The 113,156-nt window shown below is 70.8% G+C and carries 102 protein-coding genes and 1 pseudogene (1 of these 103 running past the window's edge); 57 read left to right on the top strand and 46 right to left on the bottom strand.

The features are described from left to right. On the top strand, positions 1-370 hold the 3' portion of the coding sequence (locus ACIBI5_RS45175) for a hypothetical protein (RefSeq protein WP_397256617.1). 11 nt of this gene lie to the left of the window's left edge; the window shows 370 of its 381 coding nt (coding positions 12-381); the start codon falls outside the window, past its left edge; it ends in the stop codon at positions 368-370. A gap of 251 nt (positions 371-621) precedes the next feature. On the opposite strand, the gene ACIBI5_RS45170 is transcribed toward ACIBI5_RS45175, so the two are convergent. Further along, positions 622-1,956, bottom strand: a complete 1,335-nt coding sequence (locus ACIBI5_RS45170) for a pyridoxal phosphate-dependent decarboxylase family protein (protein WP_397256615.1) — start codon at positions 1,954-1,956, stop codon at positions 622-624. Positions 1,957-2,047: 91 nt separating this feature from the next. Here ACIBI5_RS45170 and ACIBI5_RS45165 point away from each other — a divergent pair, with 91 nt between their 5' ends. From ACIBI5_RS45165 to ACIBI5_RS45145, 5 genes are all read left to right on the top strand, one after another. Then, a complete protein-coding gene (locus tag ACIBI5_RS45165; RefSeq protein ID WP_397256613.1) occupies positions 2,048-2,536 on the top strand; it encodes an Lrp/AsnC family transcriptional regulator in 489 nt (162 codons plus the stop codon). Positions 2,537-2,547: 11 nt separating this feature from the next. Next, entirely contained in the window at positions 2,548-3,288 is a 741-nt protein-coding gene (locus ACIBI5_RS45160; RefSeq protein WP_397256611.1) for an N-acetyltransferase, read from the top strand. Between the two features lie 39 nt (positions 3,289-3,327). Then, positions 3,328-4,158 (top strand): SDR family NAD(P)-dependent oxidoreductase, encoded by an 831-nt coding sequence (locus ACIBI5_RS45155; RefSeq protein ID WP_397256609.1) that lies wholly within the window; start codon positions 3,328-3,330, stop codon positions 4,156-4,158. A gap of 81 nt (positions 4,159-4,239) precedes the next feature. Then, positions 4,240-5,787: a glutamine-hydrolyzing GMP synthase gene (gene guaA / locus ACIBI5_RS45150; protein WP_397256607.1), complete on the top strand. Its 1,548-nt coding sequence runs from the start codon at positions 4,240-4,242 to the stop codon at positions 5,785-5,787. Positions 5,788-6,120: 333 nt separating this feature from the next. After that, positions 6,121-6,654: a VOC family protein gene (locus tag ACIBI5_RS45145; RefSeq protein ID WP_397256605.1), complete on the top strand. Its 534-nt coding sequence runs from the start codon at positions 6,121-6,123 to the stop codon at positions 6,652-6,654. 504 nt (positions 6,655-7,158) lie between these two features. Here ACIBI5_RS45145 and ACIBI5_RS45140 read toward each other — a convergent pair. After that, positions 7,159-7,452 (bottom strand): alcohol dehydrogenase catalytic domain-containing protein, encoded by a 294-nt coding sequence (locus tag ACIBI5_RS45140; RefSeq protein WP_397256743.1) that lies wholly within the window; start codon positions 7,450-7,452, stop codon positions 7,159-7,161. Between the two features lie 198 nt (positions 7,453-7,650). On the opposite strand from ACIBI5_RS45140, the gene ACIBI5_RS45135 reads away from it, so the two are divergent. Next, a complete protein-coding gene (locus ACIBI5_RS45135) occupies positions 7,651-8,616 on the top strand; it encodes a fibronectin type III domain-containing protein (protein WP_397256604.1) in 966 nt (321 codons plus the stop codon). Between the two features lie 187 nt (positions 8,617-8,803). On the opposite strand, the gene ACIBI5_RS45130 is transcribed toward ACIBI5_RS45135, so the two are convergent. Together ACIBI5_RS45130 and ACIBI5_RS45125 are read right to left on the bottom strand one after the other, a co-directional pair. After that, the gene (locus ACIBI5_RS45130) at positions 8,804-9,241 is read right to left on the bottom strand and encodes a DUF6640 family protein (RefSeq protein ID WP_397256602.1); all 438 of its coding nucleotides are present in this window, start codon (positions 9,239-9,241) and stop codon (positions 8,804-8,806) included. Then, a complete protein-coding gene (locus ACIBI5_RS45125; protein ID WP_397256600.1) occupies positions 9,241-10,344 on the bottom strand; it encodes an FAD-dependent monooxygenase in 1,104 nt (367 codons plus the stop codon). The genes ACIBI5_RS45130 and ACIBI5_RS45125 overlap by 1 nt, the downstream gene beginning before the upstream one ends. Before the next feature lie 258 nt (positions 10,345-10,602). On the opposite strand from ACIBI5_RS45125, the gene ACIBI5_RS45120 reads away from it, so the two are divergent. Continuing rightward, entirely contained in the window at positions 10,603-11,853 is a 1,251-nt protein-coding gene (locus ACIBI5_RS45120; RefSeq protein WP_397256598.1) for an SGNH/GDSL hydrolase family protein, read from the top strand. Positions 11,854-11,940: 87 nt separating this feature from the next. Here ACIBI5_RS45120 and ACIBI5_RS45115 read toward each other — a convergent pair whose 3' ends face one another. Continuing rightward, a complete protein-coding gene (locus ACIBI5_RS45115; RefSeq protein ID WP_397256596.1) occupies positions 11,941-12,795 on the bottom strand; it encodes a haloalkane dehalogenase in 855 nt (284 codons plus the stop codon). A gap of 81 nt (positions 12,796-12,876) precedes the next feature. On the opposite strand from ACIBI5_RS45115, the gene ACIBI5_RS45110 reads away from it, so the two are divergent. Continuing rightward, entirely contained in the window at positions 12,877-13,308 is a 432-nt protein-coding gene (locus ACIBI5_RS45110; protein ID WP_397256594.1) for a MarR family winged helix-turn-helix transcriptional regulator, read from the top strand. Here the strand turns inward: ACIBI5_RS45110 and ACIBI5_RS45105 are convergent. Continuing rightward, a complete protein-coding gene (locus ACIBI5_RS45105) occupies positions 13,286-14,671 on the bottom strand; it encodes an MFS transporter (RefSeq protein ID WP_397256593.1) in 1,386 nt (461 codons plus the stop codon). The genes ACIBI5_RS45110 and ACIBI5_RS45105 overlap by 23 nt on opposite strands. A 76-nt stretch (positions 14,672-14,747) precedes the next feature. On the opposite strand from ACIBI5_RS45105, the gene ACIBI5_RS45100 reads away from it, so the two are divergent. Then, the gene (locus ACIBI5_RS45100; RefSeq protein WP_397256591.1) at positions 14,748-15,218 is read left to right on the top strand and encodes a winged helix-turn-helix transcriptional regulator; all 471 of its coding nucleotides are present in this window, start codon (positions 14,748-14,750) and stop codon (positions 15,216-15,218) included. Here the strand turns inward: ACIBI5_RS45100 and ACIBI5_RS45095 are convergent. Together ACIBI5_RS45095 and ACIBI5_RS45090 are read right to left on the bottom strand one after the other, a co-directional pair. After that, positions 15,143-16,510, bottom strand: coding sequence for a hypothetical protein (locus ACIBI5_RS45095; protein WP_397256589.1), 1,368 nt, complete (start codon positions 16,508-16,510; stop codon positions 15,143-15,145). The genes ACIBI5_RS45100 and ACIBI5_RS45095 overlap by 76 nt on opposite strands. A 51-nt stretch (positions 16,511-16,561) precedes the next feature. Then, a complete protein-coding gene (locus ACIBI5_RS45090) occupies positions 16,562-17,284 on the bottom strand; it encodes a polysaccharide deacetylase family protein (protein WP_397256587.1) in 723 nt (240 codons plus the stop codon). A gap of 170 nt (positions 17,285-17,454) precedes the next feature. On the opposite strand from ACIBI5_RS45090, the gene ACIBI5_RS45085 reads away from it, so the two are divergent. The 9 genes from ACIBI5_RS45085 to ACIBI5_RS45045 all read left to right on the top strand — a co-directional run bounded on the left by ACIBI5_RS45085 (position 17,455) and on the right by ACIBI5_RS45045 (position 31,302). Beyond that, entirely contained in the window at positions 17,455-19,416 is a 1,962-nt protein-coding gene (locus ACIBI5_RS45085; protein WP_397256585.1) for an arabinofuranosyltransferase, read from the top strand. A gap of 16 nt (positions 19,417-19,432) precedes the next feature. Further along, positions 19,433-20,170: a glycosyltransferase family 2 protein gene (locus ACIBI5_RS45080; protein ID WP_397256584.1), complete on the top strand. Its 738-nt coding sequence runs from the start codon at positions 19,433-19,435 to the stop codon at positions 20,168-20,170. Then, on the top strand, positions 20,167-20,505 hold the full coding sequence (locus ACIBI5_RS45075; RefSeq protein ID WP_397093576.1) for a DUF2304 domain-containing protein: 339 nt from the start codon (positions 20,167-20,169) through the stop codon (positions 20,503-20,505). The genes ACIBI5_RS45080 and ACIBI5_RS45075 overlap by 4 nt, the downstream gene beginning before the upstream one ends. 2 nt (positions 20,506-20,507) lie before the next feature. Continuing rightward, the gene (locus ACIBI5_RS45070) at positions 20,508-20,933 is read left to right on the top strand and encodes a GtrA family protein (protein ID WP_397256582.1); all 426 of its coding nucleotides are present in this window, start codon (positions 20,508-20,510) and stop codon (positions 20,931-20,933) included. After that, entirely contained in the window at positions 20,896-22,356 is a 1,461-nt protein-coding gene (locus ACIBI5_RS45065) for a hypothetical protein (protein WP_397256580.1), read from the top strand. The genes ACIBI5_RS45070 and ACIBI5_RS45065 overlap by 38 nt, the downstream gene beginning before the upstream one ends. Positions 22,357-22,456: 100 nt before the next feature. Further along, entirely contained in the window at positions 22,457-25,831 is a 3,375-nt protein-coding gene (locus ACIBI5_RS45060; protein ID WP_397256578.1) for a CDP-glycerol glycerophosphotransferase family protein, read from the top strand. A 39-nt stretch (positions 25,832-25,870) separates the two neighbouring features. Further along, entirely contained in the window at positions 25,871-29,407 is a 3,537-nt protein-coding gene (locus tag ACIBI5_RS45055; RefSeq protein ID WP_397256576.1) for a CDP-glycerol glycerophosphotransferase family protein, read from the top strand. Positions 29,408-29,442: 35 nt separating this feature from the next. Next, complete coding sequence (locus ACIBI5_RS45050) at positions 29,443-30,237, top strand: CDP-alcohol phosphatidyltransferase family protein (protein WP_397256574.1); 795 nt, start codon at positions 29,443-29,445, stop codon at positions 30,235-30,237. Positions 30,238-30,258: 21 nt separating this feature from the next. Further along, positions 30,259-31,302 carry a sulfotransferase family protein gene (locus ACIBI5_RS45045; protein ID WP_397256572.1) on the top strand — a complete coding sequence of 348 codons (1,044 nt, stop codon included), beginning with the start codon at positions 30,259-30,261 and terminating at the stop codon, positions 31,300-31,302. A gap of 40 nt (positions 31,303-31,342) precedes the next feature. Here the strand turns inward: ACIBI5_RS45045 and ACIBI5_RS45040 are convergent, their stop codons facing one another. The 9 genes from ACIBI5_RS45040 to ACIBI5_RS45000 all read right to left on the bottom strand — a co-directional run bounded on the left by ACIBI5_RS45040 (position 31,343) and on the right by ACIBI5_RS45000 (position 42,247). Beyond that, positions 31,343-31,963: a Uma2 family endonuclease gene (locus tag ACIBI5_RS45040; protein ID WP_397256570.1), complete on the bottom strand. Its 621-nt coding sequence runs from the start codon at positions 31,961-31,963 to the stop codon at positions 31,343-31,345. 32 nt (positions 31,964-31,995) lie between these two features. Continuing rightward, complete coding sequence (locus ACIBI5_RS45035) at positions 31,996-33,057, bottom strand: glycosyltransferase (protein ID WP_397256568.1); 1,062 nt, start codon at positions 33,055-33,057, stop codon at positions 31,996-31,998. Then, a complete protein-coding gene (locus ACIBI5_RS45030; protein ID WP_397256566.1) occupies positions 33,054-35,723 on the bottom strand; it encodes a CDP-glycerol glycerophosphotransferase family protein in 2,670 nt (889 codons plus the stop codon). The genes ACIBI5_RS45035 and ACIBI5_RS45030 overlap by 4 nt, the downstream gene beginning before the upstream one ends. Before the next feature lie 102 nt (positions 35,724-35,825). Then, a complete protein-coding gene (locus tag ACIBI5_RS45025) occupies positions 35,826-36,533 on the bottom strand; it encodes an SRPBCC family protein (protein WP_397256564.1) in 708 nt (235 codons plus the stop codon). A 66-nt stretch (positions 36,534-36,599) separates the two neighbouring features. Continuing rightward, positions 36,600-37,454 carry an FAD binding domain-containing protein gene (locus tag ACIBI5_RS45020; protein WP_397256563.1) on the bottom strand — a complete coding sequence of 285 codons (855 nt, stop codon included), beginning with the start codon at positions 37,452-37,454 and terminating at the stop codon, positions 36,600-36,602. Beyond that, positions 37,451-39,766, bottom strand: a complete 2,316-nt coding sequence (locus ACIBI5_RS45015; protein ID WP_397256561.1) for a xanthine dehydrogenase family protein molybdopterin-binding subunit — start codon at positions 39,764-39,766, stop codon at positions 37,451-37,453. The genes ACIBI5_RS45020 and ACIBI5_RS45015 overlap by 4 nt, the downstream gene beginning before the upstream one ends. After that, positions 39,763-40,239, bottom strand: coding sequence for a (2Fe-2S)-binding protein (locus ACIBI5_RS45010; RefSeq protein WP_397256559.1), 477 nt, complete (start codon positions 40,237-40,239; stop codon positions 39,763-39,765). Before ACIBI5_RS45010 ends, ACIBI5_RS45015 begins: the two co-directional genes overlap by 4 nt. 69 nt (positions 40,240-40,308) lie before the next feature. After that, the gene (locus tag ACIBI5_RS45005) at positions 40,309-40,512 is read right to left on the bottom strand and encodes a hypothetical protein (protein ID WP_397256557.1); all 204 of its coding nucleotides are present in this window, start codon (positions 40,510-40,512) and stop codon (positions 40,309-40,311) included. After that, positions 40,502-42,247 carry a PspC domain-containing protein gene (locus ACIBI5_RS45000; protein WP_397256555.1) on the bottom strand — a complete coding sequence of 582 codons (1,746 nt, stop codon included), beginning with the start codon at positions 42,245-42,247 and terminating at the stop codon, positions 40,502-40,504. The genes ACIBI5_RS45005 and ACIBI5_RS45000 overlap by 11 nt, the downstream gene beginning before the upstream one ends. Before the next feature lie 114 nt (positions 42,248-42,361). On the opposite strand from ACIBI5_RS45000, the gene ACIBI5_RS44995 reads away from it, so the two are divergent. The 3 genes from ACIBI5_RS44995 (at position 42,362) to ACIBI5_RS44985 (ending at position 46,022) form a co-directional block, all read left to right on the top strand. Then, on the top strand, positions 42,362-43,576 hold the full coding sequence (locus tag ACIBI5_RS44995; protein ID WP_397256553.1) for a PspC domain-containing protein: 1,215 nt from the start codon (positions 42,362-42,364) through the stop codon (positions 43,574-43,576). Continuing rightward, positions 43,569-44,201 (top strand): response regulator, encoded by a 633-nt coding sequence (locus ACIBI5_RS44990; protein WP_379625110.1) that lies wholly within the window; start codon positions 43,569-43,571, stop codon positions 44,199-44,201. The genes ACIBI5_RS44995 and ACIBI5_RS44990 overlap by 8 nt, the downstream gene beginning before the upstream one ends. A 450-nt stretch (positions 44,202-44,651) precedes the next feature. Continuing rightward, the gene (locus ACIBI5_RS44985) at positions 44,652-46,022 is read left to right on the top strand and encodes a glutamate--cysteine ligase (protein WP_397256551.1); all 1,371 of its coding nucleotides are present in this window, start codon (positions 44,652-44,654) and stop codon (positions 46,020-46,022) included. Here the strand turns inward: ACIBI5_RS44985 and ACIBI5_RS44980 are convergent. Continuing rightward, positions 46,019-46,969, bottom strand: coding sequence for a helix-turn-helix domain-containing protein (locus ACIBI5_RS44980; RefSeq protein WP_397256549.1), 951 nt, complete (start codon positions 46,967-46,969; stop codon positions 46,019-46,021). The genes ACIBI5_RS44985 and ACIBI5_RS44980 overlap by 4 nt on opposite strands. A gap of 134 nt (positions 46,970-47,103) precedes the next feature. On the opposite strand from ACIBI5_RS44980, the gene ACIBI5_RS44975 reads away from it, so the two are divergent. The 4 genes from ACIBI5_RS44975 to ACIBI5_RS44960 are packed head-to-tail and all read left to right on the top strand — an operon-like array spanning position 47,104 to position 51,180. Then, a complete protein-coding gene (locus ACIBI5_RS44975) occupies positions 47,104-49,506 on the top strand; it encodes a BTAD domain-containing putative transcriptional regulator (RefSeq protein WP_397256547.1) in 2,403 nt (800 codons plus the stop codon). A 5-nt stretch (positions 49,507-49,511) separates the two neighbouring features. Then, positions 49,512-50,150 (top strand): neutral zinc metallopeptidase, encoded by a 639-nt coding sequence (locus ACIBI5_RS44970; protein WP_397256545.1) that lies wholly within the window; start codon positions 49,512-49,514, stop codon positions 50,148-50,150. Between the two features lie 55 nt (positions 50,151-50,205). Continuing rightward, positions 50,206-50,463 (top strand): WhiB family transcriptional regulator, encoded by a 258-nt coding sequence (locus ACIBI5_RS44965; RefSeq protein ID WP_379625099.1) that lies wholly within the window; start codon positions 50,206-50,208, stop codon positions 50,461-50,463. A gap of 9 nt (positions 50,464-50,472) precedes the next feature. Further along, complete coding sequence (locus tag ACIBI5_RS44960) at positions 50,473-51,180, top strand: CPBP family intramembrane glutamic endopeptidase (protein ID WP_397256543.1); 708 nt, start codon at positions 50,473-50,475, stop codon at positions 51,178-51,180. A 196-nt stretch (positions 51,181-51,376) separates the two neighbouring features. On the opposite strand, the gene ACIBI5_RS44955 is transcribed toward ACIBI5_RS44960, so the two are convergent. Continuing rightward, on the bottom strand, positions 51,377-52,096 hold the full coding sequence (locus ACIBI5_RS44955; protein ID WP_397256541.1) for a PIG-L deacetylase family protein: 720 nt from the start codon (positions 52,094-52,096) through the stop codon (positions 51,377-51,379). Positions 52,097-52,221: 125 nt separating this feature from the next. Here ACIBI5_RS44955 and pcrA point away from each other — a divergent pair, with 125 nt between their 5' ends. After that, positions 52,222-54,438, top strand: coding sequence for a DNA helicase PcrA (gene pcrA / locus ACIBI5_RS44950; protein ID WP_397256741.1), 2,217 nt, complete (start codon positions 52,222-52,224; stop codon positions 54,436-54,438). 248 nt (positions 54,439-54,686) lie between these two features. Here the strand turns inward: pcrA and ACIBI5_RS44945 are convergent, their stop codons facing one another. After that, a complete protein-coding gene (locus ACIBI5_RS44945; protein ID WP_397256539.1) occupies positions 54,687-55,289 on the bottom strand; it encodes a hypothetical protein in 603 nt (200 codons plus the stop codon). A gap of 5 nt (positions 55,290-55,294) precedes the next feature. Beyond that, positions 55,295-55,540 carry a hypothetical protein gene (locus ACIBI5_RS44940; protein ID WP_397256537.1) on the bottom strand — a complete coding sequence of 82 codons (246 nt, stop codon included), beginning with the start codon at positions 55,538-55,540 and terminating at the stop codon, positions 55,295-55,297. Between the two features lie 226 nt (positions 55,541-55,766). Between ACIBI5_RS44940 and ACIBI5_RS44935 the strand changes: the two genes are divergently transcribed. Next, complete coding sequence (locus ACIBI5_RS44935; RefSeq protein WP_397256535.1) at positions 55,767-56,873, top strand: hypothetical protein; 1,107 nt, start codon at positions 55,767-55,769, stop codon at positions 56,871-56,873. A gap of 110 nt (positions 56,874-56,983) precedes the next feature. Here the strand turns inward: ACIBI5_RS44935 and ACIBI5_RS44930 are convergent, their stop codons facing one another. Next, positions 56,984-57,538 carry a MarR family winged helix-turn-helix transcriptional regulator gene (locus tag ACIBI5_RS44930; protein WP_397256533.1) on the bottom strand — a complete coding sequence of 185 codons (555 nt, stop codon included), beginning with the start codon at positions 57,536-57,538 and terminating at the stop codon, positions 56,984-56,986. 49 nt (positions 57,539-57,587) lie between these two features. On the opposite strand from ACIBI5_RS44930, the gene ACIBI5_RS44925 reads away from it, so the two are divergent. Beyond that, entirely contained in the window at positions 57,588-58,313 is a 726-nt protein-coding gene (locus ACIBI5_RS44925) for an SDR family oxidoreductase (RefSeq protein ID WP_397256531.1), read from the top strand. Positions 58,314-58,378: 65 nt separating this feature from the next. Here the strand turns inward: ACIBI5_RS44925 and ACIBI5_RS44920 are convergent, their stop codons facing one another. Then, positions 58,379-59,287, bottom strand: coding sequence for an oxidoreductase (locus ACIBI5_RS44920; protein ID WP_397256529.1), 909 nt, complete (start codon positions 59,285-59,287; stop codon positions 58,379-58,381). Positions 59,288-59,343: 56 nt separating this feature from the next. Here ACIBI5_RS44920 and ACIBI5_RS44915 point away from each other — a divergent pair, with 56 nt between their 5' ends. Both ACIBI5_RS44915 and ACIBI5_RS44910 read left to right on the top strand, forming a co-directional pair. Beyond that, complete coding sequence (locus ACIBI5_RS44915) at positions 59,344-59,757, top strand: MerR family transcriptional regulator (protein WP_397256527.1); 414 nt, start codon at positions 59,344-59,346, stop codon at positions 59,755-59,757. Positions 59,758-59,786: 29 nt separating this feature from the next. Next, a complete protein-coding gene (locus ACIBI5_RS44910) occupies positions 59,787-60,398 on the top strand; it encodes a Uma2 family endonuclease (protein WP_397256525.1) in 612 nt (203 codons plus the stop codon). A gap of 20 nt (positions 60,399-60,418) precedes the next feature. Here the strand turns inward: ACIBI5_RS44910 and ACIBI5_RS44905 are convergent, their stop codons facing one another. Then, entirely contained in the window at positions 60,419-61,309 is an 891-nt protein-coding gene (locus ACIBI5_RS44905) for a L,D-transpeptidase (RefSeq protein WP_397256523.1), read from the bottom strand. A gap of 141 nt (positions 61,310-61,450) precedes the next feature. Here ACIBI5_RS44905 and galE (ACIBI5_RS44900) point away from each other — a divergent pair, with 141 nt between their 5' ends. Then, a complete protein-coding gene (gene galE, locus ACIBI5_RS44900; protein ID WP_397256521.1) occupies positions 61,451-62,434 on the top strand; it encodes a UDP-glucose 4-epimerase GalE in 984 nt (327 codons plus the stop codon). A gap of 137 nt (positions 62,435-62,571) precedes the next feature. On the opposite strand, the gene ACIBI5_RS44895 is transcribed toward galE (ACIBI5_RS44900), so the two are convergent. Then, entirely contained in the window at positions 62,572-63,438 is an 867-nt protein-coding gene (locus ACIBI5_RS44895; protein WP_397256519.1) for a hypothetical protein, read from the bottom strand. A 105-nt stretch (positions 63,439-63,543) separates the two neighbouring features. Continuing rightward, entirely contained in the window at positions 63,544-64,434 is an 891-nt protein-coding gene (locus ACIBI5_RS44890) for a hypothetical protein (protein WP_397256517.1), read from the bottom strand. Between the two features lie 192 nt (positions 64,435-64,626). On the opposite strand from ACIBI5_RS44890, the gene sucC reads away from it, so the two are divergent. The 3 genes from sucC (at position 64,627) to ACIBI5_RS44875 (ending at position 68,567) form a co-directional block, all read left to right on the top strand. Continuing rightward, a complete protein-coding gene (sucC, locus tag ACIBI5_RS44885) occupies positions 64,627-65,808 on the top strand; it encodes an ADP-forming succinate--CoA ligase subunit beta (RefSeq protein WP_397093621.1) in 1,182 nt (393 codons plus the stop codon). Then, positions 65,808-66,683: a succinate--CoA ligase subunit alpha gene (gene sucD / locus ACIBI5_RS44880; RefSeq protein ID WP_379610089.1), complete on the top strand. Its 876-nt coding sequence runs from the start codon at positions 65,808-65,810 to the stop codon at positions 66,681-66,683. The genes sucC and sucD overlap by 1 nt, the downstream gene beginning before the upstream one ends. A gap of 264 nt (positions 66,684-66,947) precedes the next feature. Next, positions 66,948-68,567, top strand: coding sequence for a DUF6350 family protein (locus tag ACIBI5_RS44875; protein WP_397256515.1), 1,620 nt, complete (start codon positions 66,948-66,950; stop codon positions 68,565-68,567). A 239-nt stretch (positions 68,568-68,806) separates the two neighbouring features. Here the strand turns inward: ACIBI5_RS44875 and ACIBI5_RS44870 are convergent, their stop codons facing one another. Continuing rightward, the gene (locus tag ACIBI5_RS44870) at positions 68,807-69,226 is read right to left on the bottom strand and encodes a hypothetical protein (RefSeq protein ID WP_379630580.1); all 420 of its coding nucleotides are present in this window, start codon (positions 69,224-69,226) and stop codon (positions 68,807-68,809) included. Positions 69,227-69,300: 74 nt separating this feature from the next. On the opposite strand from ACIBI5_RS44870, the gene purN reads away from it, so the two are divergent. The 3 genes from purN (at position 69,301) to ACIBI5_RS44855 (ending at position 71,800) form a co-directional block, all read left to right on the top strand. Further along, the gene (purN, locus tag ACIBI5_RS44865; RefSeq protein ID WP_397256513.1) at positions 69,301-69,918 is read left to right on the top strand and encodes a phosphoribosylglycinamide formyltransferase; all 618 of its coding nucleotides are present in this window, start codon (positions 69,301-69,303) and stop codon (positions 69,916-69,918) included. Positions 69,919-69,949: 31 nt separating this feature from the next. Beyond that, a complete protein-coding gene (gene purH, locus ACIBI5_RS44860; protein WP_397256739.1) occupies positions 69,950-71,512 on the top strand; it encodes a bifunctional phosphoribosylaminoimidazolecarboxamide formyltransferase/IMP cyclohydrolase in 1,563 nt (520 codons plus the stop codon). A 111-nt stretch (positions 71,513-71,623) separates the two neighbouring features. Continuing rightward, entirely contained in the window at positions 71,624-71,800 is a 177-nt protein-coding gene (locus tag ACIBI5_RS44855; RefSeq protein WP_397093627.1) for a hypothetical protein, read from the top strand. Here the strand turns inward: ACIBI5_RS44855 and ACIBI5_RS44850 are convergent. From ACIBI5_RS44850 to ACIBI5_RS44840, 3 genes are read right to left on the bottom strand one after another with little or no spacing between them, the layout of a single operon-like run. Continuing rightward, on the bottom strand, positions 71,760-72,677 hold the full coding sequence (locus ACIBI5_RS44850; RefSeq protein WP_397256511.1) for an ROK family protein: 918 nt from the start codon (positions 72,675-72,677) through the stop codon (positions 71,760-71,762). The two genes, ACIBI5_RS44855 and ACIBI5_RS44850, sit on opposite strands and share 41 nt — an antisense overlap. Beyond that, the gene (locus ACIBI5_RS44845) at positions 72,677-73,513 is read right to left on the bottom strand and encodes a hypothetical protein (protein ID WP_397256509.1); all 837 of its coding nucleotides are present in this window, start codon (positions 73,511-73,513) and stop codon (positions 72,677-72,679) included. Before ACIBI5_RS44845 ends, ACIBI5_RS44850 begins: the two co-directional genes overlap by 1 nt. After that, complete coding sequence (locus ACIBI5_RS44840; RefSeq protein WP_397256508.1) at positions 73,510-77,598, bottom strand: glycoside hydrolase family 38 C-terminal domain-containing protein; 4,089 nt, start codon at positions 77,596-77,598, stop codon at positions 73,510-73,512. The genes ACIBI5_RS44845 and ACIBI5_RS44840 overlap by 4 nt, the downstream gene beginning before the upstream one ends. Before the next feature lie 214 nt (positions 77,599-77,812). On the opposite strand from ACIBI5_RS44840, the gene ACIBI5_RS44835 reads away from it, so the two are divergent. Both ACIBI5_RS44835 and ACIBI5_RS44830 read left to right on the top strand, forming a co-directional pair. Next, entirely contained in the window at positions 77,813-78,781 is a 969-nt protein-coding gene (locus ACIBI5_RS44835; protein WP_397256506.1) for a LacI family DNA-binding transcriptional regulator, read from the top strand. A 14-nt stretch (positions 78,782-78,795) separates the two neighbouring features. Then, positions 78,796-79,650 carry a bifunctional methylenetetrahydrofolate dehydrogenase/methenyltetrahydrofolate cyclohydrolase gene (locus ACIBI5_RS44830; RefSeq protein ID WP_397256504.1) on the top strand — a complete coding sequence of 285 codons (855 nt, stop codon included), beginning with the start codon at positions 78,796-78,798 and terminating at the stop codon, positions 79,648-79,650. Here ACIBI5_RS44830 and ACIBI5_RS44825 read toward each other — a convergent pair. From ACIBI5_RS44825 to ACIBI5_RS44815, 3 genes are read right to left on the bottom strand one after another with little or no spacing between them, the layout of a single operon-like run. After that, positions 79,624-80,409, bottom strand: coding sequence for an ABC transporter permease (locus ACIBI5_RS44825; RefSeq protein WP_397256502.1), 786 nt, complete (start codon positions 80,407-80,409; stop codon positions 79,624-79,626). The two genes, ACIBI5_RS44830 and ACIBI5_RS44825, sit on opposite strands and share 27 nt — an antisense overlap. After that, the gene (locus ACIBI5_RS44820) at positions 80,406-81,320 is read right to left on the bottom strand and encodes an ATP-binding cassette domain-containing protein (RefSeq protein ID WP_397256500.1); all 915 of its coding nucleotides are present in this window, start codon (positions 81,318-81,320) and stop codon (positions 80,406-80,408) included. The genes ACIBI5_RS44825 and ACIBI5_RS44820 overlap by 4 nt, the downstream gene beginning before the upstream one ends. Next, on the bottom strand, positions 81,317-81,688 hold the full coding sequence (locus ACIBI5_RS44815) for a helix-turn-helix transcriptional regulator (protein WP_397256498.1): 372 nt from the start codon (positions 81,686-81,688) through the stop codon (positions 81,317-81,319). The genes ACIBI5_RS44820 and ACIBI5_RS44815 overlap by 4 nt, the downstream gene beginning before the upstream one ends. A 64-nt stretch (positions 81,689-81,752) precedes the next feature. Between ACIBI5_RS44815 and ACIBI5_RS44810 the strand changes: the two genes are divergently transcribed. Then, the gene (locus ACIBI5_RS44810) at positions 81,753-82,817 is read left to right on the top strand and encodes a winged helix DNA-binding domain-containing protein (protein WP_397256496.1); all 1,065 of its coding nucleotides are present in this window, start codon (positions 81,753-81,755) and stop codon (positions 82,815-82,817) included. Here the strand turns inward: ACIBI5_RS44810 and ACIBI5_RS44805 are convergent. Continuing rightward, the gene (locus tag ACIBI5_RS44805) at positions 82,811-83,233 is read right to left on the bottom strand and encodes a nucleoside deaminase (protein ID WP_397256495.1); all 423 of its coding nucleotides are present in this window, start codon (positions 83,231-83,233) and stop codon (positions 82,811-82,813) included. The two genes, ACIBI5_RS44810 and ACIBI5_RS44805, sit on opposite strands and share 7 nt — an antisense overlap. Then, positions 83,230-84,072, bottom strand: a complete 843-nt coding sequence (locus tag ACIBI5_RS44800; protein ID WP_397256493.1) for an LLM class flavin-dependent oxidoreductase — start codon at positions 84,070-84,072, stop codon at positions 83,230-83,232. The genes ACIBI5_RS44805 and ACIBI5_RS44800 overlap by 4 nt, the downstream gene beginning before the upstream one ends. A gap of 93 nt (positions 84,073-84,165) precedes the next feature. Here ACIBI5_RS44800 and ACIBI5_RS44795 point away from each other — a divergent pair, with 93 nt between their 5' ends. After that, positions 84,166-84,615 (top strand): Lrp/AsnC family transcriptional regulator, encoded by a 450-nt coding sequence (locus ACIBI5_RS44795; protein ID WP_379610072.1) that lies wholly within the window; start codon positions 84,166-84,168, stop codon positions 84,613-84,615. Here the strand turns inward: ACIBI5_RS44795 and ACIBI5_RS44790 are convergent. Continuing rightward, positions 84,612-85,469 (bottom strand): MurR/RpiR family transcriptional regulator, encoded by an 858-nt coding sequence (locus ACIBI5_RS44790; protein WP_397256490.1) that lies wholly within the window; start codon positions 85,467-85,469, stop codon positions 84,612-84,614. The two genes, ACIBI5_RS44795 and ACIBI5_RS44790, sit on opposite strands and share 4 nt — an antisense overlap. Next, positions 85,466-86,881: a glycoside hydrolase family 3 protein gene (locus ACIBI5_RS44785; protein ID WP_397256488.1), complete on the bottom strand. Its 1,416-nt coding sequence runs from the start codon at positions 86,879-86,881 to the stop codon at positions 85,466-85,468. Before ACIBI5_RS44785 ends, ACIBI5_RS44790 begins: the two co-directional genes overlap by 4 nt. 91 nt (positions 86,882-86,972) lie before the next feature. Here ACIBI5_RS44785 and ACIBI5_RS44780 point away from each other — a divergent pair, with 91 nt between their 5' ends. Beyond that, positions 86,973-88,499 carry a glycoside hydrolase family 10 protein gene (locus ACIBI5_RS44780; protein WP_397256486.1) on the top strand — a complete coding sequence of 509 codons (1,527 nt, stop codon included), beginning with the start codon at positions 86,973-86,975 and terminating at the stop codon, positions 88,497-88,499. 8 nt (positions 88,500-88,507) lie between these two features. Further along, positions 88,508-89,623: an anhydro-N-acetylmuramic acid kinase gene (locus ACIBI5_RS44775; protein WP_397256484.1), complete on the top strand. Its 1,116-nt coding sequence runs from the start codon at positions 88,508-88,510 to the stop codon at positions 89,621-89,623. On the opposite strand, the gene ACIBI5_RS44770 is transcribed toward ACIBI5_RS44775, so the two are convergent. Further along, positions 89,618-90,262 (bottom strand): FHA domain-containing protein, encoded by a 645-nt coding sequence (locus tag ACIBI5_RS44770; protein ID WP_184957917.1) that lies wholly within the window; start codon positions 90,260-90,262, stop codon positions 89,618-89,620. The genes ACIBI5_RS44775 and ACIBI5_RS44770 overlap by 6 nt on opposite strands. Positions 90,263-90,553: 291 nt before the next feature. Here ACIBI5_RS44770 and ACIBI5_RS44765 point away from each other — a divergent pair, with 291 nt between their 5' ends. Together ACIBI5_RS44765 and ACIBI5_RS44760 are read left to right on the top strand one after the other, a co-directional pair. After that, entirely contained in the window at positions 90,554-91,666 is a 1,113-nt protein-coding gene (locus tag ACIBI5_RS44765; RefSeq protein ID WP_397256482.1) for a citrate/2-methylcitrate synthase, read from the top strand. Continuing rightward, positions 91,653-91,952 carry a DUF3017 domain-containing protein gene (locus tag ACIBI5_RS44760; protein WP_397256480.1) on the top strand — a complete coding sequence of 100 codons (300 nt, stop codon included), beginning with the start codon at positions 91,653-91,655 and terminating at the stop codon, positions 91,950-91,952. Before ACIBI5_RS44765 ends, ACIBI5_RS44760 begins: the two co-directional genes overlap by 14 nt. Before the next feature lie 42 nt (positions 91,953-91,994). Here the strand turns inward: ACIBI5_RS44760 and ACIBI5_RS44755 are convergent, their stop codons facing one another. Next, positions 91,995-94,196 carry an NADP-dependent isocitrate dehydrogenase gene (locus ACIBI5_RS44755; RefSeq protein WP_397256478.1) on the bottom strand — a complete coding sequence of 734 codons (2,202 nt, stop codon included), beginning with the start codon at positions 94,194-94,196 and terminating at the stop codon, positions 91,995-91,997. A 190-nt stretch (positions 94,197-94,386) separates the two neighbouring features. Here ACIBI5_RS44755 and ACIBI5_RS44750 point away from each other — a divergent pair, with 190 nt between their 5' ends. Next, entirely contained in the window at positions 94,387-95,412 is a 1,026-nt protein-coding gene (locus tag ACIBI5_RS44750) for a polysaccharide deacetylase family protein (protein ID WP_397256476.1), read from the top strand. Here the strand turns inward: ACIBI5_RS44750 and ACIBI5_RS44745 are convergent. After that, positions 95,409-96,344: a hypothetical protein gene (locus tag ACIBI5_RS44745; RefSeq protein WP_397256474.1), complete on the bottom strand. Its 936-nt coding sequence runs from the start codon at positions 96,342-96,344 to the stop codon at positions 95,409-95,411. The genes ACIBI5_RS44750 and ACIBI5_RS44745 overlap by 4 nt on opposite strands. Further along, positions 96,341-97,729: a hypothetical protein gene (locus ACIBI5_RS44740; protein ID WP_397256471.1), complete on the bottom strand. Its 1,389-nt coding sequence runs from the start codon at positions 97,727-97,729 to the stop codon at positions 96,341-96,343. Before ACIBI5_RS44740 ends, ACIBI5_RS44745 begins: the two co-directional genes overlap by 4 nt. Before the next feature lie 89 nt (positions 97,730-97,818). Between ACIBI5_RS44740 and ACIBI5_RS44735 the strand changes: the two genes are divergently transcribed. Beyond that, entirely contained in the window at positions 97,819-98,316 is a 498-nt protein-coding gene (locus ACIBI5_RS44735; protein WP_397256470.1) for a hypothetical protein, read from the top strand. Here the strand turns inward: ACIBI5_RS44735 and ACIBI5_RS44730 are convergent. Next, entirely contained in the window at positions 98,313-99,428 is a 1,116-nt protein-coding gene (locus ACIBI5_RS44730; protein WP_397256469.1) for a saccharopine dehydrogenase family protein, read from the bottom strand. The genes ACIBI5_RS44735 and ACIBI5_RS44730 overlap by 4 nt on opposite strands. 135 nt (positions 99,429-99,563) lie before the next feature. Between ACIBI5_RS44730 and ACIBI5_RS44725 the strand changes: the two genes are divergently transcribed. The 3 genes from ACIBI5_RS44725 to ACIBI5_RS44715 all read left to right on the top strand — a co-directional run bounded on the left by ACIBI5_RS44725 (position 99,564) and on the right by ACIBI5_RS44715 (position 103,487). Beyond that, complete coding sequence (locus ACIBI5_RS44725; protein WP_397256468.1) at positions 99,564-101,528, top strand: transporter substrate-binding domain-containing protein; 1,965 nt, start codon at positions 99,564-99,566, stop codon at positions 101,526-101,528. 54 nt (positions 101,529-101,582) lie between these two features. Then, entirely contained in the window at positions 101,583-102,557 is a 975-nt protein-coding gene (locus ACIBI5_RS44720) for a malate dehydrogenase (RefSeq protein ID WP_397256466.1), read from the top strand. 129 nt (positions 102,558-102,686) lie between these two features. Further along, positions 102,687-103,487, top strand: a complete 801-nt coding sequence (locus ACIBI5_RS44715; RefSeq protein ID WP_397256464.1) for a hypothetical protein — start codon at positions 102,687-102,689, stop codon at positions 103,485-103,487. On the opposite strand, the gene ACIBI5_RS44710 is transcribed toward ACIBI5_RS44715, so the two are convergent. Beyond that, on the bottom strand, positions 103,477-103,599 hold the full coding sequence (locus ACIBI5_RS44710) for a hypothetical protein (protein WP_397256462.1): 123 nt from the start codon (positions 103,597-103,599) through the stop codon (positions 103,477-103,479). The two genes, ACIBI5_RS44715 and ACIBI5_RS44710, sit on opposite strands and share 11 nt — an antisense overlap. A 68-nt stretch (positions 103,600-103,667) precedes the next feature. Next, complete coding sequence (gene galE / locus ACIBI5_RS44705; RefSeq protein ID WP_397256460.1) at positions 103,668-104,615, bottom strand: UDP-glucose 4-epimerase GalE; 948 nt, start codon at positions 104,613-104,615, stop codon at positions 103,668-103,670. Between the two features lie 86 nt (positions 104,616-104,701). Here galE (ACIBI5_RS44705) and ACIBI5_RS44700 point away from each other — a divergent pair, with 86 nt between their 5' ends. The 3 genes and pseudogenes from ACIBI5_RS44700 to ACIBI5_RS44690 form a co-directional block, all read left to right on the top strand. Further along, positions 104,702-106,018 carry a hemolysin family protein gene (locus ACIBI5_RS44700; RefSeq protein WP_397256458.1) on the top strand — a complete coding sequence of 439 codons (1,317 nt, stop codon included), beginning with the start codon at positions 104,702-104,704 and terminating at the stop codon, positions 106,016-106,018. Positions 106,019-106,032: 14 nt separating this feature from the next. Next, positions 106,033-107,037, top strand: coding sequence for a tryptophan--tRNA ligase (trpS, locus tag ACIBI5_RS44695; RefSeq protein ID WP_397256456.1), 1,005 nt, complete (start codon positions 106,033-106,035; stop codon positions 107,035-107,037). Positions 107,038-107,431: 394 nt separating this feature from the next. Continuing rightward, a pseudogene (locus ACIBI5_RS44690) lies at positions 107,432-108,379 on the top strand (ATP-binding protein); the annotation flags it as partial. A gap of 239 nt (positions 108,380-108,618) precedes the next feature. Here ACIBI5_RS44690 and ACIBI5_RS44685 read toward each other — a convergent pair. Beyond that, positions 108,619-109,215, bottom strand: coding sequence for an MBL fold metallo-hydrolase (locus tag ACIBI5_RS44685; RefSeq protein WP_397256454.1), 597 nt, complete (start codon positions 109,213-109,215; stop codon positions 108,619-108,621). A 74-nt stretch (positions 109,216-109,289) separates the two neighbouring features. Between ACIBI5_RS44685 and ACIBI5_RS44680 the strand changes: the two genes are divergently transcribed. Further along, entirely contained in the window at positions 109,290-110,216 is a 927-nt protein-coding gene (locus ACIBI5_RS44680; RefSeq protein ID WP_397256453.1) for a GlxA family transcriptional regulator, read from the top strand. Here ACIBI5_RS44680 and ACIBI5_RS44675 read toward each other — a convergent pair. Continuing rightward, positions 110,213-110,719 (bottom strand): MarR family winged helix-turn-helix transcriptional regulator, encoded by a 507-nt coding sequence (locus tag ACIBI5_RS44675; RefSeq protein ID WP_397256451.1) that lies wholly within the window; start codon positions 110,717-110,719, stop codon positions 110,213-110,215. The genes ACIBI5_RS44680 and ACIBI5_RS44675 overlap by 4 nt on opposite strands. 62 nt (positions 110,720-110,781) lie before the next feature. Between ACIBI5_RS44675 and ACIBI5_RS44670 the strand changes: the two genes are divergently transcribed. Then, positions 110,782-111,975 carry an amidohydrolase family protein gene (locus tag ACIBI5_RS44670; RefSeq protein ID WP_397256449.1) on the top strand — a complete coding sequence of 398 codons (1,194 nt, stop codon included), beginning with the start codon at positions 110,782-110,784 and terminating at the stop codon, positions 111,973-111,975. Between the two features lie 134 nt (positions 111,976-112,109). Then, positions 112,110-113,051 carry a YihY/virulence factor BrkB family protein gene (locus ACIBI5_RS44665; RefSeq protein ID WP_397256447.1) on the top strand — a complete coding sequence of 314 codons (942 nt, stop codon included), beginning with the start codon at positions 112,110-112,112 and terminating at the stop codon, positions 113,049-113,051. The last annotated feature ends 105 nt before the right edge of the window (positions 113,052-113,156 follow it).

The following is a 113,156-nucleotide window of genomic DNA, read 5'->3' as shown; positions in this document are numbered from 1 at the left end:
TCAAGCGCTTATACGTATAACATCAGGCCCTCTCCGGCCCGCGCTCGCCCTCGGCCACTCGCTCGGCGGCCTCACGCTCGGCGCCGCCGTCGACCGCCTCATGCCCGGCCGGGCGATCGGCTCCGACCCCGCCTTCCGGCTGCCCGTGCTGGAGGACGGCACCCCGATGACCGACCTGATGGCACAGGCGGCTGATCGCGGCCACGCACCCGGGGCGCAGGTGGCTGATCCGTCGTTTTTGGTGTCACCGGAGTTCCAGGAGGAGTTGGTGGGGAAGGGATTCGAGGTGAGGGTGGTCAAGGGCGCCGAACACACGATCCACCGGCACCTGTTCGAGGACTTCATGGCGGGGTTGGACGGCCGGCTCTGAAACTCCCGGCAGCGCGGAACCCGGAGCCCGCGCTGCCGGGCCCCACCCCACCCCCTCCTGAGCCACACCTCCCGAGCGGCCCCTCTCGGGCGGTCTGCTGCCTGTCCCACCGTCCGGCCCAACGCTGCCGTGCCGTGGCTTGTTGGCCGTGTCGCGCCGCGTCTCCTGGGCTACACGGTCTTTCGGGGGTGGCTCTCCCGCCGCCGGTTGCCCCTGTGAGGGTTCTCCCGGCTTGGTCCGTGAGTCCTGCGTCACGTGCTATCCCTCGTGCCAGGCGGGGCAAGGCGGGTGATTTCGTCGAGGAGGTGTTCCAGGTGGCTGTCGTCGGTTGCCGGGTTCATGACGGTGACGCGGAGGTGGCGTATGCCGTTCAGGACGGTTGAGGTCAGGTAGAAGGTGCCGTCGGCCATCATGCGTTCGCGGATCCCGGCCGTGTCGGCCGCGCCGTACCGGAAGCAGACGATGTTGCTCTCCGGCTCGTACGGCAGCGCGAATCCCGGTCGGCGGCGAGCCAGCTCCCAGAAGCGGTGGGCGGCGGCATAGCGGCCGGCCACGAAGTCGCCGAGGCCCCGCTCGCCCCGCCAGGCGAGGTTCAGGAAGATCTTCAGACCGAGTTCGGCCTTGGTGCACTCGACGGTCCTGCCGATCAGGTCGAAGCCCTGGTCGCCGTAGAAGATGTAGCTGGCGTCCTGCTGGAAGGCGGCGTCCAGGGCGCCTTCGCGGCGGACCAGGACGGCGGCGGCCAGGGAGGACGTGCGGAGCATTTTGTGGGCGTCCCAGATGAGGGAGTCGGCCAGTTCGACGCCGTCGAGCAGGTGGCGGTGGGCGGGGCTGAGGAGGGCGGAGGCGCCGTGGGCGCCGTCCACGTGGAACCAGATGTCCCGGTCGCGGCACCACTGTCCGACCGCGCGAAGGTCGTCGTGCAGGCCGGTCCCGGTGGCGCAGGCGGACGCCACCAGCGCGATCGGCCGTTTTCCGGAGATTTCGGGGAATCGCGCGACGGCCAGGCGGCCCAGCTCGTCCGTCGGCAGCTCCACCACCGCCTTCTGGCCCAGGCCCATGATCGAGGCGGCCCGCGAGACCGAGTAGTGCGCCGACGGCGGCGCCAGGATCACCAGGTCGTCGGGGGTGCCGTTCGCCCACGCCTCGGGCGCGGCGTGCGCGCGGGCGGCCAGCAGGGCGGTGAGGTTCGCCAGCGAACCCCCGTGGGTCAGCACGCCGGCGCCGCGCGGGAAGCCGGCCTTCTCCAGCATCCACCGGACCACCTCGAACTCCACCGTGGCCGCCGCCGCGCCCATCTCGTAGATGGCCATGGGGTTGTTCGTGGCGCCGTGGATGAAGTCGGCCAGCGCGGCGGGAAAGTCGGGAGAGGCGACCTGATGGGCGAGATAGGCGGGGTGGTGGAGTCGGGTCCCCTCGCTCAGGAAGGCGTGGAGGAAGTCCTGGTACGTCTCCGTGCTCAGCCCGCCCTCCCGGATGAGCTCGGCCAGGCGTAGCCTCCCGGCGATCTCCGCCGGCGGCCGCTGCCGGACCACGGGCACCTGGCCGCGCTGGCTCTCCTCGACGTAGGCGGCCAGTTCGCTCACGGTGACGGCGGCAGCTTTGGTAAAAGCCTCAACATCCCACATACCCCGAAATATCCGCGCTCAGCAGGGCATGTGGCTAGATTTACCGAATATGAGGGACCAATCGGGGCAGGCAGCCGAACTCGATTCGATTGACCTGGCGATTCTGGCCGAGTTGCAGAACGACGCTCGGCTGCCCAACAAGGACCTGGCGGAAAAGCTCGGCGTGGCACCCTCCACAGCCCTGGAGCGGGTACGCGCGCTGCGCCGCCGTGGCGTGATCACCGCCTTCCGCGCCGACGTCGACATCGCCCGCCTCGGCCGCCCGCTGGAGGCCCTGCTGGCGCTGCGAGTACGCCCGCACACCGCCCAGCTGTCCGACCCGCTGCGCCGGTTCGTCCTGAGCCTGCCGGAGACCATCACGCTGTTCAACGTGGCCGGCCCCGAGGACTTCCTCGTGCACGTGGCGGTCGCCGACGCCACCAGCCTGCACCGGCTCGTACTGGAGAAGTTCCTGGTCCGGCCGGAGATCGTCCACCTGCAGACCACCTTGATCTTCAAGACCGAAAAACAGGCGGTGCAACGGCCCTCCGAACTGTGAGAATGTCCGCCATGTCCCTCCGGATCACCACGCTGGCCGAGCGTCCCGAGTTCGCCGAGTCGTTGTGGGACATGGACACGGCCTGGCCGGAGTTCATGTTCAACGACCCGATCGCGGACCTCTTCTACGCTGTCGCCACCACCCACTACGCCGAGTACATCCTGGTCGCCGACGACTCCGACGAGCCCGGCCGGATGGTGGCGCGCGGCTGCATGATCCCGTTCAACTCCCGCGACGGCGAACTGCCCGAGGACGGCTGGGACGCGGTCATCAGGCGCGGCTGGCTGACCAGGGACAGGGGCACGACGCCCGACGCCCTCTCCGCCCTGGAGATCACGATCAGGAAGGACCTGCTCGGCGCCGGACTGTCCCGTCACATGGTCGCCGCGATGCGCGAGCGGGCCGCGCGCCTGGGCTACTCCGAACTGCTCGCGCCGGTCAGACCCAGCCAGAAGCACCTGGAACCGCGCACCCCCGCCACCGAGTACGCCTTCCGCACCCGCGCGGACGGCCTGCCGTACGACGCCTGGCTGCGCGTGCACGTCCGCGCCGGCGCCACGGTGGAGAAGGTCGCCCACCGCTCGATGACGATCTCCGGCACGCTCGGCGAGTGGCGGGAGTGGACCGGCCTGCCGTTCGACGCCGAGGGCCCGGTCGAGGTGCCGGGAGCGCTCGTTCCCGTGCACTGCGATGTCACCCACGATCACGCGGTTTACGTCGAACCGAACATCTGGGTGCGCCACTCGCTCTGATAACGTTCTTGGTGCCAAGCGAGCGCTCGGGAGGCTGGCGTGCGGGAACTCTCCGGCAAGGTCGCAGTGGTCACCGGAGCGGCGAGCGGCATCGGCCGCGCGCTCGCGGTCCGCCTGGCCGAGGAGGGCATGAGCCTGATGCTCGCCGACGTCGACCCGGGCGGGCTGGCCGAGACCGCCGCGCTGGCCGGGCGCGGCAGGGTGCTCACGCAGATCACCGACGTCTCCGACGACGCCGCCGTCCAGCACCTGGCCGCGCGCACGTTCGGCGAACTCGGCGCCGTCCACGTGCTGTGCAACAACGCCGGCGTCTTCCAGGGCGGCCACATCTGGAACCGCACCACGGAGGACTTCGCCTGGCTCCTGGGCGTGAACCTCTGGGGCGTGCTCCACGGCATCCAGGCCTTCGTCCCCCGCATGATCGAACAGGACACCGAAGGCCACATCGTCAACACCGTCTCGGTGGCGGGGTTGTTCGCCGCGCCGTACACGGCGGGATATGCCGTCAGCAAGTACGCGGCGTTCGCCGCGTCGCAGACCCTCGCCCAGGACCTCGCGATCACCGGCTCCAAGCTGAAGGTGACCGCGCTGTGTCCCGGCGCGGTGCGCACCCAGATCAACACCTCCGAGCGGGTACGGCCCGCCGACCTCCTCGTCGGCCGCACCCGCGACGACTACGCCGCCCAGGGCATCATCGACGCCATCATGGAGCGGGGCATCGACCCCGCGGACGTTGCCAGGCAGGTGGTCGAGGCGATCCACGAGGAGCGCTTCCTCCTGCTCACGCACCCCGAGTACGCCAAGGGGCTGCGTGAGCAGCTCGAAGCCCTGCTCGACGGCGCCCTTCCGCCGCTGCCCGGCTACGAGTGACCGCGGCGCCGTCCGCAGCGGGGCGGGGTGCGGGGGCCGATACACTGGGTGTACCGCATTCGCTGTTGGAGGGTCTGTCTCGTGTCTGAGTTCGACACTGTGCTCGTGGTCGACTTCGGTGCGCAGTATGCGCAGCTCATCGCCCGCCGCGTGCGCGAATGCCACGTCTACTCGGAAATCGTCCCCTCGTCGATGCCGGTCGAGGAGATGCTGGCCAAGAAGCCCAAGGCGATCATCCTGTCGGGTGGGCCTTCGTCGGTCTATGCCGACGGGGCGCCGGCCGTACCGGATGGGCTGTTCGAGACGGGTGTGCCGACGTTCGGCATTTGTTACGGCTTCCAGGCGATGGCACGTTCCCTCGGCGGCGACGTCGCCCGCACGGGCGTGGCCGAATACGGCGGCACCGCGCTCGACGTGCTCAGCGAGGGCGTGCTCTTCGCGGGCCTGCCCGACAAGCAGAAGGTGTGGATGTCCCACGGTGACGCCGTGGCCACCGCGCCCGCCGGCTTCGTGGTGACCGCCTCGACGTCCGAGACCCCCGTCGCCGCGTTCGAGGACACCCTTCGCGGCCTGTACGGCGTGCAGTTCCACCCCGAGGTCCTCCACTCCGAGCACGGGCAGGCGGTGCTCAAGCACTTCCTCGACGCGGCCGGATGCCGTCCGAGCTGGACCATGCTCAACATCGTCGAAGACGCCGTCGAAGCGGTACGCCGGCAGGTCGGCGAGGGCCGCGCCATCTGCGCGCTGTCCGGCGGCGTCGACTCCGCCGTGGCGGCCGCCATCGTCCAGCGGGCCATCGGTGACCGGCTGACCTGCGTCTTCGTCGACCATGGCCTGCTGCGCAAGGGCGAGGCCGAGCAGGTGGAGCGCGACTTCGTGGCCGTCACCGGGGTGAAGCTGCGCGTGGTGGACGCCGCCGACCGCTTCCTGAAGGCCCTGGACGGCGTGACCGACCCGGAGGAGAAGCGCAAGATCATCGGGCGCGAGTTCATCCGCGTCTTCGAGGACGAGCAGCGGGCCATCATGGCGGACGGCCCCGTCGACTTCCTGGTCCAGGGGACGTTGTACCCGGACGTGGTCGAGTCGGGCGGCGGCACCGGCACCGCCAACATCAAGTCGCACCACAACGTGGGCGGGCTCCCCGACGACCTGCAGTTCCAGCTCGTGGAGCCGCTGCGGACCCTGTTCAAGGACGAGGTACGGCGGGCGGGCGAAGAACTCGGACTGCCGTCGGCGATGGTGTGGCGGCAGCCGTTCCCGGGGCCCGGACTGGGGATCCGGATCATCGGGGCGGTGACCAAGGAGCGGCTGGACCTTCTGCGCGAGGCCGACGCGATCGCCCGCGAAGAGCTGTCGCGGGCCGGGCTGGATCGGGAGATCTGGCAGTGCCCGGTGGTGCTGCTGGCCGACGTACGGTCGGTGGGGGTGCAGGGCGATGGGCGCACCTACGGCCACCCGGTGGTACTGCGGCCGGTCACCTCTGAGGACGCGATGACCGCGGACTGGGCCAAGGTGCCTTACGACGTGCTGTCGCGCATTTCGACCCGGATCACGAACGAGGTCCGCGAGGTCAACCGGGTGGTGGTCGACGTGACCAGCAAGCCCCCGGGCACCATCGAGTGGGAGTAAGAGCCAAGGGCTAGATTCTCGCGTGGCTCGCGCGTCTTTCTGAGGCCCACCCGCTGCCCGGCCAAGTGGTTGGGCAGCGGAAGCCCGACCACCGCTCGCTATCCAGCTACCCAGGGTGCTCTCGGAGACGGCATCATCCACGGTCACCACCGGGCAGATGCCAAAGGCGTCAACCGGTGCCGACCGACCGAACCATGTGCCGCCGGCTTGGCACGGCCCCTGGCAACGTCCGCGACAGGGGCGACCCAAGCCAACGAGCTGGACCCGGCAGCGAGTCCTCGGGGCGCCAATTGCGGTAAGAAGCTGACCGCAATCATCTCTAGCCTTCACCGCATGGAGACGACCAAGCAAACTCCCGAACCCCAGGGCGAGAACACCGTGAACGGGTTCATCGTCGTTGACGGAGCCGCGCCTTTCATCGACTTTCTCGTCGCTGTCTTCGATGCGACTGAGCGGGAGGAAGCCCGCACCCCTGACTTCTACGCCGGAGACGGAACGCTGATCCACGCCGAAGTCAAAATCGGCAACTCGTTGCTCATGGTCGCTGACCGTAAGGCCGACTGGCCGTTCACCCCGGCCCTGACTCAGGTGTACGTCGCCGACCCCGAGGAGACGATGCGCAGAGCGGTCGAACGCGGGGCGACCGTCATCACTCCGGCGTCTTCCTTCTACGGCGGGTACGGCATCGCCCGCTTCCTCGACCCTTGGCACAACCTGTGGTGGCTGTTCTTTCCCGAGGCGGAAACCAGTCCGGCGGCCGGGGAAGAGCCGAGCTGGGAGGAATCCGCTGACCCCGGCCCTGTATACACGACGCTGCTCAAGACGATGGTCACGCTGGCCGACTCCCGTACCGGTGGCATCGGATGACCTGACCGGCATGGGGGATCTTCCGCTGCGAGGCGGGCCGACCCCGAAGGAACCTCCCGGCCAACGTGACGGACGGGAACCGACGCGGCGAGGCCCTGGGGGTTGCTCAAGGTCGGCGAAGACATCGTGTGGATTGAGCTGCCCAATGCGCCGCCCGACCTGGTGATCGTGGCCGCCCGCTGTCCCGGCCGCGTCGACCACCCGTGTCCTCTCGCCCAGCAGGACGGGCCTCACTCACTCCTGCTGAATCGTGGCCCCATCCTCCCGGGTGGAGTGACGCCACTCCGCGCAACCCTGCGCCGCGTGGGGTGGCGTCGCTCCGCGTCACCTCGCGCCACCCCGCACCACCCTGCGCCGCGTGGGGCGAAGCCACTCCACGTCACCTCGCGCTGTGTGGGGTGAGGTGGCACCGGGCCACCTCGCGTCGGGTGGGGTGAGGCCACTCCGCGTCACCTCGCGTCGGGTGGGGTGGGGTGTCACCGCGTCACCTAGCGTCGGGTGGGGTCAGGTCATCCCGTGAAACCTCGCGCCGCGCCGGGTGGTCGCCTGGGTGATGGAGGAAGCCGGGATGGCGACGAGGTCGGCCCATGACCCGCGCCCGGTCGCCAGTTGATGCGACATGCCGAACACCCGCTCGCCGACGGAGAATCCGCTCGTGCCGGGGTTGACGACGATCCCCGCCAGTTCCCAGCCCAGCGTCATCGGCAACGGTGGCGTACCCAAAAATGCCAATATGTTCGATGGGCATCCAACACTAGCGCCGTCGCGGACCGCCGGGGTCGGAGCCGCACCTGCCACGACAAACAGCAAATCTCGCCTGGCTCAAGGCGCTTTCCACTGCCGAGCACCGTCGAAAGGGGGTCAGAGCGGCCGAGGGAACAGGCGGGACCGGGTGGAGGGCGGCCCGGGTGACCCGGCTGGGTTCCTGTGGGGAAATCCATCGTGTGGCGTGTGGACGTATTACGGGCAGGTGCCGCCCACGAAGGGAAACCAGAGATGATCAAGCGCCTCCACAGGTTCGCCACCATCCTCGCCGCGGTGGCCGTGGCCGCGGTGATGTTGTCCCCTCCGAGCTCGGCGGCCGTCGCTCTGTCCGCGCCTGAGCCGCTGCGCGTCGACACCGTCACCGCGACCCAGATCTCCTTCCACTGGTCCCAGAACACGTCCGGGAGCGTGGGCGTCCTTCGTGCCCGGATTTACCAGAACGGGGCTCTGGTCACGACCACGCGGCTCCAGCGCTACACCGCTTCCGGGCTGGTTCCGGGCGCCACGTACTCCTTCCATGTCATCGCCGCCGATGACGCCGGGAACACCTCGCCGGCGAGCCGTACCCTCACGATCACCACGCGCGGACCGGGAGTGATCCCGCCCGGACCGGCGAACCTGCGGGCCACCGAGGTGGCCTCCGCGCGGGTCGGTCTCGCCTTCGAACAGCCGGACGACAGCTGGGACATCAGCTACTACGAGGTACTCGACGGGGGCGCGGTCGTCGCCACGATCCCCGCCGGGCCCTTCGACGGGACGGAGACGATCGGTCTGGCGTTGCGGGGGCTCACCGCGCAGTCGTCGCACACGTATGTGGCACGGGCGGTTCGAACGGCCATAGGCGTGTCGCCCTCGTCGAACACCCTGACGCTCGACACGCTTGCGCGTACGGACGTGGCCGCACCGTCGGCTCCCACCGGGCTGGTGGCGAAGACGGCCAGGTACGCGTGCTTCACCGTCGACCTGACCTGGACGCAGTCGAGTGACAACGCCGATCCGCAGTCCGCGATCGACTACGAGGTCCTGGTCAACGGCACGCACGATGGCTGGGTACGCGGCGCCGGGGCCTACACCATCGGCATCGTGCCCGTGGGGGACAACACGATCACGGTCCGTGCCGTGGACGGCTCCGGCAACGCCTCGGCCGCCGCCACGACCACGTTCGTGCGTTCGCCCAACTGCGGCGACGACGCCTGACATGTAGCGGTCCAGCCCGAGGCGCACCGTCTCGGGCTGGACTGTGCTGTGGCCACCACCCGGCGAGATCCGCGTGATCGATCACCGCGCCGGGGACGGGAGCTTCACTCCGATGATTCGAGACCGCAGCCGCCGGGCTCGCCTGCGAGGGATCATTCGACGACGCCGCCCGGCCAGAGTGCCGCGCTCATGACCGGGTGGCGGTGTCTCTGGGCTCGCGGAGGGTCGCCGCTGCCGCGACGAGCAGGGCCGCGAGCAGGACGATCGCCATGAAGACCTGCCCGTGCAGGCCGAGGACGAAGACGGTGCGGTCGGCGAACTCCGGGTCGTAGGTGGCGGTGCCGGGGAAAAGGAGCGCGCCGACCATGCCAAGCCACGGGACGGCCAGGATGGCGGCGGCGTGGAGCAAGGTGCTCCGGTCTCGCCGGAGCGCGAGGGCCAGGCCGGTCAGGCCGAGAAGCACGGTCATCACCATGTACTGGGCATCGTGGAACTTGGCGTGGGGCGGCCACGACGGGTTGAACGCGTGTTGCGCCGCGAGGTCGGGGATGACCAGGTCGGCGAGTACGGCTCCGAAGGTCGTGATCGCCGCGACGGCGATGATCAGGAGACGGGGGAGGGTCATCAGATCGTCCAGGTGTAGGTGGGGGCGAGCGAGCGGTTGAAGAACATCTTGGGCAGGAGGGGGAGGGCCGCGTCCCGCAGCGTGGTCATGGGAGCGGACGTCCAGTGCGCGGGGGCGCCGACCTGGCGGGAGCGGCGGACGATCATTTGGGTCCGGGGCCTGCGGGCGCGGTCGTAGGCGGCCGGCCCCGCGTGCGGCCCGAGGGTGTCCAGCGCGTGCGCGAGCGTGACCGCGTCCTCGAGCGCCTGGCAGGCGCCCTGTCCCAGGTTGGGCGTCATCGCGTGGGCCGCGTCGCCGAGAAGGGCGACGTTTCCTGAGACGTACGTGGGCAGCGTCGGCAGCTCGTAGGTGTCGCGTTGCACCACCGCCTCCTCGTGCACGGACTCGAGCAGCGCGGGGATGGGCCGGTGCCAGCGGGCGAAGCGTTCGCGCAGTTCGTCCAGGCCGATGTCGGAGCCGGCCGGGGCGTTGGCCATCACGTAGCAGTAGATACGGCCGTCGGGCATCGGCAGGTACCCGAAACGTTCGCCTCTGCCCCACGTCTCCACGCTCTCCTCGACGGGTTGGGGCGGGCCGATGAAGCGCCAGGTGGTGTAGCCGACGTAGCGCGGACGGGCGAGGCCGGGCCAGAGGGAGGCGCGGGTCACGCTGTGCACGCCGTCGGCGCCGACCACGACGTCCGCGGCGGAGACGCCGCCGCTGTGGCGGACCGTGCCGTCGGGCCGCACATCCTGTACGGCGACGCCGGCCCGCAGAGCCTCGGGCGGCACGGCCGCTCTCAGCAGGTCGACCAGTGCGGCGCGGTGCACGGTCACCCACGGGCCGAAGCGGCGCTTGAGGTCGTCGACATCGTGGCGGACCAGCCAGTCCCCCCGGCTGCCGCGGATGCCCGCGGGCGGCCCGGCGAGGACGCCGGCGCGCAGACGCTCGCCCAGTCCGAGGGCGTCCAGCGCGCGCAGGCCGTTGGGCTGGATGCTCAGTCCGGCGCCCACTTCGGTGAACTCGGCGGCGCGTTCGAGGACTTCCACCTGGATCCCACGCTGGTGAAGGGCGGCGGCCGTGGCGAGCCCGCCGATGCCGCCGCCCACAATGATCACTTTCACGCGCACGTCTCCTTGACGGTCAGAACGGCAGATGCCTTAGAGGCTCTAGATTTCTTAGAGTCATTAAGTAAACATAGAGGCTCTAAGAAGTCAATCGAGCCTGCTCCTCACGTCGTAGTGCCGGGCCCGGATCTGCCCTGGACGTCGTAGCCGGACGAACGCCCCCAGGGCGATGATCGCGGGCGGCTCCGCGGCGATGATTTCCCCATGTGAGGCGCCCGTGCCCCCACGTGCGCGACTTTCGTGAGGAGACATCCCTTGCCTGTCCAACCCCGACGACTCGCCATCGCCTTCGCCCTCGTCCTCGCCGCCGTGACCACGGGAACGGGGGTCGCGTCCGCCGAGAGCGGCACCCGTGGCTGGGCCGCCACCTGGACCGCTTCGCCGCAGCGGCCGGGCGTCAACTACACGCCGAACTGGTCAGAGGAGGGCTTCTCCCAGCAGACGGTTCGCCAGGTGGTCCGGATCAGCGTGGGCGGTGTGGCGGCCCGGGTGCGGCTGTCCAACGTCTACGGGACCACCCCGCTGAAGGTCGCGGGGGCCACGGTCGCGCGGACCGCGGACGGCGCCGCCGTTCGGCGTGGGTCGGTTCGGCATCTCACCGTCAACGGTGCGAGGACCTTCTCGGTCCCGGCCGGGGCCGAGATCGCGAGTGATCCGGTGCCGCTGCCGGTGGAGGCCTTGAGCTCGGTCACGGTCACGCTCTACCTCGCCGCGCCGACCGGTCCGGCGACCTACCACGCCCAGGCCATGGCGCCCAGCTACCGCGCGAGCGGCGACCACCGGGCCGACGTGGGCGGCGCGGCGTTCACCGAGACCACAGTGTCCTGGTACTACCTGAGCGGGGTCGACGTCATCGGCGGTACGCATCGCCGGGGCGTGGTCGCCTTCGGGGACTCGCTGACCGACGGCTACGGGTCGAAGCCGGGCGCCGACAACCGCTATCCCGACGAGCTGGCCGAGCGACTGGCCGCCGCCGGTCGGCCGCGGGCCGTACTCAATCAGGGGATCGGTGGAAACCGGGTGACGGTCGACTCGATGCAGCTCGGCGACAAGGGCACGTCGCGGTTCCGGCGCGATGTACTGAGCCAGCCGGGCGTGGGCACGGTCATCGTCCTGGAAGGCATCAACGACATCGGGATGAGCCGGGCGCCCTCTCCGATCGGCGCGCCGCCCACGGATGTCTCGGCGCGGCAGGTCATCGCCGGGCACCGTGAGCTGATCCGGCAGGCGCGGGCCAAGGGTGTGCGGGTCATCGGCGCGACGCTGCCGCCGATGAAGGGCTCGCAGTACTACGACGCGGTCAGCGAGGCCAAGCGGGACGAGGTCAACGCCTGGATCCGCACGTCGGGTGAGTATGACGCGGTGCTCGACCTGGACCGCGTCCTTGCCTCGTCCTCCGACGGGGACCAGCTCGACCCTGCCTATGACTCAGGTGACCACCTGCACCTCAACGACACGGGGTACCGGGCGGTGGCGAACGCCGTCGATCCGGCCGACCTGCGCTGAAGGCCGACGCCCATGAGCCCTTCCCCTGGCGGGGCCGGGGGAAGGGCCGGCGGACAACATCGCTGACAGGGCATGGGTGGCGTTCGGTCAGCGGAGCTTGTTGCGGTCGGCCCACGCGGCGATCGCCGCCGCGATCCTCTCCGGCTGGTCCTCCGTGGCGTGGTGGCCCGCGGCGCCGGCGTACTCGACCTCCAGTGCCGCCACCGCGGACCTGCTCCACTCGGCCACCTCGGGTGTGATGAGCAGGACGGGCGAGCCGTCGAAGGTGAGCAGGAGCTTGGGGGTCTCGTGGCTGGCCGTGAGCCACTTTCCGTAGTGGGCGACGCGGTCGGCCACGTCGGCGGGCTCGCCGTCCAGCGGGATGGACCGGGCCCAGGCCAGGATCGGGCGGCGGCTCTCGGGGGTGGGGTACGGCGCGAGGTAGGCCGCTTTTTCTTCCTCGCTCACGGGGGTGAGGACGCCGCCGGTGTAGGCGGTCTGGATGAAGTAGTCGGTGCCGAGCACCAGTTCCTCGCCCTTGGGGGAGCGGATGGCCTCGGAGCGGGCGCGTGGGCCCTCGCCCAGGTCGGCCCAGGAGAGGGGGCGCATGAAGGTTTCGAAGACGGCGACGCCGCGTACCGTGCCGGGGTGGCGGGCGGCCCGGTCGAAGGCGAGCGCGCCGCCCCAGTCGTGGCCGACGAGTATCACGTCCTCCAGGCCGAGGGCGTCGAACCATGCGTCCAGGTAGCGCGCGTGGTCGGCGAAGGTGTAGTCGATGCCGGGCTTGCCCGAGCGGCCCATGCCGATCAGGTCGGGCGCCAGCAACCGGCCCCCGCCGACCAGCGGGAGCACCTTGCGCCACATGTGGGAGGAGGCGGGGTTGCCGTGGAGGAAGACGATGGGGGTGCCGGAGCCGGTCTCCTCGTAGTGGATGGTCGAGCCGAGGACCTCGATGGTGGGCATCTGTACTCCGTTAGTCAGATAAACGTTAGTGGCACGAACGAAATTACATCGTTAGTGCCACTAACGCAATAGCCTTGGCCCATGGAGAAGACCCCGGCCCGCCTCAGAAGGGTGCCGAGCAGACTGCTGGGCCTCGCCGCCGCCCAGGCCGACCGGGTGGTGACCTCCGGGTTCGCCGAGCTGGGCGCGCGCAAGTGGCACTACAGCGCCCTTGTCGCCCTGCACGAGTCCGGACCGGCCAGTCAGGCCGAGCTGAGCGACCGGACCGGGATCTATCGCAGCGATCTGGTCGCCGTCATCAACGAACTGGCCGAGCGCGGGCTGGTCGAGCGGACGCCGGACCCCGACGACCGGCGGCGCAACGTCATCTCGATGACGAAGGCGGGGCGGGAGCAGTTCGCCCGGCTGGAAGCCGCGCTCGTGGCGATGCACGAGGAGCTCCTCGCCCCGCTGACCGAGGCAGAGCGAGAGCAGCTCATCGACCTGCTGGTCAAGCTCGTGTTCTCGCCTTGAGCGGCGCCGCCGTTCCCTTCGAGGGCCTGCCCGGCAGCATCACGATCGCCGCCACCAGCCCCACCGCCGCGATGCCCGCCGAAGCCATGATCGCCGCCTGGTATCCCGAGGTCAGCGCCTCCGGCGAAGGGTTGGGGCCGGAGGCGGTGGTGGCCAGGGAGACGAGGGCGGCGACGCCGATGGAGATGCCCACCTGCGGGGTCACGTTGAACAGGCCTGAGGCCAGCCCCGCCTCCTCCGGCGTGGCCTCCGCCGTGGCGGCGATGGTGACGGCCACCACCAGCAGGCCGAAGCCGATGCCGGTCAGGAGTTCGGGGGCGAGCAGCGCGCCGAGGAAGGTGCTGGCGGGGGTGATGCGGAGGTACGCGACGGCTCCGGCGGTGATCAGGGTCATGCCGGTGACGGCGGTGGCGCGGATGCCGAATCGGCTGACGAATCGGCCGCCCACGGTCGAGGCGGTCAGGGCGATCGCGATGGAGATGGCGACGACCGACAGGCCGGCTTCGGTGGCGGAGTAGCCGAGGACGTACTGCGTGTAGAGGGTGAGGATGACGAACAGCGGCTGTGCGGCGGCGGCGACCAGGAACATGATCGTGTTGCCCGCGCGCAGCAACGGCTTGCGGAAGATCGAGAGCGGCATCAGCGGGTTCTTGGAGCGCGACTCGATGACCAGGAACAACGCCAGGAGAACGACGGCCAGGCCGCCCAGGGGCAGGGACGACTCCACGACGGCGTACATGAGCAGGCCGAGGCCGGCCGTCGAGGTGATCGCGCCGAGGACGTCGAAGCCGCGGGCGCCGGAGGGCGCGACGCGGGGGAGCAGGCTGAGGGCGAGGACGGCGACGACGACGCCCACCGGGACGTTGACGTAGAAGACCGAACGCCAGCCCAGCCAGTCGGTCAGCACGCCGCCGAGGACGACGCCGGTCGAGGCGCCCACGCCGCCGACCGCGCCCCACAGGCCCATGGCCCGGTCGCGGTCGGGATCGCCGTTGAAGATGGTCATCACCAGCGACAGCGCGGCGGGCGCGACGAGTGCCGCGGCCATCCCCTGTACGGCCCGCATCGCCACGACCAGCGCCCCGCCGGAGGCGAGTCCGCCGAGCAACGAGGCGAGCGCGAACAGCAACATCCCGGCGACGAACACCCGCCGCCGGCCGAAGAAGTCGGAAAGGCGCCCGCCGAGCAGCAGCAGGCCGCCGAACACGAGCGAGTAGGCCGTGTGCACCCACGACAGCTGTTCCTGGCCCATGCGCAGGTCCTGGCCGAGGAGCGGCAGCGCGATGCCGACGATGGTGGAGTCAAGGATGAGGACGAACTGGGTGGTGGTGAGGAGGGCGAGGGCGGTCCACTTGTTCTTCACGATGCTTCCTTAGGGAACGACTTGTAACAGTGGACATCGTGTGTGACCATCAGGGCCTATGGAAGAAGGCACTTTCATGTCCCAGGGGAACACCGCTGTACCAGACCAGCTCAAGACGCTGGCGGACGCTCAGGCGCTCATCGACTCGGGCCAGTGCCCGATCCCGCCGCGCGAGATCCTTGACCGGATCGCCGGCAAGTGGGCGATCCAGATCATCGTGGTCGCCTCGCGGGGCCCGGTCCGGTTCACGGAGCTGGAGCGCACGGTCGAGGGCGTCAGCCGGCGCATGCTGACGCTGACCCTGCGCAACCTGGAGCGCGACGGCATGCTGGAGCGCACGGTGTATCCGACGGTGCCGCCGAAGGTGGAGTACCAGACCACGCCGATGGCGCTGGAGCTGTATGAGGCGCTGCTGACGGTGACCAACTGGTCGCGCAAGCACAGCGCCTGCGTCGCGCGGGCGCGCGAGATCTACGACCGGCGCTTGAACGAAGAGGCCAGCAGCGGCAGCAGCATGACGCCGACGAAGATCGGCGTGGCCATGTAGCGGAAGTCCTGGGCCGAGATGTTGGCCAGGATGGCCAGCTGCTGGCCGAGGACGATGGCGCCGACGCCGAGCACGTACCGGTTGCGCAGCGACCAGGCGGCCAGCGCGAGCGCGAGGTAGGACAGGTACGACCAGAGCGCGCCGCGCCACAGCATCCAGTCGACGGCCTTGTTGAGCGTGACGTCCAGCCAGGTGCCGGCCAGCGTGTGCAGGCCCTCGTTGAGCGGGCGCAGGGTGAAGACCTCGCGGCCCCGGTAGTCGGGCACCTGGTCCTCGCCGATGTAGGAGTCGGCGTTGGGGCGGCGGGAGAAGCGGTAGGTGTCGCCGCCGGTCTCCTCGTCGTCGGCCCAGAGCTGCCAGGCGATCGCGCCTCTGCACAGGCGGGTGTCCACGACCAGGCCGGGCTCCTGAACCAGCAGCCGCTTCCACAGGTCGAGCAGTTCGGTGGCGTGGGCGTCGGCCTGCGGCCAGCTGAAGTCGCCACGCCAGATCAGCGGGTTGATCGTGTGGCAGGTGCCGCCCTTGTCCCAGCGCTTGAGCGGCGCGATCGTGGCGAGCATGGCCCGGTCGCTGTTGTCGAACAGGTCGGGACGCTCGTGGAAGGCGACCGCGATGTCGCCGAAGGCGGTGTGGTAGACGTACGTCTTGCTCGGCGCCGAGATCCCGATCAGCGGGAAGATCAGGTTGCTGAGCAGCAGGGGGATGGCGGCCGCCGCGGTGCCGAGCAGCGCCAGCCGTACCCTCAGAAGGGGCACGACGAGCAGGAGCGCGGCGACGGCGATCGCCACGACCAGGAAGCCGTTGGCGCGGAAGAGACCCAGCAGCGTGAACAGGGCCGACAGCGCGGCCAGGCGGCCGTTGGTGAGGTCGCGGTCGGCGGCCACGCGCGCGCAGACGCCGGCGATCGCGACCGCGCAGATCGTGAACGGCACGTCCTTCCACAGCGCGACGGAGAACGCGCCGAGCGGCGGCAGGAACGCCAGCAGGATCGCCATGGCGTTGGTCCAGCGCGGCGGCGCCCCGAGCGCGATCAGCGCCCGCGCGAGGAACGTGAGCGTGAGGGCCGTCGCGGTCGTCTGCAGCAGCGTCACCGCGCCGAGATCGCCGGTGAGCCGCATGCTGAGCCACAGCACGGAGTCGTAGAGGACCGAGTGGTCGCTGATCCACGGTCCGGCCAGGGTGTGGCTCAGATAGAGGACCGAGTCACGGCTGAACAGGCCGGGGTAGAAGGCCGCCCACCAGCAGAGCAGCACGATCTGGATGGGCAGGAACGTGGAACGGAGAACGCGCATGAGTCCTGAGGCCGGGGAGAGTGCACCTTGGGGGCAAACCCTACCCGGCTATTACGGATATACCATTCCCGGCGCGAGTTTCTTGCCGCCGGCCAGCTGGGGCACGGTGACGAGCGTGTAGCCGCGCTTCTTGAGCTCCTTGATGATCTCCGGCATGGCCCGCACGGTCTGCGGGACGGTCTCGTGCATCAGGATGACCCCGTCGCGCCTGGCCAGCCGCAACACCGCCGCCTTGATCTTCCTGACGTCGCGCGACTGCCAGTCGAGCGTGGTGCCGGTCCACATGACCTGCGACATGCCCTCCTGCGCGGCCAGCTCCACGATGCGCTCGTCGGTGTGCCCGTACGGCGGGCGGAACATCTTCGGCGTGATCCCCGCCACCCGCTCGACGATCTCCTGCGTGAGCCGCAGCTCGGTCGTGACCTGTTCGTCCATGAGCGAGGGCAACGACGGGTGCCCGTAGGTGTGGTTGCCGATCGCGTGCCCGTCGGCGACGGTCTTCCTCAGTACGGCCGGCCGCCGCTCCACCTGCTTGCCCATGACGAAGAACGTCGCCTTGACCTTCGCCTTCTTGAGCACCTTGAGCAGCTCGGGCGTCGTCTTGCCCGGTCCGTCGTCGAACGTCAGGGCCAGGCACTTGGCCTTCGCGCAGTTGACCTTCGCCGCCTGCGCGGGGATCGCCGGAAGGGCTGTTCCCACCACGAGTCCCGCCACGAGTCCGGCCACGAGTCCCGCCATGAGCCCCGCCGGCACCGCCACTCCACGCCCGACCACCGGGCACCACCTCCCCTTCGCGAACCCCCGGCAAGTGTGGCATATCCGCGATATCCACTTTTCGCATCGTGCGACGGAATCACCGCCGGGGGAATTGATTGCCCCACCATTGGTATGTCGGGAGGTCAATCCGCGGCGCACCGGCGCCGATCGGCGAGAGGGTCGAGGGCGTGCGCCTGCTCACTCCTCGCCTCTCGCCGGTCGCAACCGCCGCGGAGCCCGCGGTCCGGGCGGGGAGGGCGGCGCTGGTCGCCTTCGGCGTGTACACGGTGCTCCTGCCGCCGGCGCTCCTGGTGCCCGCTCTGGCCGGCGCCGACCCGTTCACGCTGCGCGGTACTCTGTTCCCGCTGGCCGTGGGCTTCATGCTGGCCGTACCCCTGCTCGCGGTGGCGCTGATGTGGCGGCGCCCGGCCGTCTACGACGTGGCCGCCGCCGCGTTCGCCGCGTGGACGGCGCTGGCCATGCGCGTGGCCCTGCACGGCACGCCGTTCGGCTTCGACGGGCTCTCCGGCGACATGGCCAGGATGGCCTCGATGGCCACCAGGTTCAGCGTGGTCGCGGCCAGCAGCGACGGCATCGTGGAGGGCGTCGCCGCCGAGTACCCGCCGCTCTACCCCTGGCTGATCGGCCGCGCCGCCGCGCTCACCGGCATCCCCGCCTGGCACCTGCTGGCGGAGGCGGAGATCGTCTGGACCTCCGCCGCCGTCGTCGCCGCCTACGCCCTGTGGCGACGCACCACCACCGCCCCGGTCGCGCTGGCGCTCGCCGTCTTCAGCCTGGTCGCGTTCTCCTACCCGTGGAAGGCCTACGAGGTCTTCGCACTGGCCGTCTTCATCCCCTGGGCGCTCGGCACGCTGGCCGCCCGCCCGGGCGGGCGGATGCACTGGCTCGGCTCGGGGCTGCTGCTCGGCCTCATCGTCCAGCTCTACCTGGGCTTCTTCCTGTACGGCATAGCCGGCCTGCTGGCCCTGGTCGTCTGCGCCTTCTGGCAGAGCGCCGACCGGTGGGGCCTGCTGTGGTACTTCACCAGGGTCGTGGCCATCGGACTGGCCGTCTCGGCCTGGTACGTGGCGCCGTACCTGGTCACGCTGGCCACGACCGGCGGCCAGAACGTCGCGGACCTGTACGCGACACCGGCCGTCGCCGCCTCCTCCTTCCCGTTCATGCAACCCTCCTTCCTGGGCGCGGTCGAGGCCGCCGGCCTGGTCGGCGCGGTCGTGCTGCGCAACCGGACCTGGTGGGGCCTGCCGATGGCGCTGCTCATCGCCGGCACGTACGCCTACCAGGGGGCCTACGCCGTCGGTTTCGTGTTCACCGGGCACACCGGGATGGCGCACCATTCCATGCACCTGCTGCACGGCCTGCTGCTCGCCTCCGGCGTGCTGTCGCTGACCTGGCTCGTGCCGAAGCTGCCGGTGAAGCCATGGGCGCAGGTGGCGCTGGCCGTCTGCGTCGTGTGGTCCGGCAGCCACCTGTGGCGCGCCTGGTCGCCGGTGCCGGTGGGTTCGGCCGTCGCCTCGCACGCCGAGGGCGTGCACGCCGCGAGGGCGCACGCCGAGCCGCTGCCCGACGGCAGGATGCCCGCCACCGGCGCGGCCGGGCAGGAGGAACTGCGTCAGCTGGGCACGGCGCCGCCCTCGGCCTTCCCCGTCGCCGAGATCCGCCGCGCCGTCCGCGAGCACTACGGCCCGCACGTGCGCCCGCGCACGCTGGCCGTCGACGAGCGCCTCTACTCCTACCTGCCCTGGCCCGGCTACCTGCCCGTGGTCAGGACCGCCGCCCTCAGCGTCGTGCGCTGGGACGACAGGTACGCCGAGCTCCAGCGGCTGGCCGCCATCACCGACCCGGAGCGGTTCGCCGCGGCCACGCGGGCGAGCAGGTTCGGCGGGATCGACGTCTTCGTGCTGTGGGCGCGCAAGGCCGCCTGGACGTGGCGGCCCGTGCTGGCCGACGGCAGCACGGCGCAGTTCTCCCCGGTCCAGTTCTCGCCCCGGCACTTCGCCGTCGTGCGCGACCTGCCCGGCGGGATCGTCGTCGCGATCAGGCTGCCCGATCGTCAAGTCTCGGCAAGGAGTGAACCAGGACCATGCCGAGGCGCAGCGTGTGCGGCCCTGGACGCCCATGCTTCCTGACAGGGAGGGGGAAGCGATGCGGGTACTGATCATCATTCCTGCGTACAACGAGGAACAGTCGATCCGGCTGGTCATCGACGAGCTGGAACGGGCCTGCGGCTACGCCGACATCCTGGTCGTGGACGACGGGTCGGCGGACTCCACCGCGGCGCTGGCCGAAGCGACCGGCGTGGCCGTGCTCCGCCTTCCCTACAACCTCGGCGTCGGCGGCGCCATGCGCGCGGGCTACCGCTACGCGCTGGACCGCGGGTACGACGTGGCCCTTCAGGTCGACGCCGACGGCCAGCACGACACGCGCTACATCGGCAAGCTGGTCGCCGCCGTGGAGTCGGCGGACATCGTGATCGGATCGCGCTTCGCGGGGGCGGGCACGTACACGAGCGCGAAGTTCGCCAGGCGCCTGGCGATGCGGTTGCTGGCCATGGTCGTCTCCGGTCTGGCCAGGACCAGGCTGACCGACGTGACCAGCGGCTTCAGGGCCGCCAACCGGAAGGCGATGGCGATCTTCGCCGTCCACTACCCGGTGGAGTACCTGGGCGACACCGTGGAGTCGCTGGTCATCGCGGTCCGCAGCGGCTGCGTGATCAGGCAGATCCCGGTCAAGATGCGGCCCCGCGAGTACGGCACGGCCAGCCAGTCGAGCCTTCGCGCGCTCGTCTACCTGGTCAGGGCCGGTGTGGCGCTGGGCCTGGCGCTGATCAGGCGCTGGGAACCGGTCTCCGCCGCCGAGGTTCCGGAGAGGGCCGGAGTATGAGCGTCTACATGCTGGGCCTGGTCGGCGCCGTCGTCACGGTCTCGATCGTCTTCGAGATGCTGCGCCGCAGGAAGCTGCGCGAGAAGTACGCCACGTTCTGGGTGCTGCTCGCCGGGGTGATCGTGGTGATCGCGTTGTTCCCCGAGGTGCTGGCCGGAGCCGCCGCGATGCTCGGCGTGCAGGTGCCGGCGAACCTGCTGTTCTTCCTCGGCAGCCTCGTGCTTCTGGGAGTGAACGTGCAGCTCAGCTCGGAGCTCGGCCGCCTGGAGGAGCGTACGCGGACGCTGGCCGAGGAGGTCGCCCTGTTGCGACTGTCCAGCCGCGAGCACCGCTGAGCATGACCACGCTCAGGAGCCTGCTGCGCTTCCTGCTGGTCGGCGGGCTGAGCTACACCGTCGATCTCGGCACCCTGTACCTGCTGCACAGCGTCCTGGCCGTCGGCCTGGCCCCGGCCACCCTCCTGGCGTTCCTGCTGGCGCTCGTCGTCAACTTCGCGCTCAACCGGTCGGTGTCCTTCGCCGCCGCGCCCGGCCGGATGCGCCGCCAGTTTCTGCGCTACTGCACGCTGTGCGCCGTCAACTACGGTCTCACCCTGGTCGGCGTGCTCGGGCTGGTCGAGCTCGGCACGCACTACCTGGTCGCGAAGACCGCCATGGTCGGCGTGGGCGTGGCCGTCAATTTCGTCCTCTGCCGCTACTGGGTCTTCCCCGCGGTGAGCCATCGGAGTGAGCGACCTGACTACCATCCAAGCGTCCCCGTCTGAGCGGACCGCGATCGCGGCGAAGCCGTCCAGGATCGACCGGCTGCCCGCCCTCGTCTTCACCGGCTGCCTGGCCGTCTACCTGCTGTGGTGGGCGGCCTTCTATCCCGGCCTGATGAGCTGGGACTCCATCACCTACGTGTGGCAGGTGACGACCGGCAACTGGCGCGCCGACCACTCGGTCCTCTACGACGCGCTGGTGTGGCTGTCGCTGGCCGCGACCGGCGACCTGGCCGCGCTCACCCTCGTCCAGGCCGCCGCCGCCGCGCTCACGCTGGCCGTGCTCGCGTGCGTGGTGCGCGACTTCGGCGTCCCGTGGGCGTGGTGCCTGGCCGCCGCACTCGCGGTGGCCGCGCTGCCCGCCACCGGCACGTTCGTGGTCACGGTGTGGAAGGACGTGCCGTTCGCGCTGGTCCTGGTGCTCATGACGGCGACGCTGGGCCGCCTGGCGCTGCGCCGCCGCTCGTGGCCGCTGATCGTCGCGCTGGGCGTGGAAGTGCTGGTGCTGTGCCTGCTGCGCAACAACGGCTTCCTGTTCGCCGCCATCGCGCTCGCCCTCGCCGTCATCCTGCTTTCCGGGACGCGGGTACGGCTGGCCGGCGCCGCCGCCGTCCCCCTGGCGACCGTCTACCTGGTCACCGCCTACGCGTATCCCGCCATGAGCGTGGACCCGGTCCGCCCCTGGCTGAGCTACGCCACGGCCTACTCCGACATCGCCGTCACCTACGCCCGCCGTCCCGCCGCCTTCCAGGAACGCGACCTGGCGCTGATGGCGCGGATCGCGCCCCTGGAACACTGGAAGTCCAACGCCAACTGCCTCAACGCCGACACCACCCTCAGCGCCGGCTTCGACGTCGCCCGCGCCGACCGGCTCTACAAGAAGCTCGTCGGCCTGTGGGTGCGGCTGATCAAGCGCGCCCCCGACGCGGTCACCGCCGCCCGGCTCTGCCGCGGCTCGGTGGCCTGGGTGGCCTTCCCCGCCCAGCCGGGCGAGCGCGTGCTCGTCGGCATGCCCAACGTCCCCGAAGACCTGTACGGCTGGCGCGCCTCCGGCCAGACGATGGCGGCCAGCCCGTACCGGCCGATCCTGGCCACGCGCCCGCTCTCGCAGACGCTGCACGACGCCGCGGTCTTCGTCAGGGGCCTGTCGCTGACCGAGCAGTTCGAGTGGCTGCTGTGGCGCGGCGCGACCTGGTGCTACCTGGTCTACGCCGCGGCGGCCGCGCTGGCCTGGGCCGGACGGCGGCAGGCGGCGCTCGTGCTGGCGGTGGTCGTGGCGGGGCACCAGCTCGCGGTGACGGCGGCCATCCCGGCGCAGCTGTTCAGGTACATGGCCGCGCCCATCATGATCGGGATCATGCTGCTTCCGATCCTGGTGGCGGTGCTGTCCAAGCGGCTGCGGAGGCCGGCCGGCGAAGGTCAATAGATCGCCTGGTTTTCCTCTGCTCCCCGCCAAGCGACCCGGTGATCGTGTCGCTTCTGGCCATGCTGACATGCGGTTTGCACGTCGATCGGGAGGAAGCTTCGTGACGCCTGTGCTCAGCGTCGTCGTACCGTTCCACAACGTCGAGCCCTACCTGGAGCACTGCCTGTCCTCGCTGGCGGCCCAGGAGTTCCCGGATCTTGAGGTGATCTGCGTCGACGACGGGTCGAGCGACCTCAGCCCGGTGATCGCCAAGGACTTCGCCGGCCGCGACCGCCGCTTCACGCTGATCCAGCAGCGGCACAGCGGCCCGGGACCGGCCCGCAACGCCGGCATCGCGCTGGCCTCCGGCCGCCTGCTGGCCTTCGCCGACGGCGACGACTACGTGCCGCCGGAGGCGTACGCCACGCTGATCGAGAGCCTGGAACGCACCGGCTCCGACCTGGCCTGCGGGAACGTCTGCTGCTTCGACTCGGTGAGCACGTGGCGCTCGCCGCTGCACGCCGACATGTTCGCCGCGACCGTCGAACGCACCCACGTCAGCCGCATGCCCGTGCTCATGACCGACAGGACCGTGTGGAACAAGGTCTACCGGCGCGCGTTCTGGGACGCCGCCGAGCTGGCCTTCCCCGCCGGCTACTACGAGGACACGCCGGTCGCGGTCCCCGCGCACGTGCTGGCCGACACGGTCGACGTCCTGAACACCGTGGTCTACCACTGGCGCCAGCGCGACTCCGGCACCCGCTCGATCACGCAGAGCCGGCGCGAGCGCGGGCACCTGGAGGACCGCGTCTCCACGATCGAGACCATGCGCGACTTCCTGCGCCGCGACCACACCGCGCTGCTGCCGCTCTATGACGAGCACGTGCTGCGGAGCGACCTCGTGCCGTTCCTGAAGGCGTTCGAGTTCACCGACGGCGGCCGCGACGACTACCGCGGCCGCTTCTTCGACCGGCTGGAGCCGCTGCTGGCCGCGATCCCGCGCGACGTCTCCATGTCCCTGCCGTGGCTGGAGCGGCTCGCCTACCACCTGGTGCGTACGCGCGAGGCGGACGAGCTGACCAGGCTGCTGACCGACCGCCGCACCGGCCGGGCGTTCGCCGTCCGGCGGCGCTGGCCCAACTTCTACGTCGACCATCCGCTGCGCGGGAAGAGCGGGGTGCCCGCGCGGCTGTTCCGCGTGCGGCCCGCCGAGGTGAACCTGCTCGCGCAGGCCGACCGGGTCAGCGAGGCGGGCGCGGGATTCCGGGTCGGCGGGCACGCCTACTTCGAGGGGCTCGACGCCACGGGCTCCAAGATCCGGATGTGGCTGCAGCCCGGTGAGGGCCGCCGCGTAGAGGTGCCGGTCCGCAGGGTGAGCAGGCCCGACGTCAGCGAGGCCCACGGCTGCGAGCCGGGCGTCTACGACGACTCGGGCTTCGAGGCCGACCTCGACGTGACCGGCCTCTGGACGCCGGCGAGCTCGGCCACCACCTGGGAGGTCCTGGTGGAGGTGCGCAACGGCCGCGCGCACGCCGAACTGCCGCTGCCTTTGCCCGCCCGCGTGCTGCCCGCCCAGTCGCTCAACCGCTGGCTGTCGCGCTCGGCCAAGGTCGAGACGATCAGGAGCAAGGGTCACCTGGTGGTGCGGGCCAGGGCGGTGCGGGTCGTGGCCGAGTCCTGCGCGGACCTGCCCGGCGGGCTCGAACTGCGGGGCCGCGTCTTCACCGCGGTCCGTACGGGGGAGCTGACCGCGGCCGACACCACGACCCGGCTGCCGGTGGAGTTCCTGCGCGGCGAGGACAGGACCGCCTTCCGCGTCCTCATCCCGCACGACGCCGGATTCTCCGGCGCGGTGTGGCTGGAGAGCGGCAAGGAACGCTTCAAGATCTTCGCCGCGGAGCACTGGGCCGACGGCTCCGGCGCCACCCCCGGCGGCGAGCGCTGGCTGAGCGCCACCCGGACCGGCGCGCTCACCGCGACGAGCAGGGAGCGGCGGCCCGCCGTACTGTCGGCCGAGTGGACCGACGCGCGCTCCCTCACCCTGCGCGGCCACTACCGGGGTACGGCCAGGCCCGCCGTCTTCCGGCTGGAGCGCACCGCCGGCGGCGGCGTCCACGAGCTGCCGGTGACGTGGGAGGACCAGAACTTCACCGTGGAGCTCGACCCGGCCGCCATGCCGGTCTTCGGGCAGAGCCTCCCGCTGGCCCCGGGAACCTGGCAGCTCACGGCGGCGACCGACGCCGGCCGGTCCGCGATCGGCCTCACCAACAGCGCGCTGCGCGAGGCGGGCGCCGAGGTCACCGTGGACGCCCACGACCTGCGCCTGCAGTCGGACGCGGAGGACACGGCCGAGCTGCGGGTCCGCGCCCTCGCGGCCACGGGCAAGGCGGCGCTGCAGCGCGCCCTGGAGAAGGACTATCCGCGCCTGCGCGCCCTGCCCGCCCTCGACCTGGCCGTCTTCGAATCCTGGGAGGGCCGCCAGTACTCCGACAACCCCCGCGCGATCTTCGAGGAGCTGCGCCGCAGGGGCGACGCGCGGGAGTGCGTCTGGGTCACCGCGGACGGCCGGTTCGAGCCACCCCCCGGCGTGCGCACGGTGCTCAGCGGCAGCGCCGCGCACGTCGACGCGCTGGCCAGGGCCGCGCTCATCGTCTCCAACGACTGCGCTCCCGAGTGGTTCGTCGCCCGCGAGGGCCAGAAATACGTCCAGACCTGGCACGGAACCCCGCTGAAGACGATCGGGCACGACGCCAGGCGGCACCCGTTCCCCGCCGCCATCGACTACGCCAGGCGTCTGGCCGGCGACGTCGCCAGGTGGGACCTGCTGCTGTCGCCCAGCCCGTACTGCAGCGAGGTCTTCCGCCGGGCCTTCGGCTACCGGGGCGAGATCGCCGAGGTCGGCCAGCCCCGCAACGACCTGCTGCGCCGCCCGCCCGCCGAGGGCCTGCGCGAGCGGCTCGGCATCCCGCCGGGCAAGAAGATCGTCCTGTACGCGCCCACGTGGCGCGACGACGAGATCGGCCGGGGCGACCTGTACCGGATGAACCTCATGCTGGACCTCGCCGAGACGCGCGAAGGACTGGGCGAGGACCACGTGCTCCTGGTCCGCGCCCATTCCAGGGCCGCGGGCGCCATGCAGCCGCTCGGCGAGCCCGGCTTCGCGATCGACGTCAGCGCCTACCCGGAGATGGCCCACCTGCTGGGCCTGGCCGACGTGTTCGTGACCGACTACTCGGCCGCGCTGTTCGACTTCGCGGTGACCGGCAGGCCCATGGTCTTCTTCGCGCCCGACCTGGCCAACTACCGCGACCACGTACGCGGCCTCTACCTCGACTACGCCGCCGGGACGCCGGGCCCGGTGGCGGCCACCACGCGGGAACTCGTCGCGGCGGTCAGGGCGGCCGAGGTCGGCTACGACGCGGCCTTCCTGGAGAAGTACTGCCCCCTGGACGACGGCAACGCCGCGGCCAGGGCGGTGGACCGGATTCTCGGCTGAGACGCCAAATCTCGGCAACGGGAGCCCCGGCTGATCGCGATGCCGGCGCCACGCCCGGTACGTCCTCAGGATGCTGGACCCATGGGTTGCCCGAAGATCAGTATTGTCGTCCCCTTCTACAACGTGGAGCGATACCTCCGGCCCTGCCTGGAGTCGCTCGCCCGGCAGACGCTGACCGACATCGAGGTCGTCATGGTCGACGACGGCTCGCCCGACGGCAGCGCCGTCATCGCCAAGGAGTACGCCGCCCGCGACCCCCGCTTCCTCCTGATCCAGCAGGAGAACCAGGGGCTCGGGCCGGCGCGCAACACCGGGGCGCGTCGGGCGGGCGGTCAGTACCTCGCCTTCGCCGACAGCGACGACCTCCTGCCGCCCCAGGCCTACGACCTGCTGGTCGGCTCGCTGGAGAGCACCGGCTCCGACCTCGCCTCCGGCGACGTACGCACGTTCGGCACGACCGGCGTGCACCGCTCGTGGCTGCCACGCGGACTGTTCCACGCCGACCGACCCCGCACCCACGTACGCAGGGACAACCGCCTGCTGTGGGACCGCTCGGCGTGGAACAAGGTGTTCCGCCGCACCTTCTGGGACGCCCGCGGCTTCGCCTTCCCCCCGGGCCTGTACGAGGACGTGCCGGTCACCATGCGCGCCCACGTCGCGGCCGGGACCGCCGACGTGGTCAGGGACGTCGTCTACTACTACCGCCAGCGCGACGGGGCCGGCGCGCCGTCCATCACCCAGCGCGACGGCGACCTGGCCAACCTCCGCAGCCGTGTCGGCGGCCTGCACGAGGTGGCCGGCTTCTTCGCCGCCGAGGCGCCCGAGCTGAAGAACGCCTTCGACCGGACCGCTCTCATCGGCGACGTCCGGCGGGTGATCGAGGCGCTGCCCGCCGCCTCTCCCGAAGACCGCGGCACCTTGCTGGACCTCGCCACCGGATACCTGGACACGGTGGACGCGGCCGTCATCGCCGAGCTCGGCCCCACCCACCGGCTGAAGTTCTCGCTGGCCGCCGACGGTGACCTGGAAGGGCTGCTCAGGGCGCTGGAGGCCGAGCGCCGCGCCAAGGAGCCCGCCGGCATCGTGCGCCGGGGCCTGCTGCGCCGCCGTCTGCTCCACGACCTGCCCGAGACCGGCGCACGGCTGCCCGAGCCGCTCCTGCGCGCCGAGCGCGACCTGTCCCTGCGCGCCAAGGTCGACGCGGCCGCCTGGCACGGCGAGACCCTGCGCATCCGCGGCCACGCCTACATCGAGCGGCTGGAGATGGCCGAGCGCGACGGGCTGCGCGCGTGGCTGCAGGACACCCGCTCCGGCACCCGCCTCACGCTCAAGCTCACGCGCGAGCGGCGGCCCGACGTCACCGCCGCCTCCGGGCAGTCGCACGTCTGTCTCGACTGGGCGGGCTTCACGGCCGCGGTGCCCGCAGGCGTACTGAAGACGGGGGAGCGCTGGGCTCCCGGCACGTGGGAACTGCGCGTGGCCGTCACCGCCGGGGGACAGGCCAGGGAGGGCCTCGCCGGTCTGTCGCCCGACGTCGCCGAGCGCCGCCCGGCCGCCCGCGCGGTGGGCGAGCGCTGCTGGGTACGCCCGCTGTTCACCGAGGCGGGACGCTTCCAGATCCGGGTCCGCAAGCCGAAAGCGGTCGTCACCGCCTGCCGTCCGGTCGAGGACGGGCTGCTCGTCGAAGGCTGGATCAGGCGCCTGGCCAGCGCCGAGCCGCCGGTCCTCGTGGCCACCAGGCGGCGCGACGGGGCCGAGGTGCGCCGCCCGGCCGCCTTCACCCCCGAGGACGAGCGCCACCAGGCCTTCACCGTGACGATCCCCGCCGCCGAGCTCGCCGACCCGCCGAGGAGCCCGCTCGCCGACCCCATGTTGTGGGAGGGCGAGGACAGCCGCTGGAGCCTGTCCTTCGAGGCGGGCGAGGAACAACTCCCGCTCGCCGCCGACGACCTGCCGCCCGTCCGCGTGCGCGCCGGCGAGCAGGAAGCGGTCCTCACCCAGACCGGGTACGGCTCCGCCGACCTCGTCCTGCGCCCCCACCGCCCCGTCCTGGCCGAAGCCCACTGGACGGCCGCCGGCGAACTGGTCGTCACCGGACACCACTTCGGCGGCCCCGCCGGACTGCGGGCCGGCCGGCGGATCGAGGGCGACGCCCACCCGTTCGAGGTCACCTGGGACGACGACCGCTTCCGCGCCGTGCTGAACCCGGCCGGGATGCTGCCCGGCGCCTGGGAACTCCTCGACGACCGCGGCGGCCCGGTCGTCACGGACGGGGCGGCGCCCCTGCCCGCCGCCCGGGTGCACGACGACCTGGAGTTCGCGCCGCGCTCGTCCGCCACCGGCGCGCTCCTGCTCAACGTCAGGCAGGCGCTGGCCGACGACGAACGCGGCCGGTACGCCCGCCGCCTGCTGGAGCAGGAGGTCTACCCGGCGCTGCGCCGCGAGCCGGTGCGCGAGTGCGTCGTGTTCGACAGCTGGGAGGGCAAGCAGTGCTCCGACAGCCCGCGGGCCATCTTCGAGGCGCTGGCCGGCAGCGGTCTCGACCTCGTCTGGGTGCGCAGGGAGGGACGCTTCGCCGTACCGGTGGGGGCGCGGTCCGTGGTGCGTGGCAGCAGGGAGCACGTCGAGGCGCTGGCCACGGCCCGCTACATCGTGGCCAACAGCACGCTGCCCGCCTGGTTCCGCAAGCGGCCGGGTCAGGTCTACGCGCAGACCTGGCACGGTACGCCGCTGAAGCGCATCGGGTTCGACATGGACGCCGTGCTCAGCGCGGAGGGCGCCGCCTACCTGGAGCGCTTCGCCGCCGACGTGCGCCAGTGGGACCTGCTGGTCTCGCCCAACGCCTTCAGCACGCCCATCATGCGCAGGGCCTTCCGCTTCGAGGGCGAGGTCGTCGAGTGCGGCTACCCGCGCAACGACGCGCTGCTCGCGCCCGGCGCCGACGAGCGCGGCAGAGCGGTGCGCAGGGCGCTGGGCGTGCCCGACGGCAAGCGGGCCGTGCTCTACGCGCCGACCTGGCGCGACGACGAGCACGCGCACGGCCGCTACCGCTTCGACCTGCGCATCGACCTCGACCGGGCCAGGGCGGAGCTGGGCGGGGACACGGTGCTGCTGGTGCGCGGGCACAGCAACGTCACCGCCGGGATCCCGGCCGGCGACGGGTTCGTGGTGGACGTGACCCGCCACCCCGACGTCGCCGAGCTCTACCTGGCCGCCGACGCGCTGGTCACCGACTACTCCTCGGTGATGTTCGACTTCGCGGTCACCGGCAAGCCCATGGTCTTCTTCACCTACGACCTGGAGCGCTACCGGGACGAGCTGCGCGGGTTCTACTTCGACCTGGAGGCGGGGGCGCCGGGGCCGCTGGTGCGCGACTCCGAGGCGCTGATCGGGGCGCTGGCCGACCTCGACGCCGTCGCGGCCGGGTACGCGGCGGCGTACCGGGGGTTCCGTGAGCGGTTCTGCGAGCTCGACGACGGCGGCGCGACGGCGCGCGTGGTGAGCCGGATCTTCGGCCGAGTCTTCCGGGATGGTCAAGAAGCGGCATGGACATCTTCCAGTAGTTCCAGAGAGTAATCGGTTCCCGACCCTGAGTGGCCATGCTGGAATCCATGAGGACCTATTCGCTCGATGACGTCTACGCGACACGCAAGCGGAGAGACTCCTGGTGGACCGTGTACTTCGTGGACCCGGTCGCCTGCCGGGTCGCGCTGACCGTCGCCAACCGCACGAGCGTCACACCCAACGCGCTCACGGTCTTCTCGCTGGTCCTCGGCCTGGTGTCGGCGGCCTGCTTCGCGGTTGACGAACTGGCCGCGGGGGCGGTCGTGTTCTACCTCAGCTTCATGATCGACTGCGTCGACGGGAAGATCGCCCGGCTGAAGGGCACGGGGACGCCCTTCGGCCTGTGGCTCGACTACGTGGGGGACCGGGTCCGGGTGGTGTTCTGCGCCACCGGGCTGGCCATCGGGCAGTACATGCTCACGCACAACGTCGAGTTCATCGTGCTGGGGGCGGCGGTGGCCGTCCTGGATCTGTTCAGGTACGTGAACGCGCCGCAGATGAAGCGAGTCCGTGAGGCGATCAGGGAGGGCATGCCGCCCAAGCCCACGGTGTCCGAGGAGGTTGTCGTCCGGCCCGCGCGCCACCCGTCGTTCATGCGCAGGCTCAACAAGTACCTGGCGCGCAGGCGGGTGCGCTCCCATCTCATCAGCGGAATCGAGTTCCACGCCGCCGTGTTCGTGGTCGCGCCCCTCATCGGAGCGGCGGCGCTCATCCCGGTCTCGGCAGCCGCCAGCGTGCTGCTGCTGGTCAACGAGATCTTCCTGGTGTATCGCATGTGGCTCTTCGCGCGGCGCTTCGCCGTCGTGTCCTCCCAGGAGAGCCGAGAGCACGTTCTCGTCTAAGTTTTCGGGGGTATCGAAGCTATGTCGGATCGGCCGATATTCGTCATCGGGTGTCCACGTTCAGGGACCACGATGCTGCAGCTCATGCTGCATTCGCACCCGCGGATCGCGGTGCCGCCGGAGACCCGCTTCCTGGTGCCGGCCTACTACCGGCGCCGCGTTTTCGGGGACCTGCGGGTCGCCTCGGCGCGGCAGGCGCTGGCGCAGTGGATCGCGACCGACAAGAACACCAAGTTCCGCGAGCTGAAGATCGACAAGGACGACTACGTCCAGGAGTCCGCCGACGGGCCCGGCTCACTCGGCTCGGTCATCGGCACCGCCTTCCGCATGTACGCCGACCGGTTCGGCAAGGCCCGCTGGGGCGACAAGCGGCCCAGCTACGTCAAGCAGGTCGACCTGCTCCTGCGTCTGTTCCCCGACGCCCAGTTCGTCCACCTCATCAGGGACGGCCGCGACTGCGTGTCGTCGCTGAAGGAGATGCCCTGGTACACGCTGGACTCCTTCCACGCCGTCTCCACCTGGGCCGAGGCCATGGACGCCGGGGCGAAGCTGCGCAAGTCGATGCCCGAGGACAGCTACTACGAGCTGCGCTACGAGGACCTCACCGAGGACCCGGCCACCGAGATGAAGAAGCTCTGCCACTTCCTGGAGGAGGACTTCGACCAGGCGATGCTCTCGCCGCGCGAGGCCGCCCAGGTGGCGGTCCCCGTCCACAAGGTGTGGCACAGCAACACGCACGGCGAGGTCACCAAGTCCCGCGTCGGCAGCTGGTCCACCCGCCTGGAGGACTGGGAGATCGCGCTGTGCGAGCAGGTGCTCGGCGAGCGCCTGGAGTCCATGGGCTACGAGCTCAGCGGCACCGAGAAGGCGGCGAAGGAGCACGTGCTGGCCTTCCAGAAGACCATGCAGAAGCGCAGGGCCTCACGCATGCGCAAGGGCATGCGCGACCGCATCAACCGCCTGCGCGAGCCCAGCCCGGTCGCCGCCCTGCTCACCTCGGGCCAGCGCGCCCTGGCCGGCATCCCGCAGCAGCGCGCGGAGGCCCCGCTGACCGAACGCGTCTGACCTTCTCCCCGGTACGGCGGAGCCGCTCCGCCGTACCGGGTCAGGCGATGGGCGCGATGTCGAGTTGCAACCAGTCGATGTCGAGAACGAACGGCGTCGTCATGCTCAGCGCCAGCGCGTCCACGTCGCGGTGCGTGGTCTTGCTCTTGGAGTACGGGCCGCCGCCGATCAGAATGTGGTGCTCTATGGAGACGGCACCCTGATCATCGAACTGGACGATCAGGTAGTGCGGAATACCCGCCTTGGCATACTCGCCCGCCTTGTGGATCCGGTCACGAGCTTGAGAGTGGGGCGAGAGCACCTCGACAGCGATGATGACGTCTTCCGCCCGGAGCCACTCGCCGGGTTCCAGACATGTATGCACCACCACGTCAGGCTTTCTGAGGCGGAGCGGGACATCCCACAGGATGACCTCGATCTCCGTGTTCACATCCACGCATGGCGCTTTCTCCGACCGTGACAACGAGCGGCGGTGCTTCTCGATGCCGTTCTCCAGGGCCTCGGCCAGTCGGCGTCCCGTCTTCTGGTGCCCGCGGCTTCGCTGCTCGCGCGTCGCGGCGACGCCGTCGACAACCTCGATGTCCCGGCGAGTCTCCTCATCCAGGGCCAAGTACGCGTCGAGGGTGTCCAGTTGTGCGGCGTGGCTTGGTCCAACATGCATCGGCAACTCCCGCTCGTGAACCTGGCGAAAGCCTAGCGCGCGATGTGGGTGAAGAGGGTTTCCCAGCCGTCCAGAATGTGGTCGAGGCGGAAGGCGGCGGCTCTGGCGCGGGCGGCGGCGCCCAGGCGGCGGCGCTCGTCAGGCGAGGACATGAGGTCGGACAGCGCGGCGGCGAATTTCCGCACGTCACCCGCCGGGACCAGCTCCGGGCCGGTCGACCGGACGCCGCCCGACACGTCGAAGGCCACCGACGGGACTCCGTGCGCGGCCGCCTCCAGCAGGACGACGGGCAGGCCCTCGTGCTCGCTGGTCAGGGCCAGGACGGCGGCGTTCATGTACTCGGCCGGCATCTGCGCGGCCGGCACCCTGCCGCGGAAGACGACGCGGTCGGCGACGCCCTCGCGTTCGGCGTGGGCGCGCAGGCGCGACTCCTCGGCGCCGTCGCCCAGCAGGTGGAGTTCCCACTCAGGTTCGCCGGTCCGGGCGAACGCGCTGATCAGGCGGTCGAAGCGCTTGACGCCCTCCAGCCGGCCCACGCCCAGGACCCTGGGGTTGGTCAGCGGAGAGGTCCGCGCCGGCCAGGCGGCCAGCGGGTTGGGCAGCGACCAGGTGTTCGGCAGCAGCGCGTGCTCGGAGAACAGCCAGGCGTCGTCCTCGCTCAGGAAGACGGCCTGGTCGAGATCGGGGTAGTGCCTGCGGATGGAGCCCAGGTGCCAGGAGCCGCGGGCGTGCTCGTACGAGCCGTGGTACTGCCCGATCGGGCGCAGGCGGCGGGGCAGCATCGGGACCAGGCGGGTGACCACGCCGGGCGAGGTCAGCACGGCGAAGCCGGGCGTCATCGACTCGAAGACGGCGCGCAGCCGGCGGTCGGCGGCGCGGCGGGCCAGGCGGCCCTCGGGCCCCATGGGGCCGCGGCCGACGACATGCTTGCGGTAGCGCGGCTCGGCCACGTAGCGGAAGGGCGTGGTGGACCGATGCAGGCCGATGACGTGCACGTCGTGGCCGCGTACGGCCAGGCCCTGCGCGAGCGTGTGGGTGACCTGCTGGATGCCGCCCAACGTGTCGGCGTCCATGCACGCGAAGACGATGCTCACCGCGTCCCCCAGACCACGGACCGGTCGGTGACGGGCTGCTCGAGCGGCACCGCGAAGAAGTCCTGGACGACCCGGGCCGAGGCGTTGCCGCGCTCGTCGGCGCACCACAGCTCGCGGAAGGCCGCGTACTTCTCCGAGAACGACGTGTGTACGGCGGGCAGCGCCCGAAGGCAGGTGATGACGTCCTGGGTGCTGGTCAGGCAGGGCCCGGGGGCGATCGACGGCAGGTCGTGGTAGACGCCGCGCTCGGCCAGGCGGTATTGGTCCCAGTCGTCGATGTAGAACAGCATCGGCCGGCCGGTCACCGCGTAGTCGCACATGACGGAGGAGTAGTCGGTCAGCAGCGCGTCGGAGGCCAGCATCAGGTCGTTGATCTCCGGGTAGGCGCCGGCCGGGCGGACGAAGTGGCGTACGTGCTGGGGGACGTGGTACCGCTCCACCGGGTGGGTGCGCAGGATCATCACCCAGTCGTCGGCCAGCTCTTCCGCCATCGCCTCCAGGTCGACGCGGACGGACCTGCCGCTGCTCTTGGCGGTGTCGCGGTAGGTCGGGGCGTAGAGCAGGATCTTCTTGTCGGGGGGTAGTTCGAGCTCCTCCCAGACCCGGGGCACCGGTTCGCCGCGGACCAGGGCGTCGCAGCGGGGCGTGCCGTACCGGAAGAGCGGGCCGGTGTAGCCGTTGGACGGGACGAAGACCCGCGTGAACTCGGCGCTCGGCGCGATCAGCGCGTCCCAGCGGGCGACGGCGGCCCGCCACTGGTCGCGCGGGCCGGCGAAGTCGGCGCGCAGGTCGGGCGCGTCGAAGCCGATCGACTTGATGCCCTGGCCGTGCCAGGTCTGCAGGTAGCGGGTGCCGCGCGGCTTGGGGTAGTCGAGGGGGAAGCCGTGACTGTCCACCCAGATGCCCGCGCGGGCCATGATCCAGATGTAGCGCCAGCTCATCCGGCGGACCAGACCGGCGTCCTCGGGGAAGTTCTTCCTGCCGCGGGCCACCGACCAGATCACCCCGATCGGCAGCTCCCGGCGGCGCAGCTCCTCGTAGATGGCGCGGGGGGAGCCGGTGTAGCCCTTGCCGCAGTCGGACTCGAAGAGCGCCAGGTCCTTACGCCGCGGCACGACTTTGATCAGCGCCTTGTAGACGCGCAGCTTCATGGCCGGGGTGCTCACCCGGGAGAGGACCTCGCGTTTGATCTTGCCGGCCAGCCTGCGCCGGACGGACGGGGCGGTGACGCGGAGGAAGGCGGACGAGCCCGCGGCCTGGACGGTGTAGCCGTTGAGCGGGATCGGCTCCAGGTTCGGGTCGACCAGGAGCCGGTCGGTGGTGGTGTGTCCGTCGCGCTCGCGGGTGAAGCCGATGCGCGGGTCGCCCTTGCCCTCGGGGGTGAAGACGATCTCGCTGACGTAGCCGTCGCCGCTGGGATGCGGGTGGATGGGGAAGCGGTGCCCGCCGTAGGTCAGGAAGGCGCTCCATTCGGTGGGCAGCGCGCCGAAAGGGTCGTAGGTGTGGACGGTCATCGCGACCCTGCCGGCGTCCGCGGCGATCTCGGTGACCTCGTGGCGCAGCCGCGCGGCGCTGAAGGGCAGTTCGGCCAGGCGCAGGCGGGTGATGTCCATGCCGGGGGTGAGCGTGGTGCCCCAGTAGGTGCGGCCCTCGTGCCGGATCGCGGCGCGCGGCGGCGCGGCGGCGCCGGTGAGCGAGCGGACCGCGACCCGCAGGTCGTCGATGCGGTCGTCGAGTATCAGGTGGCAGCAGACCCTGGCCATCGGCTCGATCCGGTCGATGACCTCGTGCGGGATCGTCGCCAGGTAGGGGCGGACGACCGCGGCGAACTCCTTGACCCACACCAGGTCGCGGGCGGGCAGCGGGTTGAGGTAGACGCGAAGGTCCTGGCGCAGGAAGCGGTGCTGGCGTTCGGGGAGCAGGTCCTCGCGCCCGTGGTCGCGCAGGATCTTGTCGCTGCGCTGGGCGGCGATCATGCGGTGCCGTACGTTGTCCATCTCCTTGATGCTCAGGGAGATGGAGGTGTGTTCCGCCGCGCGGTGCCAGTGGTAGATCACCCAGGGGACGACCGCGAAGCGCCGGGAGGTCGCGTAGAGCTCGGTGGCGAAGACGTGGTCCTCGTAGTGGATGTCCTCGGGGAAGCGCAGCGCGTTGCGGCGCAGGAACGTGACGTCGTAGAGCTTGTTGGTGCTGAAGGAGTCGAGGAACAGCTCGGGGTCCTCGGCGATGCCGTTCACGATGCGGCGGCGGGCGAACAGGCGCGGGTAGTAGCGTTCCAGCCGCCCGCTGGGCTCGTAGTAGCGGGAGATCTGGCCGGAGACGAAGTCGGCGCCGGTGCGTTCGATCTCGGTCAGCAGGCTTTTGCAGGCGTGCCTGGGCAGCTCGTCGTCGCTGTCCAGGAACATGAGGTACGGGGCGGACGCGGCGTCGATGCCGTCGTTGCGCGGGGCCCCGCAGCCGCCGCTGTTGAGCTCGCGCCGCAGGTAGCGCACCCGGGGGTCGGCGCGTTCGAAGGCGCCCATGACGCGCGCGGTCCCGTCGGTGCTGGCGTCGTCGACGACGATCACCTCGATGTCGCGCAGGGTCTGCCTGAGCACGGAGCGCACGGCCCTGGGCACCCGCTCGGCATCGTTGAAGGTGATGATGACAACGGTGCAGTCCGGCATGCCCATCTCCCCCGAGAAGTCGAACGCTCGGGTTCAGGCATTCCCCCTCTTCGGGTGATGTGTCCGGACTTGATGGTGTTTTTACCGCTGATCTCGCCTTAACTACCGCAAAAAACGCCTGATCAGCCAGATGATCAGCGCCACCAGCGCGACCCCGCCCACGAGCGGCGCGACCCGCTTCAGCAGCGGCGCTCCCGCGACCTCCAGAAGGTCCAGAGCCTCCTCGTCGGCCGTGCGCGAGGTGCGCAGCGTCCCGCTCGGGTGCGCGTCCGCGACCCCCGCCGGGTCGGGGACCGCGCTCAGGTGCCGCTCCTCGTCATCGCTCACGGCACTCCCCGGTACGGCTGCCGCCTCCACCCCCGGCTCGGCCAGCAGCTCCGCCAGGTTGGCCGCGAACCGGTCGATCAGCTTCGCCCCGACCTCGGCCATCACGCCCTTGCCGAACTGCGCCGGCCGCCCCGTCACGTTGAACGTCGTCTCCACGCTCACCGCGGTCGACGAGCCGGCCGGGGTCAGCTTGGCGACGACCGTGGCGGAGGCGGTGCCCGAGCCCCTGGCCTCCTTGCCCGACGCCTTGAGCGCGAGCGTGTGGGCGTCCTTGTCGACGTCCTCGAAGCGGGCCGTGCCCCGGTAGGTCACGGTGATCGGGCCGACCTTCACCTTCATCCTGCCGGTGAACTCGTCGCTCTCGACGAGGTCGAGCGCCGCGCCGGGCAGGCAGGGGGCCACCCGTTCGACGTCGAGAAGCACCGCCCACGCCTGCTCCACCGGGACCGGAACCGTGAACTCGTGCTCGAACCGCATCGCCATCGACGCCTCCTGTTTGCGACATTACGCCGGAAAGGGGGCACCCCGGAAGGGGCGCCCCCGAAGGGCCTACGGAGTTCCCGCCGCCGTCCTGACCGCGCGGTGGGTCAGGACCCTGGCCAGGTGCCGGCGGTAGTCCGGCTGCGCGTGCAGGTCGGCCGGCGGCGCGGTGTCGGCCGACGCCTCCTCGCAGGCCTGCCGTACGGCCTCGCCGAGCTCCACGCCCTGCAGGGCGCTCTCCGCCGCGCGGGCACGCAGCGGGGTCGCGCCCATGTTGCTCAGGCCGATCCTGGCCTCCTGGATCGAGCCGTTGGAGCGCCGCACGGCCACGGCCACCCCGACGATCGCCCACGCCTGAACCGTGCGGCGGAACTTCTCGTAGTGGAAGCCCCACTCGCCGGCCAGCTTGGGGATCTTGACGCCGACCAGGATCTCGCCGGCCTCCAGCGTCGTCTCCAGGTAGTCGGCGAAGAAGTCGGCGGCGGGGATCTCCCGCTCGCCCTGCGCCGACCTGGCCACCAGGACCCCGTCCAGCGCCAGCACCACCGCGGGCAGGTCGCCCGCCGGGTCGGCGTGAGCCAGGGAACCGCCGAAGGTGCCGCGGTGCCGTACCGCGGGATCGGCGACCGTGGTCGCGGCCAGCGCCACCAGCGGGCAGCCCGCGCGGACCACGGGCGAGCGCAGGACCTCGTCGTGCGTCGCGAGCGCGCCGATGAAGACGTGGTCACCGCGGTCGTGCACGCCCGTGAGGCCCGGCAGGCGGCCGATGTCCACGAGCGTGGTCGGGTACGCCAGGCGCAGGCGCAGCAGCGGCAGCAGCGACTGCCCGCCGGCCAGCACCTTCGCCTCGTCGTCCGCGGCCAGGGCCTGGCAGGCCTCCTCCAGCGTCGCCGGGCGCAGGTAGTCGAACTGCGCGGGGATCATGACAGTGCCCTCCAGATTCGCTCGGGCGTACAGGGCATCTGGACGTCGTGGACGCCCCGCGGGCGCAGCGCGTCCACGATGGCGTTGACGACGGCCGGCGTGGAGGCGATCGTGCCGGCCTCGCCGACGCCCTTCACGCCGAGCGGGTTGGACGTGGCCGGCGTCTCCGTGCGGTCGGTGACGAACGTCGGCAGGTCCGCCGCCGACGGCACCAGGTAGTCGGCCATCGTCGAGGTCAGCAGGTTGCCCTCGGCGTCGTAGACGGCCTCCTCGTACAGCGCCTGCGCCACGCCCTGCGCGATGCCGCCGTGCACCTGGCCCTCGACGATCAGCGGGTTGACCACCTTGCCGACGTCGTCCACGGCCACATAGGAGCGGATCTTCGTCATGCCGGTCTCGGTGTCGACCTCGATCGCGCACAGGTGGGTGCCGTGCGGGTAGGAGAAGTTCTCCGGGTCGACGGTGGCGTCGGCGTCCAGCCTGGGCTCGACCCCGTCCGGCAGGTCGTGGGCCGCGAACGTGGCCAGCGACAGCTCCTGGATGGTCTTGCCGCTCTCGGTGCCGCGCACCCTGAACGTGCCCTCGCTGAACTCGACGTCGTCGGGCGCGCACTCCAGCACGTGCGCCGCGATCCTCTTCGCCTTCTCCTTGACCTTCTCGCACGCCGCCAGCACGGCCATGCCGCCGACGACCAGCGAGCGCGAGCCGTAGGTGTCCATGCCCTTGTGAGAGATGGCCGTGTCGCCGTGGACAACCGAAATGTCGTCGAACGGCACGCCGAGCGCGTCGGCCACGATCTGGCTCCACGCCGTCTCATGACCCTGGCCGTGCGGCGACGAACCGGTGACGACCTCGACCTTCCCGGTCGGCAGCATGCGGACCGAGCCGTGCTCCCAGCCGCCCGCGCCGTACCTGAGCGAGCCCAGCATCCGGCTCGGCGCGATGCCGCACATCTCGGTGTACGTGGACACCCCGATGCCGAGCTGCACCGGATCGCCGCGGTCGCGGCGGTCGGCCTGTTCCGCCCTGAGCTTGTCGTAGCCGAACAACGACAGGGCCTTGTCGGTGGCCGCCTCGTAGTTGCCCGAGTCGTAGGTCAGCGTGGCGATCGTGGTGTACGGGAACTCCTCGTGCCTGATCCAGTTGCGCCTGCGCACCTCGATCGGGTCCAGGTTGAGCTCGGCGGCCAGTTCGTCCATGACCCGCTCGATCGCGTACGTCGCCTCCGGCCGCCCGGCGCCCCGGTAGGCGTCGGTGGGCATCTTGGTGGTGAAGACGCCGGTGCAGCCGAAGTCGTAGGCGTCCATCTTGTAGATCGAGTTGTACATGAACGCCCCGAGCAGCGGCACGCCCGGCGTCACCAGCATCAGGTACGCGCCCATGTCGGCCAGCAGCTCCACCCGCAGCCCGCGGATGCGGCCGTCGGCCTCGGCGGCCAGCGTGACGTGCTGGATCTGGTCGCGGCCGTGGTGCACGGTCAGGTTGCCCTCCGAGCGCGACTCGGTCCACTTGACCGGCCTGCCGGTCTTCCTCGTCAGCAGCAGGCAGAGCACCTCTTCCGCGGTGACCTGGAGCTTCGAGCCGAACCCGCCGCCCACGTCGGGGGCGACCACCCGCAGCTTGTGCTCGGGGATGCCGGTCGTCAGCGCCAGCATCACCCGCAGGATGTGCGGGATCTGGGTGGCGCTCCACAGCGTGAAGCTCTCCCCGTCCGTGGCGGCCATGACCGCCCGGGGCTCCATCGCGGTCGGGATGAGCCGCTGCTGGATGTAGGTGCGGTCGATCAGCACCGGCGCGTCCCGCAGCGCGGCGTCGATGTCGCCCTGGGCGAACTTCCAGGTGAACGCCTGGTTGCCCGCCTCGTGCACCTTCGGGCTGCCCTCGGCCAGCGCGTCGTTCATGTCGAGCACCGGCGGCAGCGGCTCGTAGTCGACCTCGATCGCGTCCAGGGCGTCGGCCGCCTTGTAGCGGTCGGTCGCCACCACGCAGGCGACCGCCTCGCCCACGTAGCGCACCTCGGACAGGGCCATCGGCGGATGGTCGGGGATGACGACGTCCTCGCTGACCGGCCACGCGCACGGCAGGCTGCCCTGCTCCTGCGCGAAGTCCGCGCCGGCGTAGGCGCCGATCACGCCCGGCAGGCCGCGGGCCGCGGACACGTCGACCCTGGTGATCCGCGCGTGCGCCATCGGGCTGCGCAGGAACGCCACGTAGGCCATCCCGGGCAGCTGCATGTTGTCGGTCCACTGCGTACGGCCGGTGAGCAGGCGCGTGTCCTCCTTGCGCCGCCTGGCCGTGCCCACCTCGGTCATGGCGTCTTCACCGCCATGTCCTGCGCGCCCCGCCGTACCGCCTTGACGATGTTGCAGTAACCGGTGCAGCGGCAGAGGTTGCCCTCCAGGCCGTGCCTGATGGACTCCTCCGACGGCTCCGGGTCGTCGCGCAGCATGTCGATGGCGGCCATGACCATGCCGGGCGTGCAGTAACCGCACTGCAGGGCGTGTTCCTCGTGGAAGGCGCGCTGCATGGGGTGCAGCGTCCCGTTGGCGGCCAGGCCCTCGATGGTGGTGATCGCGGACCCGTCGGCCTGGACCGCGAGCACGGAGCAGCTCTTGACGGACTTGCCGTCCAGGAGCACCGTGCAGGCGCCGCAGTTGCTGGTGTCGCAGCCGATCGGGGTCCCGGTCTTGCCTAGCCGGTCTCTCAGCAGATGGACGAGAAGGAGCCGCGGCTCGACTTCCTCCTCGTACGCGATGTCGTCGACGGTGACGGTGATACGGGGCATACGTCCTCCCTCTCAGGGGGGCAAGGCGGACACTCGCCAACGTACGCCCGTGTTTGTCCCGGTCAAGGGTCACTTACGGCGAGTGATCCTCGCGACGACTGCCACCAGCCCCGCAAAACCTAGCCCGACCACCATCAGTGCCACCAGCACCGCCGCGTCCGTGATCGAATCGGTCGCCAGCAGAATGCCCAGCACCACGAACAGCAGGCCGCTGAGCAACGCCATCCAGTCGGTCCTGTGCAACTGGCGCGGCCTGTCCACATCACGCCGCACGCCGGACCTCCACATCGCCCATGCCGCCGCGCAGGTTCAGCACGATCGTCGAGACCGCGCCCTTCGGCGGCGTCTCCGGGGCCAGTATCTTGTCGAACTCCACGTCCACGCCGCCGCGCAGCGACTGGTCGATCGTGATGTCGCCGACCTTCGCCGTCGCGTGCACCTCCACCCGCGCCGAGGGTGGCACGATCACCATCAGCTCGCCGACCGAGACCGAGGCGTTGAACTCCGCCGTCGCGCCCGGATCCAGCTTCAGCTCGGACAGGTCGAGCCGGCCCTCGCCCACGCCCACGTCGTAGTTTCTGCTGGCCTCCGCCATCGTCAGCGGGGTCCAGTCGTAGTCGCCGACCCGTTTGGGCAGGCCGCCGACGATCAGGCCGCTGGCGATGACGACCGCCACCAGAGTGCCCAGGGCCACCAGGCCCGCTCCACGTCCCCACCAGGCCGCGACCAGCAGTCCGGCGCCGATCGTGATGAGCACCGCCGCGCCGACGGTGGTCGGGTTCACGCCTTGGGCCGACCCTGATTGGACAGCCACGAGGATCCCTCCAATGATGAGTGCCAGGAGCACGGTGATCACGCCGATGAAGGAGCGTGGCCGCTTCTTCTTCGTCGGCGGCGGGACCGGCCTGCCGTACAGGGCGGGGTCGTAGGGGGAGTACCCGGCCCGCTTGGCCGGGTCCAGTGGCTGGTAGGGGCCGTGCGGAGCGAACGGCTCGCGGTGCGGGATGGACGGCACGCCCTCCGCGGGCAGCGGGCTCACCCGCTCGCCGCCGGCCATGCGGGCGGCGCGCTTCTCACGCATCATCGCCTCGACGCGCATCATCGCCTCCTCGCGGGTCCGCGGCCGGTCCTGCGCCGCGTGGACGCGCGGGGGCCGGTGCTCACGGGGCTCCTCGGGGAGCGGCTCGCCGTAGCGGATCGGCTCCTCGCGGGTGGGCGGCTCTTCGACGGACTCGTGGTGCGTGGTGGGCTCGTCCGGTGAGACGGGCTCTTCGCGGGTGGGCGGCTCTTGCCTGGTGACGGGCTCGTGGCTGGTCACAGGCCCTTCCCCGGCCATGGGCTCTTGCCCGGTCGCGGGCTGCTCGCGGGTCGGCGTGCCGTCCGCCGCCTCCGGGGAGCCTTCCGCGTTGTCCGGGGTGTAGGGCTTCTGCGGGGTATAAGGCCTTTGCGGCGTGTACGGCGGAGCCGCCGCCTCGGCCGCGAACGCCACGTTCACCATCGACCGGCCCGGCTCCGGGCGGCTGTAGGGCGGCGGCACCGGCGGAGTGGGCTGGGGCGAGGCGGTCTGCCTGCGGCTCAGCCGTTCCGGCATCGAACGCGCCAGCGCGAGCAGGTCCACCCCGTTGGCATGCGCGGTCAGCAGCGAGATGACCAGCACCAGGCCGACCACCAGCGTGCCGGTGGCCAGCCAGACCGTGGTCAGGTTGATGCCGAGCCCGAAGGCCAGCACCGCGGTCATCATCGCCAGCACGGCCTCGCCGTCGAAGTCACGCCGGGTCCAGTGCTCGATCATGCCGGGCAGGCCGCGCGTGTCCTTCATCAGCATGAAAGCCGCGATGTAGAGGAAGAATCCGACACCGGAGCCGAACAGCAGGATCGCGAACCCGACCCGGAACACCACCGGATCGATCCCCGTGTGCCTGCCCAGCCCGGCGCACACCCCGGTCAGGATGCGCCCTTCGCCGCTGCGGCGCAGGACCCGGGCCTCGTTCGATGGAGCTTCCGTCATGTACTCCATCGTGACGGCACCCGCGCGCGCTCGCATCCGGGACACCCCTGAGCCGACCCTGGGGGTTGTTCCCTGATGCCCGCACCCCCGCCGACATGTGACTATGTCGGTGTTATGGCTGACCAGAAGACTCTCGCAGAGCCCGGCACCGCCGAGGCGCCCTATCGCCGCATGCGCCGGCGTATGGAGGGCCGCCTCGTCGGCGGCGTCGCGCACGCGCTGGCCGACCAGCTGAAGCTGGATCCCGTGGTCATCCGGCTGGCGTTCGTGCTGCTGTCCGTCGTGGACGGCGTGGGCGCGGTGGCCTATGCCGTTCTGTGGATGGTGACCCCTCGGGAGGAGTACGAGGGACCGCCTCCCGCGCGCGACTGGAGCCAGCTCGCGGCGTTCGTCGCGATCGGGGTGGCGCTGTTCGCCTTCGGCTGGATCAGCGGCGCCTCGCAGGGCGGCATCGGCATGATCCCGTTCGCGATCGGCGGCATCGGCGCGCTGATCCTCTGGCAGCAGGCCGACCCCGACCGCCGCAGGGAATGGGTCGCGGGCGGCACCAAGAGCATTCGCAAGAACCGGGTCCGCACGCTGATCGGCGTCGTCCTCGTGGTCGCGGGCGGCGTCGGCTTCCTCGTCGCCCAGGACGAGCTGCAGGACGCCACGCCAGGCCTGCTGTTCACGGTCGTGGTGGTCGTCGGGCTCGTGGTGATCGTCGCGCCCTGGCTGGCCGGCCTGTGGAAAGAGCTCCAGCTTGAACGGCGGGAGCGCATCCGGCAGGAGGAGCGGGCCGAGATGGCGGCGATGGTCCACGATTCGGTGCTCCACACGCTCACGCTCATCCAGCGCGTCGCCCACGACCCGCGCGAGGTCGCCAGGCTCGCCCGTTCGCAGGAACGCGAGCTGCGCAACTGGCTCTACCAGCCCAAACAGGACGCCGACGCCACGCTGGCCGCCGCCGTACGCAGGATCGCGGCCGAGGAGGAGGACGCGCACGGCGTCCAGATCGAGGTGGTCTGCGTCGGCGACATCGACATCGACGCCGAGGGCAAGCTCGCCGCCCTCCTGAAGGCCTCCAGGCAGGCGATGGTCAACGCCGCCAAATACTCTGAGAGCCAGTCCATCTCCGTTTACGCGGAAGTGGAGGGTGAAGAAGTCACCGTTTTCGTGAAGGATCGGGGTAAGGGCTTCGATCTGGACGAGGTGCCGCTCGACCGGATGGGCATCAGGGAGTCCATCATCGGCAGAATGGAACGGCACGGTGGCAGCGCCAGGGTACGTACCGAGCCGGGTGAGGGCACAGAGGTGATGTTGACGATGAAGGTGGCGAAGCGTGATTAAGGTCCTGATCGTCGACGACCACAGGCTGTTCCGCTCCGGCGTGCGGGCCGAGCTGGGCGACTCGATCCAGGTCATCGGCGAGGCCGAGGACGTCGACTCGGCGGTCAAGGCGATCGCCGACATGGAGCCCGACGTCGTGCTGCTCGACGTCCACATGCCGGGCGGCGGCGGCCAGGAGGTCCTACGCCGCGTGCTCGGCTCGGGCGGCCAGGTGCGGTTCCTCGCCCTGTCCGTCTCCGACGCCGCCGAGGACGTCATCGGCGTCATCAGGGGCGGCGCCCGCGGTTACGTCACCAAGAACATCAGCGGCAAGGAGCTGACCGACGCCATCCGCCGCGTCTCCGAGGGCGACGCCGTCTTCTCGCCCCGGCTGGCCGGATTCGTCCTGGACGCCTTCGCCTCCTCCGAGGCGCCGCCCATCGACCCCGAGCTTGACTCGCTGACCCAGAGGGAGCGGGAGGTGCTCCGGCTGATCGCGCGCGGGTACGCGTACAAGGAGATCGCCAAGGAGTTGTTCATCTCGGTGAAGACCGTGGAGACGCACGTGTCCTCGGTGCTGCGCAAGCTGCAGTTGTCCAACCGCCACGAACTCTCCCGCTGGGCCACCGCCCGCCGCCTGGTCTGACCCCACGCCGCCGCCGGCCAGGCGCCCGAGCCGGTGACCCGCGGGGCGGGACACCACGGGGCGATGGCCGCGAAGGGCGAAATCCAACCGGACGAGGCGGCACCGGATGCGGCGGCAACCCATGGGCGGATCGCGTGGCGCCGGGCGGTGTGGCCTGTGGCGCGCCGGCCTGACGAGCGGAACCCGCGGCGGCTTCCGGGGTTCGCGGCGCGAGAGCCACGGGCCGTAACCCGGCGGTGGAAGCCCGAAGGTGGGAGCCGGTGGGTGGGGCGGCGCATGCCGGGTGGAGGCCGTGGGGCGCGGTGCTGCCGGGGGGTGGGCTGGTGTTTGAGGCTAGATCGTGCGACATTTCGAGGTATGGGCAGGGACGTGCCAGTCGTCGTGTTCAGCCGGGAAGACCGTAGGACATATCGGGAAAAAGTACGGCGATGTCTGGATGTTTTCGCCCAGATGCTGCGCGAATCCCGCTTCGAGCTTGAACGCCCCCTCGCCGGGCTGGAGATCGAGCTCAACATCGTCGACGAACACGGCGAGGCCGCCATGCGCAACGCGCAGGTCCTGGCCGCCATCGCCCAGCCCGACTGGGCCACGGAACTGGGCCAGTTCAACATCGAGATCAACATCGAACCCCAGGGGCTTGACGGCGAGGGCGCCCTCGCCCTGGAGAACGACGTGCGCTCCCGCCTCAACCACGCCGAGTCCAGAGCCCGGTCGGAGGGCGGCCACCTGGTCCTGATCGGCATCCTTCCGACCCTGCGCGAGCAGGACATCGGCGAGGGCACGCTGTCGGCCAACCCGCGCTTCCGCCTGCTCAACGAGCAGATCTTCGCGGCCAGGGGCGAGGACCTGCACCTGCTCATCGAGGGCGTCGAACGGCTCGACACCCATGCCGACAGCGTGGCGCCCGAGGCCGCCTGCACCAGCGTCCAGCTCCACCTCCAGGTCAGCCCCGAGGCCTTCGCCGCCCACTGGAACGCCGCCCAGGCCATCGCCGGCGCGCAGGTGGCCGTGGCGGCGAACTCGCCGTACCTCTTCGGCAAGGAGCTGCACCGCGAGACCAGGATCAGCCTCTTCGAGCAGGCCACGGACACGCGCCCGGCCGAGCTGAAGGAGCAGGGCGTGCGGCCGCGGGTGTGGTTCGGCGAGCGGTGGATCACCAGCGTGTTCGACCTGTTCGAGGAGAACGTCCGCTACTTCCCGGCCCTGCTGCCGCTGGTCGAGCACGAGGACCCGCGCGAACTGCTGGAACGCGGCCTCATCCCGCACCTGCCCGAGCTGACCCTGCACAACGGCACCATCTACCGCTGGAACCGGCCCGTCTACGCCGTGGTCGGCGGCACCCCGCACCTGCGCGTCGAGAACAGGGTGCTGCCCGCGGGCCCCACGGTCCTCGACGTCGCCGCCAACGCCGCCTTCTACTACGGCATGATGGCCGTCCTGCCTTATGCGGAGCGGCCGATCTGGAGCCAGATGTCGTTCGCCGCGGCCGAGGACAACCTCAACACCGCCGCCCGGCACGGCATCGACGCCCGCCTCTACTGGCCCGGCGCGGGGGAGGTGCCGGCGGTCGAGCTGATCCTGCGCCGCCTGCTGCCGATGGCCCATGAGGGGCTCGAACGCTGGGGCGTGGACAAGGCGGTCGCCGAGCGGCTGCTGGGGGTCATCGAGGGTCGCTGCCTGACCGGGCGTACGGGCGCCACGTGGCAGGTGGAGAAGGTCGAGGCGATCGGCGGCGACCGGCACGAGGCGCTGCGCAGGATGACGCTGGAGTACATCGAGCGCATGCACACCAACGAGCCCGTCCACACCTGGTCCGTCTAGGTGAGCAGGCTCTCGCCCAGTTCGGTGATCGTGTGCATGACGGAGTTCTCCTCGCGGCTGCTGGTGATCAGGCCGGCCGCCCGCAGGATCGAGGCGTGCTGGCTGGCCGAGGAGGGGGAGATGTGCAGCAGCCGGGCGAGCTGGGTCGTGGAGCGCGCGCTCCTGGTGGCGCGCAGAACCGCCGCGCGCGTGGGGCCGAGCAGCCCGGAGACCGCGTCGTCCGCCGCGTCGCCCGAGGGCAGCAGCCACGCGCCCCGGTGCTCCACGGGGTAGACGAGCACCGGCGGCAGGCCGGGGTCGGCGAGGCTGACCGGCGTGCCCCAGCAGAACCACGACGGGATCAGCAGCAACCCCCGCCCGCCCAGATGCAGGTCCCTGTCGACCGGGTACTCCACGTGCAGGACCGGCGGCTGCCAGCGCATGATCGGCCGCAGGCTGTACAGGACCGCCTCGACGCCGCCGGAGTGGAAGGCGCGCAGCCGCCGCGCGTGGTCGGCGGCGACGTGGTTGCGCACCTGGGCCCAGTAGGGGGCGACGGTGATCCGGTGCAGGGAGCGCAGCGCGCCGGCGACCTCGTCCATCGCCTGCGCGTCGGCGCGCGCGAGGTCCCTGGCCCAGCCGGTACGGCCCGGCAGCCTGGAAACCTCGTCCCTGACCCTGGTGCCCGGCGTGGACAGCAGGCTGTCGAGCCCGTCGTCGAGCGTGCCCCCGTTGCCGGGCGTGAGGAAGTCGGGGAAGTAGGGCCGGGGCGGCGCCAGCGAACGCAGCCCGCCCAGCGGTTCGGCGGACAGGCGTGGGGCCACCTGCGTGAGCCAGTCGGCGAAGAAGGTACGGCCCCGCCGGCCGTACAGGCGATGGAGACTGAAGACCGTCTCCCAGAGCGGATCGGCGGAGGACGCCAGGCGGGTACGAGCGAGGTCGTCCCCGGTGAAGTGAATGCGTAACATGCGACCGGCCTCTTCGGTGGATCGTGCCGCCATTATGACCAGAAATTTCGTCATATCGGTGTCATAAGCAGGGTCTTTCGGTTCTGGTCGAAAGAGGGTGACCGGGGCGGGGGCGATGGGTGAGGCTGAGCGCCATGTTCCGCGTTCTCGGCCCGCTCGAGATCACGTTGGGTGAACGGCTGGCGCAGCCCCCCGGACCGCGTCAGCGGGAGCTCCTCGCTCTGCTGCTGCTGCGCGCCAACCAGGTGGTCTCGATCGGCACCATCGTCAGGCTGGCCTGGGGCGAGCGGCCGCCACCCACCGCACGGCGGCAGGCCCAGAACTGCGTGGGACGTCTGCGCAGGCTCATGACCGACGTCGGGCTGTCCCCGAAGACGATCGTGACGACCCCCGGAGGCTACCTCCTCAGGGTCGCCGACGATCAGCTGGACATGCTCGCGTTCCTGGCGCGGGCCGACGAAGGACGTGCCCTCGCGGGGGCAGGGCACGTCTGGAAGGCGAGCAGGTGCTACCGCTCGGCGCTGGCGTTGTGGCGCGGGCCCGCGTTCGACGGGATCGAGCTCGGGCCGCTGACCGGAGAGGTCGAACGGCTCGACGAGCGCCGCCTCGCCGTACTCGAGGACTGCCTGGACCTGGAGCTGCGACTCGGCAAGCACGTGGCCGTCGCGGACGAACTGGCCGTGCTCGTCGCGCGGCACCCGCTGCGCGAGCGTATGTGGGGGCAGTTGGTGATCGCCCTCTACCGGTGCGGCCGCGAGCACGAGGCGCTGATCGCTCTGGAAGGCGCCCGCGCCCGCTTCGAGCCCGGCGAGCGGCTGCTGGAGATCGAGGCGGCGATCCTGCGCGGCGAGGCGGGCGTCCCGGAACGGCCCGGCCGCCTGCCCGCCGACCTGCCCGACTTCACCGGGCGCGAGGAGGAGACCGGCGCGCTGGCCGCGCTGCTGAGCCGCGAGGCCGGAGCCGTCGTGTCGGGGGAGGCGGGCATCGGCAAGACCGCGCTCGCCGTGCACGTCGCCCACCGCGTCAGCAGCCGCTACCCCGACGGCCAGCTCTTCGCGAGCCTGCGCGGCAGCGGGCCCGCCGAGGTGCTGGCCGGGTTCCTGCGGCGGCTGGGTGTACCCGGGCACGCGGTGCCCGACGGGATCGAGGAACGCGCCGAGCTCTACCGCAACAAGCTCGCCGGGCGGCGGGCGCTGATCGTGCTCGACGACGTGGCCGACGCCGCGCAGGCCCGCCCGCTCCTGCCCGAGGCCCCGCGCTGCGCGGTGCTCATCACCAGTCGCTCCGGCCTCGACGAGCTGACCGGCGGCTCCCGGCTGCCGGGGTTGGGCGGGATGTCGGCGGGCTCCGTTCTGCCCGGGCTCGGAGGTCTGGCGGATGAGGCGTTTCGCTCGGAACCGGGAGGAATGGCGGAGGGGGCCTTCCGCTCCGGTCTGGGCGACGCGACCGCCGGACCGCCCGGGTCCGGGCCCCTCCCGGCCCGGCCGATCTGGCCGGCCTGGGCGGGGATGTCCGGCTTCGGGGTACGCCAGAGCCGCCCGAGCACGCCCCGCGCCGGCCTCTCGCTCGTCGAGCTCGCGCCGCTGGAGAGCGGCCCCGCGATGACGCTGCTCGCCAAGATCGCGGGCGCGGGCCGCGTGGCGGCCGAGGTCGCCGCGGCGCGCGATCTGGTACGGCACTGCGGCGGCTCACCCCTGGCCATCCGCGTGGCCGCTGCCCGCCTGGCCGCCGAGCCCCGGCTGCGGGTGAGCTGGATGGCCGACCGCCTGTCCGGCCACGCGATCCACCGAGACCCACGCCCCGAGCAGCCGCGCCCCGAGCAGCCGGAACGCGAGCACCCGCACCATGAGCACCCCGATCGCGAGCGGCGATCCGAGCGACAGGACTCCGAGGCGGCCTCGGCCCTGGGCTGGCCGGCCGCCGAGGTGCTCGGCCTGGGATACGCCGGGCTGCCCGAGGCCGCGCAGCGGCTGCTGCGGCTGACCGGCCTGGTCGAGGCCCCCGACTTCGCGCCCTGGGTCTGCGCCGCGCTCCTGGACGCCGACCTCGCCGAAGCGGAAGAGCTGGCGGAACGCCTGGTGGAGGCCAAACTGCTGGAACGCACCGGCCCAGCGCGCTACCGGCTGCAGGACGTCGTCCGCGCGTTCGCCGCTCGGCGGGCCGGCGGCGACGAGGGGGCAGGCGGCGGCGAGCGGGCCGAGGCGCTGGGACGGCTGCTCGACGGCTGGCTCGTGCTCGCCGACCAGGCCAACGGGCTGCGGTTCGGCGGCGGGAGCGGCCCGCCGGAAGGGCGCTGGTCGCCGAAGGGCGTCGCCGTCGGCGACCCCGCCGACTGGTTCGAGAGCGAACGCCCCGGCCTCGTCTCCGCCGTACGGCAGGCCGCGGCGGAAGGCCGCGCGGAGCACTGCTGCCGCCTGGCCGTCGCCCTCGCCCGCTTCCTGGAAGGCGCCGGCCACCTCGACGATCTGGCCGAATGCCTGAGATTGGCACTGGCGGCCAATCCGCAGAGTGAACCCGGGCACACTTGGGCATTGTGAACCACGTGAAGCGTCCCCTCGCGCTCGTCGTGCTGCTGGCGCTGCTGACCGCCTGCGGCCTGGTCCGCGCCCCGTCCATGGACGCCACCGGCAAGGACACCTTCGAGGACGACGTGAACTCGGCCCGGGTGCTGAGCGAGGAGTACTGGAAGCAGCAGTTCGCCGCGCTGGGCCGGACGTACCGGCCGGTCACGGAGTTCGTGGCCTACGAGGGCGAGGGCGGGCCGAGGTGCGGCGGGCAGCCGTCCGTGCCGAACAACGCCTTCTACTGCCCGGCCGGCCACTTCATCGCCTACGACGCCCGGTGGATGCGCGGCCTGTGGGAGGAGATGGGCGATGGTTCCGTGTATTTGATCATCCCGCATGAGTTCGGGCATGCCGTGCAGGCGCAGCTCGAAACGTCGTTCCAGCTCAACGTGCAGCAGGAACTCCAGGCGGACTGCTACGCCGGCGGCACCCTGGCGGCCCTGGTGAAGTCCGGCGCCCTCCGCGCCGAACCCGGTGACGAGGAAGAGCTCCTGCTCAACCTCGCCGCCGCCGGCGACCCCGACGAGGACTGGTTCAACCCCCAGGCACACGGTACGGCCGAGCAGCGCCAAGCCTCCTTCGCCGTCGGATACCGCGATGGAGTAGGCGGCTGCTGAGAAGTACGCCCGCGGGATGATGCGCGCCGGCGCCGACCCGGTCTAGCGTGGTGCCATGCCGTTGGGAGAGATCAGCTGGCTGCGCAGGGGAGCCTGCCGTACCAGCGATCCTGAGCTGTTCTTCCCGCTCGCGCCGGGCCCCGAGCAGGAGGCGCGGGCCAAGGCCGTCTGCGCCGGGTGCCAGGTGCTCGACCAGTGCCGGGACTACGCGCTGAGCGCCGGTGAGTCCGAGGGGATCTGGGGCGGGATGACGCCGGACGAGCGCCGTCGCGCCCGCTTTCCCGCGGGCTGGCACAGTCCGGCCGCCAGTTAGCCTGCAGGGGTGCTGCTACGTTCCCTCGCCGTGCTCACCGCGGCCAACATCCTCAACAACCGGATCGCCCCCCGCCTCGGCCCCGTCACCTCCGCCGCCGCCACCGCCGCGCTGGTCGCGATGGCCCGCAGGTCCGGGCTGACCTGGGAGGAGCTCGGCTTCCAGCACGGCCGCAAGGGCGCCGTGGCCGGTGGGGTCCTGTTCGCGGCGGTGGCCGTCGTCTACACCGCGGGCATCTCCCACCCGAGGACCCGCCCCCTGTTCCACGACGACCGCGCCCTGTCCCTGACCCGCGCCAGGGTCCTCGAAGAGGCGCTGGTGCAGGTCCCGTTCGGCACCGTGCTGCTGGAGGAGGTCGGCTTCCGCGGCGTCCTGTACGCCGCCCTGCGCCGCCGCCACGGCACCGCCGCCGCGACGGCCGGATCCTCCGCCGTGTTCGGCCTGTGGCACATCCTGCCGTCGATCGACATGGCCAAGGCCAACCCGGCCCTGGGCGCCCTGACCGCCGCCGAGTCCCCCAGCCACCTCGACACGGCACGGGTGGTGGCGGGCAGCGTGGTGTCGACGGGGGTGGCGGGCGTGGCCTTCTGCGAACTCCGCCGCCACGCGGGCCTGGCCGCCCCGGTGCTCCTCCACCTGGCGACCAACTCCCTGGGCTACCTGTTCGCCCGCCTGTCGACCCGCCTCCCGACCGCCCCGGAAACACCCACCACCTGACAACCCGCCCACCCCTTTTCCTGAGACTCTGCTCTGGCCGGGTAGTTGTGCCCGGGGTGTTCCCGGTCGGGTGGGTAAGGGGGCGTCGTTACGGTGCCCGGCCCTGTGCGGGGGCAGAAGCGTCTCCCTGGAGGCCCTCAGCCATGTGGGGTGGGTGGGGGTGGGGGTGGCTGCGCCGTAAAGGATGGAAGGGGTTTTAGGCGGTGGGGACGATCTGGAAGGACTCGGCGGAGCGGCCGGTGGGGAGGCCGGCGGTGGCGCCGTTCTGGAGGAAGCGGTCGCGGACGAAAGCCTCGAACCCCTCACGGTGCGACACCTGGCTCACATGCGACAGCAGCGCCGCCACCTTGCGGTCCAGGGAGTCGGTGATGTCGACCCAGTGGTTCGGGGTGGAGCCGCCGTTGAGCCACACCTCCCGCACCGTCCACTCCGTCAGGCCCTCGTCGCGCAGCAGCTCGGGGAAGGCGTACGGGTTGCGCGCGTCGGGGTAGACGGCGTCCAGCGTGGCCCCGCCGACGGCGCGGTGGTCCGGGTGGCTCGGCGCGATGAACTCGTAGTTACGGTCGGGATGGTGGGTGATGACCAGGTCCGGGCGTACCTGCCGGATCACCCGGGCGATGTCGCGCCGCAGTTCCAGGGACGGCACGACGGTGCCGTCGGAGTAGCCGAGGAAGCGCACGTCGGTCACGCCCACCGCCTTGGCGGCGGCGGTCTGCTCGGAGCGGCGCAGTTCGGCCATGCCGGCGTTGTCCTGGGCGCGCTCGTTGCCGCCCGCGTCGCCGTCGGTGACGAGCAGGTAGGTGACCTCGACGCCCCGATCGACCATGAGCGCCACCGTTCCGGCCGCGCCGAAATCCGCGTCGTCCGGGTGCGCGGTGACCACCAGCACCCTGTTGACCTGGTTCTCCGCCAGCATGGCGTCCCCTTTCCGATATCTCCTTGGGCACAACCAGAGGGCCCCAGTCGGCATTCCGAGTCACGATTGTCGGTGGGGCGTCCTAACCTAGGGGCGTGCCGACCCAAGTCTCTCTAGACCACCCACTGCTCGACGGCCTCAACCCGCAGCAGCGCGAGGCCGTGATCCATCACGGCAGCCCGCTGCTCATCGTCGCGGGCGCGGGATCGGGGAAGACGAGGGTGCTGACGCACCGCATCGCCTACCTGCTGGCCGAGCGCAAGGTCCACCCGGGCGAGATCCTCGCGATCACCTTCACCAACAAGGCCGCCCGAGAGATGAAGGAGCGCATCGACAAGCTCATCGGCCCCCGCTCCAAGGTCATGTGGGTGATGACCTTCCACAGCGCCTGCATGCGCATCCTGCGCAAGGAGGCCAAGCGGCTGGGCTTCCCGTCGAGCTTCTCGATCTACGACCAGGCCGACTCGCAGCGGCTGATGGCGATGGTCTGCCGGGAGATGGACCTCGACCCGAAACGCTACCCGCCGCGCGGCTTCTCGGCCCAGGTGAGCAACTACAAGAACGAGCTCATCGACTACGAGACCGCCATCGACCGGGCGAACAACCACCTGGAGAAGACGCTCGCCCAGGCGTACAAGGCCTACCAGCTCAAGCTGACCGAGGCCGGCGCCATGGACTTCGACGACATCATCATGAACACGGTGACGCTCTTCCAGCTCTTCCCCGAGGTGGCCGAGCACTACCGGATGCGCTTCCGGCACGTCATGGTCGACGAGTACCAGGACACCAACCACGCCCAGTACATCCTGATCAGGGAGCTGGTCGGCCACCCCGAGCTGAAGACGGCCGACGGCGAGCTGGTCCGCACCGGGTCCGACATGTCGGAGCTGTGCGTGGTCGGTGACGCCGACCAGTCGATCTACGCCTTCCGCGGCGCGACGATCCGCAACATCCTGGAGTTCGAGCGCGACTATCCCGACGCGCGCACGATCCTGCTGGAGCAGAACTACCGCTCCACCCAGAACATCCTGGCCGCCGCCAACGCGGTCATCTCCCGCAACGAGGGCCGCAAGCCGAAGAACCTCTGGTCCGACCAGGGTGACGGCCCCAAGATCGTGGGGTACGTCGCCGACAACGAGCACGACGAGGCCATGTTCGTCGCCCAGGAGGTCGACCGGCTGTCCGACGAGGAAGACGTCAAGCCCGGCGACGTGGCCGTCTTCTACCGGACCAACGCCGCCTCGCGGGTGTTCGAGGAGATCTTCATCAGGACCGGCCTGCCGTACAAGGTGGTCGGGGGTGTGCGCTTCTACGAGCGCAAAGAGGTCAAGGACCTGCTCGCGTACCTGCGCGTGCTGGCCAACCCGGCCGACGTGGTGTCGATGCGGCGCATTCTCAACGTCCCCAAGCGCGGCATCGGCGACCGCGCGGAGGCGATGGTCGAAGCGCTCTCCTCGCGGGAGAACATCACGTTCTGGGACGCGCTGCGCCGCGCCGAGGAGGCCTACGGCATGGCCACCCGCTCCCTGAACGCGGTACGCGAGTTCGTGGCCATGCTGGAAGAGCTGATCGCCAAGGCCGAGGGCGTGCCGCCGTCCGCGCTGGCCGAGGAGATCCTGGTCGCCACCGGCTACCGCGCGGAGCTGGAGGCGTCGGAGGATCCGCAGGACGAGTCCCGGCTGGAAAACCTCAACGAGCTCATCTCGGTGGCCCAGGAGTTCGAGGAGGCCAACCCGGAAGGCACGCTGGTGGAGTTCCTGGAGCAGGTCTCGCTGGTGGCCGACGCCGACCAGATCCCCGAGGCCGACGGCGGCCAGGGCGTGGTCACGCTGATGACCCTGCACACCGCCAAGGGCCTGGAGTTCCCCGTGGTGTTCCTGACGGCGATGGAGGACGGCGTCTTCCCGCACATCAGGTCCCTGGGCGAGCCCAAGGAACTGGAGGAGGAACGCCGCCTGGCCTACGTGGGCATCACGCGGGCGCAGCAGCGCCTGTACATCACGCGCGCGGCCGTACGCAGCTCATGGGGCGCCCCGTCCTTCAACCCCGCCTCCCGCTTCGTCAACGAGGTGCCGGCGACGCTGCTCGACTGGCGTACCGACCCGGAGAAGTCGGCCAGGACCGCCGCGGTCCGCCGCGACCCGACCCCGGCTCCGGCCAAGAAGAGCTCCCGCGCGGTCCCGAACCTGACGCCGGGCGACCGGGTGACGCACGACGCGTTCGGCCTGGGCACCGTGGTGTCGGTGGACGGGGTGGCCGAGCGCACCAAGGTCAAGATCGACTTTGGGAGCGGGGGAGAGAAGACGTTGCTGCTGGCTTACGCGCCCCTCGAAAAGCTCTGAGGGCATGGGCCTTCGCTTCGCTCCGGGTTGGTTGGTGTGGGGGAGCCCAGCTCCCCCACGCCCCCTGGCCGGGGGTCTTCCGACCCCCGGTCCCCCGGGCGTGGGCCGGGCACGGTGGGTGAAGGGCGCGTAGGGGCGCTACGCGCCTGAAGGGGTCTGTTGAACAGCCCAGCCCCCGGCGTTGTCCCGGCACGGGATACGGGTGGGCCGGTTCCACGGGCGCCCCGGCAAAGTGTGGGGATGACCGCTCATGCTGTGAACGGCTGAAGGTCCTCCAGCGTCACGAGCAGCTGCTTGGCGAGGGTGTACTCCAGCCGGTGGAAGGCGTCCAGCGGGATGTGCAGGTCCCATTCCACCTTCACGAGGCCCTGCGGGGACGGCTGCACCGCGTCGCCCACCACGCCGTACGGCTCGGCGGACCGCGCGGTGTACACGCAGGCCGCGCGGCGCAGCCGCGGGCAGCTGGCCAGCGCTCCGGGGATACAACCGCGGCAGGTGGGTGGCGCATTAGTGAACGGCTTGCCGGTCGAACCAGTCACGGGCGGGTCGGCCAGGAGCCACGAGACACGGCCGGTGGACGCGTCGCGGGCCGGGCCGCCGCACACCTGGCAGAGCAGGCGCAGCATGCAGCGACGCTGCCGCAGCGTGTTGACCATCTTCCATTCGGGGCGGCCTCCACGGTGCAGGCCCGGCCGATGCCAGAGCACGCCGAACAGCCAATCCCGCCCGCCGGCACCGGCGAACCCGAGCCTCCAGCCGTCCGTGGCGCACGCGTCGGGGACGAGCGTGAACGGCCGCTCGGCGAACTCCTCGTCGTAGGCGGTGATGTACGGCACACGCAGTCGCGACATCCCGCTCACATCTGCTCCCGGGCAAGCAGACGGCCTTGCGGTGAGACCATGCCGTAGCCCTGGACGAACAGCACGGTCTGTCCCGCGGCCCATGGCTTCCACAACTTCACCAGGGCCTCGACCTCGGCGAGACGGAAGCGGGCATCACGGTCGTGGAGGTGTGAGCACGTGAGCCGACGCCACCGGTCGTCCTGTTCGGCGAGCGAGTACTCCGGTGCTTGGCCTGTGGCACTGCCTGCGGGTTCATCCACGAGACCCATCTCATCGGCCTGTGATACGACTGCGAAGAGGACACTGGAGGCGGACCCTGGACATCCGTCGTGTCCGCCCCGCCCTCCGGAGGTATCCGTGATGAGCAAGGTTCCCGCCTGGTCACGTCGGCTTCACACCGAGCGGACCAGGCGTGGATGGTCTCAGCGAGACCTCGCGGGCCGGCTGGCGGCTGTCGCGGGCAGGCCGTTCCCCGAAGTGGAGAGCGTGGTGCGCCGCATCCGCGACCACGAGAGGGGCAGGCACCGGCCCGACGACGAGTACGCCGAGCTGTACTGTCGCGTTTACGGGCTGAGCGAGCATGCGCTCTTCGGCGACCGGGCCGACGACACCGACCCTGGCGACGAGATCGACGCGATGGAGCTCGCCCGCCGGGCAGCAGCGAGCGACGTTGGTACGGAGACCCTTGAGCGGCTGGAACTCGCGGTGGACGACCTGGCGTCCGCCTACCCTCGCACGCCGCCGGCCCAGCTTCTCGGACGTGTGAGGCGACACCTGGAGTATGTCGACCGCCTCCTCGACGGCAAGAAGACTCTGACTGAGCACCGCCGGCTTCTCGTGGCCGCCGGCTGGCTGTCTCTGCTGGGCGCGACCTGCCACATCGACCTGCGCCAATACCCAGCCGCCGCCGCGCGGCTGCGGACTGCCGCCCAGTTGGCCGCTCACGCTGAGCACCAGGAGATCAGGGCGTGGTGTCTGGAGACAGAGGCATGGCAGGCCCTCACCGAGGGCGAGTATCACCACGCCATGGTTCTCTCCCGAGGGGCTCAGGCTGTCGCACCACGCAACAGCTCCGCCTTCATCCAGGCGACCGGGCAAGAAGGTCGCGCGTGGGCACGCATGGGAAGAGGCCCAGAGACCCGGGCTGCGCTCACCCGTACCCAGGCGCTGGTATCGCCCATGCCGATGCCGGATCGGCCTGAGCACCACTTCCGCTATGACCCGGCCAAGAGCGAGGCGTACATGGCCACGACCTTGTCATGGCTCGGCGATCCGGCCGCCGTGCAGTGCGCGCGTCAGGTGCTCGACCGTCTGGAGTCCCGGGAGGACGGTGGACCTCGCCCGCGCCGCGCCGCCTCGGCACGCCTTGACCTTGCCCTTGCGCTGCTCGCCACCGACGAGCCGGGAGAGGCCGGGCATGTCGCGCTCCAGGCGATGATGACCCGGCTGCTCGTCCCCTCGAATTACTGGCGGGCCAAAGAGGTCATCGTAGGTGTCGAACAGCGCGGTATCCCCGAGGCCGACGAGCTTCGCGAGGTCTATCACGAACTGTACGGTCCGCCGGCACCGCGTCAGATCGGCCCCACTTCTTAGGGCGCACACGCACGGCTGATTGCCAACTGTTTCGTTCTCGCTGTGATCGGACTCTCGTGCCGGGGCCCGCGGGTGGCTCAGCTCGGACGGAGGGCGTCTCTCGGGAGCGGTTACGGTCCTGGGGCGTCGTCGCCGACCTGGCCGGGGCGTTCGTCGGCGTTGAGGTGTTCGGTGAGGCCGTCCAGGAGGTGGCGGAGCAGGTCGGTCAGGAGTTCGCGCTGGTCCTCGTCGAGGTGGGCGACGAGGGCGGCTTCGTGGGTCAGCAGGGCGTCGACGGTGTCCTCGACGAGCCGGTGACCGGCATCGGACAGGGTGATGGTGTGGGTGCGTCCGCGCGGGCCCCGTGTGGTGCGCACCAGGTCCGCCTTCTCGGCGCGGGTGACGCGCTGGCTGATGGCGCCCGCCGTGACCAGGCAGGAGGCGCTCAGTTCCGCCGGGGTCATGGTGTACGGCGGGCCGCTTCGCCGCAGCGTGGACAGCAGGTCGAGGGTGGCGCCGTCGATGCCGAGCCGGGCCAGCGTGCGGCGGCGCTCGTCGCCGAGCAGTTTGGCGGCGCGCCAGACGCGGGTGATGATCCCGATCGACGCGACAGGGGTGCCGGGGCGCTCCCGGCGCCAGGCCAGTTGGATCTCGTCGACGGCGTCGGGGTTGCTGTGCTGGGTCACGTTGCCTATCGTACAAGGAGAAGTTTAGGTCTAAACAAGGAGTCTGAAGATGACACGTACGGCCGTGGTTACGGGTGGCGGCACGGGGATCGGGAAGGCTACGGCGGCGGCGCTGGCAGCCGGCGGGCTGGACGTAGTGATCACCGGCCGCCGCCGGGACGTCCTGGACAGAGCGGTGGCCGAGCTGGGTGACGGGGTGCGGGCCGTGCCGTTCGACGCGACGGTGCCCGCCGAGATCGAGGCCGCGCTGCCCGAGCTGCCGGAGAGGGTGGAGGTACTGGTCAACAACGCGGGCGGCAACACCGACTTCGGGCGCGCCGGGGACTCGGGCCTGGCGGGGCTGCGGGCGGCGTGGCTGGCCAACCTGGAGGCCAATCTGGTGAGCGCGGTGCTGATGACGACGGCGCTCACGCCGCGGCTGGCGGACGGAGGCCGGGTCGTCACCCTCGGATCGATCGCCGCGGCCAAGGGTGCGGCGGGTTACGGCGCGGCCAAGGCCGGGGTGCTCGCCTGGAACGCCGAACTGGCGTTTCAGCTCGGCGGTCGCGGCATCACCGCCAACGTCGTGGCGCCGGGGCTGGTCGAGGAGACCGAGTTCTTCGGCGACGGGCTGGCCGAGCAGCGCCGTACGGCGCTGGTCGCCCAAACCGCGAACGGACGCGCCGGTCAGGTCGGCGACGTCGCCGCCACGATCGCCTTTCTCGCATCCTCCGGCGCCGGTCACATCACCGGCCAGGTCGTGCACGTCAACGGCGGGGCGTACCTCGGCGGCTGAAATCGCCGGCCGAGCCCGGCTCCATGCCTGTGCGCCCTCGCCGTGGCGCGACTCAACGGAGCCGATCAGGTGAAGACGTCCATGCCGGTCAGCTTCGCGGAGAGTTGCCAGAGCCGCGCGGCGCCGACCGGGTCGACGGCCCACGGCTTGACACCGCCGACGAGCATGTCGTCCGTGGCCGCGGGCGCGGCGACCGCGCAGTCCTGGAGGTAGGTGCCGCCGAGCCCGTCGAGCGCGGGCGAGGTGGCCGCCCACGTCGCGGTCGCCGCGCCCTGCGCGGGCGTCTTGAACCCCTCCGCGGGTCGCCCGTCGGCCGTGATCCACCCCTGCGCCATCTGCTCCTCGCGCGAGATGTGCCGCTGGAGTGGCGTGAGGATACTCCCCGGATGTACGGCATGCGCCTGGATCCCCATCCGGTTCAGGTGTACGGCGAACAGGGCGTTGGCCGTCTTCGACTGCGCGTACGCCGTCCACCGGTCGTACCCGCGCTCGAAGTGCGGATCGTCCCACCGCATACCGGACAGGAAATGCCCGGACGAGCTCACCGACACCACCCGCGTCCGCCCCGGCACCAGCGCCGGTCGCAGGTGGTTGACCAGCGCGTAGTGCCCGAGGTGGTTGATCGCGAAGTGCGCCTCCCACCCGTCCCCGACCCGGGTCTCCGGCCAGGCCATGATGCCCGCGTTGGCGATCACGATGTCGAGGCTGGCGACCGGTGGGGAGAACGCCCTGACGCTCGCCAGATCCGCCAGATCGAGCGCCAGGACGTCCACCCGCTCGGTCCCGAGCAGAGCCCGTCTGGCCATGTCGGTCCGCCGGGCGGGCACGATCACCCGCGCCCCCGCGCGGCTCAACGCCCGTGTGATCTCCAGCCCGAGTCCCGAGTACCCGCCGGTCACCAGCGCGTTGGAACCCCGCAGGTCCATCCCGGTGAGCACTTCGTCGGCCGTGCTCCATGCCCCGAATGTCGTCATGTGGAGGAGGCTAAAATCTAGAGTGTGCTCTAGGTCAAGCTAGGAGAGGCCCGCATATGTCCCTGACGATCGGCGAGGTGTCACAGGCCACCGGCCTGAGCGTGCACGCCCTGCGCTTCTTCGAGCGCGAGGGCCTCTTCCTGCGCGACATCCCCCGCACCCTCGGCGGTCAGCGGGCCTATGAGCGGTCCGACGTCGACTGGCTCCTGCTGTGCAACAGGCTGCGCGAGTCCGGCATGCCGATCGCCACCGTCAAGCGCTTCACCGACCTGGTCCGCGAGGGCCCCGGCAACGAGCCCGACCGCCTGGCGCTCCTGCGCGAACACGAACGCCAGGTGGAGGCCAGGATCGACGACCTGCGCGCCTGCCTGGCGGTGATCCACGACAAGGTCGTCGTCTACGAGCACCACGTCAAAACCGGCACCGCCACCGGCCTCTGGTCCCCGCCACTCGCCGCGGAACCGCGATGACCCTAGACAGATCTGCCTACGATGGAGTGGTGCCGGAGACGATGATGAACGGCCTGCCCGAGTGGGCGTCGGACCCCCAGACGCTCACCCTGACAGAAGACCGGTACGACATCCTTCCCGATCAGGTGCGCAAGCTCATCGAAGTGATCGACGGGAACGTGATCTTCCGCCAGAGCGGCGCACCGGAGCACGGCGACGTGTGCCGCCGTCTGGCCAATGCGCTGGAGGCCGCGAAACCCGAGGAGCCCTGTCAACGGGTTTCCACTGACATCGACATGTACTTCGTCAAACGCCGCCGGTTGGACGGGAAGCTGTCCTTCCGTCGCCCCGACGTCCTTGTCTACGGGTGCATCGAACGAGGTGGCAAGGTCGCGACCACGGACGCCAAGCTGGTCGTCGAGGTCGTTTCCCCCGGATCCGGATACACCGACACCGTCGACAAACTCGCCGAGTACGCTCACGAAGGCATCCCGATCTACCTCGTGGTCTATCTGGATGACGAGTTCTATGTGCGATCCATCCGGGAGTACCGCCTGGACTGGCCAAGCCGTACCTACCGCTTGGCCGAGACACATGAAGGCGTTCTCGAACTCGAGCGGCCCTTCCCCGCGAGCGTGCCATTCCAGGCGCTCGACGGCTGAGGTCCCCCGCCCCCGGGAACTCAGCGGGCCAGGGCGCTGCCCTTCTTCCACTCGGTCCAGTTGAGCTGCCAGTAGCTCCAGCCGTTGTTCCAGTCGAGCTTGCGCTTCGTGCCGGTGATCTTGATGACGTCGCCGCGCTGCGCGATGCCGTAGAACCACTTGGCGCCCGCCGGGGTGGCGCGTACGCAGCCGTGGCTCTGGTTGCTGCGGCCGAGGAAATGGTAGTAGCCGGCGCTCTGGTGGACGTACTCGCCGCTGTCGGAGATCCGCACCGCCCAGGGGATCTCCTCCTTGTAGTAGCGGGGGTCCTTGGGGTCGGTGACGCCCAGCCACGAGGAGGTCATGGTCTCGATGGGCTTCTTGTTCATGGCGAGGTGGATGCCGCTGGTGGTCAGGTAGACGTCGACGCCGTTCTTGACCAGGCCGCCCTTGCCCGCGCTGATCGGGATCTTCTTGGCGAGCTTGCCGTCGCGGGTGACGCGCATGACGTGCTTGCGGGTGTCGACGACGGAGATGTTGGCGGGGCCCACGGCGAAGCGCTGGGTGACGTCCTTGACGGACTCGTTGCCGGCCAGCTTGCTGAGCTGGGCGGTGAAGGTGACCTTCTGGTGCGGCTTCCAGTAGAACTTGGTGCGGTAGATGACCTTGCGCGCCGACACCCACCGCCAGGCGCCGTCCACCGGCCGCTCCGACTGCACCTGGAGCAGCGCCTCGACCGCCGCCCTGTCCTGCACGTCGCGGTCGAACGTCACGATGATCGGGAAGCCGACGCCGACCTTCTCCTTGTCCTGCCCCATCGGGGTGATGTCGGCGATGTCGAGCCTTTTCGCAGCAGCGGCGGGCTTCGCGTGCGCGACAGAGGGTACGGCCAGCAGGCCGCATGCCAGCGCGACGGCGACGAGCAATCTCACGTGGATACTCCGGGGACAAAGAGGGTGGTGCGTTCCAGAAGTAAGACAAGTGACGGGCGGGGTTGGTGCGTCCGATCCGTGTAACGATCTTGCATCGGCTCTTGGCGCGACGCTTGAGTCGCGGTGGGTAGGGTGCGGGCTGTGCGAGTACTCATCAGCGGTGGAGCGGGTTACATCGGCAGCACGATCGCCTCGGCGTGCCAGGACGCGGGCATCGCCCCGGTCATCCTGGACAACCTGGTGACGGGGCGCAGAGAGTTCGCCGAGGAGCGGGACTTCTACGAAGGCGACATCGCGGACGGCGCGCTGATCGACCGGATCTTCGCCGACCACCCGGACATCGAGGCGGTCATCCACTGCGCCGCGCTGATCGTGGTGCCCGACTCGGTGGCCGACCCGGTCGGCTACTACCGCGCCAACGTCTCCAAGAGCCTCGACTTCGTGGACCACCTGCTCAGGAACGGCTGCCGCCGCCTGATCTTCAGCTCGTCCGCCTCGATCTACCGGGCGGGCGACGACTTCACCGTGGACGAGGAGTCCGCCCTCGGCCCGCAGAGCCCCTACGCCCGCACCAAGGCGCACTGTGAGGCGATGTTCGCCGACGTCGCGGCCACACAGCCGATCGACGTGCTGTCGCTGCGCTACTTCAACCCGATCGGCGCCGACCCGAAGATGCGCACCGGCCTGCAACTGCGCCGTCCGAGCCACGCGCTGGGCAAGATGATCGAGGCGTACGAGCTGGGGGAGCCCTTCCAGATCACCGGCACCGGCTGGCCGACCCGCGACGGCTCCGGCATCCGCGACTACATCCACGTCTGGGACCTGGCCACCGCGCACGTGGCCGCGCTCAAGCGGTTCGACACGGTCATCTCGCGGGCTCGGGTGATCAACCTGGGCACGGGCGAGGGCACGACGGTGAGGGAGCTGGCGGACGCGTTCAACGCGGTCGTGGACCGGCCCGTCGAGGTGGTCGAGACCGGCGCCAGGCCCGGGGACGTGGCCGGCGCCTACACCCGCAGCACGCTGGCCGGTGAACTCCTGGGCTGGACGGCCGAGCACTCGGTCGCCGAGGGGATCCGGCACTCGCTGGAGTGGGCGAAGATCCGGGACACACGCCTGGCGTGACCGCCGTCGGCCGGTCAAGGGGGCGGCGTCACGGCGGGGACCACGTGAGACTGCCGGCCGGCGCTCGAGGCCGGGCGTGGGTACGGCGGGGCGCGGTGGGCGCGGCCCCGCCGTGACTGCGGGAAACTGCCGAAAAGCTACTTGGCGACGACGTCGCCGTTGGGCAGCGTCAGGCCGTCGGGGATCTCGCTGGTGCCGTCCTTGAACTCGGTGGTGACCTCGTCGGCGGGCGGTGCCGTGACCGTGACCTTGGAGCCCCAGCCGGTGTAGCGGGTGTCGACGCTCAGGGTCTCCTTGCCCTCGGCGTCCATGCCGATCGCGGCCGGCGAGTACGTGGTGACCAGGCGCTTCGGCAGGCCCTTGCCGTCAAGCTGCAGCTTCCAGCTGATGACGACCTTCTGCTGCTTCTTGCTCGGCTTATCGAAGAGCGAGGCCCGGTACCAGGCGGAGACCTTGTTCAGCTGCCCGACCGTGATGGCGCCCGCGTAGCCACCCTTGATCGCCTTGCCGCTCTTGAGCAGGGTCTTCAGCGTGTTCGGCTCGGTGATGTTGACGATCTGGCCGTAGAGGCCGGTGAGCCCGCCGGTCGGGCCCTTGGGGAACTTGATCCACGTCTTGTCTTCGGGAAGCAGGGTGCCGAACATGCCGCCGGAGATGTACGACGTGGTGCCGATGCGGATGGTCCGCTCCGTCGCGAAGAAGCCCTTGATCAGATCGGGGGTGTCCTCAGGCAGGTCGGACTGCTTGAAGTTGAACTTGCCCGTGATGTCCGAGGCGGCCAGGCCGGCCTTCGAGAAGGCGAAGGTGCCGGTGCGGCGCATGAAGATCTCGCGCTGACCCCCGTTGGCGAGGATGGTGCGGTCGACGAACTTCACACCGGTTCCCGCGACGAACTGCTTCTTGAGCGCCACGACGGGATCCTTGGGCGCTGCCGCCTGAGCGGGGGCGGCGGTGAGGGCTGCGGCGGCCACGGTGAGGGCGACGCCGGCGAAGATGCGCTTCATGGGGCCGAAGCCTGGCAATCGGAGATCACGGCACGGTCTCCTTAAACCCATCTGTTATGGGAGTTTCTATGCAGAATCCATGCAGAACTCCGGCCCCATGAGCGACTACTGCACCGTGCCGTCGTCGCTCGGCGGCACCGCGACGTAGTCCTCGTCGATCGGCGTCGGCGGCTTCAGGATGTGGTCGACCAGGTCATCGAGGCTGATGATCGACTCGGCGGTCGGCGTCTTGACGGAGATGTCGGCGCCCCAGTTGGAGTACCTGGTCTCGGTCGTGCCCTTGATGGTCGCCTTCTTGGTCAGCGGCATCGTCCAGTCGATCGCCAGACGCTGGGGGAGCTGCCCCTCACCGAGAGTCAGCCGCCACGAGATGCGCGACTTTCCGATCTCGCCGTACGAGATCCCGGGCATCAGGGTGCGGAAGGACGGCGAGACCTTGTGCAACTGGGCGAAGGTGAGCGAGCCGCGGTAGCGCGGGCCCGTGTGCTTGCCGGTGGCCAGCAGGTGCTTGAGCGTGGCCGGTTCCAGCACGTTGATGAGCTGGTCGCCCATGATCGCGAAGGACGGGTCGCCGTCGCCGCGGATCCAGAACTTGTCGTCGGGCAGCGCCCTGGAGAAGAGCCCGCCGTGGATGTAGTAGTGCTTGCCCGAGCTGACCATGTACGTCCGCTGGGTCAGCAGGTCGACCATGTCGGCCGCCTTCGGGTCCTTCTTCGCCTGGGCGGCGAACTGCTTCTTGAGCACCGGGCCGAGCACCGGGGTGCGTTCGCCCTCGGCGGCGACGACGCCCTTCGGCCCGAAGGCCGCGGCGCCCTCGCGTACGACGCCGATGTAGTCCTGCTTGTCCACCCAGGTACGCGAGGTCTCCTTGATCCTGACGCCCTGACCGGCGACGAACTGCTTCTTCAGCGCGTCCACCGGTTTGACCTGGGCGAACGCCGGAGGAGCCACGACCATCGCGGCGGCCGCCGCGGCAACGGCGATCAATCGCCTCATTTATGCCCCCTTATTGACATATGCCAGGGCATCATCGCGGGGTGAGATCACCGTCACATCACGGGATTCGCGTGACCCGATGACCTGGGCAGGTCAAGCTTGGGGCTAGGCTTCGTTGGCGGAAAACGCCCGGCACGCACGGGGTGGCCCGGGCCGTCGAACACTCAGTCGGAATAGCAAGGACGGACCCTCGTGGACCTGTTCGAACATCAGGCGAAGGAGCTCTTCGCGGACTACGGCATCCCGGTGCCGCGCGGCATCGTCGCCCACACCGTGGAGGAAGCACGCGCGGCGGCTGAACAGCTGACCGGCCGTGTCGTGGTCAAGGCCCAGGTGAAGACCGGTGGGCGCGGCAAGGCCGGCGGGGTCAAGGTGGCCGACGACGCCGCCGACGCCGTGGACAAGGCCACCGCCATCCTGGGCATGGACATCAAGGGCCACACGGTCCACAAGGTGCTTGTGGAGGAGGCCAGCGCGATCGCGGAGGAGTACTACTTCTCCTTCCTGCTCGACCGTGCCAACCGGACGTTCCTGGCGATCTGCTCGGCAGCGGGCGGCATGGACATCGAAGAGGTCGCCCACAGCACCCCCGAGAAGGTCGCCAAGGTGCCCGTCTCGGCCATCAAGGGCATCGACCGCGCCACGGCGCGCGAGATCGCCGTGGCCGGCGGCCTGCCGGAGAAGTCGCTGGACGGCGCCGCCGAGCTCATCGAGAAGCTCTGGTGCTGCTTCGTCGACGAGGACGCCACGCTGGTCGAGGTCAACCCGATGATCCTGTCGGCCGACGGCCAGGTGAAGGCGCTCGACGGCAAGGTCACGCTCGACGACAACGCCGAGTTCCGCCAGAAGGACCACGAGAAGTTCGCCGACAAGGCGGCAGAGGACCCTCTTGAGGCCAAGGCCAAGGAGAAGGACCTCAACTACGTCAAGCTCGACGGCAACGTCGGCATCATCGGCAACGGCGCCGGCCTGGTCATGTCCACGCTCGACGTGGTCGCCTACGCCGGTGAGGCCTTCGCCGGCAAGCCGTCGCCCGCCAACTTCCTCGACATCGGCGGCGGCGCCTCGGCCGAGGTCATGGCCTCCGGCCTGGAGATCATCCTCTCCGACCCGGCCGTAAAGTCGATCTTCGTGAACGTCTTCGGCGGCATCACCGCCTGCGACGCCGTGGCCAACGGCATCGTCGCGGCGTTCAAGCTCCTGGAGGAGCGCGGCGAGGCCGTGACCCACCCGCTGGTGGTCCGCCTCGACGGCAACAACGCCGCCCTCGGACGGCAGATCCTGCACGACGCCAAGCTCAAGGGCGTCGAACTGGTCGACACCATGGACGACGCGGCCAAGCGCGCCGCCCAGCTCGCTGCGGTAGGTGCGTAATGGCAATCTGGCTGACCGAGAACAGCAAGATCATCGTCCAGGGCATGACCGGCGGTGAGGGCACCAAGCACGCCAAGCGCATGCTCGCCGCCGGCGCCCGCGTCGTGGGCGGCGTCAACGCCCGCAAGGCCGGCACCACCCACCTCGACCTGCCCGTCTTCGGCACGGTCAAGGAGGCCATGGAGGCCACCCGCGCCGACGTGTCGGTCGTCTTCGTGCCCCCGGCGTTCACCAAGGACGCGGTCAAGGAGGCCATCGACGCCGAGATCCCGCTCTGTGTGGTCATCACCGAGGGCGTCCCGGTTCACGACTCCACCGAGTTCTGGGCCTACGCCGTCGAAAAGGGCAACAAGACCCGCATCATCGGTCCGAACTGCCCCGGCATCGCCTCGCCCGGCGCCTCCAACGCCGGCATCATCCCCGCCGACATCACGCCCCAGGGCCGCATCGGCCTGGTGTCGAAGTCCGGCACACTCACCTACCAGCTCATGTACGAGCTGCGCGACTTCGGTTTCTCCACCGCGGTCGGCATCGGCGGCGACCCGGTCATCGGCACCACGCACATCGACGCGCTCCAGGCGTTCCAGGACGACCCGGGAACCGACGCGGTCGTGATGATCGGTGAGATCGGCGGCGACGCCGAGGAGCGGGCAGCGGCCTACATCGAGCAGCACGTCACCAAGCCCGTGGTCGCCTACGTGGCCGGCTTCACCGCGCCGGAGGGCAAGACGATGGGCCACGCCGGCGCCATCGTCTCCGGTTCGGCCGGAACGGCGCAGGCCAAGAAGGAAGCCCTGGAGAAGGTCGGCGTCCGGGTCGGCAAGACGCCGTCCGAGACCGCCCGGCTGATGCGGGAGATCATGCAGGCCCGCTGAGCCGCACCGCTTTCACCGAGCCCCCGCGTCGCCTTTCCGGCGCGCGGGGGTTTCGGCTTTTCCCGGGTGTACGGCCCCGCCGCCGCTTCCGCCGGGCAACCCAGACGGGCAATCCGCTTCAGGGATCGCGAGGCGTGAGAGCGCCTGGAACCCCACCTCCTCGTGGGAGATCTTGCTGGTTGGAAGGCGTAAAGGGGACTAATAGCAGCCCGGACGGCGCGGCGATGGGGGTGTAGGCGTCAAAGTTGAGGAAAATAGGTTCCCGTGACGGCGCTACTCGACCAGCTACGGACGGCTCCCCGCGCCGTCCTCGGCAAGATCCCCGGGGTCACTGGCGACGACGACGAGTCCAGGCGGCCGCTGCCGGTGTCGGGCATGCTGGCCGCCGCCTGCACGTTGGGCGTCGGGCTGGCGGTCCTCACCACCCTCACCCTGATCGGCTGGATGGCGGCGCCCCGCGGGGCGTTGGGGCCGGGTCTGCCGGGGGTGTTCCGTACCGCGGCGCAGCTCTGGCTGGCGGCGCACCACGCCGGGTTCGCGATTCCCGGTGGGCGGGTCGGGCTGCTGCCGCTGGGGTTGCTCGTTCTGCCGGCCTTCCTGCTGTACAAAGCCGGGCGGTGGATGGCCAGGGACGCCGATCTGCGGTTGCGGCTGCCCGCCCGGCTGCCCAAGAACTCGCCCAAGGAGAAGGCCAACGCCCGCCGCCGCGCCCAGCTGATCCTGGTGGCGCAGGCGGGGGTCTCGCTGGCTGCGCCGTACGCGCTGCTGGCGGGGTTGATCGCGCTGGTCGCGCGCAACGACATCACCCAGCCCTACATCGGCGAGGCGCTGCTGAGCCACTTTCTGCTGGCGTTCGTCGTGGGGGCGCTGGCCACCGCGCGGACGATCGGGCCGTGGCGGTCGATGTTGCGGCTGCTGCCCGAGCGGGTGCGCGCGGTCACCGTGGGTACGGCCGTCGCCACCGCGATCATGCTGGCCGGCGGGCTGGTGCTCGTGGTCGTGGCCGTCGCCCTGAACTTCGGCGACGTCAGGGCGCTGTCCGGGCAACTGTCGACCGGGTTCGTGGGCGGGGCGCTGCTGCTGCTCGTCCAGGGGCTTTACCTGCCCAACGCCGTGGTGTGGGCGATGTCGTACATCGCCGGTCCGGGGTTCGCTTTCGGCACGGGTACGCTCGTCGCGCCCACCGGGGTGCAACTTGGGATGGTACCCAGCCTGCCGCTGCTCGGGGCGCTGCCCGACAGCGGGCCCGTGCCGGCGCCGATGATGGCGGTGATCGCGCTGCCGTTCGCGGCCGGGGCGGTGGCGGGGGTCATGGTGGCGCGGATCGCGCCGTCGCCGTCGTATGAGGTGGCTCCGCTGTGGGGGTTCTTCTCCGGGGTGAGCACCGGGCTGGTGGCGGGGTTGCTGGCGGCGTTGTCCGGCGGGCCGCTGCGGGGTGGACGGCTGGCCGCGGTCGGGCCGTCGCCCTGGGAGGTGGCGCTCTCGATCTGCCTGGAGGTCGGGGTCGCGGCGGGCATCTCCGCCGGGGTGGCCAACTGGTTGCTGCTGAACAGGAAGGCACGCAAGCCGCTGGACAAGGCGGCCACGCCGGTGCGCAAGGCCGGTGCCGTACTCGCGAAGGCCGCCAGCAAGGTCGGCCTGGCAGAAGCCGACGCGCGCCCGCTGCCGGGCCACTGGATGGACGCCACCGAGGCGGACACGCAGGCGATCCCGGTGATCCGCGACGACTGGCAGGACGAGCACGCCTCGGCGGCCGGGGCCGACACCGCCCCCCACATCCGCCGCGAACCCGACCGCCCACCGCGCCGCGACATCATCGACGAGTCGGACGACCGGGGCGGCCACGTCATCTACATCGACCCCTACGCCTGGGACCGCGACTAGCAACCCCAGGCACGGAACCCAGGCACAACTACCCGGCCGACCCTTTGGGCGCCGCCACCCCGAAGAGCCAGGGACAAGCCCTGCATGCCAGAGCGTGTGGGTGAGCCGCGGGGCGCTTGGCCTGGAGCGCCCGCGAGGCCCCGGAGCCGGCGACCCCGAGGCTGCCTTGGAGGCGATCCGGGGTGCCGGGGGTGGAGGCTCGCGGGTCCGGGGCTGCGTGGGCGTGTCAGGCCGGGTGGTCAGGGCTGGACGGTGTTGAGGATGCGGAGGACCTCCGGCGGCAGCTTCTTCTCCGTGGCGTCCCGGAACTGGGTGTAGCACTCGCCCTGCGACGCCACCGTCCCCGCCCCCTTCATGCACTCCTGGTAGGCGGAGTACTCGTCCATCAGGTACAGCTGCAACGCGGTCGCGATGGCCGACAGCACCAGGGCCACGGTGGAGACGGCGATGCCGCCGGTCGCGGTCCCGGTGGGCTTCTTGGAGGCGCGTAGCAACGGCAGCGCCCGTATGCCGGTCATCATGGCGAAGACGGCCATCACCAGCCCGGCGAGGGGCAGCATGAACGTCATGGCCAGCGCTGCGATGGACAACCAGATCGCGCGGCGTCCCGCGGATTCCGCGGGCTGCTGGCCTGCCGGCGCCTGAACAGGTGTCGACACCTGACCTCCTCTGCGTCGCCGGGCGAGTGAGCAGATACGCTGTCAGCCCATCCCGGCTTCCAATTGGAGTGCGCGTGTCTAAGGCTGGGCGGCTCGTCGTCCTCGTTTCCGGCTCTGGCACCAACCTACAGGCCTTGCTGGACGCTTCCGCCGACCCGGCGTACGGAGCGTGTGTGGTGGCGGTGGGTGCGGACCGGGACGGCATCGAAGGGCTCGCCAGGGCGGAACGCGCACAGGTCCCGACGTTCGTGGAGAAGCTGCGCGATCACCCCGGCCGGGCCGAATGGGATGAGGCGTTCGCGGCGCGCATCGCGGAGCACGAACCCGACCTGGTGGTCTCGGCCGGCTTCATGAAGATCCTCGGCGCGCCCACGCTGGAGGCGTACCCCGTGCTCAACACCCACCCCGCGCTGCTGCCGTCGTTCCCCGGCGCGCATGGGGTGCGGGACGCGCTCGCCCACGGCGTCAAGGTCACCGGCTGCACCGTGATGCTGGCCGACGCGGGCGTCGACACCGGCCCGATCATCGCGCAGGAGACCGTGAAGGTTCTCGACGGCGACGACGAGGCGACGCTGCACGAGCGCATCAAGACCGTCGAGCGGGAGCTGCTCGTCGACATCGTGGGCCGCATGGCCCGAGAAGGCTGGGCCGTCCACGGGCGGACAGTGATCATTGGAGGGGCGCGTGACTGAGCGCAGCGAGGGAACAGATCAGCGGAGCACACTGTCGTTCAAGGCCGACGAAGGAGGCCTTGGGCGACGGATCGCTCTCAGGCGGGCGCTGATCGCGGTATACGACAAGTCGGGGCTTGAGGAGCTCGCGCGGGCTCTCGACGCCGCCGGCGTCGAGATCGTCTCCACCGGGGGTACGGCAGCCGCCATCGCCGCGGCCGGCATCCCGGTCACCAAGGTGGAGCAGCTGACCGGCTTCCCCGAGTGCCTCGACGGCCGGGTCAAGACCCTGCACCCGCGCGTCCACGCGGGCCTGCTGGCCGACCTCACCAAGCCGCATCATGTGGCGCAGCTCGACGAGCTGGAGATCGATCCGTTCCAGCTGGTCGTGGTCAACCTGTACCCGTTCCGGCAGACGGTGGCCTCCGGCGCCTCTCCTGAGGAGTGCGTGGAGCAGATCGACATCGGTGGCCCCGCGATGATCCGCGGCGCCGCGAAGAACCACGCCACGTGCGCGGTCGTCGTCGATCCCGCCGGCTACTCCGGGATCCACGCGGCCCTGGAGGAGGGCGGTTTCACGCTGGAGCAGCGCAGGAACCTGGCCGGCGCCGCCTACGCGCACACCGCCGCGTACGACGTGGCCGTGGCGACCTGGTTCGCCGACGTGTACGCCGGTGACGGCGGCTTCCTGGGCGCGGCCTGGGAGCGCAAGGCGGTGCTGCGTTACGGCGAGAACCCGCACCAGGAGGCCAGGCTCTACACCGAGGGCGAAGGCGGCCTGGCCGACGCCCGGCAGCTCCACGGCAAGGAGATGTCCTACAACAACTACCTCGACGCCGACGCCGCCTGGCGTGCCGCCTGGGACTTCACCGAGCCCTGCGTGGCGATCATCAAGCACCAGAACCCGTGCGGCATCGCCACCGGCGCCGACGTGGCGGAGGCTCACCGCAAGGCGCACGCCTGCGACCCGGTCTCCGCCTACGGCGGCGTCATCGCGGTCAACGGCGAGGTCACGGCGGAGCTGGCCGGGCAGATCGCCGAGGTGTTCACCGAGGTCGTGGTGGCCCCGGCGTTCGCCGAGGACGCGCTGGCCGTACTGACGAAGAAGAAGAACCTGCGCCTGCTGGTCTGCCCGCAGGGCCCGGCGAACCCGACGGAGTTCCGGCGCATCGACGGCGGGCTGCTGGTGCAGCAGGTCGACCGGATCGACGCGCCCGGTGACGCGGCGGCGCGGTGGGAGCTCAAGGCGGGCGCGGCGGCCTCGCCCGAGGTGCTGGCGGACCTGGAGTTCGCGTGGCGGGCGAGCCGCTCGGTCAAGTCGAACGCGATCCTGCTGGCCAGCGACCGCGCCACGGTCGGCGTGGGCATGGGCCAGGTCAACCGGGTCGACTCCTGCCGGCTCGCGGTGACGCGGGCGGGCGAGCGGGCCGCCGACTCCGTGGCGGCCTCGGACGCGTTCTTCCCGTTCGCCGACGGGCTGGAGGTGCTCATCGAGGCCGGTGTGAAGGCGGTCGTGGAGCCCGGCGGGTCGGTCCGTGACGAGGAGGTCATCGCCGCAGCCGAGAAGGCCGGCATCACCCTCTACTTCACCGGAACCCGGCACTTCTTCCACTGATCACGCTGAATCCACACCTGGGCTCCCGGGTGTGGATTTTGTGGTCAAAGAGCGGCAAAAATCCGGTTACCCTGATGGCTCCGTGCCGGTTTCCTCTCCCGGAGTGCCTCGATGCTCGATGTGATCCTGCGCGCCTACGTGGCGACGATGGACTTCGCGACCAGTCCGTTCGTCCTGGTGGGGCTCGCCTTCCTCGGCGCGTACCTGGGCGTGAAGGCCGTGGAGCGCATCCCGTTCACGCGCCGCATCATCGAGCGCCGCGAGGCTCAGGCGGCGGAGCGAGAGTAGTCCAGGCGAGCCTGGCGGCGCCGGCGAGGGCCGCCCGGACGCCGAGCGTGGTGGGGCGGACCTCGACCGCCTTCACGAACGCGAGTCCCGCCACCTCCGCGATGGCGCGCTCCAGCGGCTCGAACAGGACCTCGCCCGCCCCGGCCACGCCGCCGCCGATGACCACGGTGCTCACCTCGACCGCGGCGGCCATGGACACGATCATCGCGGCCAGCGCGCGGGCGCCGCGTTCGAAGGCGGCGACGGCCGTCGCGTCGCCGTTCCCGGCGTCGGCGGCCAGGTCTTTGGCGTCGGCGCCGGTCCAGCCGTGTTCGCGGGCCCAGCGGACGAGGTTGGGCCCGCTGGCGTAGCGTTCGACGCAGCCTCGGCCGCCGCACTCGCATTCCTCGCCGTACGGGTCCACGGTCATGTGGCCGACATGTCCGGCGTTTCCGGTGGGGCCGAGCAGCGGGACACCGTCGATCACCAGTCCGCCGCCGATGCCGGTGGACACCACCATGCCGAGCAGCGACGCGCTGCCCCGGCCGGCGCCCAGCCAGTGCTCGCCGACCGCGAAGCACTGCGCGTCCCCGGCCAGCACCGTGGGCAGCCCGGTGAGCTCGCCCACCCGGTCGCGCAGCGGGAAGCCGCGCCAGCTCGGCATGTTCACCGGGCTGACCGTGCCCGCGACCGCGTCGAGCGGCCCGGCGCTGCCGATGCCGACCGCCAGCGGCCGGGGGCCGCCCTCCGTGACCTTGCGGACGAGGCCGGCGAGCGCGTCCATCACGTCGTCGCGCGGCGTGGGGACGGTGCCGTCGCGCAGCACCGCCCCCCGGTCGTCGACCAGCGCGGCGGCCAGCTTGGTGCCGCCGATGTCGATCGCGAGAACGCTGCCCATCAGTGCTTGTGATGGTTGTCGGGCTGGCGCGGGTCGCCCGGGTGTTCAAGACCCGGCACGAGCTCCACCCGCTCGGCCCGCAGCCGGTCCAGCCACCGCGCGAACGCTCGCCGCCGGGCGGCCGATTCCAGCCCCCCATCCGGTACGCCCGCCCGGCCGGAGGCGGGAAGGGCGACGGCCACGTGCCAGCCCAGGGCGTCCTCGACCGGCCCGGCCAGGGTTCCGTACGGCTGCCCGCCCAAGGCCTCGGCCACGGCGGCGGGCAGGGTGGCGAGCGCGACCTCCCCCAGGGACTCCAGTTCCTCTGAAGACCAGGCGGCGGGCCGTTCCGCGTAGAGGCGGTGGCGTACCTCGGCGACCTCCGCGGCAGGCGTGGCGGACCGAGCCCGCCAGGCCGTCGGAACCTCCGCCCGGACGTGCTCGAACAGCGCCTTCACCCACGGGCTGCCGTTGTAGGCGGAGGCGTTGATGGAGCCCAGCTCGACCGCGGCCAGCCGGTCCAGGGCGGGACCTTCGACCGGGGGCAACCCCAGCCGCAGCGCCTCGTCCTCGCACAACACCTCGGTCAGGATCACCTGGGTCAGCCAGCGGGCCAACTGCCGGTCCTCGGAGCCGCCCGGCACCGGCAGCGCGGCGCTGAGCGGCCCGTCGCGCAGTTCGGCGACGCGCCGGTCGAGGGGTTCGCGGGGGATCGGCCGGCCGCCGACCCAGCCGATCACCGCGCCCACGCCGGGCGCGGACGGCGCTCCGGTCGCGGGCGGGCGGGTGCGGACGGGCGCCCGCTCGACGCCGTGTCCGTGTTCATGTCCGTGCCCATGTCCGTGGCCATGGCTCATCGGGTCACCTCCAGCCGCACGACCGGCGCGTACTGGCACCGGCCGAACCACATCACCTTCGCGAGAGCCCAAGCATGGCCGGGCGCCGCGTCCTGCGGCACCTCCACGGGGAAGTCCACCTCGACGCTCTGCCCGGCGGGCACGGTGAAGCCGCGGATGACCTGGGGCAGCATCTCCCACGTTCCCCAGGGCGCCGCCAGCTGGGCCTCGCCGCGGATCTCACCGGCGGTGGTGTTGGCCAGCCGTACCGTGACCGTGTCGCGTGCGCCGGGACGGAGGGAGAGCGACTCCGCTGCCATCGTGACCGTCAGGCCGGTGGCGCGGCCCTCGGCGGCCTTGGTGCCCTGGGCGGCGGCCCAGTCGTCCTCGGGCGGCGTCCCGGCGACCGGGAGTTCGGGGGCCTCGCCGAGCGCCACGGTGGCGACGTCCTCGATGAGCTGGCCGTGGGCGAGGGTGCGGGCGGAGACGTAGTGGAGGCCCTGGCCGGGGGCGGGGGTGACGGTGGCGGTGAAGCGCACGTGGCCGTCGGCCTCCAGGCGGAACGGACGGCGCTCGGGAGTCACGGCCCAGCCGTCCGGGACCTGAACGTCCACGACGCCCTCGTGGGCGTGGCGGCCCGCGACGACCACCTCGACCTCGAACGGACCGGTGGGCGTGACCAGGCCGGGGGTGACGGCGACCGACAGCGGCAGGTAGCCGAGCGGGGCGGGACCCTTGTTGTGCAGCCAGTAGCGGCTGTAGACGGGCTGGGCGATCTCGGTGACCGCGCCGGACTCCGCGTCGCCCAGAGGAACGGGCGCGATGAACGTCGCCACCTCGGAGCCCGACAGCTCCAGCGAGGCGCCGGGCACGCGGGAGGATTCCAGCAGGTCGGAGCGGACGAGCCCGTCCAGGGGGAGCACCGGTGAGTCAAGGGAGGCCGTGGAGCCCAGCCCGGTCGACTCCACCAGCCGGATCGTGACGCCGTCCGGCCGGTCGAGCGTGCCGTGGGCGTGCGGGTTCCCGGTGGCCTTGACGGTGCCGAACAGCACGTCGCGGGCGGGCGAGACGCTCAGCAGCGAGTGAGTAGGCGGCAGTGTGCCCTGCCGGGCCTCGACCACCCGGGGGAGCATCGGCGTGACGAACTCCTGCCCGGCCGCCGGCAGGTTCAGCTCCCGCCAGTTGCCCTGCCCGGCCACCAGCGAGTAGTGGAACTCGTGCGTCCAGTGCTGCAGCTGGAACCCCGACCCGTCGGGCGTCGTACGGCGGGGCGGATCCAGCCAGATCCCCGAAGGCCACCCGGTGCACGAGCGCATCAGCGACAGATGCAGCGCCCCGGCAGGATCCACCGCGAACCCGGGCAGCCCGTAGGTGAGCAGCGCCACCGTCCGGTCCTCCAGTTCCTCGGCGCCCGCCGGGCAGACGGCCGTGATCCGCGCGTCGGCCAGGTCGGCCACCAGCTCGCTCACCGGCCCGGCCACGACCAGGGCCGGCAGGGAGCGTACGTCGCGCAGGTCCGCGCTGGGCTGCCACACCTCGGCCAGCGGCTTCTCCGCCGGTACCCAGACCAGCGGGGCGCCGGACTTCAACGCGTCCAGGTAGGCGGGGTCGCTGCGGGACAGCAGCTCGTCGGCCAGCGGGTTGTCCTGCGGGCCGCCGATGATGACGCGGAAGTCGGGCAGGTTCGAGTCGACGTCCAGCCAGCCGTACCTGCTGCCGGAGGCGGTGGAGGTGGTGGCGGTCACGCCCGCGCGGGCGAGCGCCACGACCAGCTCGCGCGCCTTCGGCGCGTCCTCCGGGGACGGGACGACCACTTCGGCGACGCCGAGCGCCCGCGAGCCCGCCTCGCCGAGGTCGACACGGGCCGTCGCGGACAGGCCGAACCAGGTGTTGGCCGGGTTGTCGAGCGTCCAGGGGTGCTCGGCGGTGTCCACGTCGGGCAGCGCGAAGCCGCGGCCGACGACGGCGCCGGCGACGTCGGAGACCGGCAGCGCGCCGGGCACGCCGGCGGGGAAGCTGACCCGCAGGAGCCGGTCGGCGCCGGTGTAGTCGAGGACGCGGGTGCCGAAGTCGATCCGGTCGGAGCCGGTCAGCAGGGTGATCGTCTGCTCGTAGGCGAGCTCGCCGACCCGGCCGGTGACGATCAGCCGCCGGCCCAGCGGGCTGGATTCCGCGCGGACGGTCGCGGCGGTCGTGCCCGATCCGGTGGAGCGCCCGTTGGGCATGAGGTGCCAGGGGCCCTCGCCCATGTCGGGGTGGGCGGGGTATTCCTCGTAGAGGCGCAGTTCGTTGCCGAGCCCGGTGAGGATCTCCCGGCCGTCCGCCTTGTCGTGGACGGAGGTGAGCGTGCCGCCCTGGGCGGGGTCGGCCTGGATCCGCCAGCGCTCGTTCTCGATCGTGGTACCGCTGTCGCCCACCCAGACCCCGCTGTTTCCTGAAACAACCGGATAGGTGCGCCAGCCCATCGACGGCACGTCCCCGGCCAGGAAGGTCGTGGTGCCGTCCTCGGTGACCGAGGGCACGCCCTCGACGGTGAGGCCGGGCGCGAGCCGTACCGACACCAGGCCGTCGCGCGCGAACGACAGCGTGTTCGTCACCACGACGCCGCGGCCGTCGGCGGAGATCTGGCAGGTCAGGGCGTCGAGCGCCTGGTCGCGGGCCTCGGCGGCCAGGTCGTACGCCTCTCGCCAGCCCGTGAGCAGGTCGATGTAGACCTGGTCGGACTCCGAGCCGGTGATCGCGTCGTGGTGGGCTCCGTAGGCGAGCTGCCGCCAGACCTTGTCCAGCGCGGTGTGCGGGTAGCCGCCGTGGCCGAGCAGGGCGGCGAACACCGACAGCCGCTCGGCGTCCAGCGCGGCCACCTCGGCGGCGCGCTGGGCCTGCTTGGTGTCGATGTAGGAGACGTCCTTGCCGGTGTAGACGGGGTTCATGTCCCGGGTCTGCGGGCTGAAGGACGTGATCTCGGCGCGGACGGCGTCCAGGAAGTCGCGCGGCGTGCCGCAGACGAACTTCGGCCACACGTAGTGCTCGGCCCAGGTGCGGTGGATGTCGGTGACCCATTTGTTCGGCGGCGTGTAGTCGGTGCCGACGGGCAGCAGGATGTTCTTCGAGGCGGCGACGGGCTTCAGCGCGCGGTAGAGCTCGAAGACGGCCTGCGTGGCCTCCTCCAGCGAGGGCGAGGAGTCCATCCACCAGCCCGCGGAGTAGTGCGCGGGCATGTAGTGCGTCAGCACGCCCAGCCCCGACGGCGAGATCCACTCGAACTCGCTGGGGAACTGCATCAAGGTGGCGTCGTTCTTGGCCTCCTTGAAGTTCTTGCTGATCGGGCCCCACTGGTGGAACGGGCCGCGGGCCCACGCGCTGCCGGTCAGCCCGGCGGCGGCCAGGTAGCCGGGGAACTGCGGATCGTGCCCGAAGGCGTCGAGCTGCCAGGCGGTGCGCGGGTCGCCGCCGAGGATGTCGCGCTGGTAGCCGACGCCGTAGACGATGTTGCGGATCGTGGTCTCGGCGCCGGTCAGGTTGGTGTTGGGCTCGTTGTAGGTGCCGCCGAGGAGCTCGACCCGCCCGGCGGCCATGAGCGCGCGCAGGTCGTTCCTGCGCTCGGGGTGGGTGTCGAAGAACGGCTTGAGATAGTCCACCTCGGCCAGCACGAACTTGTAGTCAGGATCGCGCAGCGCCAGCTCGATGTGCGCCTCCACCAGCGCGAACGCGTTGCGCTCCCAGAGCGGCCGGGTCGTGGAGTCCCCGGACAGGAACTCCCACGGGCTGGTGTAGGCGGCCTGCGTGTTCCACCAGACCGGGTCGTAGTGGAAGTGCGAGACCAGGAACATCGTCCACCCCGGCTCCTCGGCGGTGAACTCGGCCTCCAGCACCTCCCCGCCCAGGGTGACAACGATGGACACGACCGCCCCGGGAGCCACGGAGACGTCGAGCGGCACCTCCACGACCACCTCGCCGTCGCCGGCGCCCACCCGCGCCGGCCGCGCCTGGGCGACCCCCTCGCCGCGCACCTCCAGCGCCTGCTCCTGCTCGCCCTGAGCGGCTCTGACCTTCAAGATCTGGTACGGCGCGGCCTCCGACCCCACGAACAGATCGGTAGATTCCACGGACAACAGTCGAGCGGGCAAGGCGGACTCCTCGCTGGGGGCGACGCTGACGCCGTCACGATAAGCGCTCGCCGAACCGATGGCAACGTTGTCATCCGATCTTGAATGACAACGATGTCATTATGGCTGGCCAGGCACATCCCCTACCCTTACCCGAAACCGCTGTCCGATCCGAGGTCCCCCGTTGTCAGCACCGCTCCATCGCCGTCCGACCATGAAGGACGTGGCCCAGGCCGCGGGCGTCGCCCTGAAGACCGTCTCGCGCGTCGTCAACGGCGAGTCCACGGTCGCCCCCGACACGCTCGACCGGGTCAGGCAGGCCATCCACGAACTCGGCTACCGCCGCAACGAAGGCGCCCGCCAGCTGCGCCAGGGCCGCTCCCAGGCGATCGCCATGGTCGTGCGCGACATCGCCGACCCGTTCTTCGCCGCCATCGGCCGCGCCGTCGAGACCCGCGCGGAAACCGGCGAACTCGTCGTCATGATCGGCTCCAGCCACGACGAACCCGCCCGCGAACGCGAGGTCGCCCTCGGCTTCTGCGCCCGCCGGCCCAACGCGCTCATCATCGCGCCCATCGCCAAACGGCAGGACTACCTCCTGCCCGAGATGGCCGACGGGCTGCCGGTCTGCGCCGTGGACCGGCCGGCCCAGGGGATCGCCTGCGACGCCGTACTGTCGGACAACACCGGCGGCATCCGCGCGGCCGTCGACCACCTCGCCGCCCACGGCCATCGGCGCATCGGCTACCTCGGCGACGACCCCGCCGTCTTCACCTCCCGCGAGCGGGTGGCCGGCTTCCGCGCCGCCATGGCCGCGCGCGGCCTGCAGGTCAACGAGGACGAGGTACGGCTCGGCGCCCCCACCCCCTCCTCGGTCGGCGCCGCCCTCCGGACCCTGCTCGACCCGTCCGACCCCGTGACCGCGCTGATCACCGCCAACAACCGCCTGACGGTGGAGGCCCTGCGGCAACTGGACCACCTTCAGGACCGGCCGGCCCTGGTGGCCTTCGACGACCTCGAACTCGGCGAACTGCTCCGCCCCGGGCTGACCGTCGTGGCCCAGGACCCGGAGGCCATCGGCAACGCCGTCATGGACCTGCTGTCGTCGCCGCACCCGGAACCCCGCGAGGTCCGCGTCCCCGTGACGCTCATCCCCAGAGGCTCGGCGGAGTTCGCGCCGTGACAGGATGGCGAGCCATGACGGCAGTGAAACTCGACGGCAAGGCCACCGCCGCGAAGATCAAGGCAGACCTGGCGACCAACGTGGCAGCCCTGAAGGACAGGGGCATCACCCCCGGACTCGGCACCGTCCTGGTGGGCGAGGACCCGGGCAGCCAGATCTACGTCGCGGGCAAGCACCGCGACTCCGAGGAGATCGGCATCACCTCGATCCGCGTGGACCTGCCGGCGACGGCCACCCAGGCCGAGGTGGAATCGGCCATCGACGAGCTCAACGCCGCCCCCGAGTGCACCGGCTACATCGTCCAGCTCCCGCTGCCGAAGCACCTGGACACCATGGCGCTGCTGGAGCGCATGGACCCCGCCAAGGACGCCGACGGCCTGCACCCCGTGAACCTGGGGCGCCTGGTCCACATGGTCGACGCGCCGCTGCCCTGCACCCCGCACGGCATCGTGCTGCTTCTGCAGGAGTACGGCATCCCGCTGAAGGGCGCCGACGTCTGCGTGGTGGGCCGCGGCATCACCGTGGGCCGCTCGCTCGGCCTGCTCCTGACCCGCAGGAGCGAGAACGCCACCGTCACCCTGTGCCACACCGGCACCCAGGACCTGGCCGGGCACGTCAGAAGGGCCGACATCGTGGTGGCGGCGGCGGGCGTACCCGGGCTGATCACCGCCGACATGGTGAAGCCGGGCGCGGCCGTACTCGACGTGGGCGTCTCCCGGGTGGACGGCAAGATCGCCGGAGACGTGGCCCCCGACGTCGCCGAGGTGGCCGGCCACCTCACCCCCAACCCCGGCGGCGTGGGCCCCATGACGCGCGCCCTCCTGCTGTCCAACGTCGTGGAATCAGCCGGACGTACGGCGCAGCCGTAGCACGGCCAGGGTCATGAAGACCGCGGTCAGGGCGAGTATCCAGACCGCGGTGACGAGGGCGGCCTCGCCCGCCTCGCGGCCGGAGAACCAGGCGCGGAGCGTGTCGACCATAGCGGTGACCGGGCTGTGGTCGGCGAACGCGCGTACCGGGCCCGGCATCGTGGCGGTGGGGACGAACGCCGAGCTGACGAACGTGAACGGCAGCACCCAGACCAGCCCCATGCCCTGGGCCGCCTCCCCGCTCCTGGCCATCAGCCCGATCCACGCCGCCACCCAGGAGAAGGCGAAGCCGAACGCCAGCAGCAGCCCGAACCCCGCCGCGATCCGGCCGGGCGAGCCGTGGAAGCGGAAGCCCACCAGCAGACCGCAGCCGAGCATGACGGTCAGCGTGATGACGCCGCGCAGCACCTCGGAGGCGATGCGGCCGAGCAGCACCGACGAGCGGGTCATGGGCAGTGACCGGAAGCGGTCCATGACGCCGTTTCGCATGTCCTCGGCCAGGCCGACGGCCACCGCGCCGATCGAGCTGAACAGGATCATCTGCACGAAGACGGCCGGGATGAGCGCCTGCACGTAGTCGCCGCCGGGCACCTCGATCGCGCCGCCGAAGACGTAGGCGAACAGCAGGATGAAGACGACGGGCTGGATCAGCGCGTACATGAGCAGCAGGCCGGGGGCGCGCACGATGCGCCTGGTGTTGCGGCCGGCCATCAGCCAGGCGTCGCGCAGCCACCATCGCGGGCCGGTCAGCCGGTTCACCGGTCTCCTCCGGTGAGGGCGAGGAAGGCGTCGTCGAGGGTGGGGCGGCGCAGGGCCAGGCCGGTGATGGGCACTCCGGCGGCGTCGAGGTCGCGCAGCAGGTCGGGCAGCACGCTCTCGGCCACGGGGACGGTGATGGTCTCGCCCTCCAGGGTGGGGCGGGCGCCGTACCTGCTCATGGCCTCGATCGCGGCCGGGGCCTGGCGGGGGTCGGCGAGGACGACCTCGGCGCGCGCGCCCCCGGCGCGGGCCTTGAGCTGTTCAGGGGTGCCGGTGGCGACGGCCCTGCCCCGGTCGATGACGGTGACGGCGGAGGCCAGGCGGTCGGCCTCCTCCAGGTACTGGGTGGTGAGCAGGATCGTGGTGCCCTGCTCGGGCAGCCGCCGGATGGCCGACCACAGGGTGCGGCGCGAGCGCGGGTCGAGGCCGGTGGTGGGCTCGTCGAGGAAGAGGGCGCGCGGCCGGGTCATCAGGCTGGCGGCCAGGTCGAGGCGGCGGCGCATGCCACCGGAGTAGGTGCCGGCCCGGCGTCCGGCGGCCGCGCCCAGCTCGAAGGCGGTCAGGAGGTCGTCGGCCAGGCGGTGGGCCTCCTTGCGCGACAGGCGGTAGAGACGGCCGACGAGCACGAGGTTCTCGCGCCCGGTGAGCAGATCGTCCACCGCGGTGAACTGCCCGGTCAGCCCGATGAGCGCACGCACCTGGTACGGCTGCGCCGTCACCGACCTGCCGCCCACCTCGGCCCGCCCGGAGTCCGGCCGCAGGAGCGTGGCCAGGATTCTGATCACCGTTGACTTGCCTGCCCCGTTGGGCCCGAGCAGCGCGGTGATCGAGCCCTCCGCCACGTCCAGGTCGAGCCCGTCCAGGGCGACGACGCCCCGGTAGGCCTTGCGGAGGTTCTCCACGAGGATCATGGGGCTCCGTCCCGGCACAGGGCGTCGATGAGCTTGGCCAGCGCCCGCTGCGCGCCGGCCGAGGCGCGCGGCCCGACGGCGGCCAGCGAGGCGACCAGCGCGGCCGCCTCGCCGGGTGTGAAGATCAACGGCGGCAGCACGGAGCGGGCGTCGATGGAGTAGCCCCCTCCGGGTCCGCGCCGGGAGACGACGGGCACCCCGGCCTCCAGGAGGTCGGCGAGGTCGCGCTCGACCGTGCGCGCGCTGACGCCCAGCCGCCCGGCCAGCGACCCGGCGGTGAGGCCCCGGGGCGCGGTGGCCCTGAGCTCCTCGATCAGCCGGTGCTGGCGTTCGACGCGGGGGACCAGCGCGTGGATGCTGATGAGCATGACTCCACGTTAAGGAGCGGTACCCGACAATCCTATGTCGGTCTTCGCTGCTACTAATGGCGGTATGACGCCGATTTCCCTCCGCCAGCTCAACCGGACTCTGCTCGAACGCCACTTCCTGGCCGAGCGCACCGGCAGGTCCGTGATCGACGTCATCCGGCACGTGGTGGTGCTGCAGGGCCAGGAGCCCAACTGGCCGTACGTCGGGCTGTGGTCGCGGGTGGAGGGTTTCCGCCGTGCCGACCTGGAGTCGCTGGTCGCCGGCCGCACGGTGGTGCGCTCGACGATGGTGCGCAGGACCATGCACCTGGCCGACGCCGCCGACTTCGCGTGGTTGCGGCCGAGCGTGCGGCCCATCGTGGAGGTGGCGCTCACGCACCCCTACTACGCCGACGAGATCGCCGGAGTCGACCTGCCCGCGCTGGCCGAGGCGGGCCGGGCGGCGCTGGCCGGGCGCAGCCTCACCCGGGGCGCGCTGGGCGCCCTGCTCGCCGAGCGCTTCCCGGTACCGGTGCCCAGACGGCTGGCCGACGCGGTGGAACTGCTCCTGCCACTGGTGCACACGCCGCCCGCCGCGGCCTGGGGGCGGTGGGGGAACCGGACGGGCATCGAGATGGCGCTGGCCGAGGAGTGGACGGGCCGGCCCATGGAGCCGGGACCGGCGCTGGAGACGCTGGTGCTGCGCTACCTCGCCGCGTACGGCCCGGCCACCGTGATGGACATCCAGGCCTGGGCCGGCGTGACCCGGCTGCGCGAGATCGTGGACCGGCTGCGGCCGAAGCCGGCGGTGTACGAGGGGCCGGGCGGCAAGGAGCTGTTCGACCTGCCCGGCGCCCCGATCGCCGACCCCGACCGGCCCGTGCCGGTACGGTTCCTGCCGGCGTTCGACACCGCCCTGCTCGGCCACCGCGACCGCACCCGGGTGATCAGCGAGGAGCACCGCAAGCGGTTCGCCAAGGGCGCGTCAGGCGGGGTGCCCATGTTCCTGGTGGACGGGTTCGTCCGCGGCACCTGGTCGGTCGCCGGGCAGGACCTGGTCGTGAAGCCGCTGACCCCGCTGTCGGACGAGGAGGACGCCGCCGTGGCCGAGGAGGCGGGGCGCCTGCGCGAGTTCATCCGGGCTCAGTAGTAGCCCTCCACCGGGACGCGGGCCTCGTCGAAGAGCGCCGGGCCGTCCTGGCGCACCTCCGCCGAGGTGACGACCGACTTGAGGCCGTCGAGCTGGGCGCCGGACAGCGCGTAGACGACCCGGCCGAGGCCGGAGCGCTCGATCGCGCCGGCGCACATGCCGCAGGGCTGGCAGCTCGTGTACATCGTGGTGGCCGCCGCGGTGGCCGGGTCGAGCTCGCGCGCCGCCCAGCGGGCGAGCTTGAGCTCCGGGTGCGCGGTGATGTCGCGGTCGGTGATCGTGGTGTTGTGGTCCTCGACCAGGACGCTGCCGTCGGCCGCGGCCAGCAGCGAGCCGAAGGGCGGGTTGCCCGAGGCCCTGCCCTTGGCCGCCAGCGCGATGGCGCGGCGCAGCAGGCTTTCTTCGTCGGGTGTCACAGGTGCTCCCATCGTGCGGAGACGGTGGCCAGGGCCTGCCAGGCCACCTCTGGGTGAAGGGTCTCGTCCGGGTCGCCGTTGAACGGGTCGAGCAGGACGCTCTGGGCGCCGAGCGAGCGCAGTTCTTCCAGGTCGCCGAGGATCTGGCCGATCGTGCCGACGCCCGCCGGGCGGTCCTGGCCGGTCTCGGGGGAGTCGGTCAGCCGCAGGACGATGCGCGGGGCCAGCGCGGGCGCCGGCCGTTCCAGCTCGTCGGCGAGCTCATGCAGCCGCGACAGACGCTCGCGCAACGCGGCCGGGGTGAGGCGCAGCGGGTGCCAGGCCTCGCCGAGCAGCACCGCCCGGCGCAGCGCCGCGTCGGCGCCGCCGCCCACCCAGATGGGGATGTCCCCCTCGCCGTAGTCGCCGGTGTCGGCCCACGCCGAGCGGATGGTCCGCAGATGCTCGTCGGTCAGCTTTCCTCGTGCCTGGTACGGCACGCCGAGCGCCTCGAACTCCTGCCGCGCCCATCCGGCGCCCACACCCAGCACGAACCGCCCGCCGCTGAGCCGGTCGAGATTGGCCGCCATCCGGGCGACCAGCAGCGGATGCCGGTAGGGCACGATGAGCACGGTGGTGCCGAGCCTGACCCGCTCGGTCACCCCGGCCAGCCAGGACAGCGTGGTGAAGGGCTCGTAGAAGGGCGCGGGATACTGCGCGGCCACGTCGGGCGTGATGGCCACGTGGTCGGAGACCATGAGCAGCCCGTATCCGAGCCCCTCGACGGTCTGCGCCCATCGCCGGAGAGTGCCAGGGTCGGTGCCGGGCCCGAAGTTGGGTACGTTGACGCCAAGTTCCACGTGATCAGGCTATCCACGGGCGGCCTGGAGCCGGAAGGCCGACCCAACGGCATACGCGGGCGATCACCGGGAATCCGCCGGTATTTTGGACCCATGGCCGTGAATCTCGACGCCACCGACTGGGCGATCCTGGCCGAGCTCCAGCGCGACGGGCGCATCCCCCTGTCCGAGCTGGGGCGCCGGGTCAGCCTGAGCGCCTCGGCCACCACCGAACGGGTCCGGCGCCTGGAGTCGACCGGCGTGATCACCGGCTACTCCGCCGCGGTCGACCTCGCGGCGGTCGGCTACGCGGTGCTCGCCATCGTGCGCCTGAAGTACCCGGGCAGCCGCCACGAGCCACTGCACCGGCTGCTCGGTCAGCGCCCGGAGATCCTGGAGTGCCTGCGCACCACGGGCGACGACTGCTATGTGATGAAGGTCGCCGCCTCCTCGATGGCGCACCTGGAAGAGATCGTCAACGACCTGGCCGAGTTCGGCAGCGCCAACACCAACCTCGTCTACAGTCAGACCCTGCCCTACCGGGGCCCCAACCCCCGGCGTTAGCGGCCCTGATAGCGGTCGGTGGCCTCCCTCGTGGCGCGGATGGCGGCGTCGGCGGTCTCGTAGGTGCGCTGGGCAAGGCCGACGAAGATGCAGTCCACGATGAGCAGCTGGCTGATCCGGCTGGCCAGCGCGCCCGGCCGGAACGCGGTCTCGCGACCGGCCGAGACCAGCGTGTGGTCGGCCATGTGCGCCAGGGACGAGCGCGGGTTGTTGGTGATGGCCACGAGCGTGGCCCCGGCGTCCTTCCCGGTCTTAGCCGGGACGAGCACGTCCGGGGTCTCGCCGCTGCAGCTGATCGCCACCACCACATCGTTCTCGCGCAGCAGGGCCGCGCTGGTCAGCGCCAGGTGGGCGTCGCAGAACGGGTGGGTGGACAGGCCTATGCGCAGGAGTTTCTGCGACATGTCGGTGGCGACCAGGCCGGAGGCGGCCACGCCGTACACGTCCACGCGGCGTGCCCTGACGATGGCCGCCACGACCTCGTCGAGCTGGTCGGGGTCGAGCTGGGCGGCGGTGTCGGCCAGCGCCTCGTACTCGGCCCTGGCCACCTTGGCGATCACGTCGGTGAGCGGGTCGTCGGGGCCCAGGTCGCCGGGCACCAGCCGTTCGGGCTCCTTGGCCACCGCGGCGGCCAGCGCGAAGCGCATCTGCGAGTATCCGGCGAAGCCGAGCGCGCGGGCGGTGCGCACGATCGTCGCCTCGCTGGTGCCGGAGACGGCGCTGAACTCCGTGATCGTGCTCCTGACGACCAGGCCCGGATCGTCGAGGATGATCCGGGCGATGGCCTGCGCGGCGGGAGTCAGCGACGGCAGTACGGCCCGCACCGCCGCCACCGGGTTGGCCGGCTCGCTCACGTGGTGAGCCATTCCGCCGCGGCCTCGGCCGAGACGCGCGAGAGCCCGTTGGTCGCGACGAACGCGGCGCCCGCCGGTTCGCCGGGAATGCCGGTGTCCACGACGACCGCGTCCGGGCGCGCCCGCACGGCCTGCGCGATCCGCTCCCTGACCCAGTCGTGCCGCGCCGAGTCGTGCACCACGAGCACCACGGGCCGCTCGTCGAAGGCGGGCAGTTCGCCCTCGGCGGCCATCACGACCCGCTCGGTGCCGGGCAGCCGGGCGGCCAGCGCCGCGGTCAGGCCGGTCGGCGTCGAGGGGTCGACGGCCTGGTTGAGCCGCGTGTTGACCTCGACGACGAGCGGCGCCCCCGCCAGCGTGGCGGCGCCGGTGACGATCAGCGCCGCCCTGGCCGCCTCCAGGCCCACGCCGGGGTCCTCGGCGGCCGAACGGTCCTGCTTGCCGTACCACTCGGCGATCGCGCGCACCCGCGCGGCTGCTTCCGCCAGTCGCGACTCGGCCAGCTCGCCGGAGCGCACGGCGGCCGCGATCGCGTCCCGCAGTTCGTGCAGGCCCCGCTCGGTGGTGATGCCGACGCAGATGGCGTCCACGCCCGCGGCGAGCGCGCGCACGGCGATCTCGCCGGGCGTGTACCGGGCCGCGACGGCCTTCATCTCGATCGCGTCGGTGACGAGCATGCCGTCGAAGCCGAGCTCCTCACGCAGCAACCCCGTCAGCACGGTACGGCTCAGCGTCGCGGGCAGCGACGGGTCCAGGGCGGGCACCAGCAGGTGGCCGCACATGACCGAGCGCACCCCGGCGGCGATCGCCGCGCGGAACGGCGGCAGGTCGCGCTCCCACAGCTCCTCCACGGAGGCGTGCACGGTGGGCAGCGCCAGGTGGGAGTCGGTGATGGTGTCGCCGTGGCCGGGGAAGTGCTTGGCGCAGGCGGCCACCCCGGCGCTCTGGAGACCGCGGATGTAGGCGACGGCGTGCCTGGACACCAGGTCGGGGGCAGGGCCGAAGGAGCGGACGCCGATGACCGGGTTGGCGGGGTTGGCGTTGACGTCGACGGAGGGCGCGTAGTCGAGGGTGACGTCGGCCTCGGCCAGCATGCGGCCGATCTGCCTGCCGACCCGCTCGGTGAGCGCCTCGTCGTCGGCCACGCCGAGCGCGCGGTTGCCGGGGAAGGAGCTGCCCGACCGGGCCTCGAAGCGGGTGACGACGCCGCCTTCCTCGTCGACGGCGATCACGGTGTCGGGGTTCTCGGCGCGGATCTGGGGGATGAGGCGTTCGCTCGGGAGGTTGCGGGCGAACAGTACGGCGCCCCCCAATCCCTCGCCGAGCGCCCTGCGCAGCCAGTCGGGGGCGGTGGTCCCCTCGAAGCCAGGCTGGAGCACGGCCATGGCGAGTCGGTGGAGGTCAGGCGACATACGGCATTTTCCTTCACAATCGTTGATCTGAAGGTAATTTTCTGTCATCGTCGCCCCAGACACAACCACTTCCCGAGAGGCCACCCCCCCAATGCCCAGCAGACGGACCGTTTTCAAGGGTCTCGCCCTCGCCGCCGCAGCCTCCGTCGTCCCCCTGCCCGCCTTCGCCGCCGCCGACTATGTGCCGCCGTTGCGTCAGATGCGCGGCATGTGGATCGCCTCCGTGGTCAACATCAACTGGCCCTCGAAGAAGGGGCTGTCGGTCGAGGAGCAGAAGGCCGAGTACCTGGCCTGGCTCGACCTGGCCGTCGAGCGCAAGCTCAACTCGGTGTTCGTGCAGATCCGGCCCACGGCGGACGCGTTCTGGCCGTCGCCGTTCGAGCCGTGGTCGGAGTGGATCACCGGGGTTCAGGGGCAGGACCCGGGTTACGACCCGCTCGGCTTCGCCGTCGAGGAGACCCACAAGCGCGGCCTGGCCTTCCACGCGTGGTTCAACCCCTACCGGGTCTCGATGCAGCCCGACCCGGCCAAGCTCCACCCCGACCACCCCGGCCGCAAGAACCCCGACTGGATCCTGCCGTTCGGCGGCAAGCTCTACTACAACCCGGGCATGCCCGAGGTCCGCAAGTTCTGCCAGGACGCGATGCTCGACGCGATCACCCGCTACGACATCGACGGCCTGCACTTCGACGACTACTTCTACCCGACCAACACCGCGGCCTTCGACGACAGCGCCGCCTTCGCCAAGTACGGGGCGGGCTACCCCGACCTGGCCGCCTGGCGGCGCAACAACGTCGACCTCATGGTCTCGGAGATGCAGCAGCGCGTACGGCAGGCCAAGCCCGAGGTCTCCTGGGGCATCAGCCCGTCGGGCATCTGGCGCAACAAGGCCAGCGACCCGCTCGGCTCCGACACCGCCGGCGGCCAGTCCTACGACGGCCTGCACGCCGACACCCGCGGATGGGTGAAGAAGGGCTGGCTCGACTACATCGCGCCGCAGCTCTACTGGTACATCGGCCAGCCGCCCGCCGACTACGCCAAGCTCGTGCCCTGGTGGTCGGACGTGGCCAAGGGCACCGGCACCATGCTGTGGATCGGCCAGGCCGCGTACAAGGCGGGCGACCCCGCCCAGGCGCCGCAGTGGCAGGAGACGGGCGAGCTGTCCAAGCACCTCACGCTCAACCGCAACCACCCGGAGATCACCGGCGACATCTGGTTCAGCGCCGGCGACGTCCGGGCGGACCGCCTCAAGTCCGTCACCACCGCGGTCAACGACCACCATCAGCGGCCCGCGCTGGCGCCGCTGCTGCCGCGCCTGGCCGGCGGGCGCGCGCCCGGTCGTCCGGTGCTCGCGCTGGCCCGCAAGGTCGGGGACGGGGTCGAGGTCAAGATGGTGGCGACCGGGCGCGAGGAGCCGTTCCAGTTCGCGGTCTTCCGCTCCGCCACCCGGCTCACCTCCTTCGAGGACGCGCGCAACCTGGTGGCCGTGGTGCCCGGCGACCGGATCGTGCGCTGGACCGACCCGGACGGCAAGCGGGGCGACTACTACTACGTGGTGGCGGTGGACCGGGTGAGCAGGACGTCCCGGCCCAGCAACCCCTTCCGCGTGGTGTTTTAGGGAGATTTATGCGGGTTCTTGGGTTGATGTCGGGGACCTCCCACGACGGGATCGACAGCGCCATCGTCGACTGGTCGATGGAGGACGGCCTGCTCTCGGGGACGATCCTCGCCACCGGCGAGCGGCCCTACCCCGGCGGCCTGAGAGCCCGCATCGTCGCCGCCCTCCCGCCCGGCGACGTGAGCATGGGTGAGGTCTGCGCGCTGGACACGCTGATCGGCCAGGAGTTCGCCGAGGCCGCCCGTGACGCCGGGCCCGCCGACCTGATCTGCTCGCACGGGCAGACGTTCTTCCACTGGGTCTCCGGCGGGCAGGTCCTGGGCACGCTCCAGCTCGGCCAGCCCGCCTGGATCGCCGAGCGCACCGGGCTGCCGGTCGTCTCCGACGTACGCGTGCGTGACGTGACCGCCGGCGGGCAGGGCGCGCCGCTGGTGTCCTACCTCGACCTGCTCATGCTCAACGGGGTCGAGGGCCGCTCGGGGGCGCTCAATCTCGGCGGCATCGCCAACCTGACCGTGGCCGGGGCGGCCATCGCCTACGACACCGGGCCGGCGGGCGCGCTGATCGACGCCGCGGCGCCGCCGTACGACAAGGACGGGGTGCTCGGCGCCGCGGGGACGGTGGACGAGAGCCTGCTGGAGGCGCTGCTCGCCGAGCCGTACTACCGCGAGGCGGCGCCCAAGACGACGGGCAAGGAGCTGTTCACGCCCGGGTACGTGCGGCGGGCGCTGGCGGGGCGCGCGGAGATCGCGCGGCCCGACCTCGTGGCCACGCTGACCGCGCTCACGGCCGAGACCGTGGCCGCCGAGATCCGGCGGCACGAACTCGACACCGTCGTCGTCTCCGGCGGCGGCGTGCGCAACCCCACGCTCATGGGCATGCTGCGCGCACGCACGACGGCCCGCCTCGTACCCAGCGACGAGCTGGGCGTGCCCTCGGACGCGAAGGAGGCCATCGCCTTCTCGCTGTTCGGCTGGCTGACCGCGCACGGTCTGCCGGCCACCGTGCCCAGCTGCACAGGTGCAGCCGGGCCACGCGTCCTGGGCACGATAACGCCGGGCTCCGGGCCACTCGTGCTGCCGGAACCCCTCGCCGAAGCCCCGGTAGCGATCCGATTCCTATGAAGCCCTGCGCCCCGCCGCCGATGGTTGCTCGGTGGGGGAGCCTGACCGCTGTGGCGGCACCACGGGGGTGGGGCGGACCAGACCCAGCGCGACGACCTCGTTGGCCAGCCGCGTGCGCCGGTTGGTGCCCTCAGGGATCCTGAACTTCTGGTACAGCCGCAGCAGGTGCTGCTTGACCGCGGCTTCGGTCACCACCAGGTCGTCGGCGATCTCCCTTGCGGTCGCCGGTGCGACGAACGCCTCGTCCGACAGCGCGGGGCGGCACAGGGAGGTCAGCACGTCGACCTCTCTGCGGGTCAGCTCGGGGGCCGCCGCCCTTCTCAGCTCCACCTCGGGGGTGAAGTCCTCGCGCGGAACCCCGCCGATCCGGCCACGCGCGGCGCCGAAGGAGACGACGTCGCCGTCGTCGAGAACCCTCCGGGCGATCGGCCTGCCGTTCACCCGCGTGCCGTTGCGGGACAGTCCCAGGTCAACGACGTACAGGTAGGGTCCTCTCCGGACGAATTCGGCATGGAGCCGAGACACGCTGGGATCGGTGAGTCGGATGTCGACACCGCGACCTCTGCCGACCGTCGTGATCTCGGGGCGCAACGGGACGACCTCGCCAGTGTCCTCGATGCGTATGAACGGCCCCTCCACGGCAGTTCCCTTCCGTTAGCGGACGCAGCGTGAGACGGCGGCAGTTCCTCCTCGGGTAGCCCGCCGTAACTATTACTACAGCTCCGGCTTACCCAAACGAGGGGATGCGGAATCGCCTTTGCCATAAGGAGAATCCAGCGTGAAATTGGTCTGGACCTTTGCGGACGGTTTTGCCTGCTCACGGGTAGACTTCCAGGCACGATAAGCGGAGGAAACACTCGTGGCGGGACATCTGCCACGAAGAGCGGATAACTCCGCCACAACCGCGAGCGGAGCGAGCCAAGGAGCACGATGGACAAGCCCACCAAAGGCCTGGCCGACGTCGTAGCCGCGTCCACAGCGCTCAGCGACATCGACGGGAAGGCCGGCCGTCTGTTCTATCGGGGATACGACATCCACGATCTGGCCGGCCGAGCGACGTTCGAAGAGACCGCCCATCTGCTCCAGCGCGGTACGCTCCCCGACCGTGCCGAGCTCCAGGCCTACGGTGACGAGCTCGTCGCCGGGCGCGAACTGGGCCCGCTGGTCTCCGCCAACGTCGCGGAGATCGCCGAGAAGCAGAAGCCCATGGAGGCGTTGCGCTCGCTGGTCTCGCTGGCCAGCGCCGACGACCCCGACCGCGACTCCATCGAGCCGGAAGCCGACCTGCGCAAGGCCGCCCGGCTGACCGCCCAGCAGCCGCTGCTGGTCGCCCGCTACCACGCCGCCCGCTCGGGCAAGGGTGTCCCGGAGAGCGACCCGGCCCTGAGCATCGCCGGCAACTTCCTGCTCCAGGTGACCGGCCGTACCCCTTCCCCGCGCGAGGCGGAGATCTTCGACGCCTGCCTGGTGCTGCACGCCGACCACACGATGAACGCCTCGACGTTCGCCGCCCGCGTCTGCGCCGCGACGCTGTCGGACATGCACTCGGCCATCGTGGCCGCGATCGGCACGCTGAAGGGCCCGCTGCACGGCGGCGCCAACGAGCAGGTCATGAAGACGCTGGAGTCGATCTCGCCCGACGGCGTGGCCCAGACCGTACGCGACAAGCTGGGCGCCGGCGAGAAGATCATGGGCTTCGGCCACCGCGTCTACAAGACCGAGGACCCGCGCGCCACGCACCTGCGCCGGATGTCGGAGGAACTGTCCGGCGACGAGCCGAAGTTCTACCGGATGTCCAAGGAGATGGAAGAGGTCGTCTTCGAGACCAAGGGCCTCTACCCCAACGTCGACTTCTACGCCGCCTCGGTGTACCACTACCTGGGCATCCCGACCGATCTGTTCACGCCGGTCTTCTCCATCAGCCGCATGTCCGGCTGGACCGCCCACGTGATCGAGCAACACGCGGACAACCGGCTCATCCGGCCCGATAGTGAGTACATCGGGGAACGCGACCAGAAGTGGAAGCCGATTGACGAACGATGATCAGAAGTGGGGGCCGTTTCCGCTGATCCTGGCGGGAGCGGCTCTTGCCATGCTCACGATCTTCTTCGTGGACGGCGAGTGGGGCGCGTTCGCGCTCGGCGCCGTGCTGATGGTCGCCGCCGCCCTGCGCTTCGCCGGGTACGGCGGGCTCATGGCCGTCCGGACGAGGAAGACCGACATGGTGGTCTACGGGGGATTCGGCGTGGGCCTGGTGGCCGTCGGCATGTTCCTGGAATACGGCAGTGTGCTCAAGCCCGCCGTGCTCCAGCTCCTCGGGGGAGGATGACAAAGGGCGGCGGGCCGAAGCCCACCGCCCTTCCGATGTCGCCTAGAGGCTCTCGATCGCCTGGTTGAAGGTCTTCGAGGGCCGCATCACGGCCGCCGCCTTGGCCGGGTCCGGCTGGTAGTAGCCGCCGAGGTCCACCGGCGAGCCCTGTACGGCCAGCAGCTCCGCCGCGATCGCCTGCTCCTGCTCGGCAAGGGTCTTGGCCAGACCGGCGAACGCCGCCGCCACCACGGCGTCGTCGGTCTGAGCGGCCAATTCCTGGGCCCAGTACAGGGACAGGTAGAAGTGGCTGCCGCGGTTGTCGATCGAGCCCAGCTTGCGGGCCGGCGACTTGTTCTCGTTGAGGAACGTCGCGGTCGCCCGGTCGAGCGTGTCGGCCAGGATCTGCGCCCGCGCGTTGCCGGTCGTGCGCGCCAGGTGCTCGAAGCTGGCCGCCAGCGCCAGGAACTCACCCAGGCTGTCCCAGCGCAGGTAGTTCTCCTTGACCAGCTGCTGCACGTGCTTGGGGGCCGAGCCGCCCGCGCCGGTCTCGAACAGGCCGCCGCCGCTGAGCAGCGGGACGATCGAGAGCATCTTGGCGCTGGTGCCCAGCTCCAGGATCGGGAACAGGTCGGTCAGGTAGTCGCGCAGCACGTTGCCGGTGACCGAGATCGTGTTCTCGCCCTTGCGGATGCGCTCCAGCGAGAAGCCGATCGCCTCGACCGGGGCCATGATCTCGATCTGCAGGCCGCTGGTGTCGTGCTCGGCCAGGTAGCCGTTGACCTTCTCGATGAGGCTGGCGTCGTGGGCGCGGGTCGCGTCGAGCCAGAACACCGCCGGGTCGCCGGTGGCGCGGGCCCGGGAGACGGCCAGCTTCACCCAGTCCTGGACGGGGATGTCCTTGGTCTGGCACATGCGCCAGATGTCGCCCTGGCTCACCGCGTGCTCAAGGACGGTCTCGCCGGCGGCGTTCACCACGCGTACGGTGCCGGTGGCCGGGATCTCGAAGGTCTTGTCGTGGCTGCCGTACTCCTCGGCCTTCTGCGCCATGAGGCCGACGTTCGGAACCGAGCCCATGGTCGCCGGGTCGAGTGCGCCGTGGGCGCGGCAGTCGTCGATGACGACCTGGTAGATGCCGGCGTAGCTGCTGTCGGGGATGACGGCGAGGGTGTCGGCCTCGTTGCCGTCGGGGCCCCACATGTGGCCGGACTGGCGGATCATCGCCGGCATCGAGGCGTCGACGATGACGTCGCTCGGCACGTGCAGGTTGGTGATGCCGCGGTCGGAGTCGACCATGGCCAGCGCCGGGCCTTCGGCGAGCTCGGCCTCGAACGACGCCTTGATCTCGTCGCTCGCGCCGCCGAGGATGCCGCCCAGGCCGTCGTTCGGGCTGAGACCGGCCTGCGCGAGGGCCTCGCCGTACTGCGCGAAGGTCTTCGGGAAGAAGGCGCGCACCACGTGGCCGAAGATGATGGGGTCGGAGACCTTCATCATCGTGGCCTTGAGGTGGACGGAGAAGAGCACGTCCTCGGCCTTGGCGCGGGCGATCTGCGCGGTGAGGAACTCGCGCAGGGCGGCCACGCGCATGACCGAGGAGTCGACGATCTCGCCGGCCAGCACGGGTACGGACTCGCGCAGGACCGTCGTGGCGCCGTCGTCGCCGACCAGCTCGATGCGCAGCTCGGTGGCCTCGGGCAGGATCGCGGACTTCTCGGAGGAGCGGAAGTCGTCGGCGGTCATGTGCGCCACGTCGGTCTTGGAGCTGGGCGACCACGCGCCCATCCTGTGCGGGTGCTGCCTGGCGTAGGCCTTCACCGAGGCGGGGGCGCGGCGGTCGGAGTTGCCCTCGCGCAGCACCGGGTTGACGGCGCTGCCCTTGACCTTGTCGTAGCGGGCGCGGATGTCGCGCTCCTCGTCGGTCTTCGGGTCCTCGGGGTAGTCGGGCAGGTCGTAGCCCTGCTGGCGCAGCTCGGCGATAGCCGCCTTCAGCTGCGGGATCGAGGCCGAGATGTTGGGCAGCTTGATGATGTTCGCCGCGGGCGTCTTCGCCAGCTCGCCGAGCTCGGCAAGGGCGTCGCCGATGCGCCGGCTCTCCGTGAGCCGCTCGGGGAAGCCGGCGATGATCCGCCCGGCCAGGGAGATGTCCCGACTTTCCACCCGCACTCCGGCCTTGGCGGCGTACGCCTGGATGACCGGCAGGAACGAGTACGTGGCCAGCGCTGGGGCCTCGTCGGTGTGCGTGTAAATGATGGTCGAATCAGTCACCGGATGTCCGCTCCACGTCTGAGATTGCTTGACATCAAGATATCCGGTGGCCGCGCCGCCCGCGACCTGGCCGTGGCGGCCTCAGGTCCCCGGCTTGGCGATCTCTTTTGGAGCGGTTCGGAGTGGTTCCGCGGAGCGATGGGGAGGTCACAGGGCGTAATTGACGATCGCGTCATGAGGGAGGTTCCCGATGCGTCTGGGTGTTCTCGGGTTGGTCGCGGTGGGCGCGATCGTCGGCGGTTGCGGCTCGCAGCCGGCCGTGCAGACGGTCAGCAAAGCCGACGCGGCCATGAAGGTGCAGCAGGCCAAGCAGGCCAAAGCCGCCGCCGCGGCCAAGGTCAAGGCCAACGAACTGGGCCAGGTCCCGGTGCTCATGTACCACCGGATCGTGAAGAACCCCGGCTCCGACGACGACAGGACGCCGGAGAAGTTCCGCGCCGACCTGGAACGGCTGGTGCGCGACGGCTACGTGCCCGTCACCGCGGCCGAGTACGCGACCGGGAAGATCGGCATCCCCGCCGGCAAGCACCCCGTGGTGCTCACCTTCGACGACTCCTCGCCCTCCCAGCTCGCCCTGGACGACCTCGGCGTCCCCAGGGCCGACACGGCGGTCGCCATCCTGCAGGACGTGGCGGCGAAGAACCCCGGCTTCCGTCCCGTGGCGACCTTCTACGTCACCCGCGACATGTTCGGCAAGTCCCTGAAGGAGGAGCAGGCGCAGACGCTGCTCTGGCTCAAGGACAACGGCTTCGACATCGGCAACCACACGCTCGACCACGTCAACCTCGGCACCCGCTCGCAGAAGGAGGTGGCCGAGCAGATCGCCGCCATCCGGCAGCAGGTGCACTCGCTCGCCTCGCAGGACCCGGTGACGCTGGCCCTGCCGTACGGGAGCCAGCCGCGCAAGAAGGAGTGGGCGCTGCGCGGCAAGGGCAGTGACGGGCCCTACAACCACAGCGGCGTCTTCCTGGCCGGGTACACGCCCGCGCCGGCGCCCTACACCAAGACGTTCGACCCGCTCGGGATCCCGCGGATCAAGGCGATGGACAAGAAGGGCGACTGCTCCCAGTTCTGCTCGACGGCCTGGCTGGACTGGCTCAAGAACAACCCGGACATGCGCTTCACCTCCGACGGTGACGTCGAGACGGTGGCCTTTCCCAAGTTCAAGGCGCCGTTCCTGCGCAAGAACTTCACCGCGCGGGCGCTGCCGTACTAGTCCAGGCGGCCGATGACCGTGGACAGGCCCCGCTCCTCGACGCCTCCGGGGAGCGGGCGGCCGGTGGTCAGGTCGACGATGTTGTAGGCGATGCGGCTCAGGGGGCCGCGCAGCCGTACCAGGAGGGTGTCCTCGCCGGTCCAGCGCAGGATCGCGGTGATCGTCCAGCCCGTGGGCAGGCGCGGGGCCACGGAGCGCTCCCTGCTGATCAGGATGCTCGTCGTGGTCACGGACGTGGGCGTCACCTCCCTCGTCAACGTGGCGAACTGGCGGCCCGAGGGTGACAGGACGCCGTCGGAGGACAGGTCGCCGGGGGCGGTGAACCTGCGCAGCCTCCTGCCCTCGGGCGAGCTGACGGTGAAGAAGGTGACGCTGACCTGCCCCGGGGTGCGGTCGTCGGGCTTCAGCGTGGAGGTGATCACGCCGCTGGACGTCCAGCCGCGCGCCTCGCCGTTCAGCCGGTGTACGCGGCCCGTGGCCAGGTCGGCGACCTCGCGCCCGACGGCCAGATGGCGGCCGTCGAGGGAGAAGATCGGCTCCTGCTCGCCCCTCACCGGCAGCGGCGTGACCGTGCCGGTCATCAGATCGTGCAGGACGTATCCCTTGCCACGCCAGTAGGCGGCGCGGGTGCCGTCGTCGCTGAGCACGAACGTGTCCTCCCCGCTCGCGCCGGGCAGCCACCACTGCTCGCCGCCCGTGGAGACCAGATGCCACCGCAGGCAGGGACCGCTCTGGTCGGGGCATTCCGGCTGGTAGGCGTAGCGCATGGGTGCGGGGGCCGGGCCCCTGAGCTCGGTGGCGGGGGGCAGGGTGGCGGTGACGCCGGGCATGCTCCTGGCCATCGGCGGGCCCTGATCCTGCGGCTGCCAGACGGGAAGCACGACCCACGCCGCGATCACGAGCACGCCGGCGGCCAGCCCTCTGCGGATCACGTGATTCTCCCCGCGGCCACGATCTGGCCGGGTTCCGGCCACTCCTCCAGGCGCCGCGCCGTGCCGGTCAGCGGGTCGACCAGGTAGTGGCCGGACACGTGGGGCTCCTCCATGTCGGCGCGCAGCAGCAGCCGGCCGTCAGCGGACCATCCCAGCAGGGCGAGCTCGTAGCCGGGGCCGGGGAGTTTCAGCGGCTCGCGGGTCAGCACTTCGGCGGTGGCCGGGTCCATGGTCAGCACGTCGGCGGAGGTGACGACGGCGAGTGTCCTGCCGTCGGGCGAGAGCCGTACGTCGAGGGAGGGGTCGAAGGGCGCGCGGGACACGACCTTGCCCTGCGGGTCGAAGGTGACGAGTTCGGTGGTGAGCGCGCCCGGCAGGGTGCGGCGGCCGGTGGTCGCGACGATCCGGCCGCCGCCGATGCCGATCACGCGGGCCGCTCCGGGCAGGGGCGTGGCCGATCCGGTGGGCGTGTGGACGAGCGTGGTGCCGACCGTGGCGTAGGCGCCGTCGTGGGAGAGCAGGATCTCGCCGGTGCCGGCGATCTCGCGGACGTCGGTCCTGCGCAGGTCGCGGTGGACGAGCTTGCCCGTGCCGAGCTGACGGTAGATCAGGTGGTGGCCGTCACCGCTGAGCGCGAGGGGTCCGCGCGGGTCGGCCTCGCCGAACGTCGCTTCCCGGTTGGTCTCCGGAGAGAGCACCCATCTGACGGGTTCACCCACGATCCTGGCGAACCGGACCGGGTCCGGGACCGCGACCGGGGCGAGCGTCACCGGCCGCACGGGCATCGGCAGTTCGGCGGAGATGAAGCCGAAGGCGGGCCAGAGCGCCGCCGCGATCCCGAAGGCCATCAGCGTCCTGGCCGAGCTCTTCCGGGCGGCGAACTCGGCGCCGACCAGGTCGCTGGTCCCAGCGGGCACCGCGCGCCGGTGCAGGTCTCTCAGCACCAGATGTACGGCCAGCAGCACGAAAGCCGGAATCGCCACCCAGATCCGATCGGGCATCTCCATCTCCCGGAAGAACGACCTGACCACGAGCACCGCCAGGACGCCCCAGCACAGGAGCGCGGACAACCGCCAGCCGATGGTGAGCGCCCGCGGCGTGAGGCGGAGCCGTTCTCCGAAGAATCGCGGCCGGGTGGCGGCGAGCTGAATTTCGGAGACGAGCACGCCGGCGAGCCACCCGTACAGCAAGAAGGGGAAATTCACGTTTCCCAGGAAGAAGAGGGAAAGGGCGCCGCCCGCGGCCAGTCCCGCGCCCCGCCACGAGCGGACCGCGCGCAGGTAGGCGATGGTGTCGTCGCCGTTGTAGGGCGTGATCGTCAGCCGGTGGCGCCTGGCGAAACGATCCAGGGTGACGGGGGGAAGGGATCGCGCGCTGAGTGCCAATCCAGCGATGACGGCTAAAACACCAATGGCTGTAAGTATCAGCAATGGTGGACTTTCGTCATAGCCCGGAAAACTAGCAGAATACCGGCGTGATTCCGAATGAGGTGTGGGACCGTCTCAACCCGTCGGCGGCGGCCGTGCGCGCTCGACGGCCGGTCATGATCGGCATCGCCCTGACGCTGCTTCTCGCCCTCGGCTGGGGGCTGACCCCGAGGATCACCTACCACGAGGGCAGCACGGCGAGAGGCATGCTCGTCCGCGACGAACTGGGCCGGGTCCACGGGCGTATCGACGCCATGACCCATACCTTCACCAACGAAGCCCCCTACCCGATCACCCTGACCGGAGCGGGTGTGCGGGCGGAGCACGTCAGGATCGTCGGCGCCGCGCTGCCACGGGTCGTGCCCGCGGGCGGCAGCGTCCAGGTCGGCGTTCTCGTCGAATACACCTCCTGCCTGGAGGCGGCGGCGGCTCCGGTGATCCTCGACGTGTCGGCCTGGTGGGGCAGCGCGCAGGTGGCCGCGAGCGAGGAAGAAGACGCCGTGCTCAGCCGGTGGAACGAGATGTTCGGGGAGCCGGGCTGTTAGGAGCGCACCGAGAAGGTGAGCGCTTTCGTGCGGCTCAGCCGTTCGATGAGCGGGCCGCCCATCGCCGCGGCCGTCGTCACCTGGCCCGCCACCTGGGGTGTGTCGTCGAAGGCCAGGCACAGCGCGGCCTCGGCGATCATCACGGCGGTCCCGCCGTACCCCGGATCGCGTCCGGCGACCTCCGTGACCACGCGGGCGCCGCCGCCTTCGCCGAGGAACGTCAGCTTGAACCAGCTCTTGGCCCGCTCCTCCGGAGTGGGGCCCTCGCCCGGCTTGAGGCGGTTCAGGAGCCATTCCCGCGTGGGGCCGAGCTGGGCGAGCATCCCGAGGGCCGTCGCGCCACCGGCCAGGGCCAGCGCGCCGGGCAGGCGGCGCACGGTCATGTACTGGCGGTAGGTGAAGTCCGGGCCGTAGCGGTCGAGCGCCCAGGCGGAGCGGCCCACGATCTGCGGGTCGATGGTGGGCATCGGCAGGGCGTACCCGCCCACGAACCTCGGCAGGCCGGGCAGCACGTCCACGGAACGCCCGCTTGGACGGGGCTCCGCGGCGCGGCGGCGCAGGCCCGTCTCGGCCATCTGCCGCGCCCGCGACATCGAGGTCACCGCCGAGTGGAACGTCCCGCCCGACGGCCGCCCGCCGCCCCGCAGGAAAGCGCTGACCTTGAGCGGCACGCCTTCCGGCAGCCGGCCGACCGTGTAGAGGACGCCGAGGTCGTAGGGGATGGAGTCGAAACCGCAGGCGTGCACGATCTTCGCCCCCGAGGCCGCGGCCCGCTCGTGGTGGCGCAGGTACATGCGGTCCACGAACTCCGGCTCGCCGGTCAGGTCGACGTAGTGGGTCCCGGCCTCCGCGCAGGCCGCGACGAGCGGCTCGCCGTAGCGGAGGTAGGGGCCGACGGTGGTGATGACCACGCGCGACTGGCGGGCCAGCGCGGCGATCGAGGCGGCGTCGTCCACGTCGGCGACCAGGACGGGCACGCCGTGGCCGAGCGCCTCCAGCCTGTCCCGGTCACGGCCGGCGACCGCCCAGCCGAGGCCCTCGATCCCGGCCAGATAGCGGGCGATGAGCTTTCCGGTGTAACCGGTGGCGCCGAAGAGGACGATGTCATGCATGGCGACAGAATGTCATTCCAGTCGGCCGTGGAGAAGGCCGTTCGCGACGTCACGAACGGTTAACGGTTCCCTGAGAGCTTCATGAGCGTCGTAAAGTTTGCCTCGTTGGGATTTGTATACACGTGGGGATGGTCAATGCCGCAGATCGCGCCGCTCGTCGCCGGCGATCCCGATCAGCTGGGCTCGTTCCAGCTGACCGGACGCGTGGGCGAGGGCGGGCAGGGCATCGTCTACCTGGGTGTCAACGAGCAGGGTGAGCGGGCGGCGATCAAGCTCCTGCACATCAAGTTCAGCGGTGACACCATCGCCAGATCCCGTTTCGCGCGGGAACTCAAGGCGGCCGAAAGGGTCGCCTCCTTTTGTACGGCCCGCGTCCTGGAAGCCGACCTCGACGGCAACACGCCCTACATCGCCAGCGAGTACATCGACGGCCTGCCGCTGCGCGAGGTCATCGAGAACGACGGCCCGATGCGCGGCACCGCCCTCGACCGGCTGGCCATCGGCACCGCCACCGCGCTGACCGCGATCCACCACGCCTCGATCGTGCACCGCGACTTCAAGCCGGACAACGTGCTGATCGCCGCCGACGGCCCCAGGGTGGTCGACTTCGGCATCGCCCGCATCATCGACTCCACCGGCACGATCACCAGCCGCGCCATCGGCACGCCCGCCTACATGGCGCCGGAGCAGATCGCCGGCGACGACGTCGGCCCCTACACCGACGTGTTCTCCTGGGGCGCGACGATCGCCTTCGCCGCCACCGGCGTCACCGTCTTCGAGGGCAGCTCGATCGCGGTGGTGCTCAACCGCATCCTCAACCACGAGGTCGACGTCAGCGCGATGCCCGAGCCGCTGCGCGGGGTGGTCGCCTCGGCGCTGGCCAAGGACTCGCAGGCGCGGCCCACGGCCGACCAGTTGCTGCTGCGGCTGCTGGGTCAGCCGGAGACCGCCGGCGCCTCCACCGCGGTGCTGTCCAGGGGCGCCGAGGTGGCCAGTGACGACACCACGCCGTTCACCCGGGTACGCACCACGCTGGCCGACGCGCGCAAGCCCGCCGAGCAGGGCGAGTCCGGGGCGCCCGCTCCGCCCGGCCATACTCCGCCCGGCCACGGCACGCAGCCGCCGCCGGCCGTACCGGAGCCGGTGCGTACGAGCCTGCCGGACCGGCCCCCGATGCAGGAGACGGTGCCGCCCAGGAAGCCGCAGGTACGGCGGCGTGGCCCGGGGCGCTGGATCGCGGTGGTCGTGGCGCTGGTGGTGCTGGCCGCCGCCGCGGTGCTGGCGGTGCTCAACGACTGGCCGGTGGCCTTCGGCGCGCAGCCGTCGGAGTCGGTGAACGGCGGGAACACGCCGCCCCAGCCGGGCCCGTTCACCTCCGTGATGGACAAGATCGCCAAGACCGGGAAGCTCACCATCGGCGTCAAGGGCGACCTGCCGGGCATCAGCCTGGGCCAGGGCGGGTCGTTCCAGGGTTTCGACGTGGACCTGGCCGGCCTGATCGCCAAGGCGCTGGGCGCCAAGGACGTGAAGTACGCGCAGGTCGGCCGCTTCGACCGGGCGACCGCCCTGGACACCGGCAAGGTGGACCTCGTGGTCGCCACCTACTCCATCGACCGCGACGAGGAGGTGCTGTTCGCCGGCCCGTACTACGTCGCCCACCACGACGTGCTGGTCCGGGCGGGCACCGCCAAGAAGCTGGCCGACCTCAAGGGCATGAACCTCTGCGCGCCCCCCAGCCCGTCCGTGCGCAGCGTGCAGGAGCGGGTCGAGGTGACGCCCATACCCGCCGACCACTACGCCCAGTGCATGGACATGCTGAAGAGCGGCAAGGTCGACGCGGTCCCCGGCGAGGATCTGCTGCTGGCGGGGTTCGCCGACCGGGAGGCGAGCATGCGCTTCGCCGTGCTCGGCGCCCGGCTCAGCAGCCAGCGCTACGCCGTCGGCATGGAGAACGGCGACGCCAGGACGTGCAAGGCCGTTTCGGGGGTCATCGCCGAGCTTCAGCGCGACGGCACCATCAAGAAGCTCGTGAGCAGGCATTTCGGAAACGTGGATTTCAAACCGCAGCTGAACCCGACCGAGATGGAACCCTGCGGATGACGACCGGGTAACATCCGAAAGTCAATGATTCATCCTGCGAGTTAGGGGAAGGCCATGGCCACGCCCGTCAAGGTAACCGTCACCGGTGCCGCCGGTCAGATCGGCTACGCGCTGCTGTTCCGCATCGCGTCGGGGCAGCTGCTCGGCGCCGACGTTCCGGTGAAGCTGAGCCTGCTGGAGATCCCGCAGGCGGTGAAGGCGGCCGAGGGCACCGCGATGGAGCTCGACGACTGCGCGTTCCCGCTGCTGTCGGGCATCGAGATCACCGACGACCCCAACGTCGCCTTCAACGGCGCCAACGTCGCCCTGCTGGTCGGCGCCATGCCGCGTAAGGCGGGCATGGAGCGCGGCGACCTGCTCGAGGCCAACGGCGGCATCTTCGGCCCGCAGGGCAAGGCGATCAACGACCACGCGGCCGACGACATCAAGGTCCTGGTCGTGGGCAACCCGGCCAACACCAACGCGCTCATCGCCCAGCAGAACGCCCCGGACGTCCCGGCCGAGCGCTTCACCGCGATGACCCGCCTCGACCACAACCGCGCGCTGTCGCAGCTGGCCGCCAAGCTCCAGGTCCCGGTCACCGAGATCAAGAAGATGACCATCTGGGGCAACCACTCGGCCACGCAGTACCCCGACCTCTTCCACGCCGAGGTCGGCGGCAAGGTCGCGGCCGAGCAGGTCGACCACGAGTGGCTGAAGGACACCTTCATCCCGACCGTCGCCAAGCGCGGCGCCGCGATCATCGAGGCCCGTGGCGCCTCCAGCGCCGCGAGCGCCGCCAACGCCGCGATCGACCACGTCTACGACTGGGTCAACGGCACCGGCTGGACCTCCGCCGCGATCGTCTCCGACGGCTCCTACGACGTGCCGGAGGGCCTCATCTCCTCCTTCCCGGTCCGCGCCGCGGGCGGCGAGTGGGAGATCATCCAGGGCCTGGAGATCGACGCCTTCTCCCGCGAGCGCATCGATGCCTCCGTGCGCGAGCTCGCCGAGGAGCGCGACGCCGTCAAGGGCCTCGGCCTCATCTGAGCGTCTCCACCGAAGGCGCGCGTCCGTCCGGGCGCGCGCCTTTCGCTTTCGGTACGGCTACCGCGTGTCGCGATGATGATCACCCGGGTCAGCACGTTCAATTGAGGCGTACTGCACGGGGGGTCGGACATGCGGCGCAAAATGCTCGCCGGGTTCATGGGAGTCATGCTGGCGGGCGTTCCGGGACTCGCCCACGCGGGGCCGGGATGGGGCGCCGCCGATCTTTCCGTACGGCTGACCGCCCGGCCGGGTGTGGCCCAGCCGGGACAACCCATCATCTACCGGGCAGAGGTCGGCAACGCCGGGCCCGGTGACGCCGTGCTGCCCGTGCTCAAGGTGACGCTGCCCGCGGGCGTCGAGGTCGTCAGCGTCGACGTGGCGACCTGCGCACGGGGCGTGAGCGCGGCCGAGGTGGTGTGCACCTCGCCCATGGACATCCGGGCGGGCGGCACCGGCGGGGTCACGATCACCGGCATCGTCCGGCCGGACGCGCGGGGCCCGCTGAAGGCGGCGGCCACGCTCACCTCCGAGGTGCGCGACGACGACGAGAGCGACAACGCCGCCACCGTTTCGACCGACGTGGACGAGGGCGCCGACCTGAGCCTGCGCCTGTCCGGCCGGGCGCGCGGCGGCAGGTTCGCGATGACCGCGCTGGTGCGCAACCGGGGCCCGCACATGGTCAGGGACGCCCGCGTCTATCTCAGGACGGGCCGCGCCAGGCTGGTGTCGGCGCTCGGCGCGCGCTGCCGGGCCCAGCTGGGGTTCGTGGCGTGCCGGCTGCGGGCCGTCGGTCCCGACGAGCGCCTGCGGGTACGGCTCACGCTCAGGGCGCCCAGGCGGCCGGTCAACGCCAGCGCCGGCGTGTGGTCCAGCCGCCTCGGCGACCGGCGGCCCTCCGACAACCGGGCCCGGCTGCGCGTCACGGCGTGAGTTGTTCGTGCAGGTGGCATTTGGGAGGCGGGGCGGGGGCCGGGGGCGGTGGCGACGTCGCGAACACCACCCCGGCCGCGGCCAGCGTGCAGCCACCTGCGACGAGTGCCACGAAGAGCACTCTAGGTGAAAGCATCCTCACATTTCGGTATCACAGCACATATCCCGCAGGGCTATGGCTCATATGCGGGAAAGCGCACTCCAGGCGTCCGAGACGATGGACGGCAGGTCCGTCCGCTCCGCCTTCCAGCCCAGTTCGGCGCGGATCTTCTCCGAGGAGGCCACGAGGACCGCGGGGTCGCCCGGACGGCGCGCGCCGAGCTTCTCCGGGATCGCGTGGCCGGTCACCTCGCGGCAGACGTCGATGACCTCCTTGACCGAGAAGCCGGTGCCGCTGCCGAGGTTGTAGATCTTGTGCTCGCCCTCCGTGGCCGCCTCCAGCGCCAGCAGGTGCGCCCTGGCCAGGTCGGAGACGTGGATGTAGTCGCGTACGCAGGTGCCGTCGGGGGTGGCGTAGTCGGTGCCGAACACCTGGATCTCCGCGCGCTCGCCGGTGGCGACCTTGAGCACGTTGGGGATCAGGTGGGTCTCGACGGCGTGGCGTTCGCGCAGCGTGCCGTAGGCGCCGCCCACGTTGAAGTAGCGCAGGCTCACCGCGCCCAGGCCGCGCAGGGCGGCGAAGGCGGTCAGGGTCATGTCGACGGCCAGCTTGGTCTCGCCATAGGGGTTGGTCGGGCGGGGCGGGTCGGTCTCCAGGATCTGGTCGTTGATCGGCTCGCCGTACGTGGCGGCGGTGGAGGAGAACACGATGCGGCGCACGTCCCGGGCGTGCATGGCCTCCAGCAGGGCGAGCGTGCCGCCGAGGTTGTGCCGCCAGTAGAGTTCGGGCTTCTCCACCGACTCGCCGACCAGGGACTTGGCCGCGAAGTGCAGCACCGCCTCCTGATTCTCCAGCGCGTCATGGGCGTCGGCGATGTCCGCCTGGATGAACCGGGCGCCACCGGGAACCGCGTCCCGGTGTCCTGTGGAGAGATCGTCGAGCACGGTCACCTCATGGCCCGCCTCGACCAGCTGGGCCGCCACGACGCTGCCGACATATCCGGCACCTCCGGTGACCAACAGTCTCATGTGCACTCCTGGTGAAATATGTTGGATTTTGTACGGCTCGCCGTTCAGCATACGCGGGAAAGTCGCCGAGTACGCTGCCAACCACCATGTTTGACACCGTCGCGGCCAACGTCGCCCTGGTCCTGCTCTTCATTCTCGTGGGCGGCTTCTTCGCGGCCGCCGAGATGGCGATGGTCTCCCTGCGGGAGAGCCAGGTTCGCAAACTTGCCCAAAAGGGACGGCGTGGCGAGCGGGTGGCCAAGCTCGCCCGCGATCCCAACCGCTTCCTGTCCGCCGTCCAGATCGGCGTCACCGTCGCCACGATGCTGTCGGCCGCGTTCGGCGCCGACCGGCTCGGCGCGGCCCTCGGGCCCAAGCTGCGGGAGTGGGGCGTGCCCGAGGCCGTGGCGCCCGCGCTGGCCCTCGTGCTGGTGACGCTGGCGATCTCCTACGTCTCGCTCGTGCTCGGCGAACTGGCGCCCAAACGGCTGGCCAGGCAGCGGGCCGAGGGGCTGTCGCTCGTGGTCGCGCCGTTCCTGGACTGGATCGCGACCCTGTCGCGGCCGATCATCTGGATGCTGTCCAAGTCGACCGACGGCGTGATGAAGCTGCTCGGCGGCAACCCCGACGCCGACCGCGAGCAGATGACCACCGAGGAACTCCGGGACATGGTCGTCGGCCACAGCGACCTGACCACCGACGAACGCAACCTGATCGCCGAGGTGTTCGCCGCGGGCAAGCGGCAGTTGCGTGAGGTGATGCTGCCGCGGACCGAGGTGGAGTTCATGGAGGCCGACACGCCGCTGGCCGAGGCGGCCGTCCTGGTGGCGGCGCTGCCACACTCCCGTTTCCCGGTCTTCCGCGAGTCCTACGATGAGATCCTGGGCTTCGTCCACGTACGCGACCTGCTCGACCCCGTCCTCACCGGCCGGATCGAACCCATCAGCGAGTTGGTGCCCATCCGCCCGGTCAAGCTGGTGCCCTCCTCGAAACGAGTGCTGAGCACACTGTCGGAGATGCGCGACGAAGGACACCACCTGGCCATCGTCGTGGACGAGTACGGCGGCACCGCCGGGATCGTCACCCTGGAAGACCTGGTCGAAGAGCTGATCGGCGACATCAGGGACGAGTACGACATCGAAGACGACACGGTCATCCTGCCCGCCGGTGAGATCGAGATCGACGGCCTCACCAACCTCAACGACTTCGGCGCCCAGACCGGCATCCGGCTGCCGGACGGCCCGTACGAGACGCTCGGCGGCTTCGTCATGGCCATGCTCGGTCACGTACCGGCGGCGGGGGAGAAGGTGGAGATCCCCGGCTTCGAGTTCACCGTCACCGACCTGGACGGCCGGAGAATCTCCCGGGTCAGGGTGAAACGCCGACCCGGCCTGATCGAGTCGCAGGCGGGTGGGGATACCTGACACAATTGCCAGCTATGGCCAGACCTCGTGTACTCTCCGGCATCCAGCCCACGGCGGACTCCTTCCACCTGGGCAACTACCTGGGCGCCGTCCGCCAGTGGGTGACGTTGCAGGAGACCCACGATGCCTTCTACTGCGTGGTGGACCTGCACGCCATCACCGTGCCGACCGAGGCCGCCGCGCTGCGCCGCCGTACGCGGGTGGCCGCGGCCCAGCTGTTCGCCGCGGGTCTCGACCCTGAGCGCAGCACCGTCTTCGTGCAGTCGCACGTACGCGAGCACACGGAGCTCGCCTGGGTGCTCAACTGCCTGACCGGGATGGGCGAGGCGGCCCGGATGACCCAGTTCAAGGACAAGTCGGCGAAGTTCGGCGAGAGCGCGGCCAGCGTGGGCCTGTTCACGTACCCGATCCTGCAGGCCGCGGACATCCTTCTGTACCAGGCCAACAGCGTTCCGGTCGGCGCCGACCAGAAGCAGCACCTGGAGTTGACGCGCGACCTGGCCCAGCGCTTCAACCACCGCTACGGCGACACGTTCACGCTCCCGGCCCCGCACATCCTCAAGGAGGTCGAGAAGATCACCGACCTCCAGGAGCCGACGGCGAAGATGTCGAAGTCGTCCTCCAGCCCCGCGGGCATCCTGGACGTGCTGGAGCAGCCGGGGCCGCTTCGCAAGAAGGTGATGCGAGCGGTCACGGACACGGGCAGCGAGATCGCCTTCGACGAGGAGAACAAGCCCGGCATTTCCAACCTTTTGCGGATTCACTCGGCTTTGACGGGGACGTCGATCGCCGAGCTGGTCGCCCGGTTCGACGGGCAGGGGTACGGCACGTTCAAGAAGGAAGTGGCCGAGACGGTGGTGGAGACCTTCACCCCGATCAGGGAACGTACGGAGAAGCTGCTGTCCGACGAGGCGGAACTGGACCGGCTGCTGGCCATCGGAGCAGGCAGGGCACGCGAGGTGGCCCAGCAGACCATGGCCCAAGTCCGAGACCGCGTCGGCTTCCTCCCCACCCCCTGAAAAGGAGCCTTTCTGAGGCCCACCCGTTGCCCGGCTAGGTGGTCAGCCAGTTGGATCCCGCCCCGGGCAACAAGGTGCTCGCGCGTCCCCTTGGACGCTTGCGCCTTGCGCTGGGCGGAGTCCGGGACCGGGTGGGCGGGCAGGTCAGGTGGGTTGTATGACCAACCTCGGCAGCGACTGACCGGACGACTCATCTCTTGGGTCCGCAGGTGGTAGCTGGCTTGCGGGGCGGCTTGTTCCGGACCCCCATGGTGAGTGTCAGGCGGAATGCTCCTCGTGTCCTGGCTTCGCGTCACCTCGCATAGGTGCCATCCATCGCGGAGCGTCTGCTGGGGCGAGCTCTTGCGGATCGAAGGCTCACAGGGCGGCAGATAGAAAGCCACCCTTACGGCAGATGGAAAGCCAGTGGCACGGCAGATTGAATGTCGGGCGCTACAGCCTCGACGACCCGGTCAACCGAGCGGCCGCGGCGGATGACCCTGTGCGTTTTGTTCGCCATGACGGCCTCATGCTCATCGACGAGGTGCAGCGTGTCCCCGATCTCTGGCTCGCGATCAAGCATGTGGTTGACAGAGATCCGCGCGTCGGGCGGTTCCTTCTCACGGGTTCCGCCAGGTTGCTCGCGCTGAGCAGCCTGCCGGACTCTCTGCCGGGCAGGTCGGAGACGGTGGAGCTCTGGCCGTTGTCGCAAGGGGAGATCGACGGCGACGAGGACGGATTCGTCGATGCCGCGTTCGCTTTGGGAAGCGACCTACGGGTCGAATCTGTGGGGCTCCGGCGCAAGGACTACGTGGAAAGGGCGACCCGGGGCGGCTATCCGGAAGCGATCAAGAGGCCTGCGGCCCGTCGGCGGGCGCGCTTCTTCGAGGGGTACACCGCGGACCTCATCTCCCGCGATGTGAAACAGGTGGCGGACATCGAACGTGCCGGGGACATGCGCAAGCTGCTCTCGCTGCTCGCGGGACAGACGGGTGGCCTGCTCAGCGGCAACCGGCTGGCCAACGAGCTCGGCGTGTCCGCGCCCACCATCCGCCGCTACGTGGACATCCTGGAGACCGTCTACCTCGTCCGGCGCATCCCTGCCTGGCCGGCGGGGGCGGCCGGGCGCATGGTCGCCACGCCCAAGGTCACCTTCGTGGACTCCGGCCTGGCCGCGTATCTGATGGGCGGAGCCACAGGGGACGCGGCCGTCGGCGGCCTGGTCGAGAACTTCGTGTTGAGCGAGATCGGCAAGCAACTCACCTGGTCCGAGACCGCGGCGCGACTGTTCCACTACCGGGATCGGGATCAGCACGAGGTCGACGGCATCATCGAGAACAATGCCGGCGAGATCGTCGGTGTCGAAGTCAAAGCGGCGGAGACCGTGCGAAGCGATGACTTCAGCGGATTGCGCCTGCTCAAACGGCGGTTGGGAGGTCGCATGCGGGCGGGGTTCGTCCTCTACGGCGGTCAGGAGTCGCTCAGCTTCGGTGACGGCATGGCCTGCCTGCCTATCTCCGCTCTTTGGACCGCTCGGGCGCCGCATGCTGCCAGCTTGAGGAGCGGCTAGATCCCCGCACCACTGAACCCGTTCCCCAAGCCTCACCGCACAACATCCGGCGAGGACGGGAACGGTCCTCCGTGCCCGGGGACGATCGTGTCCGCCGCCGCCAGCACTCGTTCCCGGCTGGCGCGCAGTTGTTCCCGGTCCGGCGCCACCGGGTCCTCGGCCGGTCCGTCGGGGCGCCACCACAGGTCGCCGGCGAAGGCCACGACGCCGCCGGCCGTACCCGCGAGAAGGGTGATGTCCTCGGCGCTGTGGCCGGGCGTGGCCAGGAGCTTCAGGGAGGGGGTCAGTTCGTGGCCGTCGGGGTCGCGGTCGTGCCAGGTGTGGCCCTGGTAGACGGCCTTGTGGTCGTGGATGCGGGCGTGGGGGAACAGGCCGGCGTTCATGATGTTGTCGGGGTGGTGGTGGCTGAGGATGACGTCGGTGATGTCGGCGGGGCTGAGACCGAGGTCGGCGAGCGGCTTGGTGATGGCGGACGGGTCGGCCACCATGCCGGGGTCGAACACGATGCGCAGGTCGCCGTCGGTGATGTAGGAGACGGTGGCGGCGACGCCGGGGCCGGTCGAGGTCGTGTAGCCGACGTGCAGGATGTGGTGGACGGCGGTGCGTTCGCGGGGTGCTTCGGTGTTCATGGAGCCAGCGTGCCGGGATGGTCGAGGGCGGAAAAGTGGCCAATATGCCGCCTATAGCGGTATTTATGCCATCTATGGGATTTGCGACGGTTGCGGCCTATGCGCCGGACGGGGTGACGGCGCTCGGGCTGGGCGTCGTGGGCGAGTTGTTCGGCGGGTTCGACTTCGCGGTCTGCGGCGCGCGGCCGGGGCCCGTGCGGACCGATCTCGGGTTGCGGCTGCCTGTCGAGCATGGGCTGGAACGGCTGGCCGCTGCCGATCTGGTGCTGTCGCTGCCGGGCGACGCCTTCCGTACGCCGCCGCCGGAGGCGGTGGCCGACGCCTTCAGGGCGGCGCATGAGCGTGGGGCGATCGTGGCGGCCCACTGCGTCGGTGTCTTCGGGCTGGCCGCCGCCGGGCTGCTGGACGGGCGGCGGGCCACCACGCACTGGCGGTTCGCGGAGGAACTGGCCGCGCGGCATCCGGGGGTCAGGATCACGGCCGATGAACTGTATGTGGACGAGGGGCGGGTGCTCACGGGGGCGGGCGCCGCGGCGGGCATCGATCTGGGACTCCATCTGATCCGGCGCGAGCACGGCCCGGCCAGGGCCAACGCGATCGCCAGGGAGATGGTGACGCCGCCGCACCGGGAGGGCGGGCAGGCGCAGTACGTGTCCGCCCCGGTCCCCGCCGACGGCGAGGACGAACGCCTGGCCGGAGTGCTCGGCTGGGCCCGCGGGCACCTGGACCGGCGGTTGTCGATCGACGAGCTGGCAGCGAGGGCGTTGATGAGCCGGAGGACGTTCGCGCGGCGGTTCAAGGCGGCGACGGGCGGTTCGCCGCACGCGTGGTTGCAGGCGCAGCGCCTCGACCTGGCCGAGGAACTGCTGGTCACCACCACCCTGCCGATCGAGGAGATCGCCAGAAGGACCGGATACGGCTCCGCCGCCCTGCTCAGGGAGCGGTTCGTGGACCGCCGCAAGGTCTCGCCCCGCGCGTACCGCAGGACCTGGTCCGGCTAGCGCACCCGCCGCCTGCCGATGATCAGCAGGACCTCGCGCAGCGCGTCGGCCGCCTGGCGGACCACGGGCTCCGGCACCCCGGCCAGCACGTCGGTGTTGGCGCGCACGGCCGTGTCCAGCGCCGCGATGGCGACCTTCAGCCCCTCGGGGGTGAGCTGCACCCACCGGCTGCGCCCGTCGCCGTCGTCGGCGGAGCGCTCGACGTATCCGGCCGTGGTCAGTCGCTGGAGCACGTTGCTGGTCCCGCCCGAGGTGAGCATCAGCGATCGGGCCAGCTCACTGGGCTTCATCCGGTACGGCGGAGCCGTACGGGCAAGGGCGGCCAGCACGTCGAACTCGGCGTAGGTGAGCCCGAGCGCGGCCAGCTCCCCCTTGAGCGCCTGCTCGAACAGCACGTCGATCCGCGCCACCCGCTTGCTGAGCTCGAGCCCCGCGATGAGGGAGGGCGCCATGCCCGCCGCCGTCCAGCGGGCGGCCAGCGCGTCGACCTCGTCGTGTTCCACGCGATCGAGGATACCTCTCGCCATATTGCTTTTCTAAAAGCTTTCTCGATAGGCTCTTGGTCATGAGAACCCTGATCAAGAACGGGACCGTCATCGACACCGACCCCGCCGCCACCGTCCTCGGCGAGCTGGACGTGCTCGTCGAAGGGGAGACCATCGCGGCGGTCGGCCAGAACCTGAGCGCCGAGGACGCGGAGGTCGTCGACGCCACCGGCCGCCTGGTGCTGCCGGGCTTCGTGGACAGCCACCGCCACACCTGGCAGGCCGCCTACCGCGCGGTGGTGGCCGACGACGACATCCAGGGCTACTTCCGCACGGTCCTCGGCGAACTCGCCCCCTCGCTCACCCCCGACGACGTGCACGCGGCCAACCTGGCCGGGGCCCGCGAATGCCTCGACGCCGGAGTGACCACACTGCTCGACTGGACACAGGTGGCGCACACCCCTGAGCACGCCGACGCCCTCGTCGCCGCGCTCCAGGAATCGGGCATCAGAGCCGTCCTCGGCTACAACCCCCAGGACCCGGGTGACGAGGCGCGCCGCGTGCGCGACACCCACTTCCGCACGCCAGGCCGGCTGACCATGGCGATCGCCGCCCTCGGCCCGGAGATCGCCGGAGAGGAACGCGCCCTGTGGGAGTGGCGGCTCGCCCGCGACCTCGACCTCCCGGTGACCGTCCACGCCGGGAGCCAGGGCGCCGACAGCGCCCGGCGAGCCCTGGCGTTCCTGCACGGCAACGGCCTGCTGGAGCGTCCCACCACCTACATCCACGGCGTCGACTACGCCGGCGACGACCTGAAGCTCATCGCCGACACCGGCGGGAGCGTCTCGATCTCGCCGATCGACGAGCTGACGCTGGGCATCGGCTACCCGATCACCGGCCGGGCGGCCGCGGCCGGAGTACCGGTCTCGCTCAGCGCCGACACGGTGAGCTGCGGGCCGGGCGACATGTTCAGTCTGATGCGCGCGGCCTTCGCGATGGAACGCGGCCTGGGCAACATGGCCTTCACCACCCGCGACGTGCTGCGGATGGCGACGATGGGCGGTGCGCGCACGGTGGGGCTCGCCGACAGCGTCGGTTCGCTGACTCCGGGCAAGCAGGCCGACGTCGTCCTGTTGCGCACCGACACCCCGGGCATGGCCGGGACCCGCGACCCCATCGGCGCGATCGTGCTCAACGCCGACACCAGCGCGGTCGAGACCGTCCTGGTCGCCGGCCGGGTGGTGAAGCGCGCGGGAGCGCTGATCCCCGCCTGAGCCCGGCGTGGCCTGCTCCCCGGGCGGCTCGGGGCGGTGCCACACTTGATCGCCGGGTCCGCGGCCGGTACAACGACCGTCACCGGGGCAGTCGCCTTGGAGGACCACCGGAACGCGCTGGAGTTTCCCGAGCGATGGCGAACCTGATCGAGAAGGCCGCGACCTGGCGCGAGCGCGCGATGCGGATCGTGGACCACTGGAGGATACGGCGGCCGGGGGCCGACCATCTGATCAGGACGGTCCAGCGTTACCAGCTGCAGTTCGGCGACCGGCTGGCCGGAGCGGTCACGTACTTCGCGTTCCTGTCGTTCTTCCCGCTGATGGCGCTGGCCTACGCGGTGTTCGGCTACGTCCTGTCGGTCAGTCCCGAGTTGGAACTGGCGCTCAAGCAGGTGATCGCCGAACAGTTGCCCGGACTGGCCCCCGCGCTGAACCTGGAGGACATCGCCCAGTCCAAGGCCACCGCCGGGATCATCGGCCTGCTGGGCCTGCTGTATGCCGGGCTCGGCGCCATCGACGCGCTGCGCGGGGCGCTGCGGGAGATGTCGATGACCACGGCCGCGCCGCTGAACTTCTTCCTCGGCAAGCTGCGCGACCTGAGCTCGCTGCTGCTGATCGGCGTGACCATGCTGGTGTCGGCCGGCGTGGCCGTACTCACCTCCTCGGCGACCAGCAAGGTCACCGCGTGGCTGGGCTTCCAGCACGACGATCCGGCGGCGACGGGTTCGGTGTGGCTGGTCGGGCTGCTGGCCAGCGTGGCCGCCGACTGGCTGCTGTTCGTGATCTTCCTGGGCTGGGTGGCGCGCCCGACCAGGCCGTTCAAGGCGATCGCCCAGGGCGCGCTGCTGGGCGCGATCGGCTTCGGGCTGCTCAAGCAGCTGGCCACGCTGCTGCTGAGCCACACGCTGAGCAACCCGGTCTACGGCACGTTCGCGGTGCTGGTCGGGCTGCTGATCTGGATCAACTTCTCCGCCCGGCTGGTCCTGTACGTCGCGGCCTGGACCGCCACCACCGGCTTCGCCCCGCCGCCCTCGCCCACCCCGCTGCCGTCGAACGGCAACGGCGGGCAGGCATGAGGAGCACGCGCTAGGTGTACTTGGCCATGATCTTGATGACACGTGGCCATGATTGATTGATCATGAAGAAGACCTCCGGCGTAGTGGAGTTGCTGACTTCACCCA

The sequence above is a fragment of the Nonomuraea sp. NPDC050540 genome (assembly GCF_044457485.1).
GTDB lineage: Bacteria > Actinomycetota > Actinomycetes > Streptosporangiales > Streptosporangiaceae > Nonomuraea.
Note: the sequence above shows the minus strand (reverse complement) of the source record. Positions and strands in the feature narration are given on the sequence as shown.

Bases quoted from the DNA above. Each gene is read 5' to 3' on its own strand.
- ACIBI5_RS45165 (WP_397256613.1), top strand. From the start codon at position 2,048: ATGAGGGACCAATCGGGGCAGGCAGCCGAACTCGATTCGATTGACCTG.
- ACIBI5_RS45160 (WP_397256611.1), top strand. From the start codon at position 2,548: ATGTCCCTCCGGATCACCACGCTGGCCGAGCGTCCCGAGTTCGCCGAG.
- ACIBI5_RS45145 (WP_397256605.1), top strand. From the start codon at position 6,121: ATGGAGACGACCAAGCAAACTCCCGAACCCCAGGGCGAGAACACCGTG.
- ACIBI5_RS45135 (WP_397256604.1), top strand. From the start codon at position 7,651: ATGATCAAGCGCCTCCACAGGTTCGCCACCATCCTCGCCGCGGTGGCC.
- ACIBI5_RS45130 (WP_397256602.1), bottom strand. From the start codon at position 9,241: ATGACCCTCCCCCGTCTCCTGATCATCGCCGTCGCGGCGATCACGACC.
- ACIBI5_RS45115 (WP_397256596.1), bottom strand. From the start codon at position 12,795: ATGCCCACCATCGAGGTCCTCGGCTCGACCATCCACTACGAGGAGACC.
- ACIBI5_RS45110 (WP_397256594.1), top strand. From the start codon at position 12,877: ATGGAGAAGACCCCGGCCCGCCTCAGAAGGGTGCCGAGCAGACTGCTG.
- ACIBI5_RS45100 (WP_397256591.1), top strand. From the start codon at position 14,748: ATGTCCCAGGGGAACACCGCTGTACCAGACCAGCTCAAGACGCTGGCG.
- ACIBI5_RS45095 (WP_397256589.1), bottom strand. From the start codon at position 16,510: ATGCGCGTTCTCCGTTCCACGTTCCTGCCCATCCAGATCGTGCTGCTC.
- ACIBI5_RS45080 (WP_397256584.1), top strand. From the start codon at position 19,433: ATGCGGGTACTGATCATCATTCCTGCGTACAACGAGGAACAGTCGATC.
- ACIBI5_RS45075 (WP_397093576.1), top strand. From the start codon at position 20,167: ATGAGCGTCTACATGCTGGGCCTGGTCGGCGCCGTCGTCACGGTCTCG.
- ACIBI5_RS45070 (WP_397256582.1), top strand. From the start codon at position 20,508: ATGACCACGCTCAGGAGCCTGCTGCGCTTCCTGCTGGTCGGCGGGCTG.
- ACIBI5_RS45055 (WP_397256576.1), top strand. From the start codon at position 25,871: ATGCCGGCGCCACGCCCGGTACGTCCTCAGGATGCTGGACCCATGGGT.
- ACIBI5_RS45050 (WP_397256574.1), top strand. From the start codon at position 29,443: ATGAGGACCTATTCGCTCGATGACGTCTACGCGACACGCAAGCGGAGA.
- ACIBI5_RS45045 (WP_397256572.1), top strand. From the start codon at position 30,259: ATGTCGGATCGGCCGATATTCGTCATCGGGTGTCCACGTTCAGGGACC.
- ACIBI5_RS45040 (WP_397256570.1), bottom strand. From the start codon at position 31,963: ATGCATGTTGGACCAAGCCACGCCGCACAACTGGACACCCTCGACGCG.
- ACIBI5_RS45030 (WP_397256566.1), bottom strand. From the start codon at position 35,723: ATGCCGGACTGCACCGTTGTCATCATCACCTTCAACGATGCCGAGCGG.
- ACIBI5_RS45025 (WP_397256564.1), bottom strand. From the start codon at position 36,533: ATGGCGATGCGGTTCGAGCACGAGTTCACGGTTCCGGTCCCGGTGGAG.
- ACIBI5_RS45020 (WP_397256563.1), bottom strand. From the start codon at position 37,454: ATGATCCCCGCGCAGTTCGACTACCTGCGCCCGGCGACGCTGGAGGAG.
- ACIBI5_RS45015 (WP_397256561.1), bottom strand. From the start codon at position 39,766: ATGACCGAGGTGGGCACGGCCAGGCGGCGCAAGGAGGACACGCGCCTG.
- ACIBI5_RS45010 (WP_397256559.1), bottom strand. From the start codon at position 40,239: ATGCCCCGTATCACCGTCACCGTCGACGACATCGCGTACGAGGAGGAA.
- ACIBI5_RS45000 (WP_397256555.1), bottom strand. From the start codon at position 42,247: ATGACGGAAGCTCCATCGAACGAGGCCCGGGTCCTGCGCCGCAGCGGC.
- ACIBI5_RS44995 (WP_397256553.1), top strand. From the start codon at position 42,362: ATGGCTGACCAGAAGACTCTCGCAGAGCCCGGCACCGCCGAGGCGCCC.
- ACIBI5_RS44985 (WP_397256551.1), top strand. From the start codon at position 44,652: ATGCTGCGCGAATCCCGCTTCGAGCTTGAACGCCCCCTCGCCGGGCTG.
- ACIBI5_RS44980 (WP_397256549.1), bottom strand. From the start codon at position 46,969: ATGTTACGCATTCACTTCACCGGGGACGACCTCGCTCGTACCCGCCTG.
- ACIBI5_RS44975 (WP_397256547.1), top strand. From the start codon at position 47,104: ATGTTCCGCGTTCTCGGCCCGCTCGAGATCACGTTGGGTGAACGGCTG.
- ACIBI5_RS44965 (WP_379625099.1), top strand. From the start codon at position 50,206: ATGCCGTTGGGAGAGATCAGCTGGCTGCGCAGGGGAGCCTGCCGTACC.
- ACIBI5_RS44955 (WP_397256541.1), bottom strand. From the start codon at position 52,096: ATGCTGGCGGAGAACCAGGTCAACAGGGTGCTGGTGGTCACCGCGCAC.
- ACIBI5_RS44945 (WP_397256539.1), bottom strand. From the start codon at position 55,289: ATGTCGCGACTGCGTGTGCCGTACATCACCGCCTACGACGAGGAGTTC.
- ACIBI5_RS44925 (WP_397256531.1), top strand. From the start codon at position 57,588: ATGACACGTACGGCCGTGGTTACGGGTGGCGGCACGGGGATCGGGAAG.
- ACIBI5_RS44920 (WP_397256529.1), bottom strand. From the start codon at position 59,287: ATGACGACATTCGGGGCATGGAGCACGGCCGACGAAGTGCTCACCGGG.
- ACIBI5_RS44915 (WP_397256527.1), top strand. From the start codon at position 59,344: ATGTCCCTGACGATCGGCGAGGTGTCACAGGCCACCGGCCTGAGCGTG.
- ACIBI5_RS44895 (WP_397256519.1), bottom strand. From the start codon at position 63,438: ATGAAGCGCATCTTCGCCGGCGTCGCCCTCACCGTGGCCGCCGCAGCC.
- ACIBI5_RS44890 (WP_397256517.1), bottom strand. From the start codon at position 64,434: ATGAGGCGATTGATCGCCGTTGCCGCGGCGGCCGCCGCGATGGTCGTG.
- sucD (WP_379610089.1), top strand. From the start codon at position 65,808: ATGGCAATCTGGCTGACCGAGAACAGCAAGATCATCGTCCAGGGCATG.
- ACIBI5_RS44855 (WP_397093627.1), top strand. From the start codon at position 71,624: ATGCTCGATGTGATCCTGCGCGCCTACGTGGCGACGATGGACTTCGCG.
- ACIBI5_RS44850 (WP_397256511.1), bottom strand. From the start codon at position 72,677: ATGGGCAGCGTTCTCGCGATCGACATCGGCGGCACCAAGCTGGCCGCC.
- ACIBI5_RS44845 (WP_397256509.1), bottom strand. From the start codon at position 73,513: ATGAGCCATGGCCACGGACATGGGCACGGACATGAACACGGACACGGC.
- ACIBI5_RS44835 (WP_397256506.1), top strand. From the start codon at position 77,813: ATGAAGGACGTGGCCCAGGCCGCGGGCGTCGCCCTGAAGACCGTCTCG.
- ACIBI5_RS44830 (WP_397256504.1), top strand. From the start codon at position 78,796: ATGACGGCAGTGAAACTCGACGGCAAGGCCACCGCCGCGAAGATCAAG.
- ACIBI5_RS44820 (WP_397256500.1), bottom strand. From the start codon at position 81,320: ATGATCCTCGTGGAGAACCTCCGCAAGGCCTACCGGGGCGTCGTCGCC.
- ACIBI5_RS44815 (WP_397256498.1), bottom strand. From the start codon at position 81,688: ATGCTCATCAGCATCCACGCGCTGGTCCCCCGCGTCGAACGCCAGCAC.
- ACIBI5_RS44810 (WP_397256496.1), top strand. From the start codon at position 81,753: ATGACGCCGATTTCCCTCCGCCAGCTCAACCGGACTCTGCTCGAACGC.
- ACIBI5_RS44795 (WP_379610072.1), top strand. From the start codon at position 84,166: ATGGCCGTGAATCTCGACGCCACCGACTGGGCGATCCTGGCCGAGCTC.
- ACIBI5_RS44785 (WP_397256488.1), bottom strand. From the start codon at position 86,881: ATGTCGCCTGACCTCCACCGACTCGCCATGGCCGTGCTCCAGCCTGGC.
- ACIBI5_RS44780 (WP_397256486.1), top strand. From the start codon at position 86,973: ATGCCCAGCAGACGGACCGTTTTCAAGGGTCTCGCCCTCGCCGCCGCA.
- ACIBI5_RS44775 (WP_397256484.1), top strand. From the start codon at position 88,508: ATGCGGGTTCTTGGGTTGATGTCGGGGACCTCCCACGACGGGATCGAC.
- ACIBI5_RS44765 (WP_397256482.1), top strand. From the start codon at position 90,554: ATGGACAAGCCCACCAAAGGCCTGGCCGACGTCGTAGCCGCGTCCACA.
- ACIBI5_RS44750 (WP_397256476.1), top strand. From the start codon at position 94,387: ATGCGTCTGGGTGTTCTCGGGTTGGTCGCGGTGGGCGCGATCGTCGGC.
- ACIBI5_RS44730 (WP_397256469.1), bottom strand. From the start codon at position 99,428: ATGCATGACATCGTCCTCTTCGGCGCCACCGGTTACACCGGAAAGCTC.
- ACIBI5_RS44725 (WP_397256468.1), top strand. From the start codon at position 99,564: ATGCCGCAGATCGCGCCGCTCGTCGCCGGCGATCCCGATCAGCTGGGC.
- ACIBI5_RS44720 (WP_397256466.1), top strand. From the start codon at position 101,583: ATGGCCACGCCCGTCAAGGTAACCGTCACCGGTGCCGCCGGTCAGATC.
- ACIBI5_RS44715 (WP_397256464.1), top strand. From the start codon at position 102,687: ATGCGGCGCAAAATGCTCGCCGGGTTCATGGGAGTCATGCTGGCGGGC.
- galE (WP_397256460.1), bottom strand. From the start codon at position 104,615: ATGAGACTGTTGGTCACCGGAGGTGCCGGATATGTCGGCAGCGTCGTG.
- ACIBI5_RS44700 (WP_397256458.1), top strand. From the start codon at position 104,702: ATGTTTGACACCGTCGCGGCCAACGTCGCCCTGGTCCTGCTCTTCATT.
- trpS (WP_397256456.1), top strand. From the start codon at position 106,033: ATGGCCAGACCTCGTGTACTCTCCGGCATCCAGCCCACGGCGGACTCC.
- ACIBI5_RS44685 (WP_397256454.1), bottom strand. From the start codon at position 109,215: ATGAACACCGAAGCACCCCGCGAACGCACCGCCGTCCACCACATCCTG.
- ACIBI5_RS44680 (WP_397256453.1), top strand. From the start codon at position 109,290: ATGGGATTTGCGACGGTTGCGGCCTATGCGCCGGACGGGGTGACGGCG.
- ACIBI5_RS44670 (WP_397256449.1), top strand. From the start codon at position 110,782: ATGAGAACCCTGATCAAGAACGGGACCGTCATCGACACCGACCCCGCC.
- ACIBI5_RS44665 (WP_397256447.1), top strand. From the start codon at position 112,110: ATGGCGAACCTGATCGAGAAGGCCGCGACCTGGCGCGAGCGCGCGATG.